This is a genomic window from Saccharopolyspora sp. NPDC002376, from assembly GCF_053593195.1.
The window spans coordinates 163,936-250,565 of the sequence record NZ_JBSFBZ010000003.1; the positions used below are offsets into that span (position 1 = coordinate 163,936).

The following is an 86,630-nucleotide window of genomic DNA, read 5'->3' on the forward strand; positions in this document are numbered from 1 at the left end:
GTCGGGTTCAGCTCCGGTCAATCGCAGGGGCAGCCCGCAGCGGCGACCAAGGGGCCGGTCGGCTGGGACACCTACCGCAACCTCGACGCGATGTCGCAGTCCCGCGGCGCCGAGCAGTCCCTGGAGGTCTCCAGCTACGACCGCACCGGTGGGAACAACGACGGGTTCCAGGGCACCTACTCCTGCCTGCGCATCTCCGACCGCGGCTGCGTGATCGGCGAGCACGACGGTCCCGGTGAGATCACCTCGATCTGGAGCACCCGCGAACCCCTCGGCGACGTCACCGCGACCGGCAACATCATGATCGAGCTCGACGGCAAGATGGTGCTGGACGCCCCGTTCATCGACGTGGTCCGCGGCAAGCTGGGCGCGCCGTTCGTGTGGCCGCTGGTCGGCGACGCCAACGACACCGCGGGCGGCGTGGTGATCAAGGTGCCGATGCCGTACCGCAAGTCGATGCGGGTCACCGTCGAGCACAACCCGTACTTCTACCACCTCTCGTACCGCGTCTTCCCCGACGCGGACGGGGTGCAGACCTTCAAGCCGAACGACAAGGCTACCGACGTCATCGAGAAGCTGCGCGCGTTCGGCGTGGCCGACCCGAAGGGCAACCCCAGCGGCACCCCGGTGCGCCGCGACTTCGACCTGCCGCCCGGCGCTTCCACCACTGTTGCCGACCTGTCCGGCGCGGGCCAGATCAACCAGCTGCGGCTGAAGGTGCCGCAAGTGGTGGCCGCGCCGCAGGTGGTCGACGACGGGCGCGCGTTCGGCGCGGCCGGCCGCAGCCGGTTCACGATGCGAGTGGCCCCGAACAACGACGGCATCCGGGTGATCCGCCGGTACGACCCGCAGATCGCCAATCAGGTCGGCAGCTTGAGCCTCGACGGGCAGAAGGTCGGCGAGTGGCACAGCGGTGCGGCCGCACCTGGCTTGTGGGGCGTGCAGATCATCGACGTGCCGCCGACGGTGACCTCGGGCAAGTCCACAGTGGACGTCGAGAACAAGTTCATCTCCTCGTCGCTGGACTTCAACGAGTTCCGCTACGACGTGCAGAGCAAGGTTGGCGGCGACTGGATTCGCACCGACGTCCTCGACCTCGGCCCCGGCCACCCCGGTGAGGAAGCCGCGCACGGCTATCGCATCGACAACCCGGTCTTCGCCCGCGAGAAGCTGATCGGGCGCTACCCGACGAGGCCGGAGGACGTCGCCGCCTCCGACGAGGTCCTGGACAAGACCCACCTGCGCATCACCTTCGACGGCCAGACCACGGTTGACGCGCCGATCGGTGAGTTCTTCGGCACCGGGCTCGGCGAGTACGACGTGCGCAACATGATGAGCTCGGTCGACCCGGGGCTGGACGGCTGGTACACGTCCTGGTGGCCGATGCCGTTCGGCAACAACGCCAAGGTGGAGCTGGTCAACACCGGCGGAGTGCCGGTGACCGGCGCGACCGCCGAGGTGACCAGCGCGCCGACCCAGCCGGCTCCCGGCGCGGGCTACTTCCACGCCACCCACCACCGCGCCCACACGGTGCCGGGCGAGGACTGGAACTTCTTGACCGCCAGCGGATCGGGCACCTTCTACGGCGTCACGCACAGCATGCGCGGGTTGATCCCGCCGGGTGTCAGAACCCATTCCAACCAACCGCTCTCCGACGAGCACGCCAACACGCACGAGGTCAACCAGCGCAACTACCTGGAGGGCGACGAGCGGTTCTTCGTCGACGGCAACCGCGAACCGGCCTGGCACGGCACCGGAACCGAGGACTTCTACGAGTCCGGCTGGTACTTCCGGTTCGGCACCACCTACTCGATGCCGTTGGCGGGCAACCCGTCGCACGAGATCAACGGCGACGGCTGCCAGTACGACTGCACGGGTGCCTACCGCCTGTTCGTGAACGACGCGGTGCCGTTCCGCACTGGCATCGTGGCGGGCATCGAACACGGCCCGGTCAACGACGAACCGGCCGACTACGGCTCGACGGCCTATTGGTACGGCGGAAACGCATCGGGCCGAGCGCTGCCCAGCCTCCCGCCGGTGTCGACCCAGCCGCCGAGCGCCCCGGCCCCGTCGGATCCTCCACCGGAGTCCCCGACTGAACCCCCGTCGACCCCGGCGTCGCCGACCACGTCGGCAACTCCGACCCGTCCGTCGACTCCGGAGACGACGGCTCCGCACACCACGGGCCAGAACGACGGAACCCGACCGTCCGACATTGAACAAGCGGTCCAGGACGCCATCGACGAACACCAGTCCAACCGCTGACCACCTGGTCGGCACAGCGCAAACGGGCCGTTCACCTCGAAAGAAGAGGCGAACGGCCCGTTCGCTTCAGCTCTGCGGGGTTCGGGTGCTGCTGGCGCGGGCGACGAGGTGGGCGGAGAGGGTCGTCGTGGTCGCCTTGCCGCGTTCACCGCCGATCCGGCCGAGGAGGAGCTGTGCTGCCACCGCGCCGACGTCGTAGGCGGGCTGGGCGACGACCGTCAGGGGCGGGTCGAGCAGGGTTGCCCACGGTGCGTCGTCGAAGGCCACCACGCCGATGTCCCGACCGGGACGCATGCCGAGCTCGACGCAGGTCTCCAGCACGCCGACCGCCATCATGTTGTTGGCCACCAGCACCGCGTCCGGGCGGTCCGACTGGGTCAGCAGCGAATGCGCGGCCAGCTTGGCGCCGGCCGCCTTGAACTCCGACCGCCGCACCAGCTCGTCGCTCTCCGGCAGCTCTGCGGTGCGGAGGCCGTCGCGGTAGCCCGCGAGCCGGTCGTCGGCGGTGAGCACTCCGCTCGGACCGGTGAGACAGCCGATCCGGCGGTACCCCTGGTCGGCGAGGTGCTGGACCGCTTCGGCGGCGGCGAGCCGGCTGTCCACGAGCACGGCGTCGCTCGGCGAGTTGGGCAGCGGTCGGTCCACCGCCACGACCGGCGTGGTGTGCCGGTTGAGCAGCTCGGCGCTCTCGCTGTGGCCGGTGGGGGACAGCAGCACCCCGGCGACCCGCTCCTGGAGCGCGACGTCGATGTACTCGCGCTCCTTCTCCGGCTCGTCGTCGGAGTTGCACAGCACCACCGAGTAGCCCGCCGCGTGCGCCACGTCCTCGACGCCGCGCGCGATCGCGGTGAAGAACGGGTTCTCCACGTCCGCGATGATCAACGCCAGCACCGCGGTCTCCTGCTTGCGCAGGTTGCGGGCCGGGCCGTTGGGCCGGTAGCCGAGTTCGGCAGCCGCTGCGAGCACCCTGGCGGCCAGCGCGGGGTCGACGGTGCTCTTGCCGTTGAGCGCGCGGGAAACCGTTGCGGTGGACACCCCGGCGCGGGTTGCCACGTCACTGATCGTCGCCACGGTTCCTCCTCGTGACCTATTCCGGAGTGATGGCGGGTTGCCTGCCTTGACAGCCCGTGGACTGCCAGAATAGCGTTCGAGAAAACGATTGCTCGCCGGTGATATCGGCTTTCGGACACGAGTTGTTCCGGTCGGGCGACCCCGCGGGGAGCCCGCCGGGTGGTGCTGGCGGCGCCTCCTCGCCGCCGCTCCTGCGCAGTCAACGCCGCCTGTCGCTATTTGGAGGAACTGTGGCCCGCATCGGTGTCGTCAGCATTTCCGACGGTCGTGATCACGTCCACGCCCGCAACGCCGGCTTCATCCGGTCCAAGCAGGACGGTCTGGTTCGGGCGCTGCGCGATGCCGGGCACGAAGTGGTGGTCGGCGACGACTTGGTGGCCACCAACGCGCTGGCCACCTCGGTGGCGCGCAAGGTGGCCGCCGCCGACGTGGACGCGACGGTCTTCTACTACGCGGTCTGGTCCTTCCCGCACTTCACGATGCTCGCCGCGGACGCCACCCGCAGTCCGCTGGTGCTGGTGGCCAGCACCGACCCGACCGAGCCGGGACTGGTCGGCATGCTCGCCGCCGGTGGCGCGCTGGACCAGATCGGGCGCCAGCACACCCGTGCGTGGGGCGCGCCGGACGACGCCGAGCTGGTCGAGAAGATCGGTGTGCAGGCCACGGCGTCGGCCGCGGTGAAGTCGCTGCACGGTTCGACCTTCGGCCGGTTCGGCGGGCGGCCGATGGGCATGAACACCGCGGTGGCCAACACCGACCAGTGGATGCGCAAGTTCGGCATCGACGTGGAGGAGATCGACCAGTACGAGCTGGTGCTGCGCGCGGACAAGGCGGACGTCGGAGAAGCCCGCAAGGCCCGCGAGTGGATCGAGCAGCACGCGGCCGGGGTGCACTACGACGGCAAGAAGCTGACCCCGGAGCTGCTGGAGCGGCAGCTGCGGTCCTACCTGGCGATCCGGGACATCATCGCCGAGCGCAACCTGGACTTCTCCGGGATCAAGGCGCAGCCGGAGCTGACCGAGAACTTCGCGACCATGGACGTCACCGAGGCGTTCCTCAACGACCCCTACGACTGGAACGGTCCGAAGGAAACTCACGTCTGCGCCACCGAGGCGGACATGGACGGCGCGCTGACCATGCAGCTGTTCAAGGCGATCTCCGGCAAGCCGGTGCTGTTCGCCGACGTCCGCCACTACCACGCCGACCGCGACATCTGGGACCTGTGCAACTCCGGTCAGCACGCCACCTGGTACGCCGCGCGCAGCGATGATCCGGCGGAGAACCTGGCCAAGGTTAACTTCTACCCGGAGGTGTTCTTCTTCCCGGCTGGCGGGGCGTCCGTCCAGCACATCGCGGCGCCGGGCGAGATGACGCTGGGCCGGTTGACCCGCGAGGACGGCGAGTACCGGTTGCAGCTGATGCTCGGCGAGTTCGAGAGATACGACGATGCGACCAACAAGGTGCTGGTGGACCAGTCGACGCCGGAGTGGCCGCATGCCTTCGCCCGCCTGGACGCGCCGGGCGAGCTTTTCCTGTCGAAGTTCGGCGCCAACCACATCCACGCCGTCCCCGGCGACCACCGCCAGACCCTGCGCGCGGTGACGTCCCAGCTCGACGTCCGCCTCGACGAGTGGACCCGCGGCTGACCGCGATCCCGGTGCGATTTCAACGGAAATCGCGCGCCATCCGCGTGTCGGGATCTGACACGCCGATGGTTGTGGACAACTGACCGCGATTTCAATGGAAATCAGACGTCTGATTTCCATTGAAATCGCGGAACACCGCGTCGGGGAGACTGGGGCGCGGTGCTCAGGCGGGGGGACCGACGGTGCGAGTTGAGGAGGCGTGGTGGCCGAGAAGGTTCTGCTCGGGATCGACATCGGGACGGCTAGTTCGAAGGGCGTGCTGGTCAGCACCGACGGACGGATCCTGGCCCGGGCGAGTCGGCAGCACGAGACGTCTTACCCGCACCCGGGGTGGGTCGAGCACGACCCCGAATCGGTGTGGTGGGAGGACTTCCTGGCGCTGGCGCGGGAACTAGTCCCGGCCGCCGGGGGACGGGAGATCGCCGGGCTCGGCGTCAGCGGCATCGGTCCGGTGCTGCTGCCCGCCGACGGCGACGGCAAACCCCTGCGCCCGGCGATCCTCTACGGCGTCGACACCCGCGCGACCGAGGAGATCGCCGAGCTGACCGAGGAGTTCGGCGCCGACGAAATCCTGCGCCGGGGCGGTTCGGCGCTGTCCAGCCAGGCGGTAGGGCCGAAGATCCGCTGGCTGGCCAAGCACGAGCCGGAGATCTACGAGCGCACCGAGATGCTGCTGATGTGCAGCTCGTACCTGGTGCACAGGCTCACCGGCCGCTACGTGCTCGACCACCACTCGGCCAGCCAGTGCGACCCGCTCTACGACCTGCAGTCCCGCAGCTGGGCGGAGGACTGGGCACAGCGCCTGGCGCCGGGTTGGACGCTGCCGGAGCTGGCCTGGCCGACTGAAATCGTCGGGCAGGTCAGCGCGCGGGCGGCGGCCGAAACCGGTCTGCCGGAAGGACTTCCGGTCACCGCCGGAACCGTGGACGCGTGGGCGGAAGCCACCAGCGTCGGCGTGCGGCAGCCGGGCGACGTGATGCTGATGTACGGCACCACGATGTTCTTCGTCCAGGTCCTCGATGAGGTGCGGCCGCATCCGGCGCTGTGGGGCACCTGCGGCGCGTTCCCCGGCACGTACACGCTGGCGGCGGGCATGGCGACTTCTGGCGCGGTCACGCAGTGGCTGCGGAACCTCGTCGACGGCGAGTTCGCCGACCTGGTCGAGCAGGCCGCGGCGGTTCCCGCGGGCAGTCGAGGTCTCCTGCTGCTGCCGTACTTCGCGGGGGAGCGGACGCCGATCTTCGACCCGGACGCGCGGGGGATGCTAGCCGGGCTGACCGTCGAGCACGGCCGCGCCGAGCTGTACCGGGCGGCGCTGGAGGGCATCGGGTTCGGTGTCCGGCACAACCTGGAGGCGATGGGCGAGGCCGGCGGCACGGCCGGGCGCCTGGTCGCGGTCGGCGGCGGCACCCAAGGCGGGTTGTGGACGCAGATCGTCTCCGACATCACCGGTCAGGAGCAGCAGGTGCCGGGCGAGACGATCGGTGCGGCCTATGGTGATGCGCTGCTCGCCGGGGTCGGCACGAGCACGGCCGTCGAGCCGGACGGCTGGAACCCAGTGGCTCGCACCGTCCGACCGAACCCGGAGCACACCGAGCATTACGACGCCTACTTCCGCCACTACCGCGACCTCTACGACTCGACGCTCCGGATCGCGCACTTCTTGGCAGGTGAGCAGCGCGCGGCGGATGAGCTCGGATGATTCGCCGATGACGCTCCGCTGATCTTGTTAAGCTCATGCATTCGAGTGAGCTTTAGCTAAATCGGGAGGGCTCCGGACGGATGTCGGTGACGCGACGTGTCCTGGCGGCCTGCTTCGCCCTGATCGCTCTGTTCACCGCCGGGTGCTCGCGCGTCTCAGGAGCCGACGAAGCCCCACCGGTCGAGAGGGCGACGCGCGACCTGGGCGCGGTCGAGGTGGTGCGCGACCAGGTCTACGCCGAGCGCGATACCGGTGCGCTGAAGCTGGACCTCTTCCTGCCCGCTCGGCAGCAGACCCCGGCCCCGCTGGTGGTCTACGTCCACGGCGGTGGCTGGGACGCCGGGAAGCGCACGATCGACGCGGACCTCAGCGCCACCGAGGCCCTGACCGCGCAGCGACTGCTGGAACGCGGCTACGCGGTGGCCACGGTGGACTACCGGCTGACCGGGGTGGCCCAGGCTCCGGCGCAGGTCATCGACGTTGCCGACGCGGTTCGCTGGTTGCAGCAGCGGTCCGGTGAGTGGGGTCTCGACGGTAATCGCGTCGCGCTCTGGGGCGCGTCCGCAGGCGGGCACCTGGTGTCGCAGCTCGGCACGGTCACCGGTGATCCGGACAAACCGGGCGGCGGACTGACCGGGATCCGCGCAGTGGTGGACTGGTTCGGCCCGACGGACATGAGCGCGGAGGCGCAGCGCGCGCAGCCGCACATGCAGGAGTACGCGCGGCGCGTGGTCGAGCAGCTGCTCGGATGCATGCCGGTGGACTGCCCGGAGAAGGCCGCGGCGATCAGCCCGGTCCGCAACCTCTCCGGCGACGAACCGCCGTTCTTGATCCAGCAGGGCACGGCGGATTCCCTGGTCCCGCTGGAGCAGAGCCTGGACTTCGCGGCGGACCTGCGCCGCCGCGGCGTGACCGTGGAGATGCACCCCTACGAGGGCTTGGACCACGGCTTCGGCAGGGGGCCGCACACACCTCTGATCGCCGACACGGTCACGGCCTTCGTCGAGACCTACGTCTGAGAACCTGCTTTTGAGTGCCGGACGCTGAGGTTCTGGGTGTCAGCGGTGCTCGTTCTCGTTGCTCTGGACGAGCTGTGGTGCGTTGTCCTCCGGGAGCGAAGTTCCGTTGGCGAGGACGTCTTCGTTGCGGCGGACGGCATCGACGCTGCCTGAGCCGGCAGCTTCTGCCAGGGGCTGGACCGCGCTGCGGAAGGATTCGAGGGCGTCGAGTTCGCGGCGGCGGGCGGAGACGAAGCGCTGCAGGTGGGTGCTGGAGAGGTTCACCGCCTCCACAGCGCCGTTCGCAGCACGCTGGGCGCGGACTGCTTGGGAGCGCACCTGCTCGATGTCCTCGGCGATGGTGCGTTCCGTGCCAGCGAACATCGCCGCCGAGGCCAGCACCGCGAAACCCGTTGGTCCGCACAGGAAAACGCGCTTGTCCAGCAGCCAGGTCAGCAGCTGCGGGTCGGTGTCCAGGGCGGCGACCACCGCCGCGTCGGACGGCACGAACATGATCGAGCCGTAGATCGCGTCGGCCCACTTCTGGTAGCCCTTGCCGGCGAGCTCGGTGGCACGGGAGCGGATGTTGCGCACGTGTACCCGCAGCGCGTCGCGGCGTTCCTCGGCGTCGTCGGTCTCCATCGCCTCGGCCCACACCGCCAGGCTCGCCTTCGCGTCGACCGGGACCTGCCGACCGCCGCCGACCGCGAGCACCATGTCCGGTCGGGCCGCGCCTCCGCCAGCGAGGTCGGTCTGCAGCGTGAAGTGGATGTCTTCGCGCAGACCCAGCGACCGCGCGGTCTCGACCAGCACCTGCTCGCCGAGCTCACCGCGGCCGGTGATGGAGGCGAAGGCGACCTCGTACCGGCGCAGCGCGGCCTGCTGCTCGGTGCTGCGGGCGCGCTCGGCCTCGACCATGCGCAGCGCCTCGTCGGCACGGTGAGCGCTGTCGGTGTACAGCCGCCAGATCAGCACCAGCGCCGCGGCGAACAACAGCGTCAGCACGACGACGATGGTGATCAGGACGCCGGTACCCACATGAGCTCCGTCCGGTAGTGGCCGCTTCCAGCCCAAATGATGGCCGACCGACCCGACAAGATCACGCACCCCAGCACGAGCCCTCCATCACCCGGGTCTGAATGACAGCGGCGCGCAGCGCCACCGCAGGGGCGAAGGTCGGGTGGAGGGCTGGGTCAATTTCTCGCGAAATTGACGTTCACACGGGTGACGGTCAATTTCTCGCGAAATTGACCATGCTGCACTGTGGGTGACCGGAGCATCACGCGATGGGGTGCAGGTGTCCGACACGCCGAAGCGGTGTGGGGGGTCGACGGTGATCCGGTGGGACGTCGATAGCTTGAGGTCCATGCGGGTACTGCACACCTCCGACTGGCACATGGGCCGGACGTTCCACGGGCGTGACCTGCTCGGAGATCAGGAGGCCGTCCTGGGCGGACTGGCCGATCTGGTCGTCGAGGAGCAGGTCGACGTCGTCGTGGTCGCCGGAGACCTCTACGACCGCGCCGTGCCATCGGGCGAGGCCGTGCAGACCTGCGTGCGCGTTCTCGCGCGGATCCGTGAAGCGGGCGCCCAGCTGGTGGTGACCTCCGGGAACCATGACTCAGCCGCGCGGGTCGGCGCGTTCGCCGAGTTCGCCGCAGCCGGCGGCCTGCACCTGCGCACCCAGGTCGCCGGGTTGCACGTGCCGGTCGAGCTCGCCGACGAGCACGGACCGGTCGCCATCTACGGCATCCCATACCTGGAGCCGGATCCGGCGCGCCGCGCGCTGCAGATCTGCTCGGATGTGCCGGGAGCCAGCCCCGAGATCGAGTCCCGCGGCCACACCGCAGTGCTCACCGAGGCGATGAACCGGATCCGCGCCGATCTGGCCGGACGCCCCGACGGAACGCGTTCGGTGGTGCTGGCGCACGCTTTCGTCACCGGCGGTGACAGCAGCGAGTCGGAGCGCACCATCGCGGTCGGCGGCGTAGAGCAGGTTCCGGGCTCGGTCTTCGGCGGCGTTGACTACGTCGCGCTGGGCCACCTGCACGGCCCGCAGCGGATCGCCGAGCACCTGCGCTACTCCGGCAGCCCGCTGGCGTACTCGTTCTCCGAGGCCAAGCAGCGCAAGTCGGTGTGGCTGGTGGACCTGGACGCCGATGGCCTCGCCGGGGTCGAGCGCCGCGAACTGCCGGTCCCGCGCCGCCTGGCCACCGCGCAGGGCGATCTGGGGGACCTGCTCAACGAGCCCGAGCACGCCGAGCTGGAGGACTGCTACCTGTCGGTGACGCTGACCGACGAGGTCCGCCCGCTGGAGCCTATGCGCCAGCTCCAGCAGCGGTTCCCGCACGCGGTCCACCTGGAGTGGAAGCCGGCGACCGGCCGCGCGACCGCCCCGCTGCGCTACGCCGAGATCGTGCGGGGCCGCGACGACCACGCGCTGGCCGACCAGTTCGTGGCGGACTGCCGGGGTTCGGATCCCAGCGAATCCGAACGCGTGCTGATCAGCGAGGCGCTGCGCGCGGTCGCTGCCGCGGAGGGGACGCGATGAGACTGCACAGCCTGGAAGTCACCGCCTTCGGTCCGTACCGGGAGCACCAGGTGGTCGACTTCGACCAGTTGGGCGCCGACGGCCTGTTCCTGCTGCACGGCGACACCGGCGCGGGCAAGACGACACTGCTGGACGCGGTCGCCTTCGCCCTCTACGGCTCGGTTCCGGGCGCGCGCGGCCAGGTCAAGCGGCTCCGCTGCGACACCGCCGCGGCCGACGTGGCGACCACGGTGGTTCTGGAGCTCACTGTGCAGGGCCAGCGCCTGCGGCTGGAGCGCAGCCCCGAGTACGAGCGGCCGAAGAAGCGCGGCGACGGGTTCACCACGCAGCCGGCGAAGGCCTCGCTGACCTGGGTAGATGGCGCGCCGACCGAGTACCCGCCGGAGGGTCTGACCCGGATCGACGAGGTCGCGCGCACGGTCCAGCGGCTGCTGGGCATGACGGTCGAGCAGTTCTTCCAGGTCGTGATGCTGCCGCAGGGCGAGTTCGCCCGGTTCCTGCGCTCGGACACCGCCGAGCGCGAGCAGCTGCTGGAGAAGCTGTTCGGCACCCAGCGCTTCGGTGAGGTCGAGCGCTGGTTCGTTGACCGGCGCCGTGAGCGCGGTCGGGAGGTCGAGACGCAGACCCAGCAGGTGCGCGAGCTGCTGGCGCGGGTCTCGCAGGTCTCCGGTGTCGCGCACGAGTCCGATGTGGACGATCAGAGCTGGTTAGAGGACATCGAGAAGACCGCAATCCGCGAACTGGAAGGCGCGCAGGCCGAGCAGTCCCGGCTGCGCCGCGACCGTGAGTCCGCCGAATCCGCGCTGGCACAACGCCGAGAGCTGGCCGACAAGGTGCGGCGGGTTCGTCAGGCGAACGCCACTCTCGCCGAGATCGGGGAGAAGCACGCCGAGCACGACGCGTGGCGCGCGGAGCGGGAAGCAGCACACCGCGCAGTCCCGGTTTTGGCGGCGCACCGCGCGGGCCGTCGCGGCGAGCAGGAACGCGAGAAGGCAACCGCCGAGGTTGTCGCTGCGGCGGCGCGATGCGAGCTGGATGCGGAAACTCCGCTGGGGGACTTGAGATCGCGGGCCGGGGCGCAGCGGGAGGAAGCCGGTGCCCTGGCGCACCTGGTTCCCGAGGCGCAGCAACAGGAAACCGACCGTCGCCGGGCGACCGAGCTGGCCGAGCGGATCACCCGGGACGAGCAGCGCGAAGCGAAGCTGCTCGGGCAGCAGACGGCTCTCCCGGAGCGCATCACCACCGCCCGCCAGCAGGTCGAAGAGGCCAAGCACGCGGAACTCCGCCTGGAAAGCGTGCAGTCCAGGGGAACTGAGGTCACTGCGCTGCTGAACGCCGCGCGTGAACTCCCGGCTGCGCAGCAGTCGCTCTCGGCGGCGACGTCCAGCGCCCAGCAGACGGTCGATGCGCATCAGCAGGCCCGCGACTTGCTCCAAGACCTCCGAGCCCGTCGTCTCGCCGGTATGGCCGCCGAACTCGCGACCCGGCTCGCCGCCGGTGATCCCTGCCCGGTGTGCGGCTCGGCCGAACACCCCGAACCGGCCAAGCCGATCGACGACCCGGTGCACGCTGAGGACGAGGAGAAGGCCCAGCTCGGCGAACAGCAGGCTCACGCGCGCCGCGAGAAAGCGGCGGTGGAAGTGCAGCGGGCGCAGCAGAAGGTCGACGGTCTGGTGGAACGCCTGGGCGAACGCACCGAGTCGGAGCTCGCGACCGAACTGGAGGAACTGCGAGCAGAGCGCGCTGCGTTGCGCTGCGCTGCGGAGCAACTTCCGCTACGCACCAAGGGCTTGGCGGAGCTCGAAGCCTCCACGGAACGCTTGGCCGAGCAGCTGTCGCAACTGCGGACCGGCCTCGCGACCGCGCGAAGCGAGCACACCACGATTTTGTCCACAGTGGAGGAACGCGAGTCGCGGTTGCGCCAAGCACGCGGCGACTTCCCCAGCATCGCCGACCGGCGCGCTCATCTGCTCGACGTCGCAGCCCAGCTCGAACAGCTGGTAGCGGCCCGAACGGCTCGCGACGACGCCGAACGCCGCCTGGCCGAACAGCAGGACGCGCTCACGGAAGCCGCGACCTCAGCAGGATTCGATGACTCGACTGCTGCCCTGGCCGCCGAGCGCAGCGAGGAACGGCTCACCCAGCTCGCCGAGGCGCTAGCCGAGGTCGAAGAGCGCGCCGCAGGCGCCCGAGCAGCGCTGGCGAGCGCGGAGCTGGTCGGTGTCGACGGAACCGCTGAGGTCGGCCTCGAAGAGGCCACCGAGGCGGCGACCGTCGCGCGCGAAGCGGCGGAGCGCGCAGCTGCGTTGGCGCATCGCGCCGAGCAGCGGCAGCGCGACATCGCGCAGCTCGCGGAGCGCTTGCGCGGAGCGTGGGCGGAGCTCGGGCCGGCGTTGGCGGAGCACGCCGAGCTGGAGGCGTTGGCGGACGTGGTCAACGGCCGCGGGCAGAACGCGCGGAAGATGTCGTTGCGCGCGTACGTGCTGGCCGCGCGCTTGGAGGAGGTCGCCGTCGCCGCAACCCGGCGGTTGCAGCGGATGAGCGGCGGGCGGTACTCGTTCGTGCATTCCGATGCGGCCGGGGCGCGCGGTACTCGCGGTGGGCTCGGACTCGACGTGCTCGACGACTACTCCGGCAAGATCCGTCCGGCCAAGACCCTGTCCGGCGGCGAATCGTTCCTGGCCTCGCTCTCGCTGGCCCTCGGGCTGGCGGACGTGGTCGCAGCGGAGACCGGCGGTGCGCTGCTGGACACGCTGTTCATCGACGAAGGCTTCGGCACCCTCGACGCGGACACCCTCGACCTGGTCATGGACACCCTCGACGACCTGCGCGCCGGAGGTCGAGTGGTCGGCCTGGTCTCCCACGTCGAGGAGATGCGCCAACGAATCGGAGTCCGCCTCCGAGTCCGAAAATCCCGCGAAGGCTCCACCCTCGAACTCCAAACCTGACCGCGAGCACTTCGGGTTGTCAGAGCGACCCGAAGTGCTCGCGGACCTTCTGGCTCAGGACTTGGTTTCGTGGTCGAGGAGCCAGCGCTTGGCCGGGAGGCCCCAGCGGAAGCCGCCCAGCGAGCCGTCGCTGCGGAGGACTCGGTGGCAGGGCACGAAGAGTGCTGCGGCGTTGCGGGCGCAGGCCGAGGCCGCGGCGCGGATCGCCTGAGGGCGTCCGGCGAGCGCGGCGTACTCGGTGTAGCTCACTGGCTCTCCGGCCGGGACCTTGCGCAGCACTTCCCACGCGTGTTCCAGGAACGGGCCGGAGCTCTGCCGCACCGGGATTCCGTCCACGGCGTGCAGATCCCCGTCGTGGTAGGCGCGGATCGCGCGGGTCACGTCGCCGAGGTCGGAGGCTTCGACCGGGGCTTCGGGCAGCAGCGAAGGCGAGACCTGGGGGAGCAGTTCGTCGAGCTGGGCGGTCCAGCCGGACGCGAGCACGGCACCATCAGCGTCGACCACGGCCGTGAACGGCCCGGTCGGAGTATCCACAGTGGACCACTTGATCACGATGACTCCTGAAGTTCTTCTCGGGCGGGGATTCAGGAAGCCTGCTGCAGCTGCGGTGGCGTGACCGCAGCCTCCCACAGCAGCACTCCCGCGTAGGAGCTCCACGGGCTCCACCGGCGGGCGTGTTCCTGGATCACCGCGGGGTCTTCGGACAGTCCGAGCGCCTCGGCGCCGCGGCGCAGCGCGAGGTCTCCGATGAGCAGCACGTCCGGTGCGCCGAGCACTCGCATGGCGACGTAGCTCGACGTCCACGGGCCGATCCCGCGGATCTGCTCCAGATCGTGCCGCAATTCCACCTCGTCCCGGCCGGGGTGCAGGGCCAGCCGTCCCTCAGCGACAGCTGCCGCCACGTCGCGGACGGTCTCCGCGCGCCGACGCGGACCGGGCAGGGCCTCCAGCACCCGCTCGGCGAGCACTTCAGCGGTGGGGAACAACGTGGTCACCGCCTCCGGATGCGGGATCGGCTCGCCGAGGTTGGCGACCAGTCGTTCAGTGGTCTTGCGGGCGGCCGCGACCGAGATCTGCTGGCCGATCACCGCCCGGACCACGATCTCCAGGCTGTCGACGCTGCCCGGAACCCGCACGCCCGGCGTGCGCGCGATGGAGCTGTTCAGCAGCGGGTCCGCGCCGAGCACTTCGCGCACCGCGATCGGATCCGCGTCGAGGTCGAGCAGACGGCGCAGCCGGGACACCGCGCTGCCGAGATCGCGCAGGTCGGTCAGCTGCAACGTGCAGGCGACGTACTTCTCCTGCGGTCGCAGCGTCGCGACGCCCGTCCCGTACGGCAGCCGCAGCGAGCGCGTGTAGTGGTCCGGCCCGGTGTCCTCCAGACCCGCCAGCGCGCGCTGGCTCAGGAAGCGCAGCACCCCGGACGCGTCGCACGGCGCGCGGAACGGCAGTCGCAGCTGCACGGTGCCAGCGCCGCTCGGTGCGTCGTTGCGGCGCTGCGCGCGGCTGCGCATCTCTGTCGGCGTGGTGCCGAAGACCTCGCGCATGGTGTCGTTGAACTGCCGCAGGCTGGAGAACCCGGCCGCGAAGGCGGCATCGCTGAACGAGATCGCGGTCGTCTCGATCAGGATCCGCGCCGAGTGCGCGCGGTGCGCGCGGGCGAGGCCGAGCGGCCCGGCGCCGAGCTCGGCGGTGAGCACCCTGGTCAGGTGCCGTTCCGAGTAGCCGAGCTGGTCGGCCAGCCCGCGGACCCCGCAGCGGTCCACCACGCCGTCGGTGATCAGCCGCATGGCCCGGCCGGCGAGGTCGGCGCGCAGGTTCCACTCCGGCGAGCCCGGCACGGCGTCCGGCAGGCACCTCCGGCACGCGCGGAACCCGGCGGCCTGCGCGGCGGCAGCCGTCGCGAAGAACACGCTGTTGCTGCGTTTCGGGGTCCGGGCCGGGCAGGAGGGCCGGCAGTAGATGCCGGTCGAGCGGACGGCGTGGATGAAGCAGCCGTCGAACCGCGCATCACGCGAGGCCACGGCCCGGAAGGCTTCTTCGGTTCCCACCAACATGCCTTCGATCGTGCCAGCGCTCAGCACCCGCTACTAGCGGAAAACAGACACGACCACGGCGGTGTTCCGGATCCCGACCACAGTTTCAATTGAAACTGTGGTCGGGATCCACCTCACGACCTGCCCACCGGGGCCGATGTCGGTCCGGGCCAGCACCTAGACTCCAGGGCGTGAGCCTCACCCTCGGAATCGTCGGGCTGCCCAACGTCGGCAAGTCCACCCTGTTCAATGCGCTGACCAGCAACGATGCTCTCGCAGCGAACTACCCGTTCGCCACCATCGAGCCGAACGTGGGCGTCGTGCCGTTGCCGGACGAGCGGCTGGACAAGCTGGCGGAGATCTTCGGCTCAGCCAAGACGGTGCCCGCCACGGTGTCGTTCGTCGACATCGCGGGCCTGGTCAAGGGCGCCTCCGAGGGGCAGGGCCTGGGCAACAAGTTCCTCGCCAACATCCGCGAGGCGGATGCGATCTGCCAGGTCATCCGCGTCTTCGACGACCCCGACGTGGTGCACGTCGACGGCCGGGTGGACCCGTCCAGCGACATCGAGACGATCAATACCGAGCTGATCCTCGCCGACCTGCAGACCCTGGAGAAGGCGCTGCCGCGGCTGGAGAAGGAAGCTCGCACCCACAAGGACAAGCGTCCGGCGCTGGAGATCGCGCAGCAGGCCAAGGAGATCCTCGACTCCGGCAAGACCCTGTTCGCGGCGGGCCTGGCGGACAGCCCGGAGCTGCGCGAGCTGAACCTGCTGACCACCAAGCCGTTCCTCTACGTGTTCAACGCCGACGAGGGCGTGCTGACCGACGAGTCGAAGCAGGCGGAGCTGCGCGACCTGGTCGCGCCCGGTGACGCGGTGTTCTTGGACGCCAAGGTCGAGGAGGAGCTCAAGGAGCTGGACGAGGAGTCCCAGCGCGAGCTGCTGGAGTCGATCGGCCAGGCCGAGCCAGGCCTGAACGCGATGGCCCGAGCCGGTTTCCACACCCTGGGCCTCCAGACCTACCTGACGGCCGGGCCGAAGGAAGCGCGAGCCTGGACGATTCACCAGGGCTGGACGGCGCCCCAGGCGGCCGGCGTGATCCACACCGACTTCGAGCGCGGCTTCATCAAGGCCGAGGTCGTCTCCTTCGACGACCTGGTCGGATCCGGCTCGATGGCGGAAGCCAAGTCTGCGGGCAAGGTCCGCATGGAGGGCAAGGACTACAACATGGCCGACGGCGACGTCGTGGAGTTCCGCTTCAACGTCTGATCCGAAGCGTTTTCTCTTGGTAGATGGCTTCCTGGTCATCAGCGTTCGTCAGTCATTCGTCAGCCGGATCAAACCGTCTCGGAGTTGTCAGGCGGACCGGTCAGAGAACGCGCCGAGCGGCACCACATACGTAAGGGCCCAGACCCGAGATCTCCTGACGGGAGTCTCGGGTCTGGGCCCTTTTGGTCTTGCCACAGATCACACGGCAACAGGTGCAGAAGGCGGATCATCCGTCGCGTCCTGTCCTGGCTCCCGCGACGCATGGCCAAAGACCTCGCCGATGATCCCTGAAGCCGCGCTGCGTGTCCGATCTTCGGCGCTCGGCCACAGGTGGGCGTAAGTGTTCAGGGTGATCGTGGCGCTCGAATGGCCAAGCGCTCGCTGAACGGTCACCACGTCGCAGCCCGCTGCAATCAGCCCTGACACGTAGAATCAGCGAAGTTCGATTAGCGGCCGAGGTAGACGAGGCCACTTGATCGCCTTGCAAGGCGGGGTCAGGTTTCTTTGAGTCGGTTCCACTCCTCAAGGACATGGGCGCTTACGTTTTTCGCGGTCGGCTCGCTCGCTGTGCCCGTGACCCGCTCTACAAGCTTCTGAGCCACGTCACGCATGTCCGTACCGGTGTCGCGCGACATCCCGGCAAGCAACTCGAGTGCATCGTGGTCATCGAGTCCGAAGGCCAGCTTCAGCATGCCCTTGGCCTGCTCGATCGCCGGATGGCCCTTAAGTGCCGCGTCGAGATTGCCGAGGCTGTCGGACGCCCTAGCGCTTCCCCACGGCTGCCACGGTCCGGAGGTGTCGCGATCTTGCATAGGACCACACCCGATCTCTGTGATGTCCAGTATGCCACTGTCTGAGCAAACTGGGATCGACGAAACGTAGCGGGCGCTGGGATCGGGGTTGGCGGATGCCGCGACCACGCACCGGACATCGGCCGGACAACGTGGCCATCACCGCGCGCTCCGCGAAAGCCCGAGTCGGGGGTCTTGCAGCTCGTTCCAGGTTCTACATCGGGCTGGCGGGCTCGGCCGTCGTTCGGCCGTTGTTCGTCAGGACAGCGAAAGCCGGCGCAAAACAGTGAGAAGTTAAGAGCAACTTCTTCACAGGTCACGTCCTATTTCGGCTCGATCTGTGGTGGTCAGTAAGTTCCTGGCAGTCGTTCCGCTTCAACGTTTGATCCGCAGCGTTTCAGCTTCGTTTTGCACCCCGTGTCATGATCGACTGGTGCTGGCCCGAAGGAGCGGTGGAGGTTGCTCGGCCGTGCTGTTGGGGCTCAGCGGGTACCGCTCATGAGTTCGATCAAGCAGGGCATGGCTGAGGATGGGTTCGGTCCAATACGCCGGTCGACGAGGTCGGGAAAGCGCTGTTCGTCGGCATGATCGCGATCTTCACCGCGGGCAACGAAGTCCGGGCACCCCATCGGTGCCCAGAACCCCGACGCCTGGCTGGCCGCTATCCAGGACTTCCTGGGCTAAGTGAGGGTGTTTCTGACCAGGCGGAAGTTCAGATCGTCGGAGTTTGCTGATCGCTGCTAGCGTTTCGAGGATGACCGGTGAACAGGTGCTGGTGATCGGCGCGGGAGTGCAGGGCCTGACCTGCGGCGTCGTGCTCGCCGAGGCGGGCCGGCCGGTGCGGATCCGGACCGAGGACCGGCCGCGCGAGACCACCTCGGCGATGGCCGGTGCGATGTGGGGCCCGGCGCAGCTAAGACCAGCCGAACAGGTGCTGTACTGGGTGACCCGCTCGCACGCCGAGTTCACCGCGCTCGCCCGCGATGACACTTCCGGAGTGCACCTGTCCACCGGTCGGATGGCTGCGCGCTTCGACCTCGGTGACGCGGTCCCGACCGAAGCCCGGCTGATCCCCGATCTGCGGCGTTGCACCCCGGACGAACTGCCCGAGGGCTTCGTCAGCGGTTACTGGGGGACGGTGCCGCTGATCGACATGCCGCGCTACCTCGACCACCTGGTCGCCCGGTTCCGGAACGCAGGGGGAGACCTTCAGCTCAGCCCGGTCCCGACGCTGGCGGACGCGGCTGCCGAAGCGAAAACGGTGGTCAACTGCACGGGCGTGGGTGCGCGCGAGCTCGTCGGCGATCCCGGTGTGCATCCGGTGCGCGGCCAGCACGTCGTGGTGCGCAATCCTGGCATCGACGAGTACTTCGTCGAGCTGACCGACTCGGGCGAGTTCACCTCGTACATGCCGCACGGCGACCGCGTGGTGCTCGGCGGCGTGGCGGAAGACCAGGAGTGGAACCGGGTGGTCCGGCCGGGGGTGAGCGCCGGGATCCGGCGGCGGTGCGCGGCGATCGAGCCGCGGCTGGGCGAGGCCGAGGTGCTCGAGGAGCTGGTCGGGCTGCGGCCCGGGCGGGAGTCGGTGCGGGTGGAGGTCGAGCACTACGAGGGGGCGCGGATCATCCACAACTACGGGCACGGCGGTTGCGGGGTGGCGCTGTCCTGGGGTTGTGCCTTCGAGGTGGCGGATCTGGCGGAAGGCTGACCCGCCACCGGCGCTGCGTCAGGACTTCAGCTGCTCGACCACGTTGTCGATTTCTTGGGCCAGCGAGGTGTCGTTGGCCGTGATCCCGCCCTTGGCGTGCGTGCTGCAGTGGAACACCACGGTGCGCCAGCGGATGTCCATGTCCGGGTGGTGGTTCTCGCTCTCGGCGATCTCAGCGATCCGGGTGACGGCCTGGATCGCCTGCGGGAAGCTGGCGAACTCCACGGTGCGGGACAGCTGAGCCCCGTCCTGCCGCCATTCCGGCAGGTGTTCGAGCGCCTCGGCGACCTGGTTGTCGGTGAGCAGTTCGGTCATGAGGACATGGTGGCGGCTCCGCCCGCCGAACTCCACCGGGACCGCCGGGGTACTCGGTCCGGGATTGGGTGAACGTGGTGGTTTCAGCTGGTCAGGCTGGGGCCTCGGGGCGGCGGCGTTCCATGTAGGTGGCGTCTGGTTCGGCGAAGCCGAAGGAGCGGTAGAGGCCGTGCGCGTCGTCGGTGTGCAGCATCCAGCGGAAGTCGCGGCCCGGGCCGTCCTCGATCATGGCGTGCACCAGGGCCTTCCCGACGCCGTGGCTGCGTGCCTCCGGGAAGACGAACACATCGGCCAGGTAGGCACTGCCCACTTCGTCGGAGAACGCCCGCGCGAAGCCGATCTGCCGACCGTCGGACGTCCGGTAGGCACCGACCACGCGCCACGCCAGGTCGATCTGCCGATCGAGCTGCTCGCGTGTGCGCCATTTGCCCCAATAAGCCTGCGTGGACAGGAAGTCCCACACCGCGTCGTGATCCACGCGGTCCCTGACATCGCTCACCTCGAACTCCATGCGCGTCAGGCTACTGCTGCGCACACCCTCCAGGACACGGATTTTCGGCTGAGCAGGAGAGCGCGACCGTCCCGCCGGGTCAGTTTTGCCTATGACTGCGCGGTCGCGAAGCCACGATGTGGGGTGTCAGCTTTAGGGCAAAACCGACACCCCACATCGGGCTTTGCTCAGAGGTAGGTGTGCAGGGCGGTGAGGAGGCGGTGGGCTCGGTCGTCGAAGCCCTCGGTGCGCATCAGGCACGGGCTGAAGGCGAACGAGACACCCGCGCTCGGCCAGCAGCCGAAGAGGGAACCGCCCGCTCCGCTGTGTCCGAAGCCGTCGGTCGACGGGCCGTAGGTTTCCAGCGCGTCCTGGAGTTCGTAGCCGAGGCCGAAGGCCAGCGGACGTCCGGTGCCGGGGTCGGTGCCCCGACTCTCCTCGCGGCTGATTCGCTCCACTGTGGACCCGGCGATCATTTTTCCGCTCACCAGCGCCGAATACACCGCAGCCATGCCACGCGCGGACGCCATCGCGCCGCCACCCGGCGTGCCGTTGGTCCACCAGGCCGGGGTGTTCCACAGGGCGTCGCCGCCCAGCAGCAACGGCGGGTTGCCGTACACCTTCTCGCGGTAGGCCAAGGCTTCCGGGGTGTTCAGGCGGTTGGCCACCTGGTAGTCGGCGGCGCGCCAGCGCCGGCCGGTGCGCGGCCACTCCGATTCCGGGAGTCCGAGCCAGAAATCCGCGCCGAGCGGTTCGGCGATCTCGGCGCGCAGGAACTCGCCGACCTCCCGGCCGTCCACGCGGCGGATCAGCTCGCCGGCCAGCCAGCCGAAGGTCAGCGCGTGGTAGGCGGTGGTTGAACCGACCGGCCACAGCGGGGCCTGCGCGGCCAGCAGCACGGCCATCGCTTGGTTGTCCGCCGCATCCTCGCGGGTCACCGGGCGCTCCGGGTAGGGCAGACCGGCAGAGTGCGAGAGCAGCTGTCGCACCGTGACGTCCTGCTTGCCCGCCGCGCCGAACTCCGGCCAGTACCGGGTCACCGGTGCGTCCGGGTCGATCGCACCGCGGTCGATCAGCAGCGCCACGCCGGTGGCCACGATTCCCTTGGTGCCGGAGAAGATCGGCATCAGGGTGTCCGTCGTCATCGGCTCGGCGCCCTCGGGATCGCGGTGCCCGGCCTGCAGGTCGAGGACCTGCTCGCCGTCGCGGAACACTGCGAACGCCGCTCCTGCTTCGTCCTCCGCGACGACCGCGGCGAACTCCTCGGCGACCCTGTCGAAACCGCTCATCAGCTGCTCGCCTCCAGCTCGAAGTTGGGAGCGTCGGCCAGCAACGACTGCGTGTACTCGTGCTGCGGCGCGGCGAACAGCTCGTCGGCCGAGGACTGCTCCACGATCCGCCCACCCTGCAGCACCGCCACCTGCTGCGCGATGTTGCGCACCAGTGCGATGTTGTGCGTGACGAACACCAGCGCCAGGCCCATCCGCTCGCGCAGGTCCTGCAGCAGATCGACGATCGCCGACTGCACCGACACGTCCAGCGCCGAGGTGATCTCGTCGCAGATCAGCACGTCGGGCCGGGTGACCAGCGCGCGGGCGATCGCCACTCGCTGCCGCTCACCACCGCTGAGCTGGTCCGGGTAGCGCTCGGCGATGTCCGGGCGCAGCGCGGCCAGCTCCAGCGCCTCGATCACCCGCTCCTCGGTGCTCTTGCCGCCGGAATCGCCGCCGAGCACCGAGATCGGCTGGGCCACCAGGTCGCGCACGCGGCGGCGCGGGTTCAACGACTCGTACGGGTTCTGGAACACGTACTGCACCTGGCGTCGCTGGTCCCGGGTGCGCTTCGCGCTGCTGGGCGCGAGTTCGGCGCCGCGCAGCAGCACCGAGCCCTCGTGCTTGGCGTGCAGGCCGGCCAGGCAGCGCGACAGAGTGGTCTTGCCGCTGCCGGACTCGCCCAGCAGCGCTAGGCAGGTGCCCGGCGCGACGGACAGCGAAACGTCCTGCAGCACCGGCGAATCCGTGTACCAGGCGCGGATGTTGCGCACCTCGAGCACCGGCTCCGCGGACTCCGACGAGGTGTCCTCCGGCCGCGGCTTGGCCACGAGTCGTCCGGAACGCGGGTGAAGGCAGCGGATTTCGTGCCCGGGGGAGACCTTCTCGACCTGTGGGACTTCGCTGCGGCACTCGTCGGTCGCCGCCGCGCAGCGGGGCGCGAACGCGCAGCCGTCCGGGCGGTTCAGCGGCGACGGCGCTTGGCCGTCGATGGCCTGCATCGCCCGCTTGCCGTCCAGGTCCGGCACCGCGAGCACCAGACCCGCGGTGTAGTGGTGGCGCGGCTCGTTGAGCACCTGCTCGGTCGGGCCGGTTTCCACGATGCGTCCTGAGTACATCACCGCGATCCGGTCGGCCAGCTCGGCGACCACCGCCATGTCGTGCGAGATGTACACCCCGGCCGTGCCGTGCCGCTCGCACATCTCGCGGATCGTGGCCAGCACCGTCTTCTGCGTGGTGACGTCCAGACCTGTGGTCGGCTCGTCCAGCACCACCACCTCGGGGCGGCCGACGAACGCCATCGCGATCGCGATCCGCTGCTGCTGCCCACCCGAGAGCTGGTGCGGGTAGCGGCGCAGGAACTCGTCGTCGTCCGGCAGCGCGACCTCGGTGAGCACCTGCTTGATCCGCTTGCGCGCGGCATCGCCGGAGACGTCGTGCACGGCCTCGCTGAGCTGCGTGATCAGCCGCAGCGTCGGGTTCAGCGCCGAGGCGGGCGACTGCGGGATGTAGGCCACCCGACGACCGCGCAGCGCGGCCGCCTGCTTGGCCGCAAGCCCCATGAGGTCGGTGTCGCCGATGCGGATCCGGCCGTCGGAGATGCGGGTGCCGCGCTTGCAGTAGCGCAGCATCGCCAGGCCCAGAGTGGTCTTGCCGGAACCGGATTCGCCGATCAGGCCCAGGATTTCACCCGGGGCCAGGGTGAACGAGATGTCGGCGACGATGGCGGCTTCCGAGGGCACGCCTCGGATTTCCAGGCCAGCGGCGTCCAGAGCGGGGGAAGTCATCGACACCTCCAGAGGTGGGATCTGGCATACACAAAGTTGGGCACCCGCAGTCCAGGCGGCGTCTGAGGTTCCGCTACCGGCACCGCTACGCAAAACGAGTTCGGAGACAGGTTCTGCATCAGCCAGCGGCCTTCTCGATGCCTCGGTCGACACCGGCGACCGAGCGGGCGAGGCCGTCGGCGACCAGGTTCGTGCCGATGGTCAGGACTGCGATCGCCAGCACCGGCAGCGCCACCGCCCACGGCTGGACGGTCAGGGCGATCCGGTTCTCGTTGATCATCAGACCCCAGTCCGCGGTCGGCGGCTGCAGACCGAGACCGAGGAAGCTCAGGCCCGCGACCAGGCCGATCGAGTAGTTCAACCGCAGGCCGAGCTCCACCAGCACCGTGCCGGTCACGTTCGGCAGGATCTCGCCCAGCAGGATCCGGAACTTGGACACGCCGATCGCCTCGGCGGACTTGACGAAGTCGCGTTCGGCGACGGACAGGGTGGCCGCGCGCACCACGCGCATCACCCGGGGCAGGTGGCTGCCGCCGACCACCAGCACCAGCAGCCACAGCTCCGGGCCGACCACGCTCACGAACAGCAGGGCCAGCACGACCTGCGGGAACGCCAGCGCGATGTCGCCGAAGCGCATCAGCAGCTCGTCCAGCCAGCCGCGGCGGTAGCCGGCGTACATGCCCAGCAGCGCGCCGCCCCCGACGCCCAGCAGGGTGGCCAGCACCGCCAGCAGCAGCAGCGTCTGACCGCCGTGCAGGAACCGGGTCAGCACGTCACGGCCGAGGTTGTCGGTGCCGAACCAGGTCGATCCGGTCGGGTCGGAGAAGGGGGTGTCGACGAACTCGGTGGCGGCGTGCGGGGCCAGCAGCGGACCGACGATCGCGGTCAGCACCACCAGCGCGGACAGCGCGAGGCCGATCTTCGTCCGCGGCAGCCGCAGCGCGGCCCGCCAGACCCCGACCGCACGCGGCGCGGGCGGGGTGGGATTCGTCGAGGTGTTGGTTTTGTGCGCAGTCGTGGTCATCGCGCGGCGGACCTCACCTTCGGGTTGGCGGCCAGACTCACCACGTCGGCCAGCAGGTTCACGACGATGTAGACGGCCGCGATGGCCAGCGTCAGCGTCTGCACCACCGGCAGGTCGCGGTTGTTCACCGCGTCCACCAGCGCGAACCCGATACCGGGGAAGCGGAACAGGAACTCGACGATGACCACGCCACCGGCCAGCCAGGCCAGCTGCAGCGCGATCACCTGGGCCACCGGGCCGATCGAGTTCGGCAGCGCGTGCCGCAGGATCACGGTCCGCTCGGGCATGCCCTTCAACCGGGCCTGCTGGACGTACTCGCTCTCCAGCACCTCGATCATGGTGGCGCGCATGATGCGCACCATGTAGGGCGAAACCGCGAGCACCATCGTCAGCGTTGGCAGCACCAGCTGGACCGGATCGCTCCACGCCGAGCCCGAACCGGTCATCACGTACACCGCGGGTAGCAGGTTCAGCACGCCGGTGGAGAACAGCAGCACGAGCAGGATGCCGACCACGAACTCCGGCAGCGCGGCCAGCACCAGGCTGAGCACCGAGACGGTGTGGTCGAAGGCCTTGTCGCGGCGCAGCGCGCTGTAGGTGCCGACCAGGATCGACAGCGGCACGCTGATCACCGTCGCGCACAGCATCAGCGCCAGTGAGTTGGTCAGCCGCGAGCTCAGCAGCTCGGTCACCGGCATGCCGTTGGCGTAGGACTCGCCGAGGTTGAGCTGGAAGATGTTGCCCAGCCAGGAGAAGTACTGCATCCACAGCGGATCGTCGAGGTGCAGCTGTTCGCGCAGCGCGGCCAGCCGCTCCGGGGTGGCCTCGCGGCCGAGGATCGCGCGCGCGGCGTCACCGGGAAGCGCCTGGGTGGCCAGGAAGACCACCACGGACACCGCCCAGAGGATCACCAAGCCGAGCAGGATGCGCTTGACCAGCATTCGAGTCATCTGGTGTCCCCTCACTTCGCCAGCCAGGCGTGCCGGAAGCCGTAGGAGTTCAGCGGGATACCGCTCTTGTCCGAGCCGAGGCCGACCACCCGGACGCTGTGCGCGTCGAGCTGGTTCGGGAAGCCCCACACGATGTAGCCGCCGCTCTCCCACTCGATCTGTTGCGCCCGCGCGATCAGCTCCTTGCGGCGCGCTTCATCGGTGGTCGCCCGTGCCTGGTTCACCAGGTCGTTGAACTCCGGGTGGTTCCAATGGGTTTCGTTGTACGGCGAGTCCGGCAGGCTGCCGGTGGCGGCCTGCGCCAGGAAGTTCCGGGAGAACCAGAAGTCCTGGGCGAAGTCCCAGGACAGGTACATGTCGCCGAAGAACTCACCGGTGTCCACCCGGCGGATGTTGACCGTGATCCCGGCTTCGGCGGCCTGTTGGGCGAACACCTGCGCGGCCTCCACCACGCCCGCGGCCACCGGCGAGGTCACCAGCTCGACGGTCAGGTTCTCCTTGCCTGCCTCGCGCAGAAGCTGCCGGGCCTTGGCCACGTCGCGCTTGCGCTGCGGCAGGCCGGAGTTGAACATCGGATCGGCGGGGGCATACAGGTCGTTGCCGACCGTGCCGTGGCCGCCGAGCACCTGCTTGATCATCTGCTCGCGGTCCACGACCAGCCGGAACGCCTGCCGGACCCGCACGTCGTCGAACGGTGGCCGGTCCACCCGCATGGTGAACGGGATCCACGAGCCGGTCTCCGACTCCAGCAGCCGCAGGTTCGGGTCCGCGTCGAGCACGCGCAGCAGCCCGAGCGGCACCTGGTCGATGGCCTCGACCTGGCCGCCGAGCAGCGCGTTGATCCGCGCCGTGTCGTCCGGGAAGTCGATGATCACGAGCTCGTCCAGGTACGGCTCGCCCTCGCGCCAGTAGTTGGCGTGCTTGGTGAACAGGCTCTGCTGGCCGGGCTCGAAGGAGTCGAACTTGAATGCGCCGCTGCCGACCGGCCGGTTCGGGTCGTAGTCGCCCGGCACGATCCCGTTGGCGTACTCGGCGAACTGTTCCGGCAGCGTGACGTCCGGCCGGGACAGGGTCAGCCGGACGGTGCGCGGGTCCACCGCCTGCATGGCGTTGAGGTCCAGCGAGCTCAGCCCGACCGCGCCGTTCTTCGGGTCGTCCGGGTCGGCGATCCGGCGCAGCGAGTGGATCACGTCGTCGGCGGTGATGGTCTTGCCGTTGTGGAACTCCACGCCGTCGCGCAGCCGGATCGTCCAGGTCAGGGCCTGCGGGTCGGACTCGACGGACTCGGCCAGCGCCGGCTGGACCTTGTACTCGTCGTCGTAGCGCAGCAGGGTGTCGTAGAGCTGGAAGATCCGTGCTTGGTCCGGGTGCGTGACGGTGGCGTGCGCGTCCAGCGTGTCCTTGCTGGAGCCGCCGACGACGCCGACCCGCAGCCGTCCGCCGTACTGCGGCGGGCCGGTCGGCGCCGGCGCCTTGCGGACCGCGCCGCTGGAGCACCCGGTGATCAACGTTCCGGCTCCTACCGCGCCGGCACCCGCCGCGACGTACCGGAGGAAGTCGCGACGACTCGGGGCGGCGTTCGACTGTCCTCTGCTCGCCATCCGGGCGGTACCTCCTGTGTCTCGCGGGGGCACGCGTCGGCTCGGCTCGAGTCGGTCGGCCTGCCCGTCCGGGCGGCACGGCAGCTCCCCGCTGATGTTGCGTTTCGATGCGCGACTGATTGATCAGTCAATCGATCGCATCGACCTTCGCGGACGTGAAGGAGGCTGTCAAGACGTCATGTGCTGGGTAGATATGTCAACCCCTCGTTCTCTTGCCGCGATCAAACGTTGTGCTCTCTTGCTACTTTCGCAACGCTTGATCAGGTTTGCGCACCTGGCTTGGCCATGGGTTTCGCCGGTCCCGGAGGGTCCTCGGCGACGGCTGGCGCGGCTCGTTCGAGCGACGTCGGCCGCGCGCGAGACCGGCGAGACATCTCACAGTCGGCCGCTACCGCGGGTTGTCCGGACAATTCGGACAGTTGCGGATGCTCGCTCGCATAGGCGCGATTCGGGGCGCGTGATGCGCCCGATGCTGAGATCAGCCTGAGAAACAGGTGGCCATCTGAGAACGGATCGGGAGTTCGGTGCCCGATCTGCCATCTGCTCGGCATGCTGGAAACCATGGTGCCGCGCGTATTGGTGGTGGACGACGAGCCTGGGATCCGAACAGCGCTGCAGCGGGGGCTGTCCGCCGAAGGCATGGAAGTCACCGCCGCAGCCGACGGCGCCGAGGCCCTGCGCCTAGCGCTCACCGGCGCCTTCGACGTCGTCGTGCTCGACGTCGTGCTGCCCGGCCTGTCCGGCTACCGGGTGCTGGAGCGGATGCGCGCCCAGGACGTCACTACCCCTGTGCTGCTGGTCTCGGAGAAGAACGGCGAGGTCGACCAGGCTGACGGACTGGACCTCGGTGCGGACGGTTATCTGGTCAAACCCTTCTCCTTCCTGGTGCTGGCCGCGCAGGTGCGCGCGCTGCTGCGGCGGCGTGACACCGCGGGTCGGCAGATGTGCTTGCGGGTCGGTGAGCTGGAGATAGATCGCGCCGGACGCGAGGCACGGTGGGCCGGTCAGTCGATCTCGCTCTCGCCCCGCGAGTACGGGTTGCTGGTCGCGCTGGCCAGCCACCCCGAGGCGGTGGTGCCCAAGGGCGACCTGCTGCGCATGGTGTGGGGCGAGGAGCAGCTCGTCACCCGAAACGTCGTCGAGGTCTACATCGGCTACCTGCGTCGCAAGCTCGCCGCAGTCGGCGCCGATGCGATGGTCCAAACCGTCCGCGGCCAGGGCTACCGAGTCTGCGTCCAGCCCGCATGATCAACGGTCTGCGTTGCCAACTAATTGCTCCGGCAAGCAAAGGGAGTTCGGAGGCGGGTTTCCTCCTGGCGAACTGAGTCGGGCAAGATGTCTACACGTGTCGGTGTTGCGGAGCACGGGACTGATCGAGGCACCTGTCGCCACGGTGGGGGCCGCATTGCGGCACACGCGAACGGCGGAGGTCGGCCTCGCGGACATCGGGATCAGCGGCAACGCCGCGACCCGGCCTGCGGCCCTGCTCGTGCCCGGTGATGAGCTCGTCTTCCACGCGAAAATCGCCCGCCTCCCGGTCGATCTGACCACTCGAATCGTGCGCGCCGACGCCGACGCGCTCAGTTCCGTGCTGGTGTCCGGTCTGCTGCCGGAACTGCGGCACGAGTCGGTGCTCGCCGCGGCCGGGCCGCGGACGCTGCTGACCGACTCGGTCCACTGGACGGCCCCGTTCGGGCCGTTGGGGCGGCTGGTCGACGTCACGATCGGCCGCCGCTTCGTGCTGAAGGTGCTGGCGCGCCGGATCGACGCGGTGCGCGAACTCGCCGAGTCCTGGGCGAGTCGCAAGGTCGTCGTCGGTGCCGCCATCGTCCACAAGGGATGTTTGCTGGCTCAGCAGCGCAGCTACCCGGCGCCGGACGCCGGACGCTGGGAACTGCCCGGTGGTCGGGTCGAGCCCGGTGAGGACGAGCAGACCGCGGTCATCCGGGAATGCCAGGAAGAACTAGCCGTCGAAGTGCGCCCCACCGGCCGAGTCGGCACCGATGTCCCGCTCAACAACGGGATGCTGCTGCGCATCCACGCCGCCGAGCTGGCCGACCCGACGGCGATCCCGGAAGCCGTGGAGCACCATGAGGTCCGCTGGGTCGCGCCCGACGAGCTGACCGGCCTCGACTGGCTCGACGCCGACCGAGTCCTCGTCCACTCCCTTCGAGACCTCCTGGCCGAGGCCTAGTTACGGCTCCAGCAGCTCGGCAGGGTCGAATGACAGGGGAAAAGGCAGATCCGTTTCGAAGATCTCGACCTCTGAACCCCTTGCCTGCGAGCGGTACTTGCCGTCCTCGAGTCGTAGTAGCTCGACGTCCACGCGGCCGTCCGCGTAGTTCACCTCGACTCGCATGAAGTACGGGATGCCGACCTTCGCGCACTTCGCGGGCTTGGCCACGCGGTCGTTCTGCTTGCTGGACGGCGACACGCACTCGCCCGCGATCAGCACGTCCTCGGGGGGAATCCAGACGCGGCCGCGGCCGGTTCGGTTCAGGACGACGAAGTCCGGCTCGATCCATCCCTGCACGCCGAGCAAGAGATTGACGGTGAGGTAGAAGTGATGCCCGCTCTTGGTCGCGGCAGGCTTCATCCGCTCGCCCAGCTCCCACACCGCGAACATGTTGGCTGTTCCGTCACGCGGGCTCATGATCAGCTTTCCGTCCAGGCACTCGTACTTGGCCGGGGGCATCCCCGGGATCGGCAGGTACCTGTCGGCGAGTTCAGGCGTCCACAAGCCGTCCAGATCGACCAGCGGGTCGAACGGGGCGTGCGGGTCGAACGATGGTGCAGCCACGGCGGCACTCCTCTCGACCAAGAACGCGGTGTTGCCTTCAATCGCAGTACCCATGAGCCCAGGTTGTCGGCACTGATCACGGGTTCGCCAGGTGATCCACTCGAACTGGTGAACGAATGGCGGCGAGGGACGTCTTCAGCTGGTTGGTCCACCTGAAGACGTCCCCCGGGTGCGTTCAGCGCAGGCCGGTGACGTGGAAGGCGGCCTGGAGGCGGGGCTGGGCCCGCTCGGTCGCGTGCTTCGCCCCGTGCGAGCGGATGCGCTCCAGCTCAGCGGGGTCGTCCAGCAGCTCCAAGGCGCGTTCGCGCAGTGGTCGCAGCTCCTCGATCACCGTTTCGGCGACCGTGTCCTTCAGTTCTGCGTAGGTGCTGGTCATGCCGGCTGCGGTGTAGGGGCTCGTGCCGGTGCAGGCGGCCAGGATCTCCAGGAGGTTCGCCACTCCGGGCTGGTCGTTCGGGTCGTAGCGGATCCGGTCGAGCCCGTCGGTGACGGCGCGGCGGAACTTCCGGCGGATCACGTCGGGCTCGTCGAGCACGAAGACCACGCCGGGTGACTGGGGGCTGGACTTCTCCATCTTGCGGCCCGGATCGGCCAGGTCGCGCACCCTGGCCGCGGTCTTGGGAACCACCGCCTCGGGGACGACGAACACCTGGCCGTAGTGCGAGTTGAACCGGCGGGCCAGCGTGCGCGCCAGCTCGACGTGCTGGTCCTGGTCGCTGCCGACCGGCACTTGGCTCGCGCCCTGCAGCAGGATGTCCGCGGCCATCAGCACCGGGTAGGTCAGCAGGCCGACGCGCGAACCGTCCTGCCCGGCGCCGCGCTCCTTGAACTCGACCATCCGGGCGGCCTCGCCGAACGAGCAGGTGCACTCCAGGATCCAGTTCAGCGCACCCAGCTCACCGGCCAGATCGGACTGGACGAACACCGATTCCGGATCTATGCCCGCTGCGAGCAGGACCGCGAATTGCTCGCGGGTGAGCGCGCGCAGCCGCTGCGGGCGATGCGGCGTGGTCATGGCGTGCAGGTCGGAAACGAAGAACAGGTCCTCGGGCTCGCGCTCGGCGGCCCATCGCCGCACCGCGCCGAGGTAGTTGCCTAGCTGGACGTGGCCGGACGGGGTGATCCCGGACAGGCGGGTCATGGGTCTCTCCTGTGGTTGGCGCCGCCACCGGGATCGACCTGGCACTGCTCGGCCGCCCGGTCGAGCGGCCGATTTCGGAGTGCGTCAGTGCGCTGTGTCGTCGGGCCGCCCGCAGACGGTCCGCCAGTTGTTCGACAATGTGCGCACGAGCCAATGTTACCGCTTGGTGATCGGCAGCGGTCAAGTCGAAGAGCTACCGTGGAAGCATGTTTGTAGTGCTGCTGCAATACACCGCCGCGGAATCGGAAATCGACGCCCAGTTGGTAGATCACTACGAATGGGTCACCCAGCATTACGACGCCGGTGATTTCATCGCGGCCGGCCACCGCCACCCGCGCAGCGGCGCGGTGATCATCGCCCGCGCGATGTCCCGCGGCCGACTCGACGCGATCCTCGCCACGGACCCGTTTGCCCTGCACAAGCTGGTTCGCTACGAGGTCATCGAGTTCCAGGCGCTGCGCACCATCCCGGAGTTGGCGAAGTACGCCGACCCCTTGACCCCGGTCGTCCACAAGTAATCCCGGTTCACCGGACGAGGCCGCGGCGGGCGCCGTGGTGAGATCATTTCGCGTTCTTTTTCTTTCCCGCTTTCTTTGCCTTCTTTTGCTCTTTCTTGACCTCTTCCGCTTTGGCTTCGCGGAGCAGCTCGCGCAATACCACGATCGGGCAGCTCTTGCAGGGAGGTTGCGAGCGGCAGCATTTCTTCTTGACCTTGATGGTGCCTTTGCTCACGATGCTTCTCTCCGGCGCTCCGACGGGGGTTGGGCACAGGGTAGGCGAACCTAACCTCGGATGGCGAACTTGATGTTGAGCGACGGCCACCTGGTGTTGCGCTGAGCACGCGGCGGCCGCTGCGGCTGCGCGTTGCACTACCCTGGACCGAGCCGCGCGTCGACGCACGCGCCCCGCTGCTGGTGGGGTGCCGTCCGAACAGCTCTGCAGCAGCGGCGCAGTGGAGCCGCGGCAGGGTGCCCCTGAGGGGTGCCAGGACCAGGTGTTCGCGCCCGATCAGAGGTGCGCTGAGACAACACCGCACCCGGCCCGCAGTCGACGAGCCCAGCCGTGCCCGCATTTCCGCGCCGAGCCAGGAGTACCCACGCGTGTCCGTCACCAGTGTCGCCGCCCCCATTCGCAGCGATCTCCGCAACGTCGCGATCGTCGCGCACGTCGACCACGGCAAGACCACCCTGGTGGACGCCATGCTGCGGCAATCCGGCGCCTTCTCCGAACGAACCGAACTGGTCGACCGGGTCATGGACTCCAACGACCTGGAGCGGGAGAAGGGCATCACCATCCTGGCCAAGAACACCGCGATCCATCGGGAGACCGACGCCGGTCCGGTGACCATCAACGTCGTCGACACCCCCGGTCACGCAGACTTCGGTGGTGAGGTGGAGCGCGCGCTGTCCATGGTCGACGGCGTGGTGCTGCTGGTCGACGCCAGCGAGGGCCCGCTGCCGCAGACCCGGTTCGTGCTGCGCAAGGCGCTGGCCGCCGGGATGCCGGTGATCCTCGTGGTGAACAAGGTCGACCGCACGGACGCCCGCTGCACCGAGGTCGTCGAGGAGACCCACGACCTGTTGCTGGAGCTGGCCAGCGAGCTCGACGACGAGGTCGAGCTCGACATGGAAGCGATCCTGGACCTGCCAGTCGTCTACGCCTCCGCCCGTGCCGGTCGCGCGTCGGTGGCCCAGCCGGTCGACGGCGAGCTGCCCGACGAGGAGAACCTGGACGCGCTGTTCGACGTGCTGCTCAAGCACGTGCCGGCGCCGGTCGCCGACGCCGAGTCCCCGCTGCGCGCGTTGGTGACGAACCTGGACGCCTCGTCGTTCCTGGGTCGTATCGCGCTGTGCCGGATCCACGCCGGAACCATGCGCAAGGGCCAGACCGTCGGCTGGTGCCGCGCGGACGGAACCGTCGAGAAGGTCCGGCTGACCGAGCTGCTGATCACCGAGAACCTCGACCGCGTGCCGTGCGCCGAGGCCTCTGCGGGTGACCTGGTTGCCATCGCCGGCATCCCGGACATCACCATCGGTGACACGCTGGCCGACCCGGACGCCCCGGAGCCGCTGTCGCGGATCACCGTCGACGACCCGGCGATCTCGATGACCATCGGCGTCAACACCTCGCCGCTGACCGGTCGCAACGGCGGCACCAAGATCACCGCGCGGCAGGTGAAGAACCGGCTGGACGCCGAGCTGATCGGCAACGTCAGCCTGAAGGTGCTGCCGACCGAGAAGCCGGACGCCTGGGAGGTGCAGGGTCGCGGTGAGCTGGCGCTGGCCATCCTGGTCGAGACCATGCGCCGCGAGGGCTTCGAGCTGACCGTCGGCAAGCCGCAGGTGGTCACCCGCACCATCGACGGCAAGCTGTGCGAGCCCTTCGAGCGGCTGACCATCGACTCGCCGGAGGAGCACCTCGGCGCGATCACCCAGCTGCTGGCCGGTCGCAAGGGCCGGATGGAGACCATGGACGGCCACGGCACCGGGCGGATCAAGCTCGACTACGTGGTGCCTGCGCGCGGTCTGATCGGCTTCCGCACCGAGTTCCTCACCGAGACCCGCGGCACCGGCATCGCCAACCACGTCTTCGAGGGCTACTTCCCGTGGGTGGGCGAGCTGCGCACCCGCCACACCGGTTCGCTGGTGGCCGACCGGGCCGGCTCGGCGACGACCTACGCGCTGCTGCAGCTGGCCGACCGGGGCAGCTTCTTCACCGAGCCCGGCAACGAGGTCTACGAGGGCATGGTGGTCGGGGAGAACCCGCGCGCCGAGGACCTAGACGTGAACATCACCAAGGAGAAGAAGCTCACCAACATGCGTTCGTCCACCGCGGACGAGCTGGAGCGGCTGGCCAAGCCGCGGGCCCTGGCGCTGGAGGAAGCGCTGGAGTTCTGCTCCGCGGACGAGTGCGTGGAGGTCGGGCCGGAGGCGATCCGGGTCCGCAAGGTGATCCTCGACGGGACCACCCGCGCCCGCGAGCGCTCCCGCGCCAAGGCGCGCGACAACGGCTGATCTCTCAGTAGCGAGACCGACCCGGCACGTGTCTGGTTGCCGTCGGAAGCGGTTGGTGCGTCCGCAATGCCGGATTACCGGTTTTCCGCGTCCGGGCCGGGATTTCTCCGTTTCACAGGCACGCGGGGCGGGCAGCTAGCAGACTGGTCGCCTACCCCGGTGGCGATCTTCTGGTCGGCAGAAGGAACCATGGAGGGCCCTCGCGCGTCTTCAGCACGTGCGAGGCGCCCCGGTCGCCGGGGTGTGTTCGGGGGATCAGACGTGAAGGGGAGGTTCGGCGTGTCCCAGGGTCGACGCCGCCCACTGGTCGCGGTCTCCCTGCTGGTGACAACCGCGAGCTTGGTGGCTGCCTGCACGAACGCGCCACCACCGCCGCTGGTGTCGCCAACCTCGACGACGCAGCCCCCGACGACCACCGCGCCGTCGGAGCAACCGATGCCGGTGGAGGTCGTGGTCGGGGTCGACGAGCTGGAGGGCGGGTTCAACCCGCACACCCTCGCCGACCTCTCGCCGACCAGCTCGGCGCTGGCCAGCCTGATGCTGCCGTCGGTGCACCGGCCCGGCCCGGACGGGCGGCTGCAGCTGGACACCACGCTGATGGAGTCGGCGGAAGTGGTGCCGGACCAGGAGAAGTTCACGGTCCGCTACCGGATCCGCCGCGAGGCGAACTGGTCCGACGGCGCGCCGATCGCCGCCGAGGACTTCGTTTACCTGTGGCAGCAGCTGCGCTCGCAGCCCGGCGTGTCCGATGCGGCGGGCTACCAGCTGATCGACGACGTGGCGTCGCGGCAGGGCGGCAAGACCGTCGACGTGACCTTCTCCAAGCCGTTCCCCGGCTGGCAGTCGCTGTTCAACAACTTGCTTCCCGCACACCTGCTGCGGGATGCGCCGCGCGGCTGGTCGACGGCGCTGGACGACGGCTACCCGGCTTCGGGCGGCCCGTTCGCGATCCGGCAGATCGACCTGGACCGCGGCGAGATCATCCTGGAGCGCAACGACCGGTACTGGGGTCCGCCCGCGAAGTCCGACCGAGTCGTGCTGCGCGCGCTGGACAAGGGACGTCAAGTCGAGGCGCTGCGCAGCGGCGACAGCCACCTGGCGGTCTTCGGCGCGGACAGCGGAACCATGCAGGCGCTGCGCGATCTCGGTGACTCCGTGCAGCTGATCAACGTGCCGCGGCCGGCGACGGTGGAGGTGCTGCTGCGCCCGGACAGCCGGATGCTGTCCGACATCAAGGTGCGGCAGGCCGTTCTCGCCGCGCTCGACCGTCCGGCGCTGATCGAGGCGGGCACCGGTGGTGGCCCGGCCGAGCAGATGCAGTCGCATGCGCAGGTCCTCGCGCCGTCCGAGCCCGGGTACAACCCGACGGAACCGGCCGGTGCGTTCCCGGAGAAGCCCGACCCGGCGCGGGTCGAGAAGCTGCTCAACGAGGCCGGCTACCACCGCAGCGGCGGTGCTTGGCTGCGCGACGGCCAGCCGTTGAACCTGGTCATCGCCGCGCCCTTCGAGAACAAGTCCTACATCCGGGTCGCCGAGGAGACCGCGCGGCAGCTGCGCGAGCAGGGGATCCAGGCGACGGTCGTGACGCCGACGGGGGACCAGCTGTTCGGCGAGATGCTGTCGGCGAACCCGAAGGCCGGGGCTTCCGGCGCGGTGGCTTCGGTGGACATGGCGATCGCGCCGCGGCCGGCCGGTGGCGACCCGGCAGCGACGATGGCCGCGGCCTACAGCTGCCCCGGCGTCGCTTCGGACACCGAGCAGCCGTTCCCGCACAACGCGGCCGGATACTGCGACGAGCTGCTGCAGCCGACCATCGACGCGGCCATGACCGGCAAGATCCCGTTCAACGAGGCGTCGTCGATCGTCGAGCCCGTGCTGTGGCGATCGGGCGTCGCGATGCCGCTGTACCAGCAGGCGCAGGTCCTGGCGTTGCGCCCGGAGGCCAAGGGCGTCGAGCCGGGCAACGGCTTGTCCGGTCCGTTCTCGACGGCGGCCGACTGGCTCGGGACCTACGCCGACAGCGACGGCTACTGACGTCCGGGTTGAGCTGTTCGCTGTTGGGCACTAGATCATCCGGAGCAATGCGAATGCCGTCCGTCGTGTGGTGCGAGCCGCAGATTAGGCTGGACCGGTGAAGTTGACGGCCCCACCGCGGTTGTTGCTGGTGCACGCACACCCCGATGACGAGAGCCTCTGGACCGGCGGGACGATCGCCCGCTACGCCGCCCGCGGCGTTCAGGTGTTCGTGGTGACCTGCACCCTCGGTGAGGAGGGCGAGGTAATCCCGGAGAGCCTGCGCGGCCTGGCCGCCGACCAGGCGGACCAGCTCGGCGGCTACCGGGTCGGCGAGCTGCGCTCGGCGTGCGCCGCGCTCCGCGTGGCCGACCACCGGTTCCTCGGTGGCATCGGCCGCTGGCGCGACTCCGGGATGCTCTGGGAGCAGCCGGGACAAGCGGGCGCTCTGCCGGACGCGCACCCCCGGGCCTTCGCGATCGGCGATGCCGAGGAGCAGGCCGACGCGCTGGCCGACGTGCTGCGCGAGGTCAAGCCGCAGGTCGTCGTGAGCTACGCCGCCGATGGCGGTTACGGCCATCCCGACCACATCCGCGCGCACGAGGTGACCGTGGCTGCCGCCGCGCAGGTGCCCGACGTGCAGCGCGTCTTCTACGCCGTGCCGTCGCGGGACACGATCGAGAAGGGCCTGGCCGCCTTGGCCGAGGTCGAGGACATGCCCTTCGAGCTGCCCGAACCGCACGAGCTGGCCAGCGTCTCGGACGACGAGATCACCACCGTGATCGACGTGTCGGCGCATCTGCCCGCCAAGATCAGCGCGCTGCGGGCGCACGGCACCCAGGTCAAGGTGTGGCTGGACCGGTGGGACCACGGCGAGGGCATCGCGGCCTACGCGCTGTCCAACGGTGTCGCGCAGCCCATCGTCCCGACCGAGCACTACGTGCTGGCCAGCGGTGATCCGCAGGGCTGCGAGGGAGACCTGTTCGGTGGCCTCGGGGTGAGCGGCACCGAACCGGTGGGCGACCGTTGAGTCCGACGGACCGGGTGGTGTTCGGCTTCCTGCTGGTCGATGCCGTCATCCTGGCGCTGATCGAACTGCTCTTCCTGCCGTCCTACATCGGTACCGTGCAGTTCCCGATCACCGCAGCGCTCGCGGCCGTGACCACGCCGCTGCTGGTGGCGGAGGCCGCACGTCTCTCCCCGCGCCGCCGGATCGCCGGGGCGCCGCTGGTGGTCTGGTTCGTGACCGTGCTGGTGTTCGGAGTCTTCGGCCCGGGCGGCGACATGGTCCTGGTCGGCAACGACTGGCGAACCCTGCTGCTGCTCGGCGCCGGTGCCCTCCCCAGCGCGATGATGCTGGGGATAGTCCTCGGTAAGCGCGCGAAGGCCCGCGTCGCTGCGGATGTGGCGCAGCGCACGTCGGTGTACGGACGTTGATCGACCACGTCCGACGCGCGTGTGCTGGGTCGTTCGGAAGCCGAAGTGGTTTACGGCGTAAACACCCGCACCGTAAAGTCATTAGCGCTCCCGAGCTGTGGACCGGTTACGTGTCCTGGGTGGGTAGGAGAGATACTGTCAGCAGTCGCGGCAGGAGGTTCCTGCGCGCGAGTAGGACAACGCTTCGAGCAGGAGTGCAACCGTGACCTACGTGATCGCCGAGCCCTGCGTGGACGTGCTCGACAAGGCCTGCATCGAGGAGTGCCCTGTCGACTGCATCTACGAGGGCGGGCGGATGCTCTACATCCACCCCGATGAGTGCGTCGACTGCGGTGCCTGCGAGCCGGTCTGTCCCGTGGAGGCCATCTACTACGAGGACGACGTGCCGGACGAGTGGGCCGCCTACACCAAGGCGAACGTGGACTTCTTCGACGACCTCGGGTCGCCGGGTGGCGCGGCGAAGGTGGGCAAGGTCAACAACGACGTCGAGCCCATCAAGAGCCTGCCCCCGCAGGGCGAATGAGCACCGCGACCGGCCCGGATGCGACGTCCGGGCCCCGCGGTCCGCAGTTGCCGCAGTTCCCGTGGGATTCGCTGGCCCGGCAGTCCGCCGCGGCGAAGGCCCACCCGGACGGCATCGTCGACCTGTCCGTCGGGACCCCGGTCGACCCGGTGCCGGAGAACTTGCAGCGCGCCTTGGCCGAGGTCGCCGACAAGTCGGGCTACCCGGCCACGCACGGCACCCCCGAACTGCGCGAGGCGGCGATCGCGTCCCTGCAGCGCCGCTACGGGATCACCGGGCTGGAGCCCGACGCCGTGGTGCCGACCATCGGCTCCAAGGAACTCGTCGCCTGGTTGCCGACGCTGGTCGGCGTGCGGCCCGGCGACGTCGTGGCCATCCCGGAGCTGGCGTACCCGACCTACGAGGTGGGCGCCAAGATCGCCGGTGCCGAGGTCGTGCGCCTCGCACCCGGTGAGCTGCCGCCGGCCGGAACCACGTTGCTGTGGCTGAACTCCCCGTCGAACCCGACGGGTCGCGTGCTGGACGCGCAGCAGCTGGGCGAGCAGGTGCGGGCCGCGCAGGAACTCGGCGCGGTGATCGCCTCCGACGAGTGCTACCTGGCTTTGGGTTGGGACACCGAGCCGGTGTCAGTGCTGCACCCCTCGGTCGGTGCGGACCGGCGCGGCGTGCTCGCTGTGCACTCGCTGTCGAAGTCCTCGAACCTGGCCGGGTACCGCGCCGGGTTCATCACCGGTGATCCGGATCTGGTGCGGCGCCTGCTGGAACTGCGCAAGCACGCCGGCATGATCGTCCCGCGCCCGGTGCAGCAAGCGATCACCGCGGCGCTCAGCGACGACTCGCACGTGAGCGCGCAGCGCGAGCTGTACGCGGCGCGGCGCGCGGTGCTGCGGCCTGCGCTGGAGGCGGCGGGCTTCCGGATCGAGCACTCGCAGGCGGGCCTGTACCTGTGGGCGACGCGCGGCGAGGACTCGTGGCAGACCGTGGAGTGGTTGGCGCAGCGGGGAATCCTCGCGGCACCGGGCACCTTCTACGGCCCGGCCGGCGACCACCACGTCCGCATCGCCCTGACGGCGACGGACGAGCGCATCGCCACCGCCGCCAAGCGCCTCGCGGAGTGACCGCTCCCCGGTTTCATCGTGGAGGGGTGCCAGTTTTGTCCTAAAACTGGCACCCCTCTGCGTGCGGTCAGTTGGGCAAAACTGTCAGACGGCCTTGGCCGCCGTGGTGAGGTCTTCCCAGACCGACTTCCACTGCGCGCGGCGTTCGGTCTTGCGGGCTTGTTCGCGTTCGGCGAGGCGTCCAGCTACGAACGCCACCGCCGCATCGACCTCGTCGCCGAAGTCGTGGAGCAGGGTGCGCACGCGTTCCTCGGCCACGCAGGCGTCTTGGTGCTCGCCGAGGACGTCCTGGAACTGACGGGCCGCTTTGATCAGCTGCTGCATCGGTTTGCCGAGGGCGGGTTGCGCGAGTTCTGCGGTGTAGCGGACTCGTTTGCCCTGGATGCGCAGTGCGTGCAGGTCGGGGTCGGTGGGGGGTTCGGGTAGTCGTGCCACCGCTTTTCGGAGTTTCCGGAACTCGCCGAGCACGAGTTCGCGCAGCTCGCGCTCGCTGTCCACATCGGACTCCTCGGGTACGCTGCGGACGGCGGTGGCCAGTGCGCGCAGCAGGTCGAGGTAGCGGTCGCTGTCCAGGGCGGTGAGCAGCTCGACCCGGGCGGCTCCGTGCTCGGCCTCCAGCCCGGAGATCAGCCGGGCGGCCGCGGCCCGTTCACCGTCGGGGAGGTCGGCGCTCTCCTGGCGCAACCGGTCCAGCAGCACGTCGAGGTCGCGAACCGGACCCAACGCCCGGCCGAGCCAGCCGAGCTCCGCGCGCAGCGGCTCCGCCCAGCCCTGGTCGAGGAACGGTCGCGCGGCCCGCAGCATCGCGCGCATCCGGCGCACCGAGACCCGCATCTGGTGCAGTTCCTCGGGATCCGTGCCGAGCCGGGTGCCGGGATCGTGAGCGATCAGCGCGCGCAGCCGAGTGTCCAGCCCGGCCCGCACGTGTTCGGCGATGGCGGCCTGCGGACCGGCTGCCACGGGCTCGGCAGGAAGTTCGACGACGTCCGCCAGGTCGCGGTGTTGCCAGCTGCTGGCCATCACCAATGATAAAAGCACCCATCCCGATCCTCACCTGGGCCGATCGGCGCAACCACCCCAGAGGTGGTCAATTTCGCGCGAAATTGGGCCAGCCCTTCACCCGACCGCCGCCCCTGCGGCGGCGCTTCGCGCCGCTGTCATTTGGACGGGTGACGGAACGGCAACGGGGCCGGCCGACTTGGTGTCGGTCGGCCCCGCTGGGGTCGTTCGGTCAGTCGTTGGCGTGCAGAGCCGCGTTGAGCTCGACCTTGCCGCCCGCGCGCTGGGTGACCTCGACGGTGCCCGTGGTGGAGTTGCGGCGGAAGAGCAGGTTGCTCGAACCGGACAGCTCCGCGGCCTTGGTGATGGTGCCGTCCGGCAGAGTCACCTTGGTGCCGGCCGTGATGTACAGGCCCGCCTCGACGATGCAGTCGTCGCCCAGCGAGATGCCCACGCCGCCGTTGGCGCCGATCAGGCAGCGCTCGCCGACGGAGATGACCTCCTTGCCGCCGCCGGACAGGGTGCCCATGATCGAGGCGCCGCCGCCGACGTCCGAGCCGTCGTCCACCACGACACCGGCGGAGATCCGGCCCTCGACCATCGACGCGCCGAGGGTGCCCGCGTTGTAGTTCACGAAGCCCTCGTGCATCACGGTCGTGCCGCTGGCCAGGTGCGCGCCCAGCCGGGCCCGGTCGGCGTCGCCGATGCGCACGCCGGACGGGACGACGTAGTCGACCATGCGCGGGAACTTGTCGATGCCGTAGACGGTGACCGCGCCGCGCGCCCGCAGCCGCATCCGGGTCGCCTCGAAGCCCTCCACCGGGCAGGGGCCGTGGTTGGTCCACACGACGTTGGCCAGCAGGCCGAAGACGCCGTCGAGGTTCTGGCCGTGCGGCCGGACCAGGCGGTGCGACAGCAGGTGCAGTCGCAGGTACACGTCGTGCGCGTCCACCGGGGCGTCGGCCAGGCGACCGATCTCGGTGCGGACCGCGATCACCTCGACCCCGCGGGCCTCGTCGCGCCCGAGCAGCGCCGCACCGGCCTCGCCGAGGGACTCGGCCGCCTCGTCGGCGGACAGCCGCTTCGTGCCGGATTGCCCCGGCTCACCCAGCCGAATGGTCGGGAACCAGGTGTCGAGCACCGTGCCGTCGTCGGTCACGGTGGCCAGGCCCACGCCGTGGGCGCCCGTGGTCTGCGGATCGGGAGACTGTGCACTCATACCGGAAACGGTAATCGGCGCAGGTGGCGGCGGCCCGCACGGGGTCGCGGGCGATCAGCGCTTCGCGACGGCCAGCAGGTGGCAGCCGGTGGTGATCGACAGCACCGTCCGGTTCGAGGTGCTGAACCGGTAGACCGCGCCGTACTCGTCGTTGCCGGTGATCTCGTGGTCACCGCTGCGGTTGACGATGATCTCCGGATCGTCGAACCCGTACTCGCGGGTGAGCTGCCGGACGATGTCGACCGCGCGCGGCCAGGACGCGTCCGGCAGGTTGTCGGGCACCTGCCAGGACTCCAACGCCCAGATCTGCGCCTCGGGGATGTCGGAGCAGTCCGCCCGGCTGAGCGGTTCGGACTTCACCCAGGTCAGCGGGCCCAGCTCGTGGTCGAGCCGGTCCCGCAGCCGCTGCTGCAGCTGGCCGTACTGCGCGCTGATCTCCTCGATGCTGGGCCGCTGTCGCAGCAGGTTGCGCGGGTCGTCCACGGCTCCTCCCTCGGGTCGGACTGCCATGCCGGTGATCATGCCGGACATCGCCCGCGCGGAACCCTCAGTTGTGATTTGCACCGCCGGAGGTCAACCGATCGAGGTCGCCGTGAGATGGATGACGGCGAAGACGAGCGCGACCAGAGGTGATCGACCAGCGCGCGTTGGCGGTGAAGCGCACCGCCTGCCGCCGATCACGTTTGGTCTTGAACCGGGGTGTCCGAAACTCGTGGCCAGCACGTATCCCGCTCAGCATGATCACCACCTCAGATGTCGTGCGGGACGATCCGGTTCCCACCGCACCGCCGAGCCGGTTGCCGAGGGGTAGCCTGCCGGTCGTGACTGCGTCGTTGGATCTCACCGCTGACCCCGTTGAACTGACCGCCGCGCTGGTGGACATCCCCTCCGTTTCGGGCGGGGAGAAAGCCATCGCGGACGCGGTGGAGCAGGCGCTGCGCGCGCAGGCGCCGCACCTGGAAGTGGTGCGCAGCGGCGACTCGGTGCTGGCGCGCACCAACCTCGGCCGCGGCTCGAGGGTCGTGCTCGCCGGACACCTGGACACCGTGCCCATCAACGACAACCTGCCGCTGACCCGCACCGGCTCGGGCGCCGACGAGGTCCTGCACGGCTGCGGGACGGTGGACATGAAGAGCGGCGACGCGGTGATGCTGCACCTGGCCGCGACGCTGACCGAACCCCGCCACGACCTGACCTTCGTGTTCTACGACTGCGAGGAGATCGAAGCCGAGCGCAACGGCCTCAACCGCATCGAGCGCGAGCTGCCGGACTGGCTGGCGGGCGACCTGGCGGTGGTCTGCGAGCCGTCGAACGCGGCGATCGAAGCCGGCTGCCAGGGCACCATGCGCGTCGAGGTCCGCACCACCGGCACTCGCGCGCACACCGCCCGCGCCTGGATGGGCGAGAACGCGATCCACGCCGCGCAGCCGATCCTGCAGCGCCTGGTCGAATACACCCCGCGCAACCCGGTGATCGACGGCCTGCAGTACCGCGAAGGGCTCCAGGCGGTCCGGATCGACGGCGGTGTGGCGGGCAACGTGGTCCCGGACTCCTGCGTGGTCACGGTCAACCACCGCTTCGCCCCGGACAAGTCCGTCGCCGAAGCAGAAGCCCACCTCCGCGAGATCTTCTCCGGCTTCGACGTCACGGTCACCGACGGCGCCCCCGGCGCACTCCCCGGCCTGACCGCCCCGGCCGCCGCAGAACTGGTCGAAGCCTCCAGCGCAGAACCGGTCGCCAAGCTCGGCTGGACCGACGTGGCCCGCTTCGCAGCCCTCGGCCTCCCGGCGGTCAACTTCGGCCCGGGCTCCCCAACCCTCGCCCACACCAAGCAGGAACACGTCGCAACGACCGAAATCCGCCACTGCGCAGACGTCCTGACCCGCTTCCTGCGCTGATCGTCACCGCTTCGCTGGGTCAGGCGATGCCGAGCACCGAGCTCTCCGAGCTCTCCGCGCCGGCTTCCGGCGTCGCTGCGCGCTGCCGCGGCAGCTCCGCCTGTTCCGCGTCGACCAGCTCGGCTTCGCGCTTCGCCGCGAGCTCCGCTTCCGCGAGCTCCGCTTCGGCCGCCTCCGGCGTGGCTTCGGCTGGCGCCTCCGCCGTGCTCTTCGTTCCGTGCTTGATGGTGTCGACGAATTGGAGGAGCTCCACCGGGAACGGCAGGACCAGGGTGGAGTTCTTCTCCGCGGCCACCTCCACCACCGTTTCCAGCAGTCGGAGCTGCAGGGCAGCTGGGGTGTCGGACATGACGTGGGCCGCGTCGGCCAGGCGGCGGGAGGCTTGGAACTCGCCGTCGGCGGAGATGACTCGCGAGCGGCGTTCGCGTTCGGCTTCGGCTTGGCGGGCGATCGAGCGCTTCATGGACTCCGGCAGCGAGACGTCCTTGATCTCCACGCGGTCGATGTGCACGCCCCAGCCCAGCGCCGGGCTGTCGATCATCAGCTCCAGGCCCTGGTTGAGCCGTTCGCGGTTGGACAGCAGGTCGTCCAGGTCGCTCTTGCCGATGATCGAGCGCAGCGAGGTCTGCGCGACCTGGCCGACGGCGAACAGGTAGTCCTCGACGTTGACGATGGCGCGCGTCGGGTCCTCGACGCGGAAGTACACCACCGCGTCCACCCGCACGGTCACGTTGTCGCGGGTGATGCCCTCCTGCGCGGGCACCGGCATGGTGACGATCTGCAGGTTGACCTTCCGCATCCGGTCCACCGCCGGGACGATCGTGGTCAGGCCGGGTCCGCGAGTCAGTTCCTGCACCTTGCCGAAGCGGAACACCACTCCGCGTTCGTACTGCTTGATGACCTTGACGCTGGAGGCGGCGTAGAGGACGCCGAGTACGAGGATCACGATCAGCAGGTCGATGAGCATGGCTGGCTCCCGGGCTCGATATCTGGTCGTGCCCGCAACCCGGCGGATCTGTGTGGTGGTCCGGCCGGGCCGTCGGCACCACTCGATCGTTTCTTCGTATCGTACGCTCGCAAACGCGCCTGTGAATCCCCTGTGAACAGGCATTTCACCGCGGGACGTGCGCTCGGAGACCGGCTGCTGGCTGCGTAGGCTCGTGCCATGACGATCGAAGGACAAGTGGGCGAGCCGAACGGTGCCGAGCGGCCCCACGAGAAGCAACGCGGACCGGTGGTGCTGAGGCGGTCCCGGCTGCGCGAACCCACCACCACCGACCAGCGGCTGCTGGACTCCCGCGGCCCATCGGACTGGGTGCACACCGACCCGTGGCGGGTGCTGCGGATCCAGGCCGAGTTCGTGGAGGGCTTCGGGGCGCTGGCCGAGGTGCCGCGGGCGGTCACCGTGTTCGGTTCGGCCCGCACGCCGCGGGAGCACCCGGAGTACGCCGCCGGCGTCGAGCTCGGCGCGGCCCTGGCCAAGACCGGCTGCGCGGTGATCACTGGTGGCGGGCCGGGTGCGATGGAGGCGGTCAACCGGGGTGCCTCGGAGGCCGGCGGGCTGTCCATCGGGCTGGGCATCGAGCTGCCCTTCGAGCAGGGGCTCAACCCGTGGGTGGACCTCGGGGTGAACTTCCGCTACTTCTTCGTGCGCAAGACCATGTTCATCAAGTACGCCCAGGCGTTCGTCTGTCTGCCCGGCGGGTTCGGCACCATGGACGAGCTGTTCGAGTCGCTGACCCTGGTGCAGACCAAGAAGGTCACCAAGTTCCCGGTGGTGCTGTTCGGCAAGTCCTACTGGCAGGGCTTGTACGACTGGATCCGGGACAGCATGCGGGCGTCCGGCAAGATCGGCGACAAGGACCTAGCGTTGCTGCACCTGACCGACGACATCGACGACGCCGTCGGGATCGTGCAGGAGGCGTACGAAGCATGGGAGGCCACGCATTGACCAGTTCCGCACCCGCCGCCGACGTCTCGGTCTGCGTCTACTGCGCATCCGGACCCGTCAACCAGCAGTACCTGGACCTGGCCGCGGAAGTCGGGCGCAAGATCGCCAAGCGCGGCTGGACGCTGGTCTCCGGTGGCGGCCGCGTGTCGATGATGGGGGAGGTCGCCCGGGCCGCGCGCGCTGACGGCGGCCGGACCGTCGGGGTCATCCCGCACGCCCTGGTCGACAAGGAGATGGCCGACGACGACGCCGACGAGCTGCTGGTCGTGGACAACATGCGGGAGCGCAAGGGGCTGATGGACGCCCACTCCACCGCGTTCATCGCGCTGCCCGGCGGCATCGGGACTTGCGAGGAGCTGTTCGAGATCTGGACCTCCCGTTACATCGGCATGCACGACAAGCCGATCGTGCTGCTCGACCCGGACGGCCACTACACGGGCCTGCTGGGCTGGTTGCAGGAACTGGTCGACCGCGGGTTCGCCAAGCAGAGCTCGCTGGACGTGCTCACCGTGACCACCGACGTCGACGCCGCGCTCGACGCCTGCGTGCCGTGACCCTCCCGGACGAGCGCCGCGACGTGCCAGGATCTGCAGACGTGCAGCCCCTCCGGTTCCGCGACAAGGACGTCCCCCAGGATCGCCCGCTGGTGATGGCGATCGTCAACCGCACCCGCGACTCGTTCTTCGACCGCGGCCGCACCTTCGAGGTGGACGCGGCCGCCGAGGCGGTCGACCGGGCGGTGACCGACGGCGCGGACATCGTCGACATCGGCGGGGTCCGCGCCGGTGCGCAGGGCGAAACCGTGGACGCCGCGGAGGAGGCCCGCCGGGTGGTGCCGTTCGTGGCCGCGGTGCGCGAACGCCACCCGGAGCTGGTGATCAGCGTGGACACCTGGCGGCACGAGGTGGCCCGCCAGGTCTGCGAAGCCGGTGCCGACCTGCTCAACGACACCTGGGCCGGTGCCGACCCGAAGCTGGCCGAGGTCGCCGCGGAGTTCGGCGCTGGCGTGGTGTGCTCGCACACCGGCGGGCTGCCGCCGCGCACCGACCCGTACCGGGTCCGCTACACCGATGCGGTCGCCGAGGTGACCGCCGAGCTGGTCGAGCGGGCCGAGCGGATGGTGCGCCTCGGCGTGCCCAAGCAGGGCGTGCTGATCGACCCGACGCACGACTTCGGCAAGAACACCTGGCACGGCCTGGCGCTGCTGCGCCGGATCGACGAGCTGGTGAACACCGGCTGGCCGGTCCTGATGGCGCTGTCCAATAAGGACTTCATCGGCGAAACGCTCGGCGCGTCCGTCGACCAGCGCCTGGAGGGCACCCTCGCGGCAACGGCGGTCGCGGCCTGGGGCGGGGCGAAGGTCTTCCGAGCCCACCACGTCCGGGAAACCCGCCGGGTCGTCGACATGGTCGCGGCCATCGCGGGCACCCACCCACCGGACCAGGTCCTCCGCGCCCTCGCCTGAGCCGTCCGCGGGCTCCCGATATCTACAGTTTCAATTGAAACTGTGATCCTTCGTGGGTGGGATTTGCAGTTTCAATTGAAACTGTGGTCAGGGGGTGCCGAGGGCGCGGTTGAGGAGATCGGTGAGCGCCGGGATCGGGATGTCCGGGCGGACCTCGCGCAGCAGCGGGGCCAGGCGCAGCCAGCGGGACTGGATCCGGGGCGCGCTCAGGGTGTCCCGGGACAGCTCGTCGACCAGCTCCAGGAGCCGCCAGTGCGCCTCGTCACGGGCCATCACCGGCTCTGGGTGCTGGGCGATCACCTCGACCAGCTGCTCGAAGTAGTCGCGGAGCTGGGTGCGCGCGTCCCCCTGCGGCTCGTAGGTCGTCGCGGCGTCCAACCGCGACGTTCCGGACGGCGTGACCGGGGCGCTGTTGTCGGGCACTGCGGACGCCTCCTGGTTGCTCTCGCGGCTCATCCGACTCCGCAGTGTGCTCGAATCCGCCGCCTGTCAACGCCTTTGCGGGTTAACGCCACCCGAAAGGCCGAGCTGTGATCGAGGTCATCGCGTCCCGTATCGCGAAAGGACCTAGGTCCTCTTGTGCAAGAGCGGTGACAGTGGTCGGAAATGACCGTAGAGTCGCTACCTGTGAAGGCTGATGCGCTCCGCGGCCACTTGGACGCCCTCTTGCTGGCCACGCTCGACAGCAGGGCATTGCACGGCTACGCGATCATCGAGGCGCTGCAAGAACGCAGCGGTGGTGCCCTCGACCTGCCCACGGGCACGGTCTACCCGGCACTGCGGCGCCTCGAGCGCGCTGGTTACGTGCAGAGCACCTGGAGCACCGTCGGCGGTCGCCAGCGGCGCACCTACCGGTTGACCCAGGCCGGCGTGCAGGCCCTGCAGGCCGAGCGGCGTGCCTGGCGCGAGTTCACCAGCGCCATCGAAGGCGTTCTGGAAGCCGCGCCGGCGAAGACCTGACCGTGGCCGCGGCGGTTCGCCGTCCGTGCCACGATGGCGACCGTGGCTAGTGCGCTCCTCTACCTCTTCGCGGTGCTCGTGGTCGCTGCGGTGGTGTACCTGCTCGCAACGCTGGTCTTCGGGCGCGGCGAGGAGCTGTCCCCGCTGCCGCCCGGCTCGACCCCGACCCGTCTGCCTCCCGCCGACGTCGAGGGCTCCGACGTGCGCGCATTGCGGTTCCAGCAGGTCCTGCGCGGCTACAAGGCCTCCGAGGTGGACTGGGCGCTGGAGCGGTTGGCCAGCGAGATAGACGAGCTGCACGGTCGCATCGCGGTGCTCGAGCGCCAGCTCGACGTCGCGGGCGAGCAGCTTCAGGCGCGCGCCGACGACTCGGGGGACTGAGCGTTGAGCCGGGTCGAGTTGCGGTTCAGCATCCCGGTGCAGGCCGCACCGGAGGTGGTGTGGGCTGCCGCGACCGACTGGGCTCGGCAGGGCGAGTGGATGCTGGGCACCGAAGTGCACCCGGTCGGAGCAGCCGATGGGCCAGGTGGGCAGCTGGTCGCCGTGACCGGGTTCGGCGGTGTCGGGTTCGTGGACCGGATGGAGATCGTGGAGTGGCGGCCGCCGCAGAGCTGCCGGGTGCGGCACCTCGGTGAGCTGGTTGTCGGTGATGGCGGGTTCGATGTGGTCCGGTGCGGGAACGCGGCCTCGACCTTCATCTGGTGGGAGAGGCTGACCCCGCCGACCGGCGCCGCGCTGGTCTGGCCCGTGGTCAGGCCGGCTTTCACCTGGGGAATGCGCCGGTCGCTGGCCGCGTTCGCGCGGTTCTGCCGCGAATACGACAGGAGAGCGACGTGAGTGGATCCGGCGCCGTGCTCGGCGCGGATGGCAAGGGCCGGTGCCCTTGGGGTGCGGGACCGGCGGACTACACCGAGTACCACGACCGCGAGTGGGGCGTCCCGCTGCGTGGCGTCGTGGAGCTCTTCGAGCGGATCACCCTGGAGTCGTTCCAGTCCGGGCTGTCCTGGCTGACGATCCTGCGCAAGCGCGAGGCGTTCCGCAGCGCGTTCGCCGGGTTCGAGCCGGAGAAGGTGGCCGCCTTCGACGACGCCGACCGGGAGCGCCTGCTCGCCGATGCGGGCATCGTCCGGAACCGGGCGAAGATCGACTCGGCGATCGGCAACGCGCGAGCCGTCCTGGAGCTCGACCAACCGCTGGACGACCTGCTCTGGTCGTTCGCCCCGGAGCGCCACGACCACCGCCCGGCCACGCTCGAAGACGTCCCGGCGATCACCCCGGAGTCGAAGGCGATGGCCAAGGAGCTCAAGCGCCGCGGTTTCGCCTTCGTCGGCCCGACGACCTGCTACGCCCTGATGCAGGCCACGGGCATGGTCGACGACCACCTCGCCGATTGCTGGCGCGCGAGCTGAAGTTTCCGCCGTCCGGACCGCAGGGCCGAACGTCGGTTCTGCCCAAAACTGACCGGGCGCGGAGGGGTGTCAGTTCTAGGCAAACTGACACCCCTCGCTCGCGCCCGGCGGCTCAGCGGCCGGTGAAGTTGGGGGTGCGCTTGGCGACGAAGGCCGACACCGCTTCGCGGTGGTCGGACGTCGCTCCGGCCTCGGCTTGGGCTCCGGCCTCCACCGCCAGTGCCTCTGCGAGGCCTTCGGCCGCCGCGGCCAGCGCCGTCTCCTTGATGCGGGCGTAGGCGCTGGTCGGGCCGGCCGCCATGCGCGTCGCCAGCTCCACGGCGGCGCCGACGGCTTCGCCCTCGCCGACGACCCGGTTCACCATGCCGATGCGCAGGGCTTCCTCCGCTGCCACTGGCTCGGCCAGCAGCAGCATCTCCATGGCACGGCCGTAACCGATCAGCCGCGGCAGCGTCCAGGACGCGCCGGAGTCGGTGGACAGGCCGACGTTGGCGAAGGCCATCAGGAACTTCGCGTTCGACGACGCAACCCGCAGGTCGGAGGCATAAGCCAGCGACGCGCCCGCGCCCGCGGCGGTGCCGTTGACCGCCGAGATGACCGGCTTCGGCATGCTCGTCACGGCCCGGATGATCGGGTTGTAGTGCTCCTCGACCGTCTTCAGCGGGCTCGGGTCGTTCGCCTCCAGCAGCGCGACGTGCTCCTTGAGGTCCTGCCCGGCGCAGAACGCCTTGCCCGCGCCGGTGATCACCACGGCCCGCACCGAGTCGTCGGCGGCCGCCTCGCGTAGCGCGCCGATCAGAGCCTGCTTGAGCTCGACGTTGAGCGAGTTGAACGACTCGGGCCGGTTCAACGTGAGCAGGCGCACACCCGCGTTGTCCTCGGTCAGCAGTACGTCGGTCACTTCGAACTCCTTGCCTCGCGGTCCGCTGCGGCGGTCGGCTGGGACGGCGCGCCGGGGTCCGAAGTGGACTCCGCAGGTCGCGCGATGTCCCAGGTGGACAGTGTTGTCGCAGGTAGCCGGGGGCCTCGTGGAGGTGCTCCACCAGTCGCGGCGACCAGCGGTGCGTCGACTGCTCCGGACGGCCGCCGGCAGGCCCGCGGAGGTCGCGAAACAGCGCGCACGGACGGTGAGTCTGCCAGCTGCGACGGGCATTCGACCAGCGCACGGGCGACACGAGTTGATCGGTTCGGTTTCGTCCCAGCCTCGGGATGGGGGAGAATGGGGATGAACCCGAGCTGGTTGTGGCGATCAGCGGGGTAAGAGTTCACGGAGGGAGCACGCTATGGCGGCCATGAAGCCCCGGACCGGTGACGGTCCCCTCGAGGTGACTAAGGAGGGACGCGGCATCGTGATGCGCGTTCCACTTGAGGGTGGTGGGCGGCTCGTCGTCGAGATGTCGGTCGAGGAGGCCAAGAACCTGGGCGACGCGTTGGAGTCCGCTACCGGCTGAGGCCGCCGGCCGGCGATGTCGGGGCGCCGCGGGCGGACAGCCGGGCGGCGCTGCGAGACGCCGAGGCGACAACGCAACGTCGACGACGAGTGGCGAGCACTCTTCGCCACGGGCCCCGGTGCCGAGGGTGGCGCCGGGGCCGTCGTCGCCGGCAGGCAGGTCCCCGCGGCCGGACGCCTCGGCCGGGCGGGGGGACGACAGCAGTTACGAGTGCGCGCGGCCAGTCCGTGCAGGAAGGTCTTTTCGTGTCCGGTGCATCAATGTTCCGCTCAGCCCAGTCGGTCCGCGACGCGGACCCGGCGCTGCCCGCCATCCCGACCGCTCTGGTCGAAGTGGACGTCGTGCGGCAGTGGCGGGACGGCCTGCCCGGCGCGGTCCCGGTCTTCGACGGGGAATCGGGACCGGAGCTGGCCGCCGCGGCTGAACAGTTCGATGTGGACGCCGCGGTCCTGGAAGCCGTCGGAGCGTCGGCCTCGGCTGGTGCGGTCCGCGCGCTGCCGCTGCCCACCGGCGGTCTCGGCTGGGTCGTCGGAGTGGGCTCCGGCGAAGCGGTGAAGTGGCGCAGCGCTGGTGGTGCGCTGGCGCGCGCGGTGCGCGCCCGGCTCAACGACGCGGCCGAATCCGACGATGAGACGGGCGATCTCGGCGAGGCGTCCGACGCGGACTACCTCCAGGTGCAGCTGCCCGCGAACGTCGACGGCGAGATCGTGTCGGCGCTGACCCTGGGGCTAGCGCTCGGCGGGTACCGGTTCCGGGTGTCGCGCGGTCCGGTGCCACCGCGACTGCGGAAGGTCCTGCTGGTCGCACCGGAGGGCGTGGACACAGCGGAGCTGGCCGAGCAGGTTCGGCGGACCCGCGAACTGGCGGCGGCCACGGCCCTGGCCCGCGATCTCGCGAACACCCCGTCGAACGTCAAGGACCCGGCCTGGCTCACCGGTGTCGCCGCGGAGCTCGCCGCGGAGATCCCGGGCCTGACCGCCACCGTGCGCGACGAGAAGTGGCTCGCGGACAACGGTTTCGGCGGCATCCTCGCCGTCGGCGGCGGCTCGTCGCGCCCGCCCCGGCTGCTGGAGCTGGCCTACCGCCCGAAGGACGCCGAAGGACCGCACCTGGTGCTGGTCGGCAAGGGCATCACCTTCGACACCGGCGGTATCTCGATCAAGCCCGCTGAGGGCATGCACCTGATGCGCACCGACATGTCCGGTGGTGGCGCGGTGATCGCGGCGCTGCTGACCATCGCGCGCCTGGGCCTGCCGGTGAAGGTGACCGGCCTGGTGCCCGCGGCGGAGAACCACGTGTCCGGCAGCGCCTACCGGCCCGGCGACGTGGTCCGGCACTACGGCGGCACCACCACTGAGGTCGGCAACACCGACGCCGAGGGACGCATGGTGCTCGCCGACGCCATCGCCTACGCGGTCGACAAGCTCGAACCCGACGTGCTGGTGGACGTCGCGACGCTGACCGGCGCGATGAAGGTCGCGCTCGGCCTGCGCACCGGCGGCCTGTTCGCCTCCGACGAAGGACTGGCCGAGCAGGTCCGCTCGGCGGGCGCGAGCGTCGGCGAGGCGTGGTGGCGGATGCCGTTGCTCGAGGACCACGTGGAGGCCGTGAAGGGCGAGCTGGCGGACGTCAAGCAGACCCCGACCGGACCGGGCGGCATCACCGCGGCGCTGTTCCTGCGCGAGTTCACCGGCGGTCTGCCGTGGGCGCACCTGGACATCGCGGGCCCGGCGCGGTCGGACAAGGACTACAACGAGGTGGTGCCGGGCGGCACCGGCTTCGCAGCCCGAAGCCTCGTCGAACTCGCAGCCACCATCACCAAGCCCTGACCCTCACCCGAACAGTGGTCCAGTCGGCCCGTGAGCACTTTCTGGTGCCACAACCCCACAAACCGGCTCACCACCTGCACAAACGCCGTCCGAGCCAGGCGAGTGGTCAATTTCGCGAGAAATTGACGTCCCGGGTGACGGTCAATTTCTCGCGAAATTGCGCCAGTCCTTCGCCCGACCGCCGCCCCCAAGGTGGCGCTTCGCGCCGCTGTCATTGAGATCGGGTGACGGCGAAGGTTCGGAAGGTTCGGACTGCTGGTGGTTGGGGGCGGTTCGCGGGCCAGGCCAGGCCGATCGTGCGGTGGGCCGGTGGGTTCAGCGGGATCTCGACGGTGTCCGGTGCTGGTGCGGCGTCGGCCGGTGGCAGCACCGCTACGCCTAGGCCGGCTGCGACCAGGCCTCGGACTGTGTCGACCTCTTCGCTCTCGAACGCCAAGCGGGGTTCGAAGCCGGCGGTTTCGGCCAGGCCCATGAAGATCTGGCGCAGGCCGTAGCCGGGACGCATCGCGATGAAGTCGTCCTCCGCCAGGTCGGCCAGTCGCAGGGTTCGGCGCCGGGCCAGTCTGTGGTGGGCGTGCAGGACCGCGACCAGCGGTTCCTCGCGGATCGTGGTGCTCGCCCAGCGCGGGTCGCCCTCGGGCAGCGGGGCGATCAGGCAGAAGTCGATCTCGCCAGCCCAGGTGCGGGCGAGCATGGCGTCGCGCGGGCCCTGGACCAGTGAGAACCGCACGTGCGGGTGCTGGTCGCGGAAGTCGCGCAGCAGCGGCGGCACCAGCGTGCTGCCCATCGTGTGCTGGAACCCGAACGTCACCTGGCCGCGGTCGGGGTCGAGCTCTTCGACCACCGCGCGGCACCCGGCCTCCAGCCGCTGCATCGCGTCCTCGGCGGCTTCGGCCAGCAAGACGCCCGCCCGGGTCAGGTGGATGCCGCGCCCCTGCCGGGCGGTGACCGGTGTGCCGAGCTGTTCGCCCAGCTTGGCGAGGGCCCGGCTGACCGTCGGCTGCGGGATGCGCAGGGACTCGGCTGCTCGTGTGAGATGGCCCTCGGCGGCGACCGCGCGCAGCATCGCGAGTGTGGGAGCCAGGTGGGCCGCGAGCTGGGGCGCGTCGTCGAATGGGAGCGATTGATCCACCATTGCATCGATGATGGCGCATTGGCGTATTGGACGCATTAATCAGTGCTGCTTAATTTCGGTCGTGTGGACGAGGCACGCACCAACAAGATCCGCATCGCTCTGCTGCTCGGCGCGCTCGCGATGTTCGCCCTGCTCTACGCGCCGCAGCCGGTGCTGCCGCAGTTCGCCTCGGCGTTCTCGCTGGCCCCCGGCACGGTTGCGCTGCTGATCTCGGCGGCGACGCTCGGACTGGCGGTGGCGGCCATCCCGCTCGGTGCGCTCGCCGAGGTCGTGGGACGCCGTCGCGTCATGATCGGGGCGCTGCTGGTGGCAGAGGTCCTCGGCCTGCTGCTGCCGTGGATCCCGATCTTCCCGGTGCTCGTGGCGATCCGCCTGGTCCAGGGCATCGCGATCGCCGGGCTGGCCGCGGTCGCGACCGCGTACCTGGCGGAGGAGACCGGCGGCAAGAACCTGGGCGCCACGATGGGCCTCTACGTCGCGGGCACCACCATCGGCGGCATGACCGGCCGACTGCTCGGCGGTGTGGTCGGTGACTTCGCGGGTTGGCAGGGCGGCGTGCTCGCGGTGGCCCTGCTCGCCGCGGTCTGCACCGCGCTGTTCGTGGTGCTGCTGCCCGCTGAGCGCAACCACGTCCGCAAGCCGCTGTCGCTGGGCCCGCTGCTCGGTGGTCTGCGCTCCGCGCTCCGCGACCCCGTGCTCTACGCGCCGTACCTGGTTGCCGCGCTGGGCATGGGTTCGTTCGTCACGGTCTACAACGTCCTCGGCTTCCGCCTCACCGCACCGCCGCTGCTGGTACCCCCGGCGCTGGCCGCGCTCGCCTTCCTCGCCTACGCCGCAGGCACCGTGACATCGACGCTGGCAGGACGGGCCGCAGACCGGTTCGGGCGCACTCAGGTCCTGCTCACCGGACTCGCCGTGACAGCGTTGGGCCTGTTGCTGATGCTGGCCGACAGCCTGGGCGTCATCGTGATCGGACTGGTGGTGTTCACCGGCGGGTTCTTCGCCGCGCACTCGGTGGCCAGCGGCTGGGTCGGGGTCCAGGCGTCGCCGCAGGCCCGCGGCCAAGCATCAGCGCTGTACCAGCTGGCCTACTACGGCGGCAGCAGCGTCGGCGGTGTGGTGGGCGGCGCGGCCTACGGCTCTTGGGGCTGGTCGGGCATGACGGCGCTGATCTGCTGCTGGCTCGCAGTCGCAGCCGTCGCGGTGTGGATCGCCGGGATCAGGTGGCGTCGGAGTCGTACGGCGGGCGCTCGCCGGGCTCCAGCGGGCGCTGCTGCGGCTTCGGCTGGCTCGGCGGCTGGGTCTGGCCGTTCCCGTTCCCGTTCGAGTTGAGGTCGAGCGGGTTCTCCCCGTCGAAGAGGTGCTTGGTCACCGCGCTGCGCGGGTTGAAGTCGCGTATCCCGCGCAGGTCCTCCAGCGGCTTGCGCAGATCGTCGAACTCCGGGCCCAGCTCCGAGCGGATCTGATCCCGCGCCCCGGTCGCGTACTCCTTGACCTGGCGGACGGTCTTGCCGAGCCACGCCGCACCCTGCGGCAAGCGCTCGGGCCCCAGCACGAACAACCCGGCCACGACGAGCACGAGGAGCTCGGGCCAGCCGACGCTATCGAACACCTCTCGACTACCTCCGGGTCCTCGCTGCTGCGGACCAGCACCGCGCTAGCTGCCAGCGCCCCCAGAGTACCGACCGGGGGATCCCGGTTGGAGAGGGAAGTGGCCTAACATGCCGCCTTCCGGCGCAGGTGCGCCGGTGTTCACTTCAGCGTCACGTCCAGGACCAGTTCGCGGCCCTGCCGCACCACCGCGACCGGGATCCGCTCGCCGACCTGGTACCGGTCCACGGCCACGACCAGCTCGTCGGCGCTGCCGACCTTGCGCTCGCCGATCCGGATGATCACATCGCCCTCGGCGATCCCGGCATCGGCTGCGGAGCTGCCGTCCTGCACGTTCTGCACCTGGGCGCCGTCGGCGAGGCCATCGCTGGCCGACTTGGCGTTCACCCCGAGGTCGGCGTGCTGGATGTGGCCGGTGCGGATCAGCTCCTGGGCGATCCGCCGCGCGTCGTCGATCGGGATCGCGAAGCCCAGGCCGATCGACCCGCCCTCACCGCCGGAGCCGAGGGTGCGGATGGCGCTGTTGATGCCGACCACCGCGCCGTTGCCGTCCACCAGCGCGCCGCCGGAGTTGCCCGGGTTGATCGCGGCGTCGGTCTGGATCGCGTCGATCACCGCGTTGGTGTCGGTGCCCTCACCGGCCAGCCGCATCGGGCGGTGCACCGAGCTGACGATGCCGGTGGTCACCGTGCCGGCCAGGCCCAGCGGGGAGCCGATGGCGATCACGTCGTCGCCGACCGCGAGGCTGTCGGAGTTGCCGAGCTGGGCCACGGTCGGGTTGGACACCTCGACCTTGACCACCGCGAGGTCGGTCTTGACGTCCCGCCCGACGATCCGGGCCGGGGCCCGCGTGCCGTCGTGGAACACCGCGGAGACCTGCGCGTTCGGGGTGTCGGCGGCCATCGAGACCACGTGGTTGTTGGTCAGCACGTAGCCGTTGCCGTCGATGACCACGCCGGAACCGCTGCCGCCCTGCGCACCGACGCGCACCTCGATCGAGACCACGGCGGGCACCACGCGCTTGGCGACGTCGGCCACCGTGCCCTTCGGCCGCTCCTTGGCGGGTTCCACCTCGGCCAGCGTCACGGATGGGTTGATCAGCGGGTTTCCCTCTTCGGCGGTGATCCGCCCGAGGAACCCGCCGGCGAGACCGACGAGCAGCGCGACCACGCCGAGGACCACCAGCGCGTGGGGCTGCACCCGGCGGCCGAACAGGACTTCGCGGGCGCTGAGCAGCGGACCGGTCTCGGTCTCTTCCGACTCGTCGTCCTGCTCAGCGGAGGCTGCGGGCGGACCTAGCATCGCGCCCGCGGCCGGGTTGCGCCACGGGTCCTGCTCGTCGGTGCTCCACAGCACTGGATCTTCAGCAGGCTCGGGCGTCACCGGCTCTTCGCCGGGAGCTCGCTGGAGCTGCTCGTCGCTGTCCTTGGGGCGGCCGAAAGCGGTGGCCAGCGGGGCAGCGGGGGGAGTGGTGCGCTCGATGCCGCGCACCGGCAGGTCGCGCCGGTTCGGGTCGAAGCTCCCGGTCACGCCCTGGGGGCGGCGGAACGACGAGCTCTGCGAGGGGTCGACCGGGGGACGGTGCAGCGGCTTGGGAGCCAGGCGCGGCGGTTCGGCGGCCCCGTTCGCGGTGTTGCGCTGCGGAGCGGGACTGTACGCCGGCACGCCGCGCGTGGTGCTGGCTGCGCCCTGCCACGGGTGCACCGGCTGAGCGGGCCGCCCGTTGGGATCTGGCTGGCCTGCGCGGGGATCGTCCTGACGTCCCTGATCGGTGTCCGGGCCCTGCGCGGGCGTTCCTGGCTGGTCGGTCATCGCTCCCCGGGCATGCGGTCGAACTCGTCCCCTCGAGTGGATCACACGGGCGCGTTTCCCGTGCCACCGGCACCTGAAACCATTGCCGGTACGCCCATTCTGCCGTGGGAGCAGTGAAGTTCGTGTTGGAGCTGTGAAATCTCTCCGAGAGCCTGTCTTTGATCTTTTTCGTTGATGCGCCGCCAGGCACATAGCCACCCTCGCAGCTGGCGCCGCCACGGGTTCTCAGAGTTCGTCCTGGCGAGGACGGCCCAACGGCCGTGTGTTGGCCGCCGAGCGAACCGAGTTCGAAGACAGGTTCTGAGGAGCTCGTTTCGAGCGGCGGCGCTCGGACGTCAGCGCTGGGTGGGGCCGCCTGCGGTGGTCGTCGGCGCTGGTTCTCCGGAGGAGGAAGGTGCGACCGTGGCGACCATCGGTGCTGGTGGCTCGCTGCTGCCGGTTGCTTCGGGTGGCTGGGAGTCGTGGGTGGAGGCCGGCACCACGGCGAACCTCTCGCCCGGTTGCGGAGCCGGGATGCCCGGAACCCGGTGGACGTCCTCGTCGGCGGGCAGGTTCATCAGCGCGAGCGCGCCGAGCATCAGACCGGAGAACACGACGCCAGCGCCTTGCTTCGTGCGCCGACCCATTCGGCGAGCCGGTTCGGGCTCACCGGCAAAAGGGTGCGAGCTGCCCAGCAGTTGCTGGCCGCCGCCCAGCGGGGTGGTCGAGCCCAGAACCGGGCCGGTGCCGAACCGGTTCGCGCGATCAGGTCTGGACACCGTGACCAGCTGGCCGTCCTCGGTCAGCGCGAGACCTTCGGGCTGGCTCGGGAGCTCGGCTTGCCCCGGGATGGCCTGCAGCGCCTGCAGGAGCTTCGGCGAGATCGACGGGGTCCCGGCGGCCTTCACCGCAGCCCGCGCTTGCCGCTGGGCAGCGGCGTCCGCGGTGCACGCGGGGCACCGGGCCAGGTGGGCGGCGGCGCGATCGTTGGCGTTCGGGCTCAGTTCCCCGTCCACGAACGCAACGATCGCGTCGAGCGCGAGGTGCTGCTCGGGCAGACCCCACCCACGCAAAACCGTCATCCGTCAAACCTCCCGTGCGTGCTCGCGACGAGATTCCAAGGTGGCCTTCAACATCTGTCGACCGCGGTGGATCCTGCTGCGCACCGTGCCCAGCTTGACGCCCAAGGTCGTCCCGATCTCCTCGTAGGAGAGGCCTTCGACGTCGCAGAGCACCACCGCGGCCCGGAACTCGGGGGGCAGTTCGTCCAGCGCCGCCTGCAGGTCGGGGTCGAGGTGGGTGTCGGAGAACACCTGCTCCGGGCTCGGACCGCCGCCGGGCAGCCGGTCGGTGTCCTCGGGCAGGCCCTCCATCCGCAGGCGGGACCTGCGGCGGGCCATGTCGAGGAACAGGTTCGTGGTGATCCGGTGTAGCCAGCCCTCGAACGTTCCAGGCTTGTACGACGCGAGCGAGCGGAACACCCGGATGAAGGTCTCCTGGGTGAGGTCCTCGGCGTCGTGCTGGTTACCGGTCAGGCGGTACGCCAGCCGGTACACCCGGTCGGCGTGCTGCCTGACGACGTCGTCCCACGATGGCGGGGTCCAGGCGACCTCCTCAGCGGGCGAGACCGTGCTCGGCTGAACGTTCGTGCGCGGGTGAACAGCGGTGCTCTGTTGAACACTGGGGGCCACACTCATCGGCTGTGTTGCCATTGGGCGAAAAGCCACCTCCTGCGTTTGCATCTACCAGAACGAGTGAGCGGGACCGGTTGTTCCCGGCTCCCTCGGAGTGGAGACGCCGACGGGTCTAGATCGTGACGCCACCACTCTCGTATGCGCTGGTGAGGTGGTGTTAATAAGCGCCTGAGAACTCGCTGAGAACCTGGCGTGACCTACGTCATCCGAGTCGCTCGCCGGAAACGGCCGACTAACGATGTGGGCCGCGTGGGTCACGGATGAGCACAACATCGATAACCTTTCGCGTTGTGATTCCCGAGACGCCGCTCGGTGCCGGGCCGACAGGCCACGAGCAGACGCCGCTGAGCACGCCCGACAGCCCGCAGAGGGCGTCGGTCGGGGCTTCGCCGCTGCACGTGCTGCGGTTCCTGGCGGCGACGTTGCGGGCGAAGGCCGTCGTGGAGGTCGGCACCGGCTCCGGCGAGAGCGCCCTCTGGCTGCTCCGCGGCATGGTGCCCGACGGCCTGCTGACCTCAATCGACGCGGACGCCTCGGTGCAGCGCGTGGCCCGCGCGACGCTGCGTGAAGCGGGTGTTCCGGCCGGTCGCACCCGGTTGATCGCCGGTCGAGCGGTCGAGCTGATGCCCCGCCTGACCGCGGGCGGCTACGACCTGATCTCGGTGAACATCGCGACCACCGAGTATCCGCAGTACCTGGAGCTGGGCCTGCGCCTGCTGCGCCCGGGCGGCGTGATCGTGTTCGCCGGAACCCAGCTGGCAGGGCCGGACCCCGTCAGCGCGATGGCCCAGGCCGTCCGCGAGCTGGTCCGCGAGGTCCAGTCCGACGACGGCCTGGTCCCGGTGACCCTGGCGACCGGTCCTGGTCTCCTCGCCATCACCAAGCGCGCCTGACCCCCTGCGGCGTCGGTTTGCCCGATAAAAGCCCGTGAGCGCTTCGGGTCGCTATAGCAACCCAAAGCGCTCACGGGTGATGACCTGCGAAAGCAGTCCGATCAGGCGGGGGAGACGGACAGGAGCTTGCCCGCCAGGCCGCGGGAGCGGGTGGACAGGCGCTTGGCGATGTCGTTGAGCACCGCCGCGGCCGGGGAGTCCGGGTCCTCCAGGACCAGCGGGGTGCCGTTGTCGCCGGCCTCGCGCAGCCGCGGGTCGAGCGGGACCTGGCCGAGCAGCGGGACGTCGGTGCCGATCGAGCGGCTCAGCGAGTCCGCCACCAGCTGGCCGCCGCCGGAGCCGAAGATCTCCATGCGCTGGCCGTCCGGCAGCTCCATCCACGACATGTTCTCGACCACGCCGGCCACCCGCTGGCGGGTCTGCATGGCGATCGCCCCGGCGCGCTCGGCGACCTCGGCCGCGGCCTGCTGCGGGGTGGTGACCACCAGGATCTCGGCGTTCGGGATGAGCTGGGCGGTGGACAGCGCCACGTCGCCGGTGCCGGGCGGCAGGTCCAGTAGCAGCACGTCGAGGTCGCCCCAGAACACGTCGGCGAGGAACTGCTGCAGTGCGCGGTGCAGCATCGGGCCGCGCCAGACCACCGGGGTGTTGCCCGGCGTGAACATGCCGATCGAGATGACCTTCACGCCGTGCGACTGCGGCGGCATGATCATCTTCTCCACCTGGGTGGGCTTGCCGCCCGCGCCCAGCATCCGCGGCACCGAGTGGCCGTAGATGTCGGCGTCGACCACACCCACGGACAGCCCGCGCTTGGCCATCGCGACGGCGAGGTTCACCGTCACGCTGGACTTGCCGACACCGCCCTTGCCCGAGGCCACGCAGTACACCCGGGTCATCGAGCCCGGCTCGGCGAACGGGATGCGCGGTTCGGCGGCATCGCCGCGCAGCATCTTGCGCAGCTCCGTGCGCTGCTCGTCGCTCATCACGTCGAGCTCGACCTGGACCGAGCTGACGCCCTCGACGGCGGAGACCGAGGAGGTGACCCGCTGGGTGATGGTCTCCCGCATCGGGCAGCCCTTGACCGTCAGGTAGACCTCGACCTGGACGACGCCGTCGTCGCCGACGGACACGCTCTTCACCATGCCGAGATCGGTGATCGGACGCCGGATCTCCGGGTCCTCGACCTGGCTGAGGGCCTTGCGGACGGCGTCCTCGGTGGGCGCGGACTGCGTACTGCTCACGGTTACCTCGGCATGCTGTTGGGAACTTCGCGCGGAGTCCAAGACTCTCACACGGCCCCTTCTGGGCGACTCCAATGCTACGGATCGGTAGCCCGCCCGGAACAGGGCTGATGCCAATCGGGGCGGGGCTACGCGCGGTGACGGCTGGGGGCGCTGCGCAGTCGACTGAACGCGGACCGTAATATCAATCTTCGTGCCAGAGACGGCTCTCGACCGATTACCGACTCGAAGCGAACTGCTGGCGTACCGCAGTTTCCTCCGCGCGCACGCCAGGGTCACTCGCTGTCTGGAAGGCGACCTGATCGCCGAACAACGACTCACGCTGGCCGCCTACGACGTGCTCGAAGCACTGGTCGAGGCGCCCGAGCGCCGGTTGCGGATGACCGAGCTGGCCGACGTGGTGCTGCTGTCCCGTTCCGGTGTGACCCGGCTGGTGGACCGCCTCGAACGGCTCGGGCTGGTGCAGCGGGTCCGGGTGGACTCCGACGGCCGCGGGGTGCAGGCGGTGATCACCGAACGTGGCGAGAACCGGCTGCGGACGGCGGTCGCGACGCACCGCAACGGCGTCGCGCGGTACTTCCTGTCGGCGACCGCCGGTGAGCTGGAGGCGCTGATGCGCACCTGCGAGCGGCTGGCCGACGGGGGTGTGCCGTCGCCGCCCGGGCAGCGTGCGCAAGCATGAGGGCGTGCCAGAAGCGAAGTCCTCAGCGCCCGATCTGATCCACGCGGTCGGCCTGGTCCGGTTCGTCGACCGCAAGTTGTTGCTGGTCCGCGCCGGTTACCAGGACGCGTTCTACCTGCCCGGCGGCAAGATCGACCCGGGTGAGACCGAGGTGCAGGCCCTGCACCGGGAGATCCGCGAGGAGCTGGGCGTCGAGCTGGTGGGCGCGGACTTCTACCGCCGCTACGTCACCGACGCGGTCGGCCAGGGCGAGGGCGTGCAGGTGTCGTTGAGCTGCTACTCCGGCGGTCTCGACGGTGAGGCGGAACCGGCGGCGGAGATCGCCGAGCTCGCCTGGATGACTCGCGAGGAGTATCTGGCCCGCCCGGTTACGGCCCCGGCGATCGTCGCCCTCTACGCAGACCTCGACCCGGCCTGATCACCCGTCCGAATTTCCCTAAACTTGGAACCTCACCCGTCGTGACCTGCGCGGTTGCGTCGGAGGTTTCCGAATTTCCCTAAACTTGGGACCCCGCCCGTCGTGACCTGCGCGGTTGCGTCGGAGATTTCCGAATTTCCCTAAACTTGGAACCTCACCCGTCGTGACCTGCGCGGTTGCGTCGGAGATTTCCGAATTTCCCTAAACTTGGGAGTCACTCCGGGGTTCGGGTTCGGCGCTTCTCGGCTTCGCTCTGCAGCCCGGGGAGCTCTTCGCGGAGGCGGTCCAGCTCGCCGCGCAGGTAGTCGCGGGTGGCGACCTCGCCGATCGCCAGGCGCAGCGCCGCCAGCTCGCGGGCCAGGAAGTCGGTGTCGGCCTTGGTCTGCTCCGCGCGTGTCCGGTCCTCTTCCAGTGAGATCCGGTCGCGGTCGTCCTGGCGGTTCTGCGCCAGCAGGATCAGCGGCGCCGCGTAGGACGCCTGGGTGGAGAAGGCCAGGTTGAGCAGGATGAACGGGTACGGGTCCCACTGCAGGCCGACCGCGAACAGGTTCAGGGCGATCCAGACGATCACGAAGACGGTCATCCAGAAGATGAACGTGCCGGTGCCCAGGAACCGGGCGATGCGCTCGGAGAACCGGCCGAACATCTCCCGGTCGAAGGACAGCGACACGCGACTCGGCGGCCGGGGCTGGTCGAGGCGGCGGTGGGTCAGCAGCTCGGGCATCAGCGCGCCTCCTGGTTCGTCTGCTGGTTGGGTTCGGTCTCGGGCAGTCCGCTCTCTCGCCAGCCCTCCGGCAGCAGGTGGTCGAGCACGTCGTCGACGGTGACCGCGCCGATGAGGTGCTCCTCGTCGTCGAGCACCGGGCCGCAGACCAGGTTGTAGGCGGCGAAGTAGCGGGTCACCTCGGTCAGCGGTGCCTGCGGGGACAGGCAGGCCAGGTCGGCGTCCAGCGCTCCGGCGACCAATGTGGACGGTGGTTCGCGGAGCAGCCGCTGGATGTGCACGCAGCCCAGGTAGCGGCCGGTCGGGGTGGCCGACGGCGGGCGGCAGACGAACACCAGGCTGGCCAGCGTCACGGTCAGGTCGGGGTTGCGCACCAGGGCGAGGGCTTCGGCGATGGTCGCGTCCGGTCCGACGACGATCGGTTCCGTCGTCATCAGGCCGCCCGCGGTGTCGGACGAGTATTCCAGGAGTCGTTTGACCGGTGCGGATTCCTCCGGGGCCATCAGGTCGAGCAGCCGCTCCTTGTCCACTTCGGACAGCTCGGCGAGCAGGTCGGCGGCGTCGTCGGGGTTCATCGCCTCCAGCACGTCGGCGGCGCGCTCGTCGTCGAGGCGGCGCAGCAGGTCCTTCTGGTCGTCCTCGGGCAGTTCCTCGACGACGTCGGCGAGCCGCTCGTCGTCCAACGCCTCGGCGACTTCGTAGCGGCGCTTGGACGGCAGGTCGTGCAGGGTGCTGGCGACGTCGACGGCGCGCATCGTGTCGAACATGGCCAGCAGCTGCTGGACGCCTTGCGGCCGGCCGGTGACCTCGGTGAACTCCAGACCGGCCACCTGGTCCCAGTCCAGCACGCGGGTCGGGCCGCGGCGGCCGAGCCGTCCGGTGCGCTCGCGGACGGCGAGCTTGATCAGCTGCCAGTCGCGGGTGCGGGTCTGCTCCATCGCGACGTCGACCAGCACGGCCGGAATGCCGTCGGGGTCGATGGAGACCCGCGCGTCGAGGAGTTGACCCAGCACCAGCAGTTCGTTGGGGCGCTGGTGGAAGTGCCGCAGGTTCACCGATCCGGTCGCCAGCGTCACCGCGTTGGGTTCGATCCGGGTGACCCGCAGCATCGGCACGAAGATGCGGCGGTGGGTTGGTAGCTCGACGACCACGCCGAGGACGCGCGGCGGCCGTCGCCCGATGCTGACCCCGGCGACCACGTCGCGCACTCGGCCGATCGACTCGCCGTCCGGCCCGAACACCGGGAGACCGGTCATCCGAGCAGCGAAGACCCTGGTCGCGGCTACCACGTGATCAGGTTATGCACTCCGCGGTCACCCCGCTGTGCGGGCGAGCTGGGTGACCCGCGGCACGTCCTGCCCCGGCCCGCGGCGTGGTACACACGCACCAGTCTCGTCGTTGAGGAGGACAAGGTGGACGGTCGACGTGCCCGGCGCAGCTGCCTGGCGGTGCCCGGTTCCAGTGCGAAGATGATCGACAAGGCGCGTGGTCTGGCCGTCGACCAGTTCTTCCTGGACCTCGAGGACGCGGTGGCGCCGCTGGCCAAGGCCGAGGCGCGGGATCGGATCGTCGGCGCGCTCAACGAGGGCGGCTGGGACGGCAAGATCCGCTCGGTGCGGGTCAACGCTCTGGACACCGAGTGGACCTACCGGGACGTGGTGACCGTCGTGGAGGGCGCGGGCGCCGAGCTCGACACGATCGTCCTGCCGAAGGTGAGCACCCCCGACCACGTGCGGTGGCTGGACCTGACGCTGACCCAGATCGAGCGGGCGATCGGCCTGGAGGTCGGGCGGATCGGCATCGAGCCGCAGATCGAAGACGCCGCCGGCCTGGTCGCGATCGATGCGATCGCCGCGGCCTCGCCCCGGGTGGCGGCGCTGGTGTACGGGCCCGCGGACTTCATGGCGTCGATCAACATGCGCTCCCTAGTGGTCGGCCACCAGCCGCCGGGCTACGACGTGGGCGACGCCTACCACTACACGCTGATGCGGATCCTGATCGCGGCCCGCGCGGCCGGGGTACAGGCGATCGACGGGCCGTACCTGCAGATCAAGGACGTCGACGGGCTGCGGCAGGTCGGCGGTCGCACGGCGGCGCTGGGCTTCGACGGCAAGTGGGTCCTGCACCCGGCGCAGGTGGACGCGGTGAACGAGCTGTTCTCCCCGCGCCAGGAGGACTACGACCACGCCGAGAACATCCTCGACGCCTACGAGTGGCACACCTCGGCGGCCGGCGGAGCCCGCGGAGCGGCGATGCTCGGCGACGAGATGATCGACGAGGCGTCCCGGAAGATGGCCCTCGTCATCGCCGGCAAGGGCCGAGCCGCGGGCATGCCCCGAACGGACCGCTGGACACCCCCGACCGACTGATAAGCCCCGCGCTCCCAACCTCACTCGACCAGGGGGCGTCCCGGGCAGTTATAGGCAAAACTGCCACCAACCCGCCACACCGCAGGCCGAGGAATTCTCCGCCGAACTGCACCGATGCGCTCCGTCACCCGGGGTGGTCAATTTCGCGAGAAATTGACGTTCACCCGGGTGGTGGTCAATTTCTCGCGAAATTGACCACCTCACCCAGCCACGGTCGGGGGAGCGGGGATTGGGGCCTCGGGGTTGGTCCGGTGGGTTGAGGTTGTGGGGCATTGGGGGCCGGATGCGTTGTCCGGGGCCACCGGTGGGCGTTGGCGCGGTAGGTTTCGGGTGATCCGCAGGTGTCGATGGAGAGGGCGGATTCCGAGGTGTCCACCGCGGCTGGAGCGGAGAACGAGCAGGAACTGCGCTTGGCGCTGGCGATGCGCGGTGGCGCGAGCATGGCGGTGTGGATCGGCGGCGCAGTCGCCGAGATCAACCGCCTGCGCACCGCGCTGCTCGACGCCAAAGACCCCGCCGGGGCGCACCCGTGGGCGGCGCTGGCGGAGCTGTCCGGCTACGACTCGGTCGCCGTCGACGTGCTCGCCGGGGCGTCGGCCGGTGGGCTGAACGCCACGCTGCTGGCCACCACCCTCGTCTACGGCATGCCCTTCGACCGGATGCGCGAGGTCTGGGTGCGGCTGGGCGACGTGGAGGCGATGTCCCGGCCGGTACCGAAGTTCTGGCAGCACAGCCCGCCGTCGCTGCTGGAGGGCGACGCCTACTTCCGCGCTGAGCTGGTCAAGGTCATCACCGGCAGCGTCCCCGCCCAGGCGGAGCTGCCGGGCAACCGCGCCGACCTGCTGCTCACCGCGACCCTGCTCGACCCGGTCGTGGAGCAGCGCCTCGACGCCCGCGCCGGTTCGATGCTGCAGGAGCGGCGCACCGCGAGGTTCGAGTTCCGGCACCGCGGCCGGGCGGGCGATCCGCTGTCGGACTTCGGTGCGGGCGAGCAGTTCGACGCCACGGTGCTGCGGCTGGCCCACGCGGCCCGCGCGACCTCGTCGTTCCCGTTCGCCTTCGAGCCCGCGCAGGTGCACTCGTCGCTCGGCAAGCCACCGGCGGGCGAGCCGAACATGGTCGGGTTGTTCTCCGAGACCACGGCCGATTCCGGTCGCGTGCCGTTTCGCGTGATCGACGGCGGCGTGCTGGACAACATCCCGGTGTCCGCGGCGATCCGCGCGATCACCGAAGCGCCCGCGGACCGCCCGACGCAGCGGTGGCTGCTGTACCTGAACCCGGATCCCATCGCTTCGCGAGAGCAGCGCCGCGAGCCGGGACGCGCGGTCCCGGTCAGCCTGACCGCGCTGCGCGCCCGCATGACGCAGGAATCGCTGCTGGGCGACCTCGACGCGCTCGAGGAGCACAACCGCGTCGTGGAGCGAACGACGTTGCGCCGCAAGGCATTGTTCGCGCAGCTTCATGCAACACCGGACGAAGAACGGCTCGACGCGTTGGAGCGCCAGGTCGCCGCCGTCGCGCCCGACCACGCGGTGGTGCGCTCGGAGCTCGACGCGCAGGCGGTGTACCAGCTGCTCACCGAACCCGCGGGCAGCGAGGACGGGAAGCTGCTGCCCCCGGTGGTCGGCGACCCGCTCGCGGACTGGTCGGCGCCGGCCCGAACCCAGCTCGATAAGCGCCTGTCCGACGGGCTCGGTCGCGAGGCGACGACGCGGGTCTTCGACGACGCGCGCAGCTTGATCACCGCAGTTCAGGAATGCCTCGGCTGGGCGTGGGACATCGAGCGCTGGTCGCCGGAGAGCCGGGAGATCGGGCGCTGCAAGTCGGTGCTCTACCGGCTGCGCACGTTCGCCGAAGTGCTGGAAGGCCACGCGGACCGGTACTGGATCAACGGCGCGAAGCTGGAGCCGATCGTCGAGACCGCGGAGCTCGATGAGTGGGTGCAGCGAGTGCTCCGGCGCCGGGTCCGGCTTCAGCACGCGCTGCCCACGCCGATCGCGCCGCTGCTCGGCGAGGCGCTGGGCGCGGTGGAGGAAGGCACGGACTTCCAGCGGGTGCTCGCGGAGTTCGCCGCCGAGCTCCGGTCCATTGTGGAGTCTTCGGGCGCTGATGCGGTTCCGGAGGCCACCGGGGTGGACGCGGTGTCCGAAGCCCGCAAGCTGCTGTACCGCGTCGCCGACCGGCTGGCGGCCTTGGCCCCGCCGCGCGCGCAGTGCGATGAGCCCGCGCAGATCGGCTATTCGCTGCTGGAGCGCAGCAATCAGCGGTCCGAAGTGCTCCAGCAGCTGGTGATTCTGACCGCGCCGCTGGACGTCGGTCGGGTACCGGGCTCGCGGATCAACCTGCTGCGCGTGGTCAGCGACGAGCAGAGCCCGCTGCCGTTCTCGGCGCTGCGGCGCGGGGAAAACGCCCCGCTGCGCATCGCGGACAAGATCCGCGGCCTGGACATCGGCAACTTCGGCGCGTTCCTGTCCGCCAAGTGGCGGGCCAACGACTGGATGTGGGGGCGGATGGACGCCGCCGCCGCGCTGGTCGGACTGCTCGCCGACCCGGCGCGGTTGGTGCAGCGGCACGGCGGGTCCGAGGCGTTGGGCGACGCGCTGCAGGCGATCGTCAGCCGGCCGACGAAGGCCGAGCTCGGCAACCTCGACGAGGACCATGCCAAGCAGTGGCGGGGTTTCCTGGCCGACGTCTGGGCCCGGCACGCGGGCGAGGTACGCGCCGAGCTGGACGCGATGTTCGCCCGGCCCGACGACGAGCACCCGCTGACCGAGACCCGCAACCTGCTCACCGAACGTCTGCAGTGGACGATCGCGGCGGAGGAAGTCCCATACGTGTCGACGGTGGCCTCGGGCGCGGACCAGCGCGGCGGCGGCGAGCCGTCGACGCCCGCCCCGGAGCAGCTGTCGAGCGAGGTCGAGCACTACGCCGTCGGCCGCCAGCGCTTCGCTGACCTGGGGGAGCGGCGGGCGCTGTCGTTGGCGACCCGCTTCGGCCTGCTCGGCTACCGCGCCGCGCGCCCGTCGCGCGGTGGCGTGCTGCCGTGGCTCGGTCGTCGGGCGATGACGCTGATCAAGCCGTTGGCGATGCTGGTCGTCTACACCGTTGCCGCTCCTCGCCGGGCGGCGCTGCTCGGTCTGCTCGCTGCCACTGCCGTGGCGTTCACCGGCATCGGCCAGACGAGCCTGCAGACCGCATCAGGTCTGGACGATCTCCAGCAGCACGTCACTGCCACGGCGGTATCAGTCCAGCAGAGCTACTGCCTGTTCGACTGCCCGATGCCGGAGGCGGACTTCGGCTGGTTCGCCTACGACCCGAAGCCGCCGGGTGACTGGCGGGGCCTCGCGGACTTCTCGGGCACTTCCTTCGGCCCCGGCGTGCTGTTCGCGATGCTGCTGGTGGCGGTGTTCGCGGTGTGGTCGGGCAGCAGGATCGTGTCCCGCTTCGGCCACGGACTGGCCCGCTGGCTCCCTGCGCTGGCCATCGCGGCGGTGCTGCTCGCCGCGGAGTTCTGGTTGTTCACCACCGGTTTCCGCCTCGGCCCGCTCGGCCTGGCGCTGGTCGCGGTGCTGCTGACCTGGCCCGCGGCGATCGCCTATCGGACCGGCGCCCGCATCGGAGCCGTCACTCTGACGGCACTGGTGTTCGGCGGCGTGCTGTGGCTGTCCGAGCCGAACGCCTGGAGCGGCGGGGGCTGGATCCTGCTGGCCACGGTGCTCACGGCCTACGCGCACATGATCCTGCTGGGCACGGTCGACGTCCTCACCCCGCGCCCGCGCGGACGGATGAGCTAGCGAGATCCCCGGACCGGTGGGACCGAATCCGTGTGCGGGTTCGCCTCGGTGATCGGGGCGCCCGTTCCGGCGATGGCGGCCAACTGCGGCGGTGTCAGACACGACATCCGGTTCGCTGCCGCGGCGCCCCACTCGTCGAGCCCCGCCTTCGGCAGGTCCTGGGTGGAGGCGACGACCACGACGTTGCCCGCGCGGTGGCGCAGCAAGACGCCGGGCTCGGCGAGGACCAGGACGTGCGGGAACACCTCGCGGACCGAGGCGAACGCGCGCAGCGCGAACTCCAGTTCACCGCCGTCCCAGATGTTCGCCGCGAACAGCCCGCCGGGACGCAGCACCCGCGAGATCTCGGTCAGGAACTCGACGGTGGCCAGCTCGGTGGCCACGCTCCCAGCGCGGAACACGTCGAGCACCACGAGATCGCTGCTCTCGTCCGGCGCGTCCTGGATGCCCGCTCGCCCGTCCCGCGCGCGCACGTCCAGCCCCGGCACCTCGTCCAGCGCGAGGTGCTCGCGCACGAGCTCGACCAGCGGCTCGTCGAGTTCGAACACGGTCTGCTCGGACCCGGGCCGCGTCGCGGCGACGTAGCGGGGCAGCGTGCACCCGGCACCGCCGAGGTAGGTCGCCGACACGGCGGCGCCGGACGGCCAGCACCGGTCGATCGTCTGCGCGATCCAGGCGATGTAGGGCAGCTTCAGGTAGGTCGGATCGGCGAGATCCACGAAGGACTGGGTGACGCCGTCGACGGCCACGGTCCACCCGCGAGACCGGTGCGGATCGGGGATCAGCTCGGCCTCGCCGAACCAGACCGACCGCTCGATGCAAACCCGCTTCACAACACCCACCCCCCACCAGAAACCCTAGCCAACCGGCGGCTGGGGATGCGTGCTGCGTCGTGGACCGACATGATCTCCGGGAAGCCCTCGCAGGGTAGCCTGATGGGGGACGGGACATTGCGGTGGAATCGGGCTCGTCCGCCGCCGCCGGTTCCGACCTTGGCAGCACTTTTCACGGAGGTGTCAGCGGTGTCCAACCCATTCACCGGCGCCAGCCGGCAGACGCCGGGCACACCGAGCCTGCCCACGCCGCCGACCGGTTGGCCGATCGGCTCCTACAGCACGTACGAAGAGGCGCAGCGCGCCGTCGACCACCTCGCGGACAGCGATTTCCCCGTGCAGGAGGTGACCATCGTCGGCGTCGACCTGATGCTCGTCGAGCGGGTCACGGGACGGCTGACCTGGGGCCGGGTGCTGGGCGGCGGCGCCGCTTCCGGCGCCTGGTTCGGCCTGTTCGTGGGTCTGATCATGGGCATGTTCACCCCGCAGGGCAGCTGGATCGGCCCGGTGCTGGCCGGCCTCGGCGCGGGTTTGTTGTTCGGTCTGGTCTTCGCCGCGGTCGGCTACGCCTCCACGCGCGGCCGCCGCGACTTCTCCTCGGCGAGCCAGCTGGTCGCGGGCCGCTACGACGTCCTTGCCCAGCCCCGCCACGCGGAGCAGGGGCGCGACCTCCTCGCCAAGCTCGCGATGAAACCACCACCCACGCAGTGACGCGTTCGCACCGATGCCCAGGCCCCCGTCCGGAGCCTGGGCATCGTGCTTTCGGGGGAGTCCGGGGGTTGCCTGTTTCGCCGTATTTCACGTGTTGGCAACAAGGGGTGCGGCGGTCTTGCCGCGGCTGATCAAGAGCCCTAGCTTTCCCTTCACCGGCGTCATCGCCGGTGGTGGCAGGCGACGGAGCGTGGGCACTCGGGCTCGGTCGTGGCTGCGACCAGAAACCGGGAGGACCGATCGTGAGAGTTCGCCGCACTCGTCGCGCGGCGGTGCTCGGAGCGTCGCTGGCCTGCGCGTCCGCGCTGACCGCCTGCGCCCCGGCATCCAGCGCGAACACCGTGAACCTCTACAGCGCGCCCGAGGAGAACCTGCAGCAGAACGTCGACCGCTGCAACGCCGAGTCGGGCGGGCGGTACAACATCGTCTACCACAAGCTGCCCCGCGACGCTGACGGCCAGCGCGAGCAGATGGTGCGCCGGCTCGCCGCCGGGGACGACGGCATGGACGTCCTGAACCTCGACGTCACCTGGACCGGTGAGTTCGCCGAGGCGAAGTGGATCCGGGAGTGGACCGGGCAGGACAAGACCGACGTCGAGCAAGGCACGCTGCAGGGGCCGCTGGAAACCGCCACTTGGGGCGGCAAGCTCTACGCAGCGCCGAAGAACACCAACGTGCAGCTCCTCTGGTACCGCAAGGACCTGGTGCCCGAACCGCCGAAGACCTGGGACGAGATGATCTCCACCGCCCAGCGTCTCAAGCAGGAGGGCAAGCCGCACTGGATCTCGTTGACCGGCGCGCAGTACGAGGGCTTGTACGTGCACTTCAACACGCTGGTCGAATCGGCGGGCGGGCACATCGTCTCCGACGACGACAAGACCGCCGTGGTCGACGAGGGCGCGGTGCGGGCGTTGCAGGCGCTGCACGACCTCGGCACTGCGGGCGTGACCAGCGCGTCGATGAACAACGCCAAGGAGGACGACGCCCGGCAGGAGTTCGAGTCCGGGCAGTCCGCGTTCCAGCTGAACTGGCCGTTCGTCTACGCCTCGATGCAGGAGAAGAAGCCGGAGCTGGCCGCGAAGGTCGGCTGGGCGCGGCTGCCGGGTCTGCAGCCGGGGGTGCCGAGCAAGTCCACCATCGGCGGCGGCAACTACGCGATCAGCAGCTTCTCGACCAAGCCGGAGCTGTCCTTCGAAGCGGCCAAGTGCCTGCGCAATCCGGAGAACCAGAAGGCCTCCGCGCTCAACGACGGTGTGCCGCCGACGATCGAGTCCGTCTACGCCGATCCCGAGATCGCCGCCGAGTACCCGATGCGCGACACCATCCTGGAAGCCCTCAAGGATCCCGGTGTTCGCCCGGTGACCCCGGCCGCCCAGAACGTCTCCACGGTGTTGTCCAAACTGCTGTCCCCGATCGCGCAGATCGACCCGCAGCCCACCGCGGACCGGATGCGCACCGAGGTGCAGAACGCCTTGGAGTCCAAGGGAGTGATGCCCTGATGGTGCAGCGAGGTCAAGCGGAGCCCGTGGCGGTGTCCAACGGCGGGGGAGCGATCAGCGAGGGCAAGAAGGCCGAACGCCGGCTCGGCTGGATGCTGTGCGCCCCGGCCGCGCTGGTGATGCTCGCCGTCACCGGTTACCCGATCCTCTACGCGCTGTGGCTGTCGTTCCAGCGCTTCGACCTGAAGTACCCGGACCAGCGCGAGTTCGTCGGGCTGGACAACTACATCACCGTGCTGAGCAACAGCTACTGGTGGACGGCGTTCTGGGTGACCGTGCTGGTCACCGCGGTGTCGGTGGTCATCGAATTCGCGCTCGGCATGGGCCTGGCGCTGGTCATGCACCGGGCTCTGGTCGGCCGCGGTCTGGTCCGCACGGTCACCCTCATCCCGTACGGAATAGTCACCGTGGTCGCGGCTTTCAGCTGGCGCTACGCCTGGACGCCGGACACCGGCTACCTCGCCAACGCGATCACACCAGGCGGCGCACCACTGACCGAGCACGCCAGCGCGCTGGCCATCGTGATCCTCGCCGAGGTCTGGAAGACCACCCCGTTCATGGCGCTGCTGCTGATGGCCGGGCTGGCGCTGGTGCCTGACGACCTGCTCAAGGCGGCGGCGATGGACGGCGCCGGGCCGTGGCAGCGGTTCGTGAAGGTGATGCTGCCGGTGATGAAACCGGCCATCCTGGTCGCGCTGCTGTTCCGCACCCTCGACGCCTTCCGCGTCTTCGACAACATCGTGGTGCTCACCTCCGGCGCGCAGGACACTTCGTCGGTGTCGGTGCTGGCCTACAACAACCTGATCAAGGGACTGAACCTGGGCATCGGCTCCACCATGTCGGTGTTGATCTTCGTGGCCGTCGCGCTCATCGCGTGGATCTTCGTCAAGCTCTTCGGCACGGCCGCGCCCGGTAGTGACGACGAGGGGAGGCGCTGATGGCGGGCGTGGGAGGGGCGGAGACCCCGGCGCGGAAGGCCAAGTGGACGGTGCTCAACGTCGTCGTCGTGGTCTACGCGCTGCTGCCGGTGCTGTGGATCCTGTCGCTGTCGTTCAAGACGCCGGACACGCTGTCCGACGGCAACCTGATTCCGCGAGAGTGGACGCTGGAGAACTACGCGGCGATCTTCAGCACCACGGAGTTCACCCGCGCGCTGCTGAACTCCATCGGCATCGCGCTGATCGCGACCGCGATCGCCGTCGTGCTGGGAACAATGGCGGCCTACGCGATCGCCCGGCTGGAGTTCCCAGGCAAGCGGCTGCTGGTCGGGGTGTCGCTGCTGATCGCGATGTTCCCGCAGGTGTCGCTGGTGTCCCCGCTGTTCGAGATCGAGCGGGTGCTGGGGCTTTTCGACACATGGCCGGGCCTGATCCTGCCCTACATCACCTTCTCGCTGCCGCTGTCGATCTACACGCTGTCGGCGTTCTTCCGGGAGATCCCGTGGGAGCTGGAGAAGGCGGCCAAGATGGACGGCGCGACGCCGGGGCAGGCCTTCGCGAAGGTGATCGCGCCGCTGGCCGCGCCGGGCGTGTTCACCACCGCGATCCTGGTGTTCATCTTCTGCTGGAACGACTTCCTGTTCGCGATCTCGCTGACCTCCACGGAGAACTCCCGGACGGTGCCGGTGGCGCTGCAGTTCTTCACCGGCAGCTCGCAGTTCGAGGACCCGACCGGGTCCATCTCCGCCGCGGCGGTAGTGATCACCGTTCCGATCATCGTGTTCGTGCTGTTCTTCCAGCGGCGCATCGTGTCCGGACTGACCTCCGGCGCAGTGAAGGGGTGAGGCGAAGTGGCCGAGATCGTGCTGGACGCGGTGTCCAAGCGCTATCCCGACGGGGCGTTGGCGGTCGACGAGGTGAACCTGGAGATCGCTGACGGCGAGTTCGTGATCCTGGTCGGCCCGTCCGGCTGCGGGAAGTCCACCACGCTAAACATGATCGCCGGGCTGGAGGACATCAGCTCCGGCGAGCTGCGCATCAGCGGTGAGCGGATGAACGAACGCGCGCCGAAGGACCGCGACATCGCGATGGTGTTCCAGTCCTACGCGCTGTACCCGCACATGACGGTGTTCGAGAACATGGCCTTTCCGCTGCGCCTGGCCAAGGTTGACACGACGAAGGTGCGGGCGAAGGTCGAGGAGGCGGCCAAGATCCTCGACCTGACCAAGCACCTGGAGCGAAAGCCGGCCAACCTCTCCGGCGGCCAGCGTCAGCGCGTCGCGATGGGGCGAGCGATCGTCCGCAGCCCCAAGGCGTTCCTGATGGACGAGCCGCTGTCCAATTTGGACGCGAAGCTCCGAGTTCAGATGCGCACGTCGGTCTCGAAGCTCCAGAAGCGCCTGGGCACCACGACGGTCTACGTCACCCACGACCAAACCGAGGCGATGACCTTGGGCGACCGCGTGGTCGTCCTGCGCGGCGGAGTCGTGCAGCAAGTGGGCGCGCCCCAACACCTCTACGAACACCCGGCGAACCTGTTCGTAGCGGGCTTCATCGGCTCTCCAGCGATGAACTTCGCACCGGTCGAGGCCGTCGACGGAGTCCTACGCGGCCCCCTGGGCGACGTCCCGCTCAACGACCGCCTCCGCCGCGCCCTGGAATCCGCCAACGCCCCACGCGAACTCGTCCTCGGCATCCGCCCGGAGCACTTCGAAGACGCCACCCTGCTCGACGACGCGACCCGCGCCACCGGCGCAACCTTCCAAGGCGAGGTAGACGTAGTAGAGGAAATGGGCTCGGACAAATACGTCTACTTCACCCTCCACGGCGGCCGCGCGAGCACGGCGGAACTGGACGAACTCGCAGCCGACAGCGGCAGCGCCGACGTCCCGACCGACGAAGGCCAGGTCGTCACCCGCCTCTCGGTCCAGTCCGGAGCCCGCGAGAACCAACCCCTCAACGTCTGGTTCAACCCCGACAAGATCCACCTCTTCAATCCCACCACCGGCCGCACCCTCACCTGATCCAGACCCGGTGAAGGGCACCTTTGACCGACTTAAACTCGGTCAAAGGTGCCCTTCACGGCTCACCTGATCGGTGGGCGGCCGAGGTCTTGGGTCCAGTAGGTGCGGTACTGGCTGGTCGGGACTTCTGCGTGGCCGACGCCCAGGTCGGTGAATTCGCAGTCGAGGATGTTGCCTCGGTGGACTGCGGTTTCCATCCACTTCTGGAAGACGGCTGTGGGGGAGTCGTAGCCTGCGGCGATGTTCTCCCCGATGTAGTTGCCCGGGTAGCCCGCTGCTTGGGTGCGGTCCGCGGGGTCGCTGCCGTCGCTCCCGGTGTGCTCGAAGTGGTTCTGGTGGGCCATGTCTGCGCTGTGTTCCGCCGCCGCCTCGTTCAGGTTCGCGTTCAGGCGTAGCGGTGGGCAACCGGCGCCCGCTCGGGCGTTGTTGGTCAGGTCGAGGAGCTGTTGCTCGACCGGCGGTGCTTTCGCCGCCAGGAGCAGCGGTGCGGCGCCGAGCAGCGCCAGAACCGCGGCAGTCGTGCGCAAACCCGGCATCCGCGACCACCTCCACCGTTGGAGATCCTTGCCTGGTGGGAGTTATAGCCGCACCACGACCGCGATGCGCGACTGCATCGCTGAATGTGGCTACCGCTCGTGGGTGCGAATTCAGGCCACAGTGGACGAGTGGATCAGGGCTGGTTCGAGATCAGCACGAACAGGGTGAAGATCCATCCCATGATCAGTGCGACGAGGATGGTGAGCTTGTTGGTCATCAAGCGAGTCATGGCGATGCCTCCGACGTGAACAACGAAGATCTGCAAGAGAATTCGTCCTCACGATGTGGCCCGCGGAAATCCCGGCAGGCGTCAGCGCACGGCGGCGCGCGGCGCGGCGGGAACCGCGTCCCACATCGCGCCGGGTTTTCGCTGCACCCACGAGGTGTGCCGGAACAGCTGTTCCGCGATCTGCCGTCGCGTCACCGGACTTCGTCGCGGCAGAGGGGCGGAGGTGGGTTGATGCTTGGCGTGCCCCTGGTTCTGCAGCAGCCGGTGCATGACAACCTCCTCACGCGCGGATACCGCCCGAATTGAACGGGCGGCGGTGAATGGCAGGTGGCGCGTCCGGAAGAAGACCGGGCGCGAAGTGACCCCGCTGAGCGTATCGTCCGAGATCCGGACTTCGTTACCCAGTGCCATCACAACCACTTGTTCCTGCGGAAGATCTTGAACAGCACCATGCAGGCGCACATCATCACCGCGAGCACGCCCGGATAGCCGTAGGTCCAATCCACCTCGGGCATGTTGGTGAAGTTCATGCCGTAGATTCCGGCGATCATGGTCGGCGTCGAGATGATCGCGACCCACGCGGAGATCTTGCGCATGTCGGTGTTCTGCTGGAGCGTGATCTTGGCCAGCGTCGCGTCCACCAGGGTGGTCAGCAGTTCGTCGAAGGAACCCACCATTTCCGAGACCTTCGCCAGGTGGTCCTCGACGTTGCGGAAGTAGGAGCGCACGTCGTCGGCGACCATCGGCGTGTAGCCGTCGGCCAGCCGCTGCAACGGCTTCGTCAGCGGTAACACCGCCCGGCGCAGCTCCAGCACTTCGCGCTTCATCAGGTAGATCTGCTCGGCGTCGACCTTGGTGCGCGGCTCGAAGACCTCGGCCTCGATCTCGTCGATGTCGTCCTGGATGGCCTCGGTGACCTCCAGGTAGGTGTCCACCACGAGGTCGGCGACGCCGTGCAGCACCGCCGACGGCCCCAGCGCCAGCTGCTCCGGATCGGCCTCCAGCTGGCTGCGCACCTGACCGAGCCCGGCGTGCTTGCCGTGCCGGACGGTGATCACGAAGTCCCGGCCGAGGAACACCATCAGCTCACCGGTGTCGACGATCTCGCTGGTCGCCGACCGCCGGTCCGACGAGAGGTAGCGGACCGTCTTGAGCACCATGAACAGCGTGTTGTCGTAACGCTCGAGCTTCGGCCGCTGGTGGGCGTGCACGGCGTCCTCGACGGCCAGCTCGTGCAGTCCGAAGGTGTCGGCGAGACCGTTGATCTGCTCTTCGGTGGGTTCGTGCAGTCCGATCCAGACGAATCCGGTGCCGCGGCGCCGCACTTCTTCGACGGCATCGAAGTGGTTCCAGGTGCCTTCGACCCGCTTGCCGTCGACGTAGATCCCGCAGTCCACCACGTAGTCGGAGGTCGGTGCGGGCGTCGGGCGAGGCGCGGTGCGGGACGTGCGGCCGTTTCGGTTGCGCAGACCGAGCGAGGGGAGGTTGGGCACGGCGGCCTCCAGGGGTGTCCGGGGCGCGTTCCGTCGGGGTGGATCAACCGGGGAACGACGAGCTTCGAGGCGCGGAACGGGGTCGCGCATCCCGGCCGGGTCCGGAGGGGGCGATGACCGGCAGTGCTAGCGGACGGTCTTCCCGGCGGGGATGCGGTTGGTACTGCACGGAAGAGCGCTGTCGGCGCTATTGCCCACGATCCCTCACCTCCTGAAGGTCATCCACCGATGCGGTGGTCCTCGCGTCAGCCAACCGGCAACGATACTCCGTCGGAGCGTTGCCGCGGCAACCGCTCTAGCAGAACGTCACAAGGCGCATCGAATGGCGGACGGAAACGGGTGAATTGGGCGATGTGGGCGAATGCCCGCGAGCTCCGCGGCCTGGTTCGGACAACTCGGTCACCGAGGATCGAAGTGATCATCCGGTCGAATCCAGACGATCACTCGTTGCGGGGTAAACAATCCCAGGACCGCAGGTAGTCCGCCAAGCCCTCCGTCAGAGCGCCGTCGGCGTCGAATGTGGCGAAAGTCGCACTGTCCGCCCAAATGGCATCTGCGGCGTCATCACCAGGGCAAAGTGCCCAATCGTTGCTCCGACAGGAGTAATCGAGGATGTCGTAGGTCCCGTGCGGAGTGGGGCGGGTGATGCGGCCGACGAGCGCGCCGACAGTGACGGAGAGTCCCGTTTCCTCGAGGACTTCGCGTTGTACCGCCGAATGGTCGGATTCTCCCTGCTCCACCTTGCCGCCGGGCAGCGACCACTTCCCGGCATCCGGCTCATGTGCGCGTTTGATCAGCAGTAACCGGCCAAATGGGTCGTGGATCACTGCTCCGATGCAGCGGATCATGGGGTTCTCCGATACGATCATCGCCACGGAGGGTAGTTGATCCGAGCCCGCTTGGATACGACTGACCCAAGTGCGGTACAAAGCTGCCGTAAAGCAGCGAAGTGCGGTACAACGGATCAGCAAACGCCTGCGCTACTCAAGGGCATTTTCGGACGGGGTGCGTGACAGTGAACATGAAGAAAATCCTCACGTGGGCCGGAGTTGCTTTCCTCCTGTATTTCCTGTTTGCCGCGCCAGCTCAAGCGAGTGGCGTGGTCAACGGCATCCTGGACAGCCTGAAGGGCGCAGCAGAGGCCGTCATCACCTTCATGCAGAACCTCTTCCAGTAAGCGCGAGCCGCGGGAGGCGGGTGCCTTGTTCGCTCCGAGGGATCCCGACGAGTACCTGCTGGACACCGAACGCAGGGTGATCCGCGTGCGGCGCCACTGGGCGTGCTTGCTGTGGGATCTCTTCGAAGCGATCGGCCTGCTCGTCGGCCTGGTTATGGTGTCGTACCTGCTGCCAGCGGGAAACGCCTGGTTGTTCCAGAACATCCTCTGGTACGCCGGGTTGATCGTCCTGGTGCGCTTCACGTACCAGGTGCTCGACTGGTACGTGGAACGCGTCGTCGTCACCGACAAGAGGTTCTTGCTGACCTCCGGCATCTTCACCACCAACGTGGCGATGATGCCGATCACGAAGGTGACCGACCTGACCTTCGCTCGTTCCTTGGCGGGCCGGATCTTCGGGTACGGCACCCTCGTGGTCGAGTCGGCCGGTCAGATCCAGGCGCTCAACCGCATCGAGTACGTCCCGAACCCAACCGAGGTCGAAGACGCGATCTCCGGCCTGGTCTTCGGTGACAAGAAGGGTCAGCAGCAGGACCGCTTCTCGATGCTCAAGGCTCGCCGAGCAGCAGTCGGAAAGCGCAAAGCCGCCAAGCTCTGAGCGATGATCGGCCCGGCGGGCGTCCAGCTCGCCGGGCCGATCGCCGCCCGGACAGCGGTCGCCGCGGTTCGCGGAGCATGGGTCACACTGTTCGGTGTGCTAATCGACCTGCACACGCATTCCACCGAGTCCGACGGCACCGACACACCGGCCGAGCTGGTGGCCACGGCCGTCGCGGCGGGGCTGGATGCCATCGCGATCACAGACCACGACACCACCGCGGGCTGGGCCGAGGCCGAGCGAGCGGTGCGCGAACTCGGGCCGCCGGGCCGGCTCCGGGTCGTCCCGGGCGCTGAGCTGTCCTGCGCATGTCCGGACGGCAACGGCCGGACGATCACCGTGCACCTGCTGGCGTACCTGTTCGACCCGGCGTCCGAGGCGCTCGTCGTCGAGCAGTCGCGGCTGCGCGCGGAGCGGCGGGAAAGGCTGCTCCAGATGGCTCGGCACATGGCGGCCGACGGTTTCCCGATCGACCCGGAGGGGTTGATGGCCGGGCTGCCGCCGGACTCGCCGGGCGGCCGTCCGCACCTCGCGCGCGCTCTGGTCGAGGCGGGAACGGTGGCCAGCGTGGACGAGGCGTTCGCCAAGTACCTCGGTGGCACCGGTCGGTACTACCTGCCGCGTACCGACACCCCGATCCAGCGCGCGATCCAGATGATCTCCGACGCCGGCGGGGCGACCGTGCTGGCGCACCCCTTCGCGACGGCTCGCGGACCGGTGGTGACCGCGGAGGTCGTCGAGGAGCTGACCGGGCACGGGTTGGCCGGCATCGAGATCGACCACCCCGACCACGACCCCGCGACGCGCGAGCGGCTGCGCGGGCTCGCCGCCGAGCTGGACCTGATCCCCACCGGGAGCAGCGACTACCACGGCACCAACAAGACGATCCGGATCGGCCAGGAGACGACGCCGCCGGAGTCATTGGACCGACTCGTCGACAGGTGCAGCGGTAGCAAGATGATCGACTGAACGGGGCAGGTCGAGGTGTAGTAGCAAAACTGCGTACTGTGGGTCACGTGCAAGGGCAGCTCGGTCTCGAAGGCATTCCCAGCAAGTTGGTGCGGGTGACGCCGGCTCGCCTGTCGACCTGGCAGCAGTGCCCGCGCAAGTACCGCATGAACTACCTGGATCGCCCGACCCCGTCGCGATCCGGTGCCCGGGCCAACGCCACGTTGGGCGCGGTGGTGCACAACGCGCTGCGTGCCTACTTCGACCTGCGCGTCGACCAGCGGTCGCCGGAGCGCGCCTCGGCGCTGGTGCGGGAGTACTGGAAGTCCGACGGGTTCGCCGATCCCGAGCAGGCCGCTGAATTCCGCGGGCGCGCGCAGGAATGGGTCCACGGGTACGTCGCCGAGCTGCCTCCGGGGGAGACTCCGCTCGCGGTCGAGCGGTGGGTTTCCGCGCCGGTCGGGTCGATCATCGCCGAGGGCCGGGTGGACCGGATCGACGAGCGGCACGGGGAACTCGTGGTCGTCGACTACAAGACCGGACGATTCGGGCTGCAGATCAGCGACGCGCGGGATTCGTTGGCGCTGGGCCTCTACGCGCTGGCCGTGCGCAAGCAGTTCCACCGGACCTGCCGCCGCGTCGAGCTGCACCACCTGCCGAGCGGAACCGTAGCGAGCTGGGAGCACACCGCGGAATCGCTGGCCGAGCTGCGGGATCGGGCCGAGCAGCTGGCTGCCGAGTTCCAGAGCGCCGCGGACGAGCTGGAACTCGGGGGAGACCCGGAGTCGCTGTTCCCGGTGCGCACCGGGCGGCACTGCTCGTGGTGCGATTTCCGGTCGCACTGCGCCGAGGGCAAGCAGGCGGCACCAGATCTGCCGTCCTGGTCTGCGTTGGAAACCTGATGAGCAGCCGAGAAGAGCACCGGCGGATGCGCGCACCGGAGCCGCGCCGGTTCCGAACCCAGCCGATCCCCGCCGATGCTGGTCGGAGACGGCACGCGCATCAGCCTGCCAGCCGGAGCAAGGGCAGGTTCCGCGGCTTGAGCGGAGCGCTGGCGGCCGGGTTTCTCGTGCTCTCACTGTTCCTCGCCGGCGTCCAGTTCTGGGCGACGCGGGAGGGGCTGGAAGGGCCCGGCTTACCAGCGGTGATCAGCCAGCTGGTGGCGTCGCTGGTGGCCTTGGCGCTGCAGGCGGTCGCCGATCGCCGCCGCGATCTGGCCGGTGGCCTCGCGACTGTCGGAGTGTTCGTCCTGGTGCTGGGTTCGCTGTGGTTCTGGTGGTGGCTCTGACGAGCTGTGCGCCTTTTCCGGCGTCATAGCACCGGAAGTGCTCACGGGGTGATCAGCGGAGAGCGACGAGGGTATCGCCGCGCTGTTCGAGCAGAACCGAACCGACCGCGTTGAGCTGCACCGGGCCGGTGTATCCGCCGCGGTCCACCGGGATCACGCGCTCGTGGTTGCCGGTGCCGGGGTCGATCACGGCGAGCCCCTCCCGCACCGGGACCAGCAGCTTTCCGGCGAATCCGGTGCCCGGTCCGAGGGTGTCCGGGACGCTCCACTGCGGGGTGAGCGTGGTCGGGTCGAGCGCGAGGGTGTCCGCACCGGTGTGCCAGTAAATCCGGTTGCCCGTCTTGGTGCCCTCGACCTGCACGTTCGACCGGAAGTCCGGGGTGCCGAGGCGGACCGGGTAGCGCGTGACCTCGCGGCCGTTGTCGTCGAACACGACCACCGTGGAGCGGTCGCGCTCGACCACCGCGACGTGCTTGCTCGTGACCGCGATGACCCCGGCCGAGGCGCTGCCGAGCCCGGTGCTGAAGACCTCCTCGGGCTTCTCGTCGTCCTCCGGCTTGGTCTTGATGACCGTGATCCGGCCCAGCTCCTGCGGGCACTTCTCGATTACGCCGACTCGGTCGTCGCCGACCGCGGTGGAGGTGTACGTGCAGTTCGGGCGCTTCATGTTGTTGTCCGGGTTCTTGACCGCGGGCGGAATGCCGAACTGCTGGGTGCGCACCAGGTCCGAGCGCCACGATTCGAAGGTGTGCTGCCCGGTGGCGGTCACGTAGGTGCCGTCGGAGAGCAGCTGGGTGTCGAGCTCGGCGTCGGAGTTGCGCTGCGGACCGCGGAGCCCGGTCGGCCCCTGCAGCGAAGTGACCTCGCTGCAGTTGCGGGACTTCCGGAAGACCGCGATCGCCCGGTCCCACTCCGAACCGATCGTGCACAGTGGAATGTCGCGCGCGTAGCGCCAAGCGACTCGACCGGTTTCGGGATCATGTCCGAGGACTTCGTTGCCCGAGCCGGTCACGGCCGCCGGACCGGCGACGACGGGAACCGGGGTGGCGGGACTCGGAGCCCGCCACGCTTCGGTGAATCCCTCAGGAACGCTCTTGGCCTCGGGGAGTTCGGGCAGAGGGTGCGGGGCAACCTCGGAAACGGTGGCCCGGGCGTCGCTGTTGAACCACAGCACGGTCCCGGTGACGACCACGGCGACCGCGATCAGCGCGACCACGACGAGGTCGGTACGCGTACGCCGCTCCGGCCGGACCACCATCACTCCTAAAAAAAGCTCGCCTCGAGGGCGAGCTTACAAGCCTGTTTCCAGACCCGTGCTTCTCAGCGGCTGTTGATCCGCCTGCGGGGTGGATGGCGATCTCCCGCGAAACCGCCATCCGCTGCCTCCGCTACGCGGCGCCGCCTTCGGCGTTGCCGCTGCGCGTCGAACCGCCGGCTTCGCCGACCTGGTCGCCGCCCGGACGACGCCTCCGGCGTCGACGGCGCGGCCGCTCCCCGGCGTCGGCTTCCGCGCCTGCGGCGGGCGCCTCGGGCGCCGGTGCGCTGGCCTCGGCTCCGCCGCGGGTGCGACGGCGCTGACGCGTGCGCGCGGGCCGGGTCTCGGAGTCGCTGTCCTGGCGGGCGCCGGCCTCGGCTTCGCCGCGGGACTCCTGGCCACCGCGGGTGCGTCGGCGGCTGCGCCGCGGACGCTTGGGCTCGCCGCCCTGCGCCTCGGGCTCGGCGTCGAGGCCTTCCCGGGTGCGCTTGGACAGCGGAAGCCGTCCGGTGACGTCGGTCGGGATGTCGAGTTCGATGAACAGGTGCGGCGAGGTGGAGTAGGTCTCCACCGGCTGCGGTTTGTCCAGACCCAGCGCTTCGCTGATCAGCTTCCAGCGGGGCTCTTCGTCCCAGTCGACCAGGGTGATCGCGACGCCCTCGCGGCCTGCCCGGCCGGTGCGGCCGATGCGGTGCACGTAGGTCTTCTCGTCGTCCGGGCACTGCAGGTTGATCACGTGCGTGACCCCGGCGACGTCGATGCCTCGGGCGGCCACGTCGGTGGCGACCAGGATGTCGACCTTGCCGGAGCGGAACGCGCGCAGCGCCTTCTCGCGGGCGCCCTGGCCGAGGTCGCCGTGCACCGCGCCGGCCGCGAAGCCGCGCTCGGTGAGCTCGTCGGCCACCTTCTGGGCCTGCCGCTTGGTGCGGCTGAAGATCATCGCCAGACCGCGACCGTCGGCCTGCAGCGCTTTGGCGATCAGCTCGGTCTTGTCCATCGCGTGCGCCCGGTAGATGAACTGCCGGGTGCGCTCGTGGACTGCGCTCTCGTCGGCCTGCTCCGCGCGGATGTGCGTGGGGCGGGTCATGAAGGTGCGGGCCAGGGTCAGGATCGGGCCCGGCATGGTGGCCGAGAACAGCATCGTCTGCCGCTGCTCGGGAACCATGTGCAGGATCCGCTCGATGTCGGGCAGGAAGCCCAGGTCGAGCATCTCGTCGGCCTCGTCGAGCACCAGCCCGCGGACCTTGCCGAGCACCAGGTGGCGCTGTTCGGCCAGGTCGAGCAGGCGGCCCGGGGTGCCGATGACGACGTCGACGCCCTTCTGCAGGGCGGAGATCTGCTCCTCGTAGGGGCGGCCGCCGTAGACCGCGACGGTGCGCACGCCCAGGTGCTTGCCCGCGTCCGTGAGGTCGCGAGTGACCTGCAGGCACAGCTCGCGGGTCGGGACCACGACGAGCGCCTGCGGGGTGCCGTCGCCGGGCACCTGCACGCGGTGCAGCAGTGGGACGCCGAAGCCCAGCGTCTTGCCGGTGCCGGTGCGCGCCTGGCCGATCAGGTCCTCGCCGCCCATCGCCAGCGGCAGGGTCAGCTCCTGGATGGCGAAGGTGCGCTCGATGCCCGACTCGCTCAGCGCCCGGACGATGTCCGGGTGCACGTCCAGCTCGGCGAAGGTCGGGGCTTCCGGGGTCGCGTTCGGCGCGGTGCCCGGCTCCTCGGCCTCGGGGCTGCCGCCGCCGTTGGGGTCTTCGAGGCCGTCAGGGGCCTGGGTGTTGGTGAACGTCAGAATGATCGCCTCTCTCGGTACCTGCGCGCTCGCGTCCCGGTTCGGGTCGATCCGTGGCGACGTCCTCCGGGCACTGCGGCCTGCTGTTCCCAGCCGCTCGCTGTGCTCGTGGTCACCGACGTGATGATGCGCGCCTCTGTTCGCTCAGCGGAGATCCGCTGCGGTTCGTTCTTCTCGGCGTCGCGTGCGCCAAAACCGGCGTGCGAGCTCTCGTGGGCCGCGTTCGCACCGGCAGTGGTCCGGGGCCGTCCCGCTCGGGCTGTCGCGCCCGGATCGTGACGTTCGGGGAGCCAGCCCCACGGTGCGCGACCGGCAGGCCGCCCGCTGGACGCCGAAGCTCCTCCGGTGTCCGAGGATACCTGTTGGTCGACCGTTCTGACCGTGGCGCGTATAACTCGGGCGCGCCGCCGGTTACGCTCGCAGCCATGAGTGAGGCTGACCAGAACGCGGCGCTGCCGGGAGAAAGTGACGAACGTTACTCGGAAGGCGTCGTGGATCTGCTGGCGGCACTGGCCTACGGCGAGCTCAGCGCATTCGACCGCCTCGCCGAGGATGCGCGCACAGCACCCACTCTGACCGGGCGCGCCGCGCTGGCCAGCATGGCGGCGGCGGAGATGGGGCACTACCGGTTGCTGGAGGAGCACCTCGCCGGGCGCGGGGTGGAGATCGGCGCGGTGATGGAGCCCTTCGCCGAGCCGTTCGAAGCGTTCAACGCCTCCACCGCGCCGCATTCGTGGCTGGAGTCACTCGTCAAGGCCTACGTCGGAGACGGTCTGGCGGCCGATTTCTACCGCGAGGTGGCCGAGTGGCTCGACCCGACATCGCGCGAACTGGTGCTCGCGGTTCTGGCCGACACCGGGCACGCGGCCTTCGCCGAGCGCGAGGTGCAGGCGGCCTGCGAGGACGACCGCCAGCTGCGCGACAAGCTGACGCTTTGGGGTCGGCGCCTGCTGGGCGAGGCGATCATGCAGGCGCAGCGGGTGGTCGCCGAGCGCGACGCGCTGGCCGAGCTGATCATCAAGGGCTCGGGCGACCTGACCGGCATCGGAGCCATGTTCCGCCGCCTGCAGAGCAACCACGGCAAGCGCATGGAGCGCCTCGGCCTCGGCTGATGACCACAGTTTCAATGAGGTTTTTCCATCCTCGTTTTGCGTAGCGGTGCGGGTAGCGGAACCTCAGACGCCGCCTGGACTGCGGGTGCCCGACTGGAGGCTGTGGTTCTGCCGGCCCCGGTTGGGTTGCTGCGGTTGGCGGAATAGCGGCGCGGCGGGCTTCGTTGCCCTGAGTCGGTACGGGCTGGGATAACCTTGCCGCATCCATCGGAATCGAGTGCCCAACGGAGGTTCGGCGTGGAGGTCAAGATCGGCGTCGTGGACAGCCCGCGCGAGCTGACGGTCGCCAGCGGACAGTCCCCCGAAGAGGTCGAGTCGCTGGTCGCCGACGCGCTGAAGAACGCTGACGGCGTGCTGGCGCTGACCGACGAGAAGGGGCGGCGCATCATCGTCCCGTCGACGAAGGTCGCCTACGTGGAGATCGGCCCGGCCGAGCTGCCGCGGGTGGGCTTCGGCGTCGGCTGATCGGGGAAAGTTCCGCCCTGCGCGAGTCCGCGCGGTTGCTAGACCGAGGTGAAGGGCACCTCTCGCCAGTACCTGGTGGGAGGTGTCCTTCGCGTTTCGCGCGGCTCAGTCGTCCACGCCGGCCGGGATCGGGAACGGCGGGCGGCCGGTGCCGGTGATCCGGAAGCGGCCCCACGGATCCGGGTCGGACAGGGTGCCCTGCGCTTCGCCCTGCGGGGTGCTCAGCAGTACTGCCATCTTGCGGTTGGCGGCGAACTCGGCCACCTCGTCGTGCGCGGCCAACCGTCCGTACCAGTGGAAACGGCCGTCGATCGGCTGGAAATGGCCGCGCAGCACCACTTCGACCGCGACCTCGCGGTCCTCGGTGCGCAATGTGGCCGGGCCGCGGTAGTCGTCCTCGTCGTGCTCATCCATGGTCGGCGTCCTCCTCGTCGACATCGGCCACCACGCGCAAGCCGTGCTCGTTGATCTCCAGCGGTTCGTCGGGGTCGATCACCAGTCCGGCCGAGCGCAGCAGACCGTCGATGGCGTGCCAGATGATCTGCGCCAGGTAGTCGGTGAGGTCGCTGCGGCTCATCGACTGCCGGTCCAGCCACCAGTCACCGCTGGCCTGCACCATCCCCACCGCGCCGTGGCTCCAGACCTCGACCCCGCCGGAGTCCAGGCCGAGCAGTCGCAGGTACTTGCCGAGCAGGCGGGACAGCGAGTTCGCGATCACCGTCTTCTCCACCGTGACCGGGTCGCTGCGCACCGGTCGGTCGGCGAAGGTGCGCTGCACGACGAACCGGTACAGGTCCGGGTACTGCTCGATGGTCCCGAGGTAGGTGTCGAGCAGGCGGCGGATCCGCTGGTTGGGGCTGCCGGTCTCGTGGAACAGCGGCCGCAGACGCTGCATCAGCAGCTCCGCGCCCCACTCGCCGACGGCGACGTAGAGGTCGCTCTTGTCGTGGAAGTGCCGGTAGAGCACCGGCTTGCTGACCCCGGCCTCGGCGGCGATGTCGTCCATGCCGACCTCGGCCCCGTGCTTGCCGATGGCCCGCACCGTCGCCTCGACGAACTCGGCGCGCCGCGCCTGGCGGTGTTCGCGCCAGCGTTCCCGCCGCGCGTCGCCGCGTTCGCCGTCGCGCGGAGCGGCCTTGACAGGTCGAGAGATGTAGCTCACGCTACCCAAGGTATCCGTTACCCGGAGTAACATGCGACGCCGCGGGTTGAGGGGTGATCATCGGATGAGCAGGGCCTTGCAGGTCAACGACCGGGAGAAGACGGCGGGCAGGCTGCTGAGCTCGTCCGCCCGGAACAGCTACGACCGACCGTCGTGCTCTCCGGCCTGGCCGACCGGCTCACGCCGCACACCCACTCCCGCCGCATCGCCGAGGCGCTGCCGGACGCGAAGCTGCTGATCTACGCGGGCGCGGGCCACATGCTCCCGTTGGAGCGAACGGCGGAGGTCACCGACCGCATCGCCGAACTGGTCGCCCGAGCCGCCCGCTGACCGACCCCGACACGCCACAGTTTCAATTGAAACTGTAAATCCCAGCCACGGCGGATCACAGTTTCAATTGAAACTGTGATCCCCGCCAGGGCCAGGCACCGACCCGTCCGGCGCGGTGCCCGGGTGTCGGAGGTGTGCGATTTCGATGGAAATTGGATGTCCAATTTCCATCTCGCGCGATCAACGTTCGTCAGGTACGAGATCGCGATCAACACTCACATCCTTCCAAGGTGGGGCAACGTCCAGT

The 86,630-nt window shown here is 69.6% G+C and carries 85 protein-coding genes (1 of these 85 running past the window's edge); 46 read left to right on the forward strand and 39 right to left on the reverse strand.

What is annotated here, in order from left to right; all coding sequences use genetic code 11:
• On the forward strand, positions 1 to 2,265 hold the 3' portion of the coding sequence (locus ACWCO2_RS03785) for a glycoside hydrolase family 172 protein (protein ID WP_450126165.1). 39 nt of this gene lie to the left of the window's left edge; only the last 2,265 of its 2,304 coding nucleotides appear in the window; its start codon lies off the left edge, out of view; the stop codon is at positions 2,263 to 2,265.
• A gap of 66 nt (positions 2,266 to 2,331) precedes the next feature.
• On the opposite strand, the gene ACWCO2_RS03790 is transcribed toward ACWCO2_RS03785, so the two are convergent.
• Positions 2,332 to 3,336, reverse strand: a complete 1,005-nt coding sequence (locus ACWCO2_RS03790) for a LacI family DNA-binding transcriptional regulator (protein WP_450126166.1) — start codon at positions 3,334 to 3,336, stop codon at positions 2,332 to 2,334.
• Positions 3,337 to 3,566: 230 nt separating this feature from the next.
• Here ACWCO2_RS03790 and ACWCO2_RS03795 point away from each other — a divergent pair, with 230 nt between their 5' ends.
• From ACWCO2_RS03795 to ACWCO2_RS03805, 3 genes are all read left to right on the forward strand, one after another.
• Positions 3,567 to 4,982, forward strand: coding sequence for an L-fucose/L-arabinose isomerase family protein (locus ACWCO2_RS03795; RefSeq protein ID WP_450126167.1), 1,416 nt, complete (start codon positions 3,567 to 3,569; stop codon positions 4,980 to 4,982).
• A gap of 202 nt (positions 4,983 to 5,184) precedes the next feature.
• Positions 5,185 to 6,684, forward strand: a complete 1,500-nt coding sequence (locus ACWCO2_RS03800; protein WP_450126168.1) for an FGGY-family carbohydrate kinase — start codon at positions 5,185 to 5,187, stop codon at positions 6,682 to 6,684.
• Between the two features lie 80 nt (positions 6,685 to 6,764).
• Positions 6,765 to 7,703 (forward strand): alpha/beta hydrolase fold domain-containing protein, encoded by a 939-nt coding sequence (locus ACWCO2_RS03805; protein ID WP_450126169.1) that lies wholly within the window; start codon positions 6,765 to 6,767, stop codon positions 7,701 to 7,703.
• A 39-nt stretch (positions 7,704 to 7,742) separates the two neighbouring features.
• Here ACWCO2_RS03805 and ACWCO2_RS03810 read toward each other — a convergent pair whose 3' ends face one another.
• Positions 7,743 to 8,720 (reverse strand): DNA recombination protein RmuC, encoded by a 978-nt coding sequence (locus tag ACWCO2_RS03810; protein WP_450126170.1) that lies wholly within the window; start codon positions 8,718 to 8,720, stop codon positions 7,743 to 7,745.
• 328 nt (positions 8,721 to 9,048) lie between these two features.
• Between ACWCO2_RS03810 and ACWCO2_RS03815 the strand changes: the two genes are divergently transcribed.
• The gene (locus tag ACWCO2_RS03815; protein ID WP_450126171.1) at positions 9,049 to 10,233 is read left to right on the forward strand and encodes an exonuclease SbcCD subunit D; all 1,185 of its coding nucleotides are present in this window, start codon (positions 9,049 to 9,051) and stop codon (positions 10,231 to 10,233) included.
• A complete protein-coding gene (locus tag ACWCO2_RS03820) occupies positions 10,230 to 13,181 on the forward strand; it encodes an AAA family ATPase (protein ID WP_450126172.1) in 2,952 nt (983 codons plus the stop codon). Before ACWCO2_RS03815 ends, ACWCO2_RS03820 begins: the two co-directional genes overlap by 4 nt.
• A 54-nt stretch (positions 13,182 to 13,235) precedes the next feature.
• Here ACWCO2_RS03820 and ACWCO2_RS03825 read toward each other — a convergent pair whose 3' ends face one another.
• Positions 13,236 to 13,736 (reverse strand): methylated-DNA--[protein]-cysteine S-methyltransferase, encoded by a 501-nt coding sequence (locus tag ACWCO2_RS03825; protein WP_450126249.1) that lies wholly within the window; start codon positions 13,734 to 13,736, stop codon positions 13,236 to 13,238.
• Between the two features lie 29 nt (positions 13,737 to 13,765).
• Positions 13,766 to 15,238 (reverse strand): AlkA N-terminal domain-containing protein, encoded by a 1,473-nt coding sequence (locus ACWCO2_RS03830; RefSeq protein WP_450126173.1) that lies wholly within the window; start codon positions 15,236 to 15,238, stop codon positions 13,766 to 13,768.
• A 170-nt stretch (positions 15,239 to 15,408) separates the two neighbouring features.
• Here ACWCO2_RS03830 and ychF point away from each other — a divergent pair, with 170 nt between their 5' ends.
• Positions 15,409 to 16,485, forward strand: coding sequence for a redox-regulated ATPase YchF (gene ychF / locus ACWCO2_RS03835; RefSeq protein WP_450126174.1), 1,077 nt, complete (start codon positions 15,409 to 15,411; stop codon positions 16,483 to 16,485).
• A 494-nt stretch (positions 16,486 to 16,979) separates the two neighbouring features.
• Here ychF and ACWCO2_RS03840 read toward each other — a convergent pair whose 3' ends face one another.
• On the reverse strand, positions 16,980 to 17,297 hold the full coding sequence (locus ACWCO2_RS03840; protein ID WP_450126175.1) for an ANTAR domain-containing protein: 318 nt from the start codon (positions 17,295 to 17,297) through the stop codon (positions 16,980 to 16,982).
• Positions 17,298 to 18,030: 733 nt separating this feature from the next.
• On the opposite strand from ACWCO2_RS03840, the gene ACWCO2_RS03845 reads away from it, so the two are divergent.
• On the forward strand, positions 18,031 to 18,984 hold the full coding sequence (locus tag ACWCO2_RS03845; protein WP_450126176.1) for an FAD-dependent oxidoreductase: 954 nt from the start codon (positions 18,031 to 18,033) through the stop codon (positions 18,982 to 18,984).
• A gap of 18 nt (positions 18,985 to 19,002) precedes the next feature.
• Here the strand turns inward: ACWCO2_RS03845 and ACWCO2_RS03850 are convergent, their stop codons facing one another.
• The 7 genes from ACWCO2_RS03850 to ACWCO2_RS03880 all read right to left on the reverse strand — a co-directional run bounded on the left by ACWCO2_RS03850 (position 19,003) and on the right by ACWCO2_RS03880 (position 26,422).
• The gene (locus tag ACWCO2_RS03850; RefSeq protein ID WP_450126177.1) at positions 19,003 to 19,299 is read right to left on the reverse strand and encodes a 4a-hydroxytetrahydrobiopterin dehydratase; all 297 of its coding nucleotides are present in this window, start codon (positions 19,297 to 19,299) and stop codon (positions 19,003 to 19,005) included.
• Positions 19,300 to 19,390: 91 nt separating this feature from the next.
• Positions 19,391 to 19,810, reverse strand: a complete 420-nt coding sequence (locus tag ACWCO2_RS03855; protein ID WP_450126178.1) for a GNAT family N-acetyltransferase — start codon at positions 19,808 to 19,810, stop codon at positions 19,391 to 19,393.
• A gap of 167 nt (positions 19,811 to 19,977) precedes the next feature.
• Positions 19,978 to 21,078: a serine hydrolase domain-containing protein gene (locus ACWCO2_RS03860; RefSeq protein ID WP_450126179.1), complete on the reverse strand. Its 1,101-nt coding sequence runs from the start codon at positions 21,076 to 21,078 to the stop codon at positions 19,978 to 19,980.
• Positions 21,078 to 22,847 carry an ABC transporter ATP-binding protein gene (locus ACWCO2_RS03865; protein WP_450126180.1) on the reverse strand — a complete coding sequence of 590 codons (1,770 nt, stop codon included), beginning with the start codon at positions 22,845 to 22,847 and terminating at the stop codon, positions 21,078 to 21,080. The genes ACWCO2_RS03860 and ACWCO2_RS03865 overlap by 1 nt, the downstream gene beginning before the upstream one ends.
• Positions 22,848 to 22,965: 118 nt before the next feature.
• Complete coding sequence (locus tag ACWCO2_RS03870) at positions 22,966 to 23,871, reverse strand: ABC transporter permease (RefSeq protein ID WP_450126181.1); 906 nt, start codon at positions 23,869 to 23,871, stop codon at positions 22,966 to 22,968.
• A complete protein-coding gene (locus ACWCO2_RS03875; RefSeq protein WP_450126182.1) occupies positions 23,868 to 24,821 on the reverse strand; it encodes an ABC transporter permease in 954 nt (317 codons plus the stop codon). Before ACWCO2_RS03875 ends, ACWCO2_RS03870 begins: the two co-directional genes overlap by 4 nt.
• An 11-nt stretch (positions 24,822 to 24,832) precedes the next feature.
• Positions 24,833 to 26,422 (reverse strand): ABC transporter substrate-binding protein, encoded by a 1,590-nt coding sequence (locus ACWCO2_RS03880; RefSeq protein ID WP_450126183.1) that lies wholly within the window; start codon positions 26,420 to 26,422, stop codon positions 24,833 to 24,835.
• Positions 26,423 to 26,983: 561 nt separating this feature from the next.
• On the opposite strand from ACWCO2_RS03880, the gene ACWCO2_RS03885 reads away from it, so the two are divergent.
• Both ACWCO2_RS03885 and ACWCO2_RS03890 read left to right on the forward strand, forming a co-directional pair.
• Entirely contained in the window at positions 26,984 to 27,670 is a 687-nt protein-coding gene (locus ACWCO2_RS03885) for a response regulator transcription factor (RefSeq protein ID WP_450126184.1), read from the forward strand.
• 97 nt (positions 27,671 to 27,767) lie between these two features.
• Positions 27,768 to 28,616, forward strand: a complete 849-nt coding sequence (locus ACWCO2_RS03890; RefSeq protein ID WP_450126185.1) for an NUDIX domain-containing protein — start codon at positions 27,768 to 27,770, stop codon at positions 28,614 to 28,616.
• On the opposite strand, the gene ACWCO2_RS03895 is transcribed toward ACWCO2_RS03890, so the two are convergent.
• On the reverse strand, positions 28,617 to 29,222 hold the full coding sequence (locus ACWCO2_RS03895) for a Uma2 family endonuclease (protein ID WP_450126186.1): 606 nt from the start codon (positions 29,220 to 29,222) through the stop codon (positions 28,617 to 28,619).
• Positions 29,223 to 29,397: 175 nt separating this feature from the next.
• A complete protein-coding gene (gene trpS, locus ACWCO2_RS03900; RefSeq protein ID WP_450126187.1) occupies positions 29,398 to 30,363 on the reverse strand; it encodes a tryptophan--tRNA ligase in 966 nt (321 codons plus the stop codon).
• Positions 30,364 to 30,569: 206 nt separating this feature from the next.
• Here trpS and ACWCO2_RS03905 point away from each other — a divergent pair, with 206 nt between their 5' ends.
• Complete coding sequence (locus ACWCO2_RS03905) at positions 30,570 to 30,881, forward strand: YciI family protein (protein WP_450126188.1); 312 nt, start codon at positions 30,570 to 30,572, stop codon at positions 30,879 to 30,881.
• 43 nt (positions 30,882 to 30,924) lie between these two features.
• On the opposite strand, the gene ACWCO2_RS03910 is transcribed toward ACWCO2_RS03905, so the two are convergent.
• Positions 30,925 to 31,095, reverse strand: a complete 171-nt coding sequence (locus ACWCO2_RS03910) for a hypothetical protein (RefSeq protein ID WP_450126189.1) — start codon at positions 31,093 to 31,095, stop codon at positions 30,925 to 30,927.
• A gap of 368 nt (positions 31,096 to 31,463) precedes the next feature.
• Here ACWCO2_RS03910 and typA point away from each other — a divergent pair, with 368 nt between their 5' ends.
• The 6 genes from typA (at position 31,464) to dapC (ending at position 38,468) form a co-directional block, all read left to right on the forward strand.
• Positions 31,464 to 33,377, forward strand: coding sequence for a translational GTPase TypA (gene typA, locus ACWCO2_RS03915; RefSeq protein WP_450126190.1), 1,914 nt, complete (start codon positions 31,464 to 31,466; stop codon positions 33,375 to 33,377).
• A 279-nt stretch (positions 33,378 to 33,656) separates the two neighbouring features.
• On the forward strand, positions 33,657 to 35,411 hold the full coding sequence (locus ACWCO2_RS03920; protein ID WP_450126191.1) for an ABC transporter family substrate-binding protein: 1,755 nt from the start codon (positions 33,657 to 33,659) through the stop codon (positions 35,409 to 35,411).
• A 97-nt stretch (positions 35,412 to 35,508) separates the two neighbouring features.
• Positions 35,509 to 36,420: an N-acetyl-1-D-myo-inositol-2-amino-2-deoxy-alpha-D-glucopyranoside deacetylase gene (mshB, locus tag ACWCO2_RS03925; protein ID WP_450126192.1), complete on the forward strand. Its 912-nt coding sequence runs from the start codon at positions 35,509 to 35,511 to the stop codon at positions 36,418 to 36,420.
• On the forward strand, positions 36,417 to 36,827 hold the full coding sequence (locus ACWCO2_RS03930; protein ID WP_450126193.1) for a hypothetical protein: 411 nt from the start codon (positions 36,417 to 36,419) through the stop codon (positions 36,825 to 36,827). The genes mshB and ACWCO2_RS03930 overlap by 4 nt, the downstream gene beginning before the upstream one ends.
• 202 nt (positions 36,828 to 37,029) lie before the next feature.
• Positions 37,030 to 37,350 carry a ferredoxin gene (gene fdxA, locus ACWCO2_RS03935; protein WP_450126194.1) on the forward strand — a complete coding sequence of 107 codons (321 nt, stop codon included), beginning with the start codon at positions 37,030 to 37,032 and terminating at the stop codon, positions 37,348 to 37,350.
• Positions 37,347 to 38,468: a succinyldiaminopimelate transaminase gene (dapC, locus tag ACWCO2_RS03940; protein ID WP_450126195.1), complete on the forward strand. Its 1,122-nt coding sequence runs from the start codon at positions 37,347 to 37,349 to the stop codon at positions 38,466 to 38,468. The genes fdxA and dapC overlap by 4 nt, the downstream gene beginning before the upstream one ends.
• 84 nt (positions 38,469 to 38,552) lie before the next feature.
• Here dapC and ACWCO2_RS03945 read toward each other — a convergent pair whose 3' ends face one another.
• From ACWCO2_RS03945 to ACWCO2_RS03960, 4 genes are all read right to left on the reverse strand, one after another.
• A complete protein-coding gene (locus ACWCO2_RS03945; protein WP_450126196.1) occupies positions 38,553 to 39,488 on the reverse strand; it encodes a CHAD domain-containing protein in 936 nt (311 codons plus the stop codon).
• A gap of 211 nt (positions 39,489 to 39,699) precedes the next feature.
• Entirely contained in the window at positions 39,700 to 40,686 is a 987-nt protein-coding gene (gene dapD / locus ACWCO2_RS03950) for a 2,3,4,5-tetrahydropyridine-2,6-dicarboxylate N-succinyltransferase (protein ID WP_450126197.1), read from the reverse strand.
• Between the two features lie 54 nt (positions 40,687 to 40,740).
• Positions 40,741 to 41,196, reverse strand: a complete 456-nt coding sequence (locus ACWCO2_RS03955; protein WP_450126198.1) for an LppA family lipoprotein — start codon at positions 41,194 to 41,196, stop codon at positions 40,741 to 40,743.
• 37 nt (positions 41,197 to 41,233) lie between these two features.
• Entirely contained in the window at positions 41,234 to 41,434 is a 201-nt protein-coding gene (locus ACWCO2_RS03960; RefSeq protein WP_450126199.1) for a hypothetical protein, read from the reverse strand.
• 73 nt (positions 41,435 to 41,507) lie between these two features.
• Between ACWCO2_RS03960 and dapE the strand changes: the two genes are divergently transcribed.
• Positions 41,508 to 42,584 carry a succinyl-diaminopimelate desuccinylase gene (gene dapE / locus ACWCO2_RS03965; RefSeq protein WP_450126200.1) on the forward strand — a complete coding sequence of 359 codons (1,077 nt, stop codon included), beginning with the start codon at positions 41,508 to 41,510 and terminating at the stop codon, positions 42,582 to 42,584.
• Positions 42,585 to 42,603: 19 nt separating this feature from the next.
• Here dapE and ACWCO2_RS03970 read toward each other — a convergent pair whose 3' ends face one another.
• The gene (locus tag ACWCO2_RS03970) at positions 42,604 to 43,551 is read right to left on the reverse strand and encodes a slipin family protein (protein WP_450126201.1); all 948 of its coding nucleotides are present in this window, start codon (positions 43,549 to 43,551) and stop codon (positions 42,604 to 42,606) included.
• Between the two features lie 198 nt (positions 43,552 to 43,749).
• Between ACWCO2_RS03970 and ACWCO2_RS03975 the strand changes: the two genes are divergently transcribed.
• The 3 genes from ACWCO2_RS03975 to folP all read left to right on the forward strand — a co-directional run bounded on the left by ACWCO2_RS03975 (position 43,750) and on the right by folP (position 46,000).
• Positions 43,750 to 44,535 (forward strand): LOG family protein, encoded by a 786-nt coding sequence (locus ACWCO2_RS03975; RefSeq protein ID WP_450126202.1) that lies wholly within the window; start codon positions 43,750 to 43,752, stop codon positions 44,533 to 44,535.
• A complete protein-coding gene (locus ACWCO2_RS03980) occupies positions 44,532 to 45,089 on the forward strand; it encodes an LOG family protein (protein ID WP_450126203.1) in 558 nt (185 codons plus the stop codon). The genes ACWCO2_RS03975 and ACWCO2_RS03980 overlap by 4 nt, the downstream gene beginning before the upstream one ends.
• Positions 45,090 to 45,184: 95 nt before the next feature.
• Complete coding sequence (gene folP / locus ACWCO2_RS03985) at positions 45,185 to 46,000, forward strand: dihydropteroate synthase (RefSeq protein WP_450126250.1); 816 nt, start codon at positions 45,185 to 45,187, stop codon at positions 45,998 to 46,000.
• Between the two features lie 87 nt (positions 46,001 to 46,087).
• On the opposite strand, the gene ACWCO2_RS03990 is transcribed toward folP, so the two are convergent.
• Entirely contained in the window at positions 46,088 to 46,456 is a 369-nt protein-coding gene (locus tag ACWCO2_RS03990) for a hypothetical protein (protein WP_450126204.1), read from the reverse strand.
• A gap of 171 nt (positions 46,457 to 46,627) precedes the next feature.
• On the opposite strand from ACWCO2_RS03990, the gene ACWCO2_RS03995 reads away from it, so the two are divergent.
• From ACWCO2_RS03995 to ACWCO2_RS04010, 4 genes are read left to right on the forward strand one after another with little or no spacing between them, the layout of a single operon-like run.
• The gene (locus ACWCO2_RS03995) at positions 46,628 to 46,960 is read left to right on the forward strand and encodes a PadR family transcriptional regulator (protein ID WP_450126251.1); all 333 of its coding nucleotides are present in this window, start codon (positions 46,628 to 46,630) and stop codon (positions 46,958 to 46,960) included.
• A 42-nt stretch (positions 46,961 to 47,002) separates the two neighbouring features.
• Positions 47,003 to 47,341 (forward strand): DivIVA domain-containing protein, encoded by a 339-nt coding sequence (locus ACWCO2_RS04000; RefSeq protein WP_450126205.1) that lies wholly within the window; start codon positions 47,003 to 47,005, stop codon positions 47,339 to 47,341.
• A gap of 3 nt (positions 47,342 to 47,344) precedes the next feature.
• The gene (locus tag ACWCO2_RS04005; protein WP_450126206.1) at positions 47,345 to 47,797 is read left to right on the forward strand and encodes an SRPBCC family protein; all 453 of its coding nucleotides are present in this window, start codon (positions 47,345 to 47,347) and stop codon (positions 47,795 to 47,797) included.
• Positions 47,794 to 48,369 carry a DNA-3-methyladenine glycosylase I gene (locus ACWCO2_RS04010; RefSeq protein ID WP_450126207.1) on the forward strand — a complete coding sequence of 192 codons (576 nt, stop codon included), beginning with the start codon at positions 47,794 to 47,796 and terminating at the stop codon, positions 48,367 to 48,369. The genes ACWCO2_RS04005 and ACWCO2_RS04010 overlap by 4 nt, the downstream gene beginning before the upstream one ends.
• Before the next feature lie 112 nt (positions 48,370 to 48,481).
• On the opposite strand, the gene ACWCO2_RS04015 is transcribed toward ACWCO2_RS04010, so the two are convergent.
• On the reverse strand, positions 48,482 to 49,270 hold the full coding sequence (locus tag ACWCO2_RS04015) for an enoyl-CoA hydratase (protein ID WP_450126208.1): 789 nt from the start codon (positions 49,268 to 49,270) through the stop codon (positions 48,482 to 48,484).
• A 382-nt stretch (positions 49,271 to 49,652) separates the two neighbouring features.
• On the opposite strand from ACWCO2_RS04015, the gene ACWCO2_RS04020 reads away from it, so the two are divergent.
• Both ACWCO2_RS04020 and ACWCO2_RS04025 read left to right on the forward strand, forming a co-directional pair.
• On the forward strand, positions 49,653 to 49,820 hold the full coding sequence (locus tag ACWCO2_RS04020) for a DUF3117 domain-containing protein (RefSeq protein ID WP_009949794.1): 168 nt from the start codon (positions 49,653 to 49,655) through the stop codon (positions 49,818 to 49,820).
• A 260-nt stretch (positions 49,821 to 50,080) separates the two neighbouring features.
• Entirely contained in the window at positions 50,081 to 51,649 is a 1,569-nt protein-coding gene (locus tag ACWCO2_RS04025) for a leucyl aminopeptidase (RefSeq protein WP_450126252.1), read from the forward strand.
• Between the two features lie 211 nt (positions 51,650 to 51,860).
• Here the strand turns inward: ACWCO2_RS04025 and ACWCO2_RS04030 are convergent, their stop codons facing one another.
• Entirely contained in the window at positions 51,861 to 52,784 is a 924-nt protein-coding gene (locus ACWCO2_RS04030; RefSeq protein ID WP_450126209.1) for a LysR family transcriptional regulator, read from the reverse strand.
• A 63-nt stretch (positions 52,785 to 52,847) separates the two neighbouring features.
• Between ACWCO2_RS04030 and ACWCO2_RS04035 the strand changes: the two genes are divergently transcribed.
• Entirely contained in the window at positions 52,848 to 54,116 is a 1,269-nt protein-coding gene (locus ACWCO2_RS04035) for an MFS transporter (RefSeq protein ID WP_450126210.1), read from the forward strand.
• Here ACWCO2_RS04035 and ACWCO2_RS04040 read toward each other — a convergent pair.
• The 4 genes from ACWCO2_RS04040 to sigE all read right to left on the reverse strand — a co-directional run bounded on the left by ACWCO2_RS04040 (position 54,004) and on the right by sigE (position 57,883).
• Positions 54,004 to 54,396: a sec-independent translocase gene (locus tag ACWCO2_RS04040; RefSeq protein WP_450126211.1), complete on the reverse strand. Its 393-nt coding sequence runs from the start codon at positions 54,394 to 54,396 to the stop codon at positions 54,004 to 54,006. The two genes, ACWCO2_RS04035 and ACWCO2_RS04040, sit on opposite strands and share 113 nt — an antisense overlap.
• Positions 54,397 to 54,536: 140 nt before the next feature.
• On the reverse strand, positions 54,537 to 56,207 hold the full coding sequence (locus ACWCO2_RS04045; protein ID WP_450126212.1) for a trypsin-like peptidase domain-containing protein: 1,671 nt from the start codon (positions 56,205 to 56,207) through the stop codon (positions 54,537 to 54,539).
• Between the two features lie 335 nt (positions 56,208 to 56,542).
• The gene (locus tag ACWCO2_RS04050; RefSeq protein ID WP_450126213.1) at positions 56,543 to 57,268 is read right to left on the reverse strand and encodes a zf-HC2 domain-containing protein; all 726 of its coding nucleotides are present in this window, start codon (positions 57,266 to 57,268) and stop codon (positions 56,543 to 56,545) included.
• A 3-nt stretch (positions 57,269 to 57,271) separates the two neighbouring features.
• On the reverse strand, positions 57,272 to 57,883 hold the full coding sequence (gene sigE, locus ACWCO2_RS04055) for an RNA polymerase sigma factor SigE (protein WP_450126214.1): 612 nt from the start codon (positions 57,881 to 57,883) through the stop codon (positions 57,272 to 57,274).
• Positions 57,884 to 58,170: 287 nt separating this feature from the next.
• On the opposite strand from sigE, the gene ACWCO2_RS04060 reads away from it, so the two are divergent.
• Positions 58,171 to 58,773, forward strand: coding sequence for an O-methyltransferase (locus ACWCO2_RS04060; protein ID WP_450126215.1), 603 nt, complete (start codon positions 58,171 to 58,173; stop codon positions 58,771 to 58,773).
• 101 nt (positions 58,774 to 58,874) lie between these two features.
• On the opposite strand, the gene ACWCO2_RS04065 is transcribed toward ACWCO2_RS04060, so the two are convergent.
• Positions 58,875 to 60,014, reverse strand: a complete 1,140-nt coding sequence (locus tag ACWCO2_RS04065) for an Mrp/NBP35 family ATP-binding protein (protein ID WP_450126216.1) — start codon at positions 60,012 to 60,014, stop codon at positions 58,875 to 58,877.
• A 193-nt stretch (positions 60,015 to 60,207) separates the two neighbouring features.
• On the opposite strand from ACWCO2_RS04065, the gene ACWCO2_RS04070 reads away from it, so the two are divergent.
• Together ACWCO2_RS04070 and ACWCO2_RS04075 are read left to right on the forward strand one after the other, a co-directional pair.
• A complete protein-coding gene (locus tag ACWCO2_RS04070; RefSeq protein WP_450126217.1) occupies positions 60,208 to 60,696 on the forward strand; it encodes a MarR family winged helix-turn-helix transcriptional regulator in 489 nt (162 codons plus the stop codon).
• Positions 60,697 to 60,700: 4 nt separating this feature from the next.
• A complete protein-coding gene (locus ACWCO2_RS04075; RefSeq protein WP_450126218.1) occupies positions 60,701 to 61,114 on the forward strand; it encodes an NUDIX hydrolase in 414 nt (137 codons plus the stop codon).
• A 214-nt stretch (positions 61,115 to 61,328) separates the two neighbouring features.
• Here the strand turns inward: ACWCO2_RS04075 and ACWCO2_RS04080 are convergent, their stop codons facing one another.
• Together ACWCO2_RS04080 and ACWCO2_RS04085 are read right to left on the reverse strand one after the other, a co-directional pair.
• The gene (locus ACWCO2_RS04080; protein ID WP_450126219.1) at positions 61,329 to 61,838 is read right to left on the reverse strand and encodes a DUF1003 domain-containing protein; all 510 of its coding nucleotides are present in this window, start codon (positions 61,836 to 61,838) and stop codon (positions 61,329 to 61,331) included.
• Positions 61,838 to 63,127: a magnesium transporter MgtE N-terminal domain-containing protein gene (locus ACWCO2_RS04085; RefSeq protein ID WP_450126220.1), complete on the reverse strand. Its 1,290-nt coding sequence runs from the start codon at positions 63,125 to 63,127 to the stop codon at positions 61,838 to 61,840. Before ACWCO2_RS04085 ends, ACWCO2_RS04080 begins: the two co-directional genes overlap by 1 nt.
• Positions 63,128 to 63,250: 123 nt before the next feature.
• Here ACWCO2_RS04085 and ACWCO2_RS04090 point away from each other — a divergent pair, with 123 nt between their 5' ends.
• Both ACWCO2_RS04090 and ACWCO2_RS04095 read left to right on the forward strand, forming a co-directional pair.
• Positions 63,251 to 64,207, forward strand: coding sequence for an HpcH/HpaI aldolase/citrate lyase family protein (locus ACWCO2_RS04090; protein ID WP_450126221.1), 957 nt, complete (start codon positions 63,251 to 63,253; stop codon positions 64,205 to 64,207).
• A gap of 347 nt (positions 64,208 to 64,554) precedes the next feature.
• The gene (locus ACWCO2_RS04095; RefSeq protein ID WP_450126253.1) at positions 64,555 to 68,001 is read left to right on the forward strand and encodes a patatin-like protein; all 3,447 of its coding nucleotides are present in this window, start codon (positions 64,555 to 64,557) and stop codon (positions 67,999 to 68,001) included.
• Here ACWCO2_RS04095 and ACWCO2_RS04100 read toward each other — a convergent pair.
• Positions 67,998 to 68,834: a spermidine synthase gene (locus ACWCO2_RS04100; protein WP_450126222.1), complete on the reverse strand. Its 837-nt coding sequence runs from the start codon at positions 68,832 to 68,834 to the stop codon at positions 67,998 to 68,000. The genes ACWCO2_RS04095 and ACWCO2_RS04100 overlap by 4 nt on opposite strands.
• Positions 68,835 to 69,023: 189 nt before the next feature.
• Here ACWCO2_RS04100 and ACWCO2_RS04105 point away from each other — a divergent pair, with 189 nt between their 5' ends.
• From ACWCO2_RS04105 to ACWCO2_RS04125, 5 genes are all read left to right on the forward strand, one after another.
• Positions 69,024 to 69,545, forward strand: a complete 522-nt coding sequence (locus ACWCO2_RS04105) for a general stress protein (RefSeq protein ID WP_450126223.1) — start codon at positions 69,024 to 69,026, stop codon at positions 69,543 to 69,545.
• 242 nt (positions 69,546 to 69,787) lie between these two features.
• Complete coding sequence (locus tag ACWCO2_RS04110) at positions 69,788 to 71,044, forward strand: ABC transporter substrate-binding protein (RefSeq protein ID WP_450126224.1); 1,257 nt, start codon at positions 69,788 to 69,790, stop codon at positions 71,042 to 71,044.
• Positions 71,044 to 71,982, forward strand: coding sequence for a carbohydrate ABC transporter permease (locus ACWCO2_RS04115; RefSeq protein ID WP_450126225.1), 939 nt, complete (start codon positions 71,044 to 71,046; stop codon positions 71,980 to 71,982). The genes ACWCO2_RS04110 and ACWCO2_RS04115 overlap by 1 nt, the downstream gene beginning before the upstream one ends.
• Complete coding sequence (locus tag ACWCO2_RS04120) at positions 71,982 to 72,827, forward strand: carbohydrate ABC transporter permease (RefSeq protein WP_450126226.1); 846 nt, start codon at positions 71,982 to 71,984, stop codon at positions 72,825 to 72,827. Before ACWCO2_RS04115 ends, ACWCO2_RS04120 begins: the two co-directional genes overlap by 1 nt.
• 6 nt (positions 72,828 to 72,833) lie before the next feature.
• On the forward strand, positions 72,834 to 74,006 hold the full coding sequence (locus ACWCO2_RS04125) for an ABC transporter ATP-binding protein (protein ID WP_450126227.1): 1,173 nt from the start codon (positions 72,834 to 72,836) through the stop codon (positions 74,004 to 74,006).
• 62 nt (positions 74,007 to 74,068) lie between these two features.
• Here ACWCO2_RS04125 and ACWCO2_RS04130 read toward each other — a convergent pair whose 3' ends face one another.
• The 4 genes from ACWCO2_RS04130 to ACWCO2_RS04145 form a co-directional block, all read right to left on the reverse strand.
• Positions 74,069 to 74,542: a CAP domain-containing protein gene (locus ACWCO2_RS04130; RefSeq protein ID WP_450126228.1), complete on the reverse strand. Its 474-nt coding sequence runs from the start codon at positions 74,540 to 74,542 to the stop codon at positions 74,069 to 74,071.
• 311 nt (positions 74,543 to 74,853) lie between these two features.
• A complete protein-coding gene (locus ACWCO2_RS04135) occupies positions 74,854 to 75,042 on the reverse strand; it encodes a hypothetical protein (RefSeq protein WP_450126229.1) in 189 nt (62 codons plus the stop codon).
• A gap of 140 nt (positions 75,043 to 75,182) precedes the next feature.
• Positions 75,183 to 76,265 carry a magnesium/cobalt transporter CorA gene (corA, locus tag ACWCO2_RS04140; protein ID WP_450126230.1) on the reverse strand — a complete coding sequence of 361 codons (1,083 nt, stop codon included), beginning with the start codon at positions 76,263 to 76,265 and terminating at the stop codon, positions 75,183 to 75,185.
• 440 nt (positions 76,266 to 76,705) lie between these two features.
• Positions 76,706 to 77,113: an NUDIX hydrolase gene (locus ACWCO2_RS04145; RefSeq protein ID WP_450126254.1), complete on the reverse strand. Its 408-nt coding sequence runs from the start codon at positions 77,111 to 77,113 to the stop codon at positions 76,706 to 76,708.
• A gap of 167 nt (positions 77,114 to 77,280) precedes the next feature.
• Here ACWCO2_RS04145 and ACWCO2_RS04150 point away from each other — a divergent pair, with 167 nt between their 5' ends.
• The 5 genes from ACWCO2_RS04150 to ACWCO2_RS04170 all read left to right on the forward strand — a co-directional run bounded on the left by ACWCO2_RS04150 (position 77,281) and on the right by ACWCO2_RS04170 (position 80,276).
• A complete protein-coding gene (locus tag ACWCO2_RS04150) occupies positions 77,281 to 77,442 on the forward strand; it encodes a hypothetical protein (protein ID WP_270948804.1) in 162 nt (53 codons plus the stop codon).
• A 25-nt stretch (positions 77,443 to 77,467) separates the two neighbouring features.
• A complete protein-coding gene (locus ACWCO2_RS04155; RefSeq protein ID WP_450126231.1) occupies positions 77,468 to 78,040 on the forward strand; it encodes a PH domain-containing protein in 573 nt (190 codons plus the stop codon).
• A gap of 87 nt (positions 78,041 to 78,127) precedes the next feature.
• Positions 78,128 to 79,009, forward strand: coding sequence for a PHP domain-containing protein (locus ACWCO2_RS04160; protein ID WP_450126255.1), 882 nt, complete (start codon positions 78,128 to 78,130; stop codon positions 79,007 to 79,009).
• A gap of 47 nt (positions 79,010 to 79,056) precedes the next feature.
• A complete protein-coding gene (locus tag ACWCO2_RS04165; RefSeq protein ID WP_450126232.1) occupies positions 79,057 to 79,890 on the forward strand; it encodes a RecB family exonuclease in 834 nt (277 codons plus the stop codon).
• Positions 79,890 to 80,276, forward strand: a complete 387-nt coding sequence (locus ACWCO2_RS04170) for a hypothetical protein (protein WP_450126233.1) — start codon at positions 79,890 to 79,892, stop codon at positions 80,274 to 80,276. The genes ACWCO2_RS04165 and ACWCO2_RS04170 overlap by 1 nt, the downstream gene beginning before the upstream one ends.
• Before the next feature lie 52 nt (positions 80,277 to 80,328).
• Here the strand turns inward: ACWCO2_RS04170 and ACWCO2_RS04175 are convergent, their stop codons facing one another.
• Both ACWCO2_RS04175 and ACWCO2_RS04180 read right to left on the reverse strand, forming a co-directional pair.
• Entirely contained in the window at positions 80,329 to 81,534 is a 1,206-nt protein-coding gene (locus ACWCO2_RS04175; protein WP_450126234.1) for an Rv3212 family protein, read from the reverse strand.
• Between the two features lie 130 nt (positions 81,535 to 81,664).
• Complete coding sequence (locus ACWCO2_RS04180) at positions 81,665 to 83,191, reverse strand: DEAD/DEAH box helicase (protein WP_450126256.1); 1,527 nt, start codon at positions 83,189 to 83,191, stop codon at positions 81,665 to 81,667.
• A gap of 548 nt (positions 83,192 to 83,739) precedes the next feature.
• Between ACWCO2_RS04180 and ACWCO2_RS04185 the strand changes: the two genes are divergently transcribed.
• Positions 83,740 to 84,426 (forward strand): ferritin-like fold-containing protein, encoded by a 687-nt coding sequence (locus ACWCO2_RS04185; RefSeq protein WP_450126235.1) that lies wholly within the window; start codon positions 83,740 to 83,742, stop codon positions 84,424 to 84,426.
• Between the two features lie 237 nt (positions 84,427 to 84,663).
• On the forward strand, positions 84,664 to 84,891 hold the full coding sequence (locus tag ACWCO2_RS04190) for a DUF3107 domain-containing protein (protein WP_351053717.1): 228 nt from the start codon (positions 84,664 to 84,666) through the stop codon (positions 84,889 to 84,891).
• A gap of 105 nt (positions 84,892 to 84,996) precedes the next feature.
• Here the strand turns inward: ACWCO2_RS04190 and ACWCO2_RS04195 are convergent, their stop codons facing one another.
• Together ACWCO2_RS04195 and ACWCO2_RS04200 are read right to left on the reverse strand one after the other, a co-directional pair.
• The gene (locus tag ACWCO2_RS04195) at positions 84,997 to 85,305 is read right to left on the reverse strand and encodes a DUF4873 domain-containing protein (RefSeq protein WP_450126236.1); all 309 of its coding nucleotides are present in this window, start codon (positions 85,303 to 85,305) and stop codon (positions 84,997 to 84,999) included.
• Positions 85,298 to 86,053, reverse strand: coding sequence for a TetR/AcrR family transcriptional regulator (locus ACWCO2_RS04200; RefSeq protein ID WP_450126237.1), 756 nt, complete (start codon positions 86,051 to 86,053; stop codon positions 85,298 to 85,300). Before ACWCO2_RS04200 ends, ACWCO2_RS04195 begins: the two co-directional genes overlap by 8 nt.
• A gap of 153 nt (positions 86,054 to 86,206) precedes the next feature.
• On the opposite strand from ACWCO2_RS04200, the gene ACWCO2_RS04205 reads away from it, so the two are divergent.
• A complete protein-coding gene (locus tag ACWCO2_RS04205; RefSeq protein ID WP_450126238.1) occupies positions 86,207 to 86,383 on the forward strand; it encodes an alpha/beta fold hydrolase in 177 nt (58 codons plus the stop codon).
• Positions 86,384 to 86,630: the final 247 nt, after the last annotated feature.

Excerpts from the sequence above, each read along its gene's own strand:
- ACWCO2_RS03845 (WP_450126176.1), top strand. The coding sequence starts at position 18,031 with ATGACCGGTGAACAGGTGCTGGTGATCGGCGCGGGAGTGCAGGGCCTG.
- trpS (WP_450126187.1), bottom strand. The coding sequence starts at position 30,363 with ATGACCCGCCTGTCCGGGATCACCCCGTCCGGCCACGTCCAGCTAGGC.
- ACWCO2_RS04030 (WP_450126209.1), bottom strand. The coding sequence starts at position 52,784 with ATGGTGGATCAATCGCTCCCATTCGACGACGCGCCCCAGCTCGCGGCC.
- ACWCO2_RS04185 (WP_450126235.1), top strand. The coding sequence starts at position 83,740 with ATGAGTGAGGCTGACCAGAACGCGGCGCTGCCGGGAGAAAGTGACGAA.
- ACWCO2_RS04045 (WP_450126212.1), bottom strand. The coding sequence starts at position 56,207 with ATGACCGACCAGCCAGGAACGCCCGCGCAGGGCCCGGACACCGATCAG.
- ACWCO2_RS03990 (WP_450126204.1), bottom strand. The coding sequence starts at position 46,456 with ATGAGCCGCGAGAGCAACCAGGAGGCGTCCGCAGTGCCCGACAACAGC.
- ACWCO2_RS03955 (WP_450126198.1), bottom strand. The coding sequence starts at position 41,196 with ATGGCAGTCCGACCCGAGGGAGGAGCCGTGGACGACCCGCGCAACCTG.
- ACWCO2_RS03855 (WP_450126178.1), bottom strand. The coding sequence starts at position 19,810 with ATGGAGTTCGAGGTGAGCGATGTCAGGGACCGCGTGGATCACGACGCG.
- ACWCO2_RS04130 (WP_450126228.1), bottom strand. The coding sequence starts at position 74,542 with ATGCCGGGTTTGCGCACGACTGCCGCGGTTCTGGCGCTGCTCGGCGCC.
- ACWCO2_RS03820 (WP_450126172.1), top strand. The coding sequence starts at position 10,230 with ATGAGACTGCACAGCCTGGAAGTCACCGCCTTCGGTCCGTACCGGGAG.
- ACWCO2_RS04195 (WP_450126236.1), bottom strand. The coding sequence starts at position 85,305 with ATGGATGAGCACGACGAGGACGACTACCGCGGCCCGGCCACATTGCGC.
- ACWCO2_RS04095 (WP_450126253.1), top strand. The coding sequence starts at position 64,555 with ATGGAGAGGGCGGATTCCGAGGTGTCCACCGCGGCTGGAGCGGAGAAC.
- folP (WP_450126250.1), top strand. The coding sequence starts at position 45,185 with ATGGCGATCGTCAACCGCACCCGCGACTCGTTCTTCGACCGCGGCCGC.
- ACWCO2_RS03970 (WP_450126201.1), bottom strand. The coding sequence starts at position 43,551 with ATGCTCATCGACCTGCTGATCGTGATCCTCGTACTCGGCGTCCTCTAC.
- ACWCO2_RS04080 (WP_450126219.1), bottom strand. The coding sequence starts at position 61,838 with ATGCCCGAGCTGCTGACCCACCGCCGCCTCGACCAGCCCCGGCCGCCG.
- ACWCO2_RS04020 (WP_009949794.1), top strand. The coding sequence starts at position 49,653 with ATGGCGGCCATGAAGCCCCGGACCGGTGACGGTCCCCTCGAGGTGACT.
- ACWCO2_RS04135 (WP_450126229.1), bottom strand. The coding sequence starts at position 75,042 with ATGCACCGGCTGCTGCAGAACCAGGGGCACGCCAAGCATCAACCCACC.
- ACWCO2_RS04115 (WP_450126225.1), top strand. The coding sequence starts at position 71,044 with ATGGTGCAGCGAGGTCAAGCGGAGCCCGTGGCGGTGTCCAACGGCGGG.
- ACWCO2_RS03905 (WP_450126188.1), top strand. The coding sequence starts at position 30,570 with ATGTTTGTAGTGCTGCTGCAATACACCGCCGCGGAATCGGAAATCGAC.
- ACWCO2_RS03865 (WP_450126180.1), bottom strand. The coding sequence starts at position 22,847 with ATGACTTCCCCCGCTCTGGACGCCGCTGGCCTGGAAATCCGAGGCGTG.
- ACWCO2_RS03830 (WP_450126173.1), bottom strand. The coding sequence starts at position 15,238 with ATGTTGGTGGGAACCGAAGAAGCCTTCCGGGCCGTGGCCTCGCGTGAT.
- ACWCO2_RS04050 (WP_450126213.1), bottom strand. The coding sequence starts at position 57,268 with ATGACGGTTTTGCGTGGGTGGGGTCTGCCCGAGCAGCACCTCGCGCTC.
- ACWCO2_RS04145 (WP_450126254.1), bottom strand. The coding sequence starts at position 77,113 with ATGATCCGCTGCATCGGAGCAGTGATCCACGACCCATTTGGCCGGTTA.
- ACWCO2_RS03870 (WP_450126181.1), bottom strand. The coding sequence starts at position 23,871 with ATGACCACGACTGCGCACAAAACCAACACCTCGACGAATCCCACCCCG.
- ACWCO2_RS03805 (WP_450126169.1), top strand. The coding sequence starts at position 6,765 with ATGTCGGTGACGCGACGTGTCCTGGCGGCCTGCTTCGCCCTGATCGCT.
- ACWCO2_RS04120 (WP_450126226.1), top strand. The coding sequence starts at position 71,982 with ATGGCGGGCGTGGGAGGGGCGGAGACCCCGGCGCGGAAGGCCAAGTGG.
- ACWCO2_RS03945 (WP_450126196.1), bottom strand. The coding sequence starts at position 39,488 with ATGGCCAGCAGCTGGCAACACCGCGACCTGGCGGACGTCGTCGAACTT.
- sigE (WP_450126214.1), bottom strand. The coding sequence starts at position 57,883 with ATGAGTGTGGCCCCCAGTGTTCAACAGAGCACCGCTGTTCACCCGCGC.
- ACWCO2_RS03875 (WP_450126182.1), bottom strand. The coding sequence starts at position 24,821 with ATGACTCGAATGCTGGTCAAGCGCATCCTGCTCGGCTTGGTGATCCTC.
- ACWCO2_RS03885 (WP_450126184.1), top strand. The coding sequence starts at position 26,984 with ATGGTGCCGCGCGTATTGGTGGTGGACGACGAGCCTGGGATCCGAACA.
- ACWCO2_RS03860 (WP_450126179.1), bottom strand. The coding sequence starts at position 21,078 with ATGAGCGGTTTCGACAGGGTCGCCGAGGAGTTCGCCGCGGTCGTCGCG.
- ACWCO2_RS03880 (WP_450126183.1), bottom strand. The coding sequence starts at position 26,422 with ATGGCGAGCAGAGGACAGTCGAACGCCGCCCCGAGTCGTCGCGACTTC.
- ACWCO2_RS03975 (WP_450126202.1), top strand. The coding sequence starts at position 43,750 with ATGACGATCGAAGGACAAGTGGGCGAGCCGAACGGTGCCGAGCGGCCC.
- ACWCO2_RS04025 (WP_450126252.1), top strand. The coding sequence starts at position 50,081 with ATGTTCCGCTCAGCCCAGTCGGTCCGCGACGCGGACCCGGCGCTGCCC.
- dapD (WP_450126197.1), bottom strand. The coding sequence starts at position 40,686 with ATGAGTGCACAGTCTCCCGATCCGCAGACCACGGGCGCCCACGGCGTG.
- ACWCO2_RS04170 (WP_450126233.1), top strand. The coding sequence starts at position 79,890 with ATGAGCAGCCGAGAAGAGCACCGGCGGATGCGCGCACCGGAGCCGCGC.
- ACWCO2_RS03815 (WP_450126171.1), top strand. The coding sequence starts at position 9,049 with ATGCGGGTACTGCACACCTCCGACTGGCACATGGGCCGGACGTTCCAC.
- dapC (WP_450126195.1), top strand. The coding sequence starts at position 37,347 with ATGAGCACCGCGACCGGCCCGGATGCGACGTCCGGGCCCCGCGGTCCG.
- ACWCO2_RS03840 (WP_450126175.1), bottom strand. The coding sequence starts at position 17,297 with ATGCAAGATCGCGACACCTCCGGACCGTGGCAGCCGTGGGGAAGCGCT.
- ACWCO2_RS03850 (WP_450126177.1), bottom strand. The coding sequence starts at position 19,299 with ATGACCGAACTGCTCACCGACAACCAGGTCGCCGAGGCGCTCGAACAC.
- ACWCO2_RS04175 (WP_450126234.1), bottom strand. The coding sequence starts at position 81,534 with ATGGTGGTCCGGCCGGAGCGGCGTACGCGTACCGACCTCGTCGTGGTC.